Genomic DNA, 115,343 nt, shown 5'->3' on the forward strand with positions numbered 1-115,343 from the left:
GAATAATCGCGTTGAGTTCGTTTAATTGTTGAAGTCATTACACTCTCCAAAATGAGTTTGAAAAGTGTCAACGCTATTTAGGACTGGTCAGCGGTAATAAAAAAGGCCTAACAGATGTTAGGCCTTTTTTATGTTATGGTACCCGAGGCCAGACTTGAACTGGCACGCTGTTACCAGCGAGGGATTTTAAATCCCTTGTGTCTACCGATTTCACCACTCGGGCAAACTCTTTATATTAACGACGAGAATCGTGTCATTAATACCTTAATCTATGGAGGCGCGACCCGGAGTCGAACCGAGATCGACGGATTTGCAATCCGCAGCATAGCCATTCTGCCATCGCGCCATTTTTTCCAAACTCGTTAAGAGTTGGAGCGACATATCGGGTTCGAACCGATGACCTATACCTTGGCAAGGTATCGCTCTACCAACTGAGCTAATGTCGCATGATGTCACAGCTTAATGATTTATTAAGCTTAGGAGTTACGTTGCTACGCTTTCCCCTGACTGCGGATTGGCATTCTACCGATTTAACCTTCAGAGTCAATCAACAAATTTGAAATAATGCGCTTAGGGGCACTGTTTGCCCAATATTCAGCCACAGAGATAAAATGTGCTGATAGAATATACAATTTGCCAATTTTCTTGGCAAAAGTTCAGGCTACCCATCCCTTGATTGCTCTCACAATAAAATAGCTTGTCTATAGCTAAAAGTTGTCTAGTGAAATAGTGGCAATTCAAGTTTGAAAAGTATCAACGCTATTTAAAGCGAGTCACTGCTGACAAAATGCCTTGGCAGAGCGAGTAAACAGAATATTGAAGCAAGAGTTTTTAACACATATGTCCGCAGGCACGACGGATAGTGACAGAAGCGCTCGCCATCTATAATCAACGAGGGGCCATTTGGCCTTAAAATACAAAACGCCCGATGAGGTTCATCGGGCGTTTTAGGTAGAAATAAGCGTCAGCTTATTCCAGAACTAGATAAGTTCTATTTAACATTAGAACTTAACGGTTACACCACCGTAAATTGTACGACCAATAGTGTCGTAAACCTCTGGTACTGTACCACCATCACTACCGTTAGATACGGTCAATGGTTTTTCATCGGTAAAGTTCTTCACACCCAAGCTAACAGTGGTACTGTCGCTAACGTGGTAGGTACCAGAAATGTTGTGATAAATGATATCACCCACTTTGTTACCACCTTCAAGATCACGCATGTCACCGATGTAACGGTTGAAGTACATGACACTCCAATCATCTTGACCAGCACTGATGCTGAAGTTGTTACGCACGCGAGAATATGCCCCGAAGTTACCATCAATAGTGCCAGTGTAATCAACACCGTCCTGCTCGAATTGCACTAAGTAAGTTGTATCGTTGCTTACTTTCCAATCTAAGCCAATTAACTCGAAGTTATAGGCTAAGTTAAAGTCAATACCGCTTGTATCTTGAGAACCCACGTTTGTCAGCGCATTTGACAGATTGGTTAAATCGCCACCGGCTCCAATGTTGAACTTGTCACAAGCAGCGGTATCACCCGCAAAACAAGCATCTAAACCATCTTGAGTATTTGCACGAGCAATAGCATCACTCACCTTGAAACGCCAGTAGTCTAATGTCACAGACATACCGTCGATATAGCTAGGAGAATATACTAATCCAGCAGTGTAAGACTCTGACTCTTCAGGCTTCAGGTTTGGATCTGAAGTACGGTTTACTAGGATCTGTGCATCCTTAATATTACCCCATGGATCCGTTAAGTAATCGAATGAACCAGAGTTACCGCCATACAATTCTGCAACGCTTGGTGCACGGAAGCCCGTAGCAGCCACAGTACGAACCATCAGCTCATCAGTCGCAGTGTAAGTTAAACCGATTTTCCAAGTGGTTGCTTTACCGAAAGTTGAGTAATCGTCTAAACGCAGCGCAAACTCACCCGTTAATTTTTCAGTAAATGGTACGCTCACTTCTTGGAAGAAAGATACTACATTATAGTTACCTTTCGTTGGGTCTTGTTGAGCAGAAGTACTTTCACCAGCGATAACCACTTCGTCTGGCGTATAGAACCCACTTTCACGACGGTATTCTGCACCGATAGCGAAACCTACCGCACCAGCACTCAAATCGAATAACTCACCGTTTAATCCAGCAGACAGTGTTTGTTGCTCATTGCCACCTTTAGCTTCTTCAGTGTAGCTAATCGCGTCAATCATTTGCTGAGTTAATGGTGCGCCACTAAACCATGCAGCTTGATTTGCCAGCACTGAAGCTTTCATATCAGAACCGTTGATTGAGTTTTCTACTGCGGTTTTAGCTTGGTTCTTACCATAGGTGTATGTGACATCCCAGTTCATACCAGTATGTACATCTAGAGTACCTGCTAAACCACCAGATAAACGCCAAGTATCAGTATCTTGAGTGTAAATCCGAGGACCAACGTCATTTGTACGGCGACGGTAACTCACTTGACCATCTTTATTGGCAGTGATACCACCAGCGATCATTGCTTGATCCAGTGTCAAACAATCTTTTTGACCTGCAGTTTTACAAACATCTAAGAAAACTTCAGCAGGTTGGGCGGCCATTTGCTGATTAGAACGACGGTTAGTGTAGATAGCGTCAGCAGTTAATACTACATCGTTACCTAACTCTTGAGTCATGTTTGCAAATAAACTGCGACGTTCATTTGGAGTTTGATAGTAACTATCTTGTGTAAAATCATAACCATAAGTACGGTCAACCCAGTTGCCGTTTGCATCTTGAACTTTACCGCCTAAGGTGCCTGTTGGGATATAAGAACTTGCACCTGGCTCAGTCCAATCGCGGTCACCTTGGATTACACCACGACGGTCTGCATATGCTGCACCAAATGTATAGTTACCACCATCGGTGTTAAAACCATACAGTGCGCTCACATCACCATTTTCACCGTCACCTTTGTCGGTACCACTACCATTGAAGTCTAATTGGAAACCTTCAAAATCTTTTTTGGTGATGATGTTTACTACACCGGCAATCGCATCAGAACCGTATACCGCTGAAGCGCCATCTTTCAGGATTTCAACTCGAGCAATCATAGCAACTGGGATAGAGTTTAAATCCACAGAACTGTCAGCGCCCGAACCTGAGTTCACCATGCGGCGGCCGTTTAATAGTACGAGAGTACGTTGCGAGCCCATACCACGTAGGTCAACTTGAGCAACACCGTCCGCACCGTTGTTAGTGGTTGAACCAACTGCAGCACCCGCCATTGAGGTTTGAACTTGTAACATTTGGTCTACAGAGGTAAAGCCTTCGGCTTTGATTGCAGCAGCATCAATAACGGTAACAGGAGAAGCTGTTTCCATATCTTGGCGTTGAATACGTGAACCCGTGACTTCAATACGTTCAACTTTTGCGGTCTCTTCAGCTGCAAATGCGCTTGACGCAACAAAGGTGCCAGCAGCAATTGAACTAACGACAGCTAAATTAATAGCTGACGCAATTTTGGTTCTTTTGATCATGAATGAATGCTCCCTAGATCTTGCTATTATTTTTATGCTTACAGCTTGTACAACAATTTGCTGTACGACTGTTGCGCTTGATACTGAGGATTCACTTTCATTCAGTCAATCTTCATTTTTTTAACCTTGGGAACTTTTTTGTTTATTATTTTAACTCCAATTGTAAATTAATTGTTTTGCATCAACCTTGAATGCTAACCAACTCCTATTTACAGGATTAAAAACCGTATATTTCGATAATAAGCAGTGATTAAACCTGTTAAAAAAATAACATTTAACAAACATACAGCAAGCTCAAAAATGTGACATGCATCACACTTTCTCAGGGGAAAACTATCTGTCGCACAGAATAATGTATCGATTAATTATGAAGAAATATGCATATCGGTAATCATTGCAACATAAAGAACCCTGTAAATATCAGGGATTTTACTTTGCGCACCGATACAAAATGAATAAGTTGTAATTTTTATGCACTACAAGTGTGCAACAAACACAAATGCAACAATTCATCGCCAATTTAGAACAAGCATAAATATGGGGTGATTTAGGATGAGGTAAGGGCTAAAAAGGAGAAATACACAGCATCAATGGAATAAGAAAACGTTGAGCAACATCACTGTAAATGCTGTTTTATAGAAAACACAAACGCATTTTAGGCTTATTTATAATCAACATATAAATACATTTGTTTTATTGTTGTTAATTTATTAAATTAAATATTATTTACAAACAAAAATAAGATTATTATTTAGCCGAATAAACTTAAATAAAACAGTATTCCAGTGACGAACCTGCTCCACAGCCCATTTAATTAAGCCGTTATTCATTAAATAATATTCATCTAACGATATAGATGTGGATAAGCCTAGCGACAAGTCATCTGGTGACAAAAAGTAGCAATAACAAAGTCGGTAAAAACAGAAAAGCGGCCAAGGCCGCTTTTTTGGTAACAAGGTCATCCTTCTTGGATGTTACTCTGGTTTTATCATGCCGAAATGCAAATAGGCTCTGGTTGTGGCAATACGACCACGTGGAGTACGTTGGATAAAGCCTTGTTGGATAAGGAATGGCTCCAATACATCTTCGATGGTTTCACGCTCCTCACCAATAGCCGCGGCAAGGTTATCAAGCCCCACAGGGCCACCCATAAACTTATCGATAATGGCAAGCAGCAGTTTTCTGTCCATATAATCGAAACCTTCACCATCGACATCGAGCAAATCGAGTGCCTGCTCCGCAACTTTTTGCGTCACAGCGCCGTCGTGTTTCACTTCCGCATAGTCACGCACTCGGCGTAGTAAACGGTTGGCGATCCTCGGTGTTCCCCGCGAACGTTTGGCAATTTCGGTGGCTCCTTGAGCATCAATGGCCAATCCCATCACCTGTGCCGAGCGGGTCACAATGGTGCTTAAATCTTTAACATTATAAAACTCTAGCCGCAGTGGAATGCCAAAACGCGCCCTTAGCGGAGAGGTTAACGCCCCTGCCCGCGTGGTCGCACCCACTAAGGTGAACGGTGGTAGGTCCAACTTTATTGAGCGTGCAGCAGGCCCTTCACCGATCATAATATCCAGCTGATAGTCTTCCATCGCAGGATACAGAATTTCTTCGACGACAGGACTTAAGCGGTGGATTTCATCGATAAAAAGCACGTCCCCCGCCTCAAGATTGGTGAGTAGTGCCGCCAAATCCCCAGCTTTCTCAAGCACAGGCCCCGACGTCGATTTAATATTTACGCCCATTTCATTAGCCACGATCATGGCTAAGGTGGTTTTACCTAAACCCGGCGGGCCGTAGATCAACATATGATCTAAAGCCTCTTCGCGATTCTTTGCCGCTTGAATAAACACTTTTAATTGGGCACGTGTATCATCCTGCCCAGTATATTCATCGAGCAATTTAGGGCGCATGGCCCTGTCGATAACATCATCTTGACCTTGCAGCTGCGGCTGGATCAGTCTATCTGCTTCAATCATTTACCTATTCCTGTTACCGCATCGGCATACGGCACTTGCAATTTGAGCACTGTTGCAACCTAACTGGTTGCAAAAATCGCGTACCGCAATATAACACTCGCCTCAATAAAAACCATGCCATTAGAGCATCGATTTTAACGCAGCCTTAATCAAGGTCTCACTGTCCATGCCTTCTTTATAGGCGGCGGAAACGGCCTTACTCGCCTGTGGTGGTTTATAGCCGAGGGAGAGCAAGGCTGAAATCGCATCCTCTTCGGCACTGTTGACCGTCGGTGCAGGTGAGTAGTTGGATTGCAACACAAACTCACGCTCAGAGCCTACGGATGCCTCCATCAAGCTCTTCAATTTATCACGCATCTCAACCAATAAACGTTCGGCGGTCTTTTTACCGACACCGGGTAATTTCACCAACGTCACTATATCATCACGCTCAACACAACCCACAAACTCGCTGGCGGTCATGCCAGAAAGAATGGTTAACGCCAGTTTAGGACCCACGCCGTTAGCCTTGATAAGTAAACGAAACAGTGAGCGCTCTTGTTTAGTGATAAAGCCATAAAGCAGCTGGGCATCTTCACGCACCACAAAATGGGTATACACTGTGGTCGGTTGATTGACCTCGGGAAGTTCATAAAAGCTGGTGAGCGGCATCTGTAACTCGTAACCCACACCATTAACATCAATCAACACCTCTGGCGCTTGTTTTTCAATTAACACGCCACGTAAACGACCTATCATCTGTACCGTCCATATGTTCTTGTTGTCGCTCGGCCACTTAAGGCGACCAAACTTTGATTGGTGTGATAATGACATACCGCAACGCCAAGCGCATCCGCAGCGTCGGCCTGTGGCGCCGCGGGCAGCTTAAGCAATTGCTGGATCATATGTTGAACCTGTTCTTTCTTGGCTCGCCCCGTCCCCACCACCGCGTTTTTAATTTGGGTGGCACTGTATTCGGCAACAGGTAAGTTGGCCACTGTCGCAGCCACGATGGCCGCGCCTCGGGCTTGACCCAATTTCAAGGCCGAGTCGGCATTTTTGGCGAGAAACACCCGCTCAATCGCAAATTCATCGGGTTGATATTGGCGAATAATTTCACTGATCCCATCAAAGATTTGCTTGAGTCTTAATGGTAAATCCTCACCCGAGGTGCGAATACAGCCGCTGCCCAAATAAAGTTGCTGTCGCCCTTGGCATTGGATAACGCCGTAACCTGTGATCCGAGAACCTGGGTCAACCCCTAAAATAATTGCCATGCTATCCCTAATGCCTGTTCCCGACTTAAGACAACCCATTCAACGGATAACTTAAGCACTAGCAACAGTGCAAAAAATCATAAATCTCACTAAGGTGGCCTAAAGCAAAACGCAGGCGCTAAGCTCAATCGCTGTCTCAAGCTCTGGAGCTAAGTTTGTCAGCAGACTTTAGGCCACCTAACTCAGGTTAATGCTAAGACCTAACCTAAGCTTTCCATAATCTCATCGGAGATTTCGGCATTATGATACACCTCTTGCACATCATCGTGCTCTTCGAGGGTATCGATAAGACGCATAAACTTCTCCGCCGTCTCGGCATCTAACTCAGCTTTCGTTGAAGCTATCATCGCGATTTCGGCGTTATCACTGACAAATCCCGCCGCATCGAGGGCATCTTTCACCCCGTAAAACTCGGTCGGTTCGGTAAATACGTCTATTGCACCATCATCGTAGCTCACCACATCTTCGGCGCCCGCTTCCAGCGCCGCGTCCATCAGGGCGTCTTCATCTGTGCCAGGCGCATAGGACAACACCCCGCGCTTAGTGAACAAATAGGCAACCGAGCCATCAGTTCCTAAGTTACCGCCGGATTTACTAAAGGCATTACGTACGCCACTCACGGTGCGGTTACGGTTATCTGTCATGGTTTCAACCATCACAGCGGTACCGCCCGGGCCGTAACCTTCGTAAATAATGGTTTCGAGTTGTTGCCCTTCAAGTTCACCGGCGCCACGTTTGATTGCGCGCTCAATGGTGTCGCGGGTCATGTTGCCGCCAAGTGCTTTATCGATGGCGATACGCAGGCGTGGGTTTGAATCGGGATCCGAGCCACCTTCACGGGCAGAAACTGTTAACTCACGGATAAATTTAGTAAAGAGTTTACCGCGTTTGGCATCTTGCGCTGCTTTGCGGTGTTTAATGTTGGCCCACTTACTATGACCTGCCATGGGAGTTCTCCTCTACACATAGCCATTGCACATCTTATCAATAGCCTAAGGTAACCTTGACGGCGCCTCTTGTGAGGTACCTATAGCCAATGTTCCTTTACACAAAGATTGACGGCAAATTCAGTGACGTCGATAACGCAGATATTGATAAGAAATGAAATGACGGGGTAAAAATAGACCGAGGCTTGCGCCTCGGTACTCGATAATCACTAAAGATTAGTCTTCAGTCTTCGCAGCTTTCACCACGGAAATGCCTAATTCTGCTAATTGTTGTGGGTTAGCAAAACCTGGCGCATTGGTTAACGGACACGCCGCAGTGGTGGTTTTCGGGAAAGCCATCACATCACGGATTGAGCTTGCGCCCGTCATCAGCATGATAATACGGTCTAAACCAAATGCCAGACCCGCATGCGGTGGCGTACCGTAGCGCAGCGCTTCGAGTAGGAAGCCGAATTTCTCTTTCGCTTCTTCATCGGTAATGCCGAGAATACGGAATACCGCAGACTGCATCTCTTGATTGTGGATACGCACCGAACCACCACCTAATTCACAACCGTTTAATACCATATCGTAGGCATCTGACACACGGTTAGCCGGATTGGCTTCCAGCTCTTGTGGTGTCACGCCGCGTGGCGCAGTAAACGGATGGTGAACCGCATGGAAGCTGCCGTTTACCTTCTCAAACATTGGGAAGTCAACCACCCACAGTGGACGCCATTGACCTTGGAGCAGGTTAAAGTCTTCACCAGCTTTAAGACGCAGTGCGCCCATAGATTCGGCAACCACAGTTGCGTTATCAGCCCCAAACAGGATGATATCGCCCGTTTGTGCGCCAGTGCGGCTGATGATTTCGTTCACAATGCCTTCGTTTAAGAACTTCAGCACAGGTGATTGAATGCCATCTAACCCTTGAGTCAGGTCGTTTAGCTTTATCCACGCTAAACCTTTAGCACCATAGATACCGACAAACTTAGTGTAATCATCGATTTGCTTACGGGATAAGCTTGCGCCACCTGGAATACGCAGCGCCGCAACACGGCCTTCTTCATCATTAGCAGGGCCTGAGAATACCGCAAACTCCACTTCTTTGAGTAAGTCAGCCACGTCAACCAGTTCTAATGGGTTACGTAAATCTGGCTTATCTGAACCGAAACGACGCATGGCTTCGTTATAGGTCATACGTGGGAATTCGCCTAAATCGACGTTCAGCATCTCAAGGAACAGACCACGCATCATCTCTTCAGTCTTTGCCATCACTTGCTCAGACGTCATAAATGAGGTTTCAATATCGATTTGAGTAAATTCTGGCTGACGGTCAGCACGTAAGTCTTCGTCACGGAAGCATTTTACGATTTGATAGTAACGATCAAAGCCTGACATCATCAGTAACTGTTTAAACAGCTGTGGTGATTGTGGCAGCGCGAAGAATTGACCTTTGTAAGTGCGGCTTGGCACTAAATAGTCACGGGCACCTTCTGGCGTCGCCTTGGTCAGAATAGGCGTCTCGATATCTAAGAAGCCATTTGAGTCGAGGAAACGACGCACAGCACTGGTCACTTTCGCACGGAACATTAAGCGCTGCGCCATTTCTGGGCGACGTAAATCTAAATAACGGTATTTTAGACGCTGCTCTTCACTGTTGTTTTGATAGTTATCTAAGCTCAGCGGCAGCGGCTCAGAACTGTTGATAATGGTCAGTTCTTTACCTAATACTTCAATTTCGCCGGTCTTCATTTGCGCGTTAACTTGGCTATCAGGACGGGCACGAACCACGCCTTTTACCTGCACACAAAACTCGGCGCGCAGCGTACTGGCCACATTGAACACCTCAGGTAAATCTGGATCGTAAACCACTTGGACCAGACCTTCTCTGTCTCTTAAATCTAAAAAGACTACGCCACCCAAATCACGGCTACGATTAACCCAACCTACCAAGGTAACTTCTTGTCCAACGTGAGACTTATTGACGTCTCCACAATAATGACTGCGCATCTAACTCTATCCTTTATCCGGAAACCGGTGCTTTGGAAATAATCAAAACGAGATAAAAGCGGCATTATAGTCAAATAATGCCGATTACCAAAGTACTTCACTTTTAGGCGGTGAAGTATCAAACAGTTTTACGCCCTTGACTAGAGGCGAACGCACTATCTGCGTATAAGCGTTCAAAAAATCATCAAGCCACGCGGTAGCAGCGGCCACCCGCGGTTTTGGCTTGATACATCAGTTGGTCGGCTTGCTTCATTAACTCAATGGCCGTATCGCCATCGCGGGGATAAATGACCACTCCAATGCTGACTGCAACCTCTACCATCACCCCTTCTATACTGAAAGGCGATGCAAGCGAGTGCAGAATATTATCAGCAACTTGGGTCGCAGCGTCGAGATCTTGCACACGATTTAGCAGGATCACAAATTCATCGCCGCCGAATCTTGCCACTGTATCAGAATCGCGAATGGCTTTGCTCAACAATCCCGCCACTTTTAACAGCAAGGCATCCCCCACAGGATGACCATATTGATCGTTAATTTGTTTAAAGCCATCTAAATCAATAAACAACAAGGCAAAATGGCTATGATCCCGCCGATGGGCAAGTAGGGCCTGCGACAGCCTATCATCCAACAGTGCTCTATTGGGCAACTGAGTTAAGGCATCGTGACTCGCAACATGCTGCAAACGTTTTTCGGCGGCGATTCGGCGAGTGATCTCCACGTTTAAGCGACGATTGACCACTAACACAGCCACCATCACGACAGATAAGGCTAATGCGCCGCTTAATAGATAGCGGATCCATTGCAGATACTGACTGTTATCTGCATCAAGGGAAAAACTGACCCAATGGGAATAGATTTGCTGCTGGGTATGTTGATCAATTTGTGCCAACACGCGATTGATTAACGGGACTAGCTGAGCATACTGCGGATTAAGCCCAAAGTGGCTGTGCTGATCGGCTAAATCACTGAGTAGCGACATTTTCAATAATGGATATTGGCCTGTTTTTAACTCAGAGGCCAGCGTCACCACCTTATCGATAAACACATCGGCATGACCATCGTTAACTGCTGCGAGCCCCGAATGGGTGTCGGGCACTAATACCAGTTTGAGCGAGGGCTGCTGTGCCATCAGTTGTGCCACCAGATGATAGCCTTCCACCACAGCGACCCTCTGTCCCGTCAATTGCGCCAGATTAAACACCGACACCTGCTCAAGTTGCGACACCATTCCCCAGGGTGATGGCCAGTAGGGATCACTAAAGGTTAAAAATTGCTGGCGCTCGGCGGTTTGGGCTACGCTGCCAGCAAGAGCAATGTCGCCAGAACGCAATGCACCTATCAGTGATTGCCAATCATCAAAGCCAACAGGCTCAATCTTGATCCGTAATTGCTCTGCCAAAATGTGGGCAATGTCGCTGTTGATCCCCGCAAACTGACCTTGCTCATCGCTAAACTCCATCGGCGGCCACTGTTTTAAGTAACCGAGTTTAACTTCACCGAGTTGTGAGAGGTAATCTTGCTCACTGTTTGAAAGTTGAATGCCGTGTAATCCCTTCTGGTTAAAAATGCGATCCTTAGGGTTAAGCATCCATTTTTGCTCAACATCGGCAAATTCCTGCATGCTAATGCTGCGAAAACCATTGGCGATGCGCTGGGTTAATCCAGGATCATCACTGCGGGTGAGCACATAAATATCGGTGGGAAACTCAAGCTCTGGATATTGATAAAATTCGGACCAAGCCTTGTTTTGCAGTAAATAGTGGGAAGTCCATGCTCCTGCGGCAACAAAGCCTGCAATCTCACCCGATCGCGCACCTGCCACCATGCTGTCCATATTTTCGTAATAGCGCAGCGTAACATCGGGCAGCGCTCTACGCAGCGCCACTAAATAAGGCGCGGTCGGCACAACGCCGATGCGTTTGCCCTTTAGACTTTGCAAATTGGTCAGTTGCTGTTGATATAAAAACAGTCGACTCTTCACCGTATAGAGTTGCCAAGCGCGGGTTAAACCTGTTTTTAGATCGTCACTTTCAGGGTAACCAATATGCGCATCGGCTAAACCTTGGCGCACATCGTTAACACTGGCATTCATGTCGCCCGAGATAAAATCCACATTGATGCCCGTCTTGGCCGACCATAATTGCCAGAGATCCACATAAAATCCATGGGGTAAGCCATCGACGCCTAAATCGACAAAGGGCTCAACACCTAACTGCATCGCCACCACAAGCCCCGCCTTTTGCCCGTGATAGCCTAACCAACGCCGTTCAGTTTGTTGCACAAAACGAGCATCGAGTGAATCAAACCCCTTATTAATCTTCTCAATTAAAGCCTGATTACCTTTCATCACGGCGGGGACAAACTGCATAGCCTTAATTGGAATACGCGCACTGATGGGAAAACTGCTCGCAATTGCTTGGCTGGACGCGGGATCTCGCAGATAGCCATCGAGCCCGGCAAATACAACCGTCTCGCCCGCCGCAACCCCCGCCAGCAGTTTTTCACGACTTTCATAATATTTGAAGACTAAATTCGGCTCGATGCCGCGAAGCACCGCCTCATGGGACGAGCCACCGACGATCCCGATTTGGTAAGGAATAAGTTCCTTAATGGATTTTTTGCCCTGCAGGGATTTATGCAGGTAAAGGTAGGTACTCACATCAGCGATAGGCTCTGCGAAATCAAATAGCTGCTCACGCTCGGGCGTCTGCCCCATGCCAATATGCACTTGGGCTTTGCCCTGCCGTAATTGCTGCAGCGACTCATTCCAGTGCCGCGCCACAAACACTAATGGCGTATTGGTGCGCTTGCCCCATTCCTTCCAGAGATCGACTAATAAACCCGTGGCTTCGCCGTCGTTATCGACAAACTGATACGGGAAACTGTCTTCCCCCATCACCACAATAAGCGATTCAGTCTGTCCTTGACTGGCGTTTACTGCGTTACTCAACATGCTGCAACACAGGATCACGATAAGCTGGAGCACTAACTTCAACTGGGGTCCCTAGTACTTGATGTACAATGTAAATACTTTGTTATTGATGCATATTAGACAGAAATTTCGGGCAAATTACTAGCCGAGACTTGCTGCTAGTCAACCGGATTCGTTAAAATGCACAGCTGAATTTTCGAGATATTCCCAGATGAACGCTTCCCAAGATACTATCTACGCTCAAGCGAGCGAACACATTAGCGATTTCCAGTTTGATAACCGTGTCGCGGGTGTCTTCAGTGACATGATCCGCCGCTCGGTGCCTGGCTATACGCAAATTATCAATACTATTGGCGATTTTGCGGATCGTTTCGTCAAGCCTAATACCCAAGTATATGATTTAGGTTGCTCTTTAGGCGCCGCCACCTTAAGCATTCGCCGTCAAATCCAAGGCCGCGATTGCCGCATCATCGCCGTGGACAATAGCGAATCCATGGTGACCCGCTGCCAAGAAAACCTCAATGCCTATGTGAGTGATACTGAGGTTGAGCTGATATGCGGCGATATTCGCGATATTCACATCGAAAACGCCTCTTTAGTCGTGCTTAACTTTACCCTGCAATTTTTACCGCCAGAGGACAGAGAAGCGCTGATCGCAAAGATTTATCAGGGGTTAAATCCCGGCGGTCTTTTAGTGCTATCGGAAAAAATTCGCTTCGATGATGCGCCGATTCAAAGTGTGCTCGAAGAGCTGCACTTAGACTTTAAACGCGCCAATGGCTATAGCGAGCTTGAAATCAGTCAAAAGCGCAGCGCGCTTGAAAACGTGATGAAGCCCGATACCTTAACTCTCCACCAGCAACGTTTGACTCGCCAAGGGTTTAGCCACTTTAGCTTGTGGTTCCAATGTTTTAACTTCTCTTCCATGGTGGCCATCAAGTGATCAGTTTCAGCTCGTTTTACCAGCAAATTGCCGATTCCAATTTGCAGCATTGGCTCGAAACTTTGCCAGCCATTCTCGGCAAATGGCAGAGAGAACATAAGCACGGCAACTTACCCAAGTGGGAAAAAGTGCTCAATAAGCTGCACTATCCCGCCCCAGACCAAGTGGACTTTGTTAGCAGTGTAACAGTCGGCACCGGCGAGCAACTCTCACCCGGTGAAAAGGAAAAACTTGAGAACCTACTGCGCCTGTTTATGCCTTGGCGCAAAGGCCCTTTCCATATCCACGGCATTCATATCGATACCGAATGGCGCAGCGATTGGAAGTGGGACCGCGTGAGCCCACATATTTCTCCTTTGCAAAACCGCACTGTGCTCGACGTCGGCTGTGGCAGCGGCTATCACATGTGGCGTATGCTTGGCGCGGGCGCCAAACGCGTAGTGGGCATCGACCCTTCACCATTGTTTTTATGCCAATTTGAAGCGGTTAAACGCCTAAGCGGTGATAATCATCCCGTACACTTATTGCCGCTTGGCATTGAAGAGCTGCCACCGCTGGATGCATTCGATACGGTTTTCTCCATGGGCGTCTTGTATCACAGACGTTCGCCTATTGATCACTTGTTACAATTACGTGATCAGCTACGTATGGGTGGGGAATTAGTGTTAGAGACTTTGGTGATAGATGGTGATGAAAACGCCGTACTCGTCCCTCAAGATAGATATGGGAAAATGAATAATGTATGGTTTATTCCATCCGTCGCGGCCCTGATGCTCTGGCTAAAGAAGTGTGATTTCACAGACATACGTTGTGTCGACACCGATGTCACCGCATTAGCCGAACAGCGCCGAACCGATTGGATGCCGAATGAGTCACTGGTTGAATATCTTGACCCTAACGATATCACTAAGACTATCGAGGGTTACTCCGCGCCGAAACGCGCAACGATTATTGCGGTGAAAAATCAACCCAATCAAGATTTGACCTAACGAGTTAACTCCAGTGGCCTAATACGCTTATGCCTAGGTAAACCCTAGGCATAAAACCCGTTTTAACGCCAATAGGAAGTACTATGCTAAAGCAGTTGATCGCTATCGCCGTTGCCAGCAGCTTAATGGGATGCGCAGCGACAGAACCGACCGCCCACGCCCCCAAACCACTCGATACTGATACCTTTAATACCCGTCTTAATCAGCAGCAAGTCCAGCTAGTCGCTGCGATTAATCAGCAATGCCAACCGACGGATTTAACCTCGCTTACGGCCCTGAGCAGCCAAGTCGAGCAGTTAAGTCAGCAAATCAATCATTTAAATCAAGCAGCGAAAAACCTCAGCGCGCAAAAGCAAGCTGCAGTGGTGACGCCTGCGCCGAGCCAATGCCCTAAATCCGCTCTTGGGGACAAGTTTTTACTCGGTGAAATCGAAAATGTGTTTATCGATGAACTCAATGCCAGTTTTGCCACACGCATTGATACCGGCGCAGAATCTTCCTCTATCGATGCCCGCAATATCACCCTGTTTGAACGCGATGGTGCCCAATGGGTACGCTTCGATGTGTATACCCAAGGGGAAAAACAGCCTGCGACAAATTTCGAATCTAAGGTCGTGCGTTTTGTACGCATCAAGCAGGACGCCAATGAAAAGGACGATCGCCGCCCCGTGATCCACGCGCACCTTAAGATTGGCCAATATTCCGCAGAGACAGATCTTAACCTCACCGACCGTAGTCACCTCGACTATCCCTTATTGCTCGGCCGTAAATTTATCAAAGATATCGCCGTTGTCGATGTCGGCCAGCGCTATGTGCACGGTAAAGCCAAACAGCCCAAACCTAAGCAACCCGATCCTGAACAACCTAAAGCAGAGTCAGCCATCGTCTCCAGCGGCAAAAAATAACCGCTTGGTCTAAAGCCGTTCACAAGCTAAGCATAGAAGCTACTTGCGCTCATTGGTCTGTCAGCTTGTGACATCGCCGCTCAATCTGACGCAGCCAGACATAGCTAATATCCGCCACGCGACAATCTAACGCGTGACGTCGAGTTCGAACCGCCAATGCCCTGGGGTAATCCCACGCTTTTCGGCCATTGGCGCAACATGGGAAACACGTATGCATTCACGTAAACCTTTTTACATTTTGGTGGCATTACTTTTTATTGTCGGTCTAAGCGCCAGCATCTACCGCGGCGTTAAGCATCAGGTGCCTTTTCTCCCCGGTGAGCAAGTTCAAAGCTGGGCGGTAGACGCCAAAATCAGTTTCGATGGCACTGGCGATGCGGCCGAAGTGTCCTTCTCCTTACCACAGGATCCCGCCTATGAAGTCTTGGTCGAGAACGCCAGCTCCCCGGGCTTTGGGTTATCGGTGAGTGATGCTAAGGACGCGCGCCGTGCAATTTGGTCGATTCGCGAGGCCTATGGCAGCCAAGATCTCTATTATAAAGTGACCTTAGTGCCGACGGGTGTGACCCAAATCCACAGCGACGATATTCCAAGTCAACCAGAGCCTTACCTCTGGCCCGCGACCGAGAAGAGCGCCGCAGAGCAAGTGATTAGCGAAACCTGGTCGCGCAGCGCATCGAATTTGTCCTTCGCCCAGCAATTAATGAATGCGATCACAGCAACTAAGCGCAGCCAGAATATGGAGCTGTTGCTGTCGAGCCAAACCGCGACGCAAGTGTTTTTGCATATGCTGCAAACCAAGGGCATTCCGGCCCGTGAAGTCAGCGGACTTTACCTTGAAGATCAGCGCCGCCGTCAATCCCTGTCGCCCTTTGTGGAAGTGTTCCATAACGGCGAGTGGATCTTATTCGATTTGGTTAAAGGCAAGCAAGGTCGTCCAGAGAACTTACTGCTGTGGGAACGCTCGGGCCATTCAGTGCTCGATGTGATGGGTGGAGTAAACTCGCAGGTGCATTTCTCTATGTTGCAGGACACCCGCTCGGCATTGGCGACATCCATCGATATGATGATGAATAACAATGCCTTGGATTTCTCACTCTACCAATTACCGCTAGAAGAACAGAGTCTATTCAAGGGCATTTTATTGATCCCTATCGGGGTACTGATGGTGGTGTTTTTACGGGTGATCATTGGGGTCAAGACCTCGGGCACCTTTATGCCAGTCCTTATCGCCCTCGCCTTTATTCAGACCAGTTTAGTCACGGGCTTAGTTGGCTTCTTGTTAATCGTGGCCTGCGGCCTAATGATCCGCTCCTATTTATCCCAATTAAATCTGTTACTAATTTCGCGAATATCGGCGGTGATCATCGTCGTGATCGGCATTATTGGCGTCTTTACCTTGCTGTCTTATAAATTCGGTTTAAGCGAAGGACTGACAATTACCTTCTTCCCGATGATTATTTTGGCCTGGACCATCGAACGTATGTCTATCCTGTGGGAGGAAGAAGGCCCGAAAGAAGTGATAGTGCAAGGCGGTGGTAGCCTAATGGTCGCTACCCTCGCCTACTTAGCCATGAGCGCCAGTTGGGTACAACACTGGGTATTTAACTTCCTTGGGATCCACTTAGTGATCTTGGCCTTAGTGCTATTAATGGGCCAATACACAGGCTATCGCCTACTGGAACTCAAACGCTTTAAACCACTCGCGGGGGATGCCTAATGAATATTGCCTGGCCATGGGAGCTTCGCGCGCGCGGCGTGCTCAATATGAATAAGCGCAATATCGATTACATCGGTCGCTATAATCCGCGCAAATTTTATAAGCGAGTGGACGATAAGCTGCTGACGAAACAATTAGCACTGGCCAATGATATTGCCGTGCCCGATTTAATCGCCGTTGTGCGCGAGCAGCACGAAATCGTGCATATTCCCGAGCGCGTGAAAGGCCGCACAGGGTTTGTGATCAAACCCGCCAAGGGCTCTGGTGGTAAAGGCATTTTAGTGATCACCCATATCGAACAGGGCCGTTACTATAAACCCAGCGGACACGAAGTCAGCCCATCGGAATTGGATAGACACGTGTCCAATATTCTCAGCGGTTTATTCTCCCTTGGCGGCAAACCCGATGTGGCGATTGTCGAGGGATTGATTGAGTTCAATCCCGTGTTTGACGGTTACAGCCATGAAGGCGTGCCCGATATCCGCTTGATTGTCTTTAAAGGATTTCCAGTGATGGGGATGCTCAGGCTCTCCACCGCCGCCTCCGATGGCAAGGCCAATTTGCACCAGGGCGCCGTGGGTGTGGGCGTTGACATTGCCACAGGAAAAGGGTTACATGCTGTGCAATTTGATGCTCCAATTGAGTTTCATCCAGACACAGTCAAAAAGCTCACCGATATCGTCGTACCCCACTGGGACAGCTTGCTGCATACCGCATCGAGCGCCTTTGAAATGTGTGAGATGGGTTACTTAGGCACGGATATGGTGCTTGATCAGACTAAAGGCCCGCTGTTATTGGAACTCAATGCACGCCCGGGACTGGCGATCCAGATTGCAAATGGAAAAGGCATTTTGCCTAGACTTAAGCATGTCGAAGCCATGTCATCCCATTCAATGACAGTTGCAGAACGTGTAGCCTATGCAAAAATCCATTTTAACGGCTAGCCTGTTTGGCTGGTGTTTATCCACTCTCGGTGCAGCCTATGCTGCGCCAAGCCCCGTGCCGCTGCTGGTAGAGCAGTGTCTGCGCCAACCTAATATCGATTTGGCTGGCGCCTTCGCCAGTTACGCCAGTACCCACCAGCTATCTGCCTTAACACTGGCGGATAAGGCCCTAGTGTTAGAGCAGCAAACCATAGGGCTGAATAATGTCAACGACAGACTCACCTACTACCGAGGTTTGCCGCTGTCGGGGGATGAGCGCCAAGGTATACTGCAGTGTCAATTGCGTTTAGCCGACACTCTGAGCGACTTACTAAACCAAGCAGAATTTAGCCAACTGGCGTTTGAGCTGACGCAAACAGCTTCAGAAAATGATGATGCAGCAAGTCAGGAACAGGCTTTACTCGGTAAGCAATTAACAGCTTTGTTGCGCCAGCATTTATCCATTATGGATAAAGCTAAGCTGCACACGGCGCAGGCCAGCATTCGCCAAGGCTTAGGCAACCAACAATTTCAACTGGATATTCAAGCAGATAAATGCCAGCTTACAGATGAAGTAGCCGAAGTGAATACTGCCAATAACGAGGAAGAAACGGCAAATTCAGGCACTTTCTCAGGGACTATTGCCAGTTATCTGTTAAAGCAACCCGATGCCGAATGTCGACAAACCCTGTGGCAAGCCTATCAAGGTCGAGCCAGGGAACATAATCAAGTCGCTTTACACCGCATTGCCGAGCTGCGTCAACGCATTGCCAATGACGCAGGCTTTAGCGATTACGTCAGTTACAGCCTCAAGGATCAGCTACTCAATACCCCTGAGTTAGTTAAAGCGTTTCTCGACAGCCAAACCGAAACGATTCAAGTTGCCCCTTGGGATCTTGGCCGTACCTTATCGCAATTACCGAGTGCGCAAACCACCGCCATCAATACCCGTGAGCTGCTCGACAAGGCCTTAACAAGCTTAAGCGAATATGGTTTACGTTTTGAGGTGATTGGCGAGCATCTAGACTCGGCAGCTACTCAAACAACACTTTCTCAAACGGCACTAGCACAAGCACAGCAACAGATCCTCCGTGTTTACCATACGGATAGATTATTGGGAGAAGTGTATCTGGCTATCGGCGCTCAAGATAAAGAGAATAAATCTAGGGATGCCAGTCAACACACCCTCAGGCAAAATGTGATCGGACAGCAATTTGGTCAACAGGCGCTTGAGCTCCCCGCAACTCTCAATAATTTCAAAGATATCGAACGCTTTACCCAAGCCCTCGCCGATACAATGACCTCGCTGGCACGCGGCAGTCATTTTTACCTAAACAACACCTTAGGCCCGACGCTCGATACCAATCAATTACCGAGTCTTTGGCTCGCTAAGGTGTTACGCCAAGCGCTATTTCCCCAATTTGATACCCAATATATTCAACCGAGGGAAATGCTCGCAAGCGCCTATGCGACGCAGCTTAAAGTCTTTCGCGCTAAGGTGGCACTTAACTTTTACCAGTCCTTAAACCAGCAAAGCTATTCGGATTTACCTGCTGAATTTAGCAAAAGCTTTGGTGCGAACTGGGCACAAGCGATTGATTACCCATATAGTTTCAATGCTATCGCAAACGAAGGCCCACGCTATTATCAATCCCAGTGGCAAGCCAAACTCGCGACGCTTGTCCATCAATCAACCCAAGACTGCCAAGATAAACTTGGGCTTTTTAATCTCCTCGTGGTCAATGAGACCGCACTCACCTTGAGCGAGCAACTGCGTGCCATACTTGGCGACCCCGTGGATGCCGCTGCGCTTATCCAAAGGATTATCCATGTCTCAGGATCTGAAAATCACCCACACACCACAACCGAAACACAAACTCTCGCTGCCCATTGCGCTTTTTAGCGGTTTAGCCTTATTTACCGCACAGAGTGCTTTCGCCAATTCGCAAAGCACGCTCCTAAGTCACACCGGGCTTGCGAACTCACAAAACGTTCTCAAGTCAAACACCACGGATAAATCCGAATTAAGCCAAAGCGACGTTGCGCAGCTTATTCAACACAACCTTGAAACCCATCTCTATACACTCCCGCCTCGGGTGCAGGGCCATTATGGGATCCGCCTCTATCGCCTGACAGGCGATGAGCAATACGCCAACGCCGCGTTAGTCGATCTTTATGCGGTAACCGAAGCTCAAGCGTTTTATGCCTGCCAAGTGGATAACCCTGAATTTGTACGTCAAGCCTCAGAGAACGCCATCGCAGAACTGGGCAATGGTCCCAGAGCCAAGGCCCGTAAAAAAGCCCTCGCGCCCTTTCCTGAGTTTTTATTTTACTCCGATGTACTACTGCGATTCGCCAGTCGAATCGATGAGTTAGGCTTTACAGGTCCTTGCCATAGTCAAATGATCCAAGCCCTCAAAAAAGCCGACCTACGCCAAGGTTTGACCGATCCCGCGATGATTAAAGCCTGGGCAGCGCAGCTAATTAACTATGTGTATTGGGCCAAACAATTAGGTGTAGGAGATTATCGAGAGGATTATAAAACGGCATTTACTCGGGTTTACTCCGACGCGCAGGAGGCCACTCTCAGCAAAGCACAATTTCGCAATAAGCTCTACGGCCTGACGCATTTTATCTTTGCCGCGAGTGAATATTATCAACATCAGGTAGATGCCACTGAGTTTGCATGGATTTTGGATTACTTTGATGCCAACATAGAGCGGATTTTACAGGATGCGACCGACGATATTATTGCCGAAGTCGGCATTAGTTTTCTGCTAGCAGGCAAGACAGACCACCCTATCGTGGCTCAAACTCGGGCTTATATTGCCAACTCGTTTGATACCAACAGTCAAATTATCCCCTCACCCAAGGGCAATCCTGACTTAGCCCTTGGCGAACATCGCAATGTGCTTGCGATAATGTTGCTTAATTGGCCAGAAACCCTCAATCCCGGGCCTTATCTTAACGAACTTAACGCGACGAAAAAGTATTTACCTATGGGCGTGACGTCTAAGGTTATCGATTAATACATTACCCATAAAACTTACTGATAAGAGGTTGTCACGCCGCCGCATTGCGACGCGATAACCTCTTTTTCAATTAACACAATAATAGTATTGAAAAAAAGATCATAGCTCGCCACTATAAGCCTCAATCTATCGCTTTTTTAGAAACCTGTCGTTTTCGACATGAGGACAACCATGACTCGCGCGAAATCTACCCTTGAGCAATGGCGTATTTTACAGGCTGTCGTCGATTATGGCGGCTACGCGCAGGCGGCGGAAAAGCTCAATAAGAGTCAATCATCACTCAATCATGCGGTGGCAAAGTTGCAACACCAGCTTGGCATAGAGCTACTCGAAGTTCGAGGCCGCAAAGCTTACCTGACACCACAGGGCGAAGTATTATTGCGTCGTTCGCGCCATGTGACTCAAGCAGTTAATGAATTAGAGCAATTGGCCAGTAACCTCGAGCAAGGTTGGGAGCCCACACTCACCATTGCCCGCGAAATCGTCTATCCGATGGAAAGTCTAGTGTGCGCGCTAAGCGACTTTTTGCCCCACAGCCGTGGCACTCGGATCATTATGTTGGACTCAGTCATCACAGGTACTCAAGAATTAATCCTTCAAAATAAGGTCGATATTGCGATTTGCGCCGGCATTCCGCCGAAGGGCTATTTATCCGAGCCCCTGTGTGAGCAGGAGCTGCATCTGGTTTGCCACCCGAGCCACCCCTTAGCTGAAATGGGCACCTTAGACGATGACAAGCTACTGGCGCAGCACCTGCAACTGGTGATCAAAGATACTGGCGTGCAGTCAAATATCGATATTGGTTGGCTAAAGGCCGAACAGCGCTGGACGGTATCGAACTTTCATGAGGCAAAAGTCATTTTAAACCAAGGAATTGGTTTCTGTTGGATCCCATCATTCCTAATTCAAGAGGAATTAGCCGCGGGCAAACTGGTGCGTTTACATCTTCAAGGCAGCCAAAAACGGCGCATTATGCTAAGCCTTGTGATCCCAAATCGTGACCAACAGGGCCCCGCCTCTAAACTGTTAGCCTCTTATATCCTTAAACACCATGGTGTGAGTACAAGCGAGTAACCACGCTCACTTTCTTCCCGCCAGCGCAAACCAGCGACTTTGTCATAGGGAATCTTTGTGGGTTTTAATCAGTAATAGCCGCGTTCCTAACCATACAGAACAAGCTTAAATGTTTACCTTAATAGCCAAATGCTAGGTAGTTAAGATTTGCAGGCATACTGCAATATTGAGGCTAAACATTCACATCTAAGAAATGCGAACGATGCAGTGCTAAGGTTTGAGGGTTGAACAGGCCGCGTGTGTCTTGGCGGTTTAATGACTCGAGTGTTAATCCATTGGAAATAATACTCTCACCCTCATAGCTAGGCGAATGAGTGGTTAGTGCCGAATCATCTATCCGCTCGAGTGAAGCATCATCCGAATCTGATTGATTAAGTTCAGTATTTCCCTTACTCGCCAGCGTTGCCACGGCGACCGAGCCATAGAAGCGCACCGCATTACTGCCGTTTAATGTGTGACTCGATACAGCATTACTGTCACGCGACGCGAGCCGCTGCATAGCAATCTCTGGCACGTCATCCTTATTTGATACGACACCAATCGCTAAGGTCGCCGTTGGCGGCTCAATGGTCTCTGTCGTATCAACTTCAGTGGTACTTACTGCATCTGAGGTATTATTCGATGCAATCTGCGCCGCAATGGCTTGCTTAATCTTATCAATCACTTCTGTCACTGGTGCCGATGGGTCATCTTGGGGCGCAGTGATATTGCCATTAGCATCAATCTTGCCAGTGACTTGAATTTGGCGCTCCTTAAGCGGTGGTAAACCTTCAATCTGTGCCTCTGCGCCAATTAGGGTTTCCGTGGTCGGTTGGTCAACAATCTGCTGCTGACGTTCCTCAGCAAGTTTAGCCTTGGCCTCATTCATTTTCTGCAGCGCTTGCGCCGCAACACGAATATCGGCAGAAGATGGGTCAACTGGCGCCATCGCCGCCGCATAGACCTGCTTCATCTTATTGATGGTCGCCAGTGGATCGCCAGGTACAATTGACACATCGATTTGCACCTCACCATCGGTAGCATAGCGCTGACCATCGGCACCTTTTTCATACTTGAAACTAGGGCTTTGAGCATATTGACCGCCCACACTGGCGTGGGCATGCTCATGGGCTTTGACTTCTGTATCCCTCGCTTTTAATGCGTCTATTTGGGCTTTTTGCTGTTCTATCGCCTTTTCTTGAGCCTGCTTGACTTGATCCTTCGCTAAGTCTTGCTGGCGAGTTTGTTCGTCCTGTGTCTGCTGAGCTTGTTGACTGTTATCTGCTTTAGCGAAAGCTTCAGCTAACGCTTGCTGTTTTTGCTCCTGCTCTTGCACAGCTTTTTCCCTTGCTTGCTTAGCTTGCTCATCACGAATTTGTTCAGCTTGATTTTGCTGAATTTGAGAAGGTTCACCTGCTGCCGATTCAGTCCCAACTTGCTCCTTGGTCCCGGCAGGTTGGCCAAAGAGATAACTAAACTGCTCACCCAAGCTGTTTGCCTGAGGCGAGGTTGCATCATCCATGTTGGTCACCACCGAATCGTGGGTCCCCGACGAATTACCAACGACATCACCCCCTGCAAACTCAGGCGCAGAGGGGCTAATTACTGTACTACGGGCCTGTTCTTGTCCCAATGGTGCGACATTCGTTGTTATGGCATCTGAAGACGAGAAGATATTGGCGAAATCCGAATTCGACGAAGTAATACTGCCGATATCGCTTTTAGATGAGTAAGCGGTTGTGCTTGGCGCCAAAGAAACCAGAGGATTAACGGCACCATTCAAGGCTGAAAGCCCCACATCCGGAGCACTCAATACTGACACGGCTGTCTGAGAAGCGGCAATTTGCCCATCTCTCATTCCACCTATGGAACGAGGCCCTGTCAGTAAACTAAAACTTTTTTGAGTTGAAAACTGCGAAGTCGAATCTATCCGCACAGATGGGGTTGAATGTAACTGAGCAGGAACGTTTACGTCTAAATCTACGATAGCTTTCTGAATTGCACTCGCATCCACATGAGCGCTAGAAGAAAGGCTAGCATAACTCGATTTAACACTTGCCAATAACTCAGGCTGAGTTCCTGTAAAAGGCAAAGTTTGGCTGGACGCCGCACTAAGGCTGCTTAAAGACGGTTCAAGTGCCCCACTCACTTCGGATTTTGGTGCATTAAAGCTAGCCGTTGAGGCGCTAAGGTTAGCAACCGTCTGACTGTTGTCACCTTGATAAACCAGTCCACTATGAGGTCTTGCTCCTTTTAGCGGCTCAATCGGCTTATCAGCACCCAAAAACGAATTGGATGGCGCGCCAACCTGGGATGACAGCGCCATGACCGACATAATTACACCTTAATATTAATAATCGAACCTATGGTTTCAGATTCTCTCTCGAGTACCTCAGTCGACGCCTCACCTTGTCGCAATGACGCGTTAGCTGCAACTAATGCTGAGGTTTTATCAGGTTCATCTACCGCCCTAGCGGTTTCTGTAGGTGCAGCGCTTTGCGCTGGGCTAGGTTTAGCCACATCAATCGTAGCCTGTGTTAACCCTGATTGAGCCGATTGCAAGCCTTGCAGACCGGAAGCATAAGCAGATTGGATTTGCATAAAAGGATTCCCGCATCTGGTGAACACTAGGTTAATTATTGACCAAGCCAATATCAATGTACAGATTTATCCCTCCTATTTGATGGTTTTTTTGCGGATTTGTGGCTCTTTTTAACAGGCTATCCAAGCCGATTCCCAATCCTTAAAAACCGGATTAAATCCCTTGAGCCGCATCTGAGTCATGACTTGCTCAACGGTACGTTCATCGCTTATTTCGAACTGATCTAATTGGCTCTCTGGCGCCTGATAACCCCCAGGTTGCGTTGAACTCCCCGCACTCATCTGTGTTATCCCAAGTGGCAGTAAATTGTCCCGAAGCGATGGCGCCTCGCGTGTCGATAAACTGATATCAAGTTGCTGATTAAAAAGCCTGAAGGCACAGATCATTTGCACCAGTCCAAGATCGGTTAAATGCACTTTTGGTGTTATGCCACCAGTACAAGGCCTTAAACGCGGTAAAGAAATACTAAATCGAGTACGCCAATAATGCCGTTCTAAATAGTTCAGATGATGGCCCATCAGTAAAGCATCGAGCCGCCAGTCATCTAAACCCAGTAACACACCTAGGCCTATCTTATCGACACCCGCACTAGCAACGCGATCGGGCGTTGCCAGCCGATATGTAAAATCCTGTTTATTGCCTCGGGTATGATGCTTGGCATAGGTCGCCGCTTGATAGGTTTCTTGATACACCATCACAGCATCCAGTCCTAGCTCGACAAGCTGACGATAATCAATCTCCTCAAGCGGCTGAACCTCCATGGCCAAATAACTAAACTGCTGTTTTACAATGGGTAACACGCGCTTAAAGTAATCCATCCCCACTTTAGTTTCATGCTCTCCCGACACTAGCAAGATGGAGTCGAAGCCACGGGATTTGATAATCGCTATTTCGGCCGCAAGTTCCTGCTCATTGAGCACTTTGCGCTTTAATTTATTGCTCATGCTAAAGCCGCAATAGTCACACTCGTTAGCACACAGGTTCGACAGGTATAAGGGCAGATAGAGTCCGATATTAGCCCCAAAGCGTTGCCGAGTCAGTGCCGCCGAGCGTTGAGCCATCTCTTCGATATAGGGCTCTGCTGCAGGAGACAACAGGGCAAGTAAACTCTCTAGATTACCCTCGGGCTGCATCAGAGCGCGCTCAACCTCTACTGCCGTGCAGGAATATAACGCCAGCAATAACTTATCCCGTTCAATATGGGCAAATTGGTCGACAAAACTCATTGCTGCAAGAATCCCGTTAGTGGACTGGTATGTACAGCCTGAGTCTGCACTCGGCCAAGCCCCGCTTCAAAGGCGCGGCGCCCGCAATCCACCGCATCCTTAAAGCACTGCGCCATTTCAATGGGCGAAGCACTACTCGCGATGGCGGTATTAACCAGTACGGCATCGGCTCCCAGCTCCATCGCGTGGGCCGCATGGGAGGGCGCGCCAATTCCCGCATCAATCACCACGGGCACTTTTGCCTGCTCAATAATCATCTTGATAAAAGACTCAGTCACCAGCCCCTGATTCGTCCCAATTGGGCTTGCCAGTGGCATCACGGCAGCGCAGCCAACCTCTTCTAAACGGCGACACAGCACAGGATCGGCATGCACGTAGGGCATCACGATAAACCCACGTTCACAGAGGGTTTTGGCCGCGGCTAATGTTTCGACCGCATCGGGCATTAGGTATTTGGGATCGGGATGAATTTCAAGTTTAACCCATTGTGTTCCCAGCATTTCCCGCGCCAGTTCAGCGGCGAATATCGCTTCCTTAGCATTACGCGCCCCCGAGGTATTAGGCAAGAGTCGCACGCCCGCTTTCCTAAGTGGTGTAAGCAAATCATCGGCCCCTGTTTTTAAATCAATTCTTTTCATCGCAACCGTCACCAACTGCGATTTAGACGCCTTAATCGACTCAAGCATCAGCTGACTTGATCTGAACTTACCCGTGCCCGTAAATAATCGTGACTCAAATTCCACACCCGCAATCGTTAACATCTTAACCTCCGGCGACAACGGCAAATACATCTATCCTATCCTCATGGTGACAGAGGATAGATGACCATCTATGTTTGGGTACAACGGCCTCATTAAGCACTAAGGCAACCGAGTGTTGGCAAATATTTTGTGCTTCTAACAGGGCTTGTAAACTCAGCGGTTGTTGAAGTGTCTGGGGCACATTATTGAGATGAATTAAAATCATAACAAACCTCGATTAGGGACAGATTTGAATGAAACGGCTGTAGTTGATTGCATTAATGCACTCGGTTTTAATCCGCACACCTCGCAATCGGGATCACGGGTTAAGGCAGCCGAATGCCATTGAAGTGACTTGGCATTGAAACGCCAAAATCGGCCAAGTAACGATCTAGTGGAGGCTATTGGTTGACATGTCTCTTCGAAAGACTGATTAACCGTTTGTTCTGTTGCAGAGGTTGGTGGCGTGGCTAGGAGCAACAATTGCATCGCTAGCAGCGCCTGCATCGATGCCATTACGCCGACACTGGGGCCAAGTACACCTTGGCTGGTACAGTTTTGTGGCGCGCGAGTATCCGAGGGGAAAATACAGTGATAACAGCCTCCCAAAGGGAAACGCTGCTGATCTACGGCAAACAATTGGCCGTTGAAAGCGGCTATCGAGGCGCTCACCAGAGGCAAGGCATGCTCAACACTCAGCCGATTGATGCAATGGCGCGCCATAAGATTATCAGTACAATCAAGTACTAACCTAGCTTCTTTGCCATGGGCTAACAGATTCGAAAATACCGCGTTCGCAGACTCAATAGTCAGATGCTCGGCAAAGGCATCAATCTCACAACCTTGCGCCAACACGGCCAATTTCTGTTTAGCAATGTGGGTTTTGTGATGACCAATATCGTCGTCACTAAAGAGTAATTGTCGCGGTAGATTGGACAATTCCACCCTATCGCCGTCGACAAGCGTTAAGCGCCCAACACCAGCGCAGGCTAAATACTGCGCCGCCAGTTGTCCAAGGCCGCCTAGGCCTACGATAAGCACATGAGCCTGTTTCAGCTGCAACTGGCCAGCCTCGCCGACCTCAGGTAAAAATATTTGCCGCGAATAACGAATAAAGTCTTTATCGGCAAGGGATTGCGCCTGCTCTTGTGTCGTGATCATAGGCTTGACTCCCAGGCTCGCGTCAATTCGGCAAGGGCCATTACTGGGTCTATTGTCTCGGTAATCGCCCGCACCACGGCAATATTGCGCACCCCAGTCGCTTTGACTTGCGCAAGATTCGAAGGTCCTATGCCACCAATTGCGACTAAGGGATAGTGCGCCTTTAACAGCTCTACATAATGAGTGAGTTTACATAACCCCTGCGGCGCCGATGGCATTTGCTTGGTGGTCGTTGGAAAGATATGCCCGAGGGCGATGTAAGATGGCGCATGTTGATGGGCACGCAGCAACTCGAAATAACCGTGGCTCGAGATGCCAAGAGCCAATCCCGCGGCATGAATGGCGTTAAGATCCGTCACCGCTAGATCTTCTTGTCCAAGATGGACGCCAAATGCGCCATGCTTTATCGCTAACTGCCAATGATCATTGATAAAAAGCTGCGCATCATAATGCTTACCTAAGGCAATCGCGGTTTGGATTTGTGCCTCAAGTTCGTCCGACGCAAGCGCATTAGACTTTAGCGCATTAGACTTTATCCTCAGCTGTACCGTCCTCACGCCCGCCGCTAATAACTGCTCGAGTAACAGTAGGTTATCGACTACGGGATAAATCCCTAAGTCAGGATCAAGGCGCTTAAACGCGCAGCATTGCAAATCACTGGATTCACTCAAGCTATTTTGAGAATAAGCCGTGACGTGAGGAAAAGCCGTTAAGCTGTGCGGCCAAGCGGTACGCGCGAGTGGTCCAGGACCTTTGCCAATCCCCTCTGCATAAGTTAAGCCTTGATTAACATAGGCTTTTGCTACCACAACGGCATCCTGCAATACAAAGCCAAAGGCTAACACCGAGGCGATGGCCGAAGACAGAGTACAACCACTACCATGATTATGGCGCGTGTTTATCCGCGCACTGCTGAGCCAAAAACCGCCATTAGCGTCAAGCGGTGAGCAGCCAGTAACCTGATGACAAATCAACAAATCTTCCGCCAAGCGCTGATTATCTGTGGCGATACGATGACTTGTGATACCGCTTTTGTGATCGCTTAAGATATCAGTGGTGTTAATGCCAGTACTTGCCTGAGCCGCAAAATCAATATCGCCGCCCTTGGCTAATACGCTGCAAGCTAATTGCACAGAGAGCTGCATTGCCGCAGCGGCGAACGCTGCTTTTGTGTGTAATGGTGACGCTTGTATGTCTTTGGCGACAGTAAGCCTTGCCAACTCCTGCACATTCGGCGTTATCAGGCTAATCAAGCCCTTAAAGGGAGTAAAATCCAGCGGCCGACTCGCCGTGCTCTTATCCCCAAGTTCATCCCCACAGCTTGCGACCATCACAGGGTCGAGAATAACGGGGACGAGTGGAAACTGGGTTTTAAAACCAGCCAACCAATCGGCAACTAAATGCAGTTGCTGCTGATTCGCGAGCAAGCCAATCTTAATCGCCTGAGGTGGTAGATCGGCTAACAGAGTCGATAGCTGCGTGAGTAGCATTGCATCACTCACCGGCTCAACTAAATCCACCGCCACCGAACTTTGGGCTGTTAACGTGGTGATCACGCTGCATCCATGACCGCCCAAATCTTTGATGGTGGCTAAGTCGGCTTGGATCCCCGCGCCGCCACCGCTGTCGGAACCCGCAATGGTCCAGACGATAGGTTTAGGCGCCACTTGGCTAATATGTTTAGCAGGGGTCATTATCAAACCTCCGCAACCTGTACTATGGATTGGAGTTCTGTCCCGTCCTTATGCTTGGCCGATTCATTGGCAGTATTTGCATCGCCTAGCGGTAGATACAGCTTGGCGCCCGAAGCCGCAAACTCGGCCGATTTTTGCGCCATGGCCGCCGCTAATTCATCTTGGGTTTTGACTCTGATCTGCTGGATTGCTTCTGTGTTTGATTGCCCTTGTGGAACTGGGTTTATCGATGTAAAAGTTTCAGCGCTCTCAACATTTTGGCTTGACGAAGCCGCTGCTAACGTACCCGCCGCTAAGCTTGCTGCATAGTCACGTACATCTTGGGTGATCTTCATCGAGCAGAACTTAGGGCCGCACATAGAGCAAAAATGCGCAACCTTGGCCGATTCCTGTGGCAGGGATTCATCGTGATAGGCTCGGGCTGTATCAGGGTCGAGCCCCAGGTTATATTGGTCTTCCCAACGGAATTCAAAGCGCGCCTTAGATAACGCATTGTCGCGGATCTGCGCGCCTGGGTGGCCTTTAGCAATATCGGCCGCATGAGCTGCAATCTTGTAGGCAATCAGCCCTTGTTTGACGTCCTGCTTATTGGGTAAACCTAAGTGTTCTTTTGGCGTCACATAGCAGAGCATGGCGCAGCCATACCATGCGATCATCGCAGCCCCAATTCCGGAGGTGAAATGATCGTAACCCGGCGCAATATCGGTAATTTGCGGCCCTAGGGTATAAAACGGCGCCTCGGCGCAGTGGATAAGCTGCTTATCCATATTCTCTTTGATAAGTTGCATAGGGATATGTCCAGGCCCTTCGATAATGGTCTGCACATCGTATTCCCAGGCGATTTTGACCAGCTCACCTAAGGTCTCAAGCTCGGCAAACTGCGCCTCATCATTGGCATCGGCAATGGAGCCAGGACGCATACCGTCGCCTAATGACAGCGATACATCGTAGGCAACGCACAGCTCGCAAATCTCACGGAAATGGGTATAGAGGAAGTTTTCTTGATGATGGCTCAAGCACCATTTGGCCATAATCGAGCCGCCGCGGGACACAATCCCAGTCACCCGTTTGGCGGTCATGGGCACATAGCGCAATAACACGCCCGCATGGATGGTAAAGTAATCGACGCCCTGCTCCGCTTGCTCAATCAAGGTATCGCGAAACACTTCCCAGGTCAGGTGCTCAGCCACGCCGTTTACTTTTTCCAATGCTTGATAAATCGGCACTGTGCCAATCGGCACTGGCGAGTTACGGATAATCCATTCGCGGGTTTCATGGATATACCGCCCAGTGGACAAGTCCATCACAGTGTCCGCCCCCCAACGGGTTGACCAGACTAACTTTTCGACTTCCTCCTCGATGGAGGACGTAACCGCCGAGTTGCCGATATTGGCATTCACTTTCACCAAAAAATTACGGCCAATAATCATAGGCTCGGCTTCAGGGTGATTGATATTTAACGGAATAATGGCGCGCCCACGGGCAATTTCGTCGCGGACAAATTCTGGGGTAATCGATTTACCGATTACGGCGCCAAAGGATTCACCTTGGCCGCGGCGGTTTAAGATTTCATCCTGCACCTCGGCGAGCGCCATATTTTCCCGAATCGCCACATACTCCATTTCGGGGGTAATGATCCCTTGGCGGGCATAGTGTAATTGGCTCACGCGCTTACCCGGTAAGGCTCGGCGAGGACGAACAATCGCACTTGAGCCGGCCTCGAAGCGCAGATGATCGAGCCCATCATCCTTCAGGCGTTGCTGGGTGAAATCTGAGGTCGCACAATCGAGCACTTCGGTATCTTGGCGCTCGATAATCCAAGGTAATCTGAGTTTGGCTAGTCCTTGGCGCACGTTAATTTGCGCAGCCGGATCGGAATAAGGCCCTGCGCAGTCGTACACCGGAATGGGAGGATTTTTCTCAACTATGGGCGCAGTCGCAGTGCCGCCAATCCGCGTATCGGTTTGCAGAATTTGCCGCATCCCTACACGGAGATCCTCACGACTCCCCTGCAAATAGAGCTTTTGCGAATTAGGATGTTGTAATGGTTTAAGGGTATCGATAAAGGCTTGGGCCTGGGCGCGCGCCGCACGGCGGCTCGTTTGCTCTTGGGTGTTCACAGCAATCGATTCTGAGGACAATTCTAAACTGGACATAAGCAATCTCACTTTAACAAATAAAAATGGGGTTGCTTGTCTGGAGACTTGAGTGTTGAAGCTGAGCCTTGCAAACCCTAAGCGGATTAGCGGACTCAATAACGACTAAATCGATGGGTTAATACAGGGCAAAAGGTGGCCGCTGAGACGATTTAATGGATGTTATTATGCTTGTTTCCTTCGCAGGTTTTAACCTGATCAGGTTCAACGGATCCCGAATAAACGGTCTCAGCCAAGAGGCACTCCGACAAGATGGGCAAAAGTATAGGCAGAAGCGCAATGAACAAACAAGCCTAATTTTAGGATAAAAACCAAATTACCAATCAAAAATAAAGAACAAATAACCTACTGTATAAAAACAAATTTAATTTCAATAAACTTTATAATCCACAACAAGTGTCATTTTTAGTGAAAATTTATCATCACTATTTTTTAACCTTTTGGCCGCTTTACCATCATTTTATCCAGCTGCGCCTTAATGGCATCGTCAATTTCTTGATTCATTTTCTTGCCACTGCAATCGAAGGGGAAACCTAAATTCTCAGCATAGGGATTAATTTGGGTACCGACTTTAACGACTCGATAGCAGGTATCCCCTTTACGGACAATTCGATTGGGATCCAGTTCTAAATCTAAACTGGTGGGGCCGCTAAAATCGTCGGCATTGGGCACAATCAACACCTCCATCTCAGGACTCATTTCAGACAAATTCGACCGTTTGCTGTAATGATTTGCCTGCTCTAGCACTAAATCATCCAAGGCTTGCTCACGCTGACGTTCAAAATAACGCTGGGTAAATAAACCGACACTGCCAGCCGTACCGCTGCTTTGCTCGTTTGCCGCAGACTGCTCTGTACTTGCCGCTTGAGCCGAGTTTGATTGGACTTCTGCCTTTTGAGGATTAACAGCTTCTTTTGTACTCTGCTGGGTTTGGCCCTGTGTTGGAGTGTTTGAAACTGCTCTATTTGACACTTGGGCGCCGACTTCTGGAGGTTTTGCAATCTGCTCTATAGTGTTAGGCGGCGAAATGATCGGCTCACTAGAAACGGTAGGTTCTTCCACAGAGGAATCTTTAGGCGGATCCGCTGGAGCGGTTTGCGTTGGCGGCGCATAAATAAAATATGCCTTTAACGCCTTGGTTGTAGTCCGTGCGTTGGAAGATGATTCGGTAAACGACAGCCCTAAGTGTTCCGACTGGGTTCGCCATAAAAAAATTAATAACAACAGCAGTAAGCTATGACCTAGGATGACCCAAAACAATGGCTTAAGATTGAAATACTGCGACCACTCTCGCCCACTTAGATTTGAAGATGTTTGAAATGTGCTATCGATATCTTTTTGGTTAGCCTCATGCAAATTAAGGCTTATACCGCTTCCCAAAGGCTCTGCATGAGCGCTAAAAGGCTTAGGGTTCAAATCTATAGTGCCTTGGACTGTAGCGCTGAAAGACGTAACACAAAAAGGCATAACGGAAAATGCTACGGTCTCGTCGTTTGTCACGCGGCCGTACGCATCAAAACTAAGCTCATCTTCTGGGGTAATATTCGAACGAACAGGCAAAATCCATCCCTTAGTACTTAATGGACAAAGTACTTAACAAATCCATGACATCTACGGGAGATTAGAGAAAGTGCAACGCACAAAGTTCCAAGGCGTTGACATTAATCAGTCGTAAACAGTCACCATAATGTTGTACAACTAGATAAGAGCTCGCCTCAGTCTCAGTTGATGATGTTATCCTTAAAATAAATTAGCTTACACGTGTAAGCTAATTATGGCTTTCCAATTTATCAACTGATAGACTCAGTCATTATCGCCATCGAGTGGATCAACAGCATGCCAAGCCAGAGTTTGATAGAACCGCAAATGAGTCATGAAAAACCATTGAATATCAGTTGCTATAGCCTTAGTGAAGAGATAGCCAATAGCATCAGCCATGGCCTAGGGGTGATCGCGGGGGTGGTCGGCTTAGTGTTTATGATCCTCAAGGGCGCCGACCACCTCACCAGTATTCAGCTCACAGGTGTTATTATTTATGGTGCAAGCCTTATCCTGTTGTTTTTAAGTTCTACCCTGTATCACAGCGTAACGCATGTAGGCTGGAAACATAAACTTAAGATTGCCGATCATTGTGCTATCTACTGCTTAATTGCAGGCACCTATACCCCGCTGATGTTAATCAGCCTGCAAGGACAACTTTCCACCATTATCCTGACGGCGATTTGGTCCTTGGCTATTGGTGGGATTTTATTTAAGACTTTGTTTATTCATCGCTTTAAAAAAATGAGCCTAGTGCTCTATTTAGTAATGGGTTGGCTGTGTGTGACTGTGATGGGCGATTTGACGGCGGCGATGTCACCGCTAGGATTTAAGCTTCTGCTATTGGGCGGGTTGTTTTACACCTTAGGGGTGGTCTTCTATGTCGGTAAACGCATCCCATACAATCACGCGATTTGGCATTTATTTGTATTGGCAGGCGCGATGAGCCATTTCTTTTGTATTTATTTAACCGTGATCTAACGGTTAAGGCAGCCTTCACAGAAATCCTCATAAGCCATCCTCAGGATGGCTTTTTGATGGCTGCGCTTTAAACTACAGTGCAATAACCCTTCAAGCTAACTTTATCTACAGCAACTCTTCTACGATTCGTTTGAGCAGAAAGGTTTCCCTGTCGATAGATTGCCCTTTATTGGCGAACGTTCGCTGAATTTCTTCATTATGGGCAATCGCTTGGTGGATATTGATCCACTCTGGGCGCATGCCATTTTTTATCTCATGGGCTTCGAGTCTTGGCTCACCTAGGCCGCGCTCGCCAAGGCTCATATCGATTTCGCACAGGTAACAGTAAGAATCCATATGTACAACATTTGCGCCCTCACGAAACCAAGAACGATATTCCTCATAACGACCAAAGGGCGCTAACACTTTGGCGGCAATAGCGCCGGTTTCTTCCTGCAACTCTCGGATAAGTCCAACTTCGAGGCTCTCGCCCTTATCCACCCCACCGCCTGGTAAACCGTAATCCCGATATTTTTGGGTGTAGAGCAGCAAAATATCTTCCCCTGACAGCACAATGGCACGGGCGGCTTGGCGATAAAAAATCTTCGCCTGTTTAAGATTGAGATTGGCAGCTTGGGTGGACTTCAATAAACGCATAATAAAACTCAAGATTAACGGCCTAATAGCATAAATCAACTCGATGGATTTACAGAGTAAAACCGTTTCGACGCCAAGGATAAGCGCTCAATGGCTGCATGTTGACCTATAAGGTTAACAATTCAGTTGCTGCAAAATGTGCTGATAGGCCGCCACAATTTGCGACTTGTTGGGCATGCGATGCTCAGGAATACGCTGATAGTGGCCTATGGTTTGGTCAAGATACCGTTTGGCTTGGTTGGTTTTATCCGCATCTAACCCTTGCCACATGATTGAGCCCGTCGCACTTAAGGGCACTGCTTCAGTTGTTTTTGAACTGGTATTCGTTTTTGAGCAGGCATTGGCCTGAGTTAAATGTAGGATCTCGTAGAAACGTTGGTTTTCTTCGAGTAAATATTCATCTTTAAGGGATAAGCCCAACTCCGCCAACGCGCTGCGTACATGGTAATTATGATGCACGGGACACAAAATAAATTCGAGCTGGCAGGTGCTTTGACTAAGGTCATGATTGCCCAATTTATTTCCACTCTGAGCATCACGTTGAGTTTGCTGATTCGCCACAATACTGCGCACCAATTCAACCAACAACTCACCGCCCACACCCGCAATAATCACCAAGTGCTTGGCTTGTTTGCCGTATTGCGCCAGTGGCAAGGCCGCCACATCGAGGCAATGCACTTGCCATTCACTCAGTGCTAAGTCTGTATTTTCAGTTTCATGGTGTGGCGGAAAAAACCTTGCCAACTCAAGGCTGAGTTGCTGCATCAAGGGCGCGACACAATCGACAAAATGCACTTTAGGCGCGGCATTTCTTTGCAGTAACAGCATGCCGAGTAAACCATGATCGCAGCAGCAGTCCCAAATATGATCGTATCCTTGCTCTACCATCTGATTGATCTGCTGTAATCGCTGACTGATTTTCACCGCTGACGCCTCAAAAATCGCGCCCATACATGCTTGAGCGCCATAAAGCCGCGCATTCTACCCGAGTCAGCGGTTAAAACCCATCTCTTTACACTTTGCGTTCGGCCTGCCGCCTAACCGCTCACTATGGTGAATACGTATGCAAAGCATTGCGAGCAAAAAGTCATCGCCACTAGTATGCATTGACCCATATTCACTATAAAAACAAGGATCAGGGAATGTTCAGCAATCCTCTTACCCATGCACGCCACATCAACTCGCCAAAACGACATCACCGCCATTGGGCCGCCAGCCTATTTACGCCCAGCTTGCTAGCACTCAGCATTGGCAGCCTGCTCTGCAACAGTGCCACAGCGCAGACCCTCAAACTAAGCTCACCCGACAAGCAAATCGTCTTGAGTCTGAGTGATGATACGGGCCGCCCAGAATACCAAATCCATTTTCATGGCAAATCGATTATCGAACCGAGCCGCTTAGGGTTAGTCTTTGCCTCACTGGGCGAATTAGGCCAAGGTCTACGTATCAAATCGAGCCACACCGCCAGCACCGATGGCAAATGGCAGCAACCTTGGGGTGAGCAAGAGTGGATTAAGGATCAACACAATCAACTGAGCGTGGTATTAACCAACGGCAAAATCGACTTAAACCTCGAGTTTAAAGCCTTTGACGATGGCATTGGCTTTCGTTATCACTTAGCCGCCCAAAACGCCCTGCCAGCGAATACACCGCTTGCCATCACCGATGAACTCACCGAATTTAATATTGGTCAGAGTGTTAAGGCCACCGCCTGGTGGATCCCTTCTCGCGGATGGAACCGCTACGAATATCTGTATCGCACCAGCCCACTCAATCAGGTCGACCGAGCCCACACCCCTTTTACCTTTAAACTGATCGATGGCACCCATTTAAGCATTCACGAGGCAGCGTTAGTTGATTTTGCCTCGATGACCCTCGATCAACAGCGCGATGGCAAGTTCAAGGCCGATCTCACCCCTTGGTCAGATGGTACTCGTGTTAAAACCCAAGCGGGCTTTTATACCCCATGGCGCACCATTCAAATCGCCGACAAGGCCACGGGACTGCTTAATTCGCACCTTATCCTCAACTTGAACGAGCCCAATAAACTGGGAGATGTCTCTTGGGTTAAACCGGGCAAATATGTCGGTATTTGGTGGGGTATGCACCTCAATGAAAACACTTGGGGCTCGGGTCCAACACACGGCGCAACCACTAGCGAAACTGAGCGCTATATGGATTTTGCCGCCAAGTACCAATTTGATGGCGTTTTGGTCGAGGGCTGGAACCAAGGTTGGGATGGCGATTGGTTCCATAATGGCGATCAATTCAGTTTTACCAAGGCCTACGATGATTTCGATTTACCCGCCATTACCGCCTACGGCGCCAAAAAAGGCGTGCGCCTGATTGGTCACCATGAGACCGCAGGCTCAGTGACCCATTACCGTAATCAAATGGATGATGCCTTCGCCCTGTATGAAAAACATGGCGTGACCCAAGTCAAAACCGGTTACGTCGCTGACGGTGGACAAATCAAACGCATCGATGAAAACGGCATCCCCCGTCACGAATGGCACGACGGTCAGTTTATGGTGGGCGAATATCTTCACAGCGTTACCGAAGCCGCCAAGCACCATATCAGCATCAACAGCCATGAGCCGATTAAAGATACTGGGCTTCGTCGCACTTATCCTAACTGGCTCGCCCGCGAAGGTGCCCGCGGCCAAGAGTACAATGCCTGGGGCAGCCCACCAAATAGCCCAGAACACACTGCCATGTTGCCTTTTACCCGTATGCTGGCAGGCCCTATGGACTTTACCCCAGGGATTTTTGACTTAGCGCCTAAGGGCTTAGATGCCGAAAACCGTGTGCAAACCACCTTGATGAAGCAGCTCGCCCTGTATGTGGTGCTCTACAGCCCAATCCAAATGGCCGCCGACTTACCGCGCAATTATCAGAAACATTTGGATGCTTTCCAATTTATCCGTGATGTGCCAACAGACTGGTATCAAAGTATCGCACTGGCTGGCGAAGTGGGTGATTACGTGGTGTTTGCCCGCCAAGCCAAGGACCAACAGGATTGGTACTTAGGCGCGTTGACCGATGAAAATGCCCGCGAAGTCAAGGTAAAACTGGATTTCCTCGACCCAAACAAACGCTATCAAGCACAGATCTACCGTGATGGCGCAAAAGCCGACTGGAAAACCAATCCCTATGATTATGTAATTGAAACCAAAGAGGTTAGCGCCAAGGATAGCCTGACATTACAGCTAGCCAGCAGTGGCGGCACAGCGATCCGCTTTAAAGCGCTGTAAACTCAAGCGCTAAATGGACTCTAAAAGTCCCGAGCGACAGTCACTCTTGCAACAGTGACTATTGCCACAGCAATCGAAGCGAAAGTGGCCATTACAATAGTTACCAAGAAGTCCTTCTTGGTGACTATTTCTTATTATTGAGTTGCTTAGTTTTAGTTACAGCGCCTAACAACCATTGGCGGATTTCATTTGAGCAGGACCACTGCCCTCCACTACTGAGTCACACTCGACACGGATGCAAATTGTATTAAGTTAGCTTAAGCTAAACTCCCCAATGCTTAATGGTGACGACCTTGCGATACACGGCTGATGAACTCGAAATGCGCAGTTTTAAGCGTTTTGAGACCCAATTTGCCCACTTAGGCTTTAATCATTTTCAAGCCATTGCCCCACTGCGCCCTTGGGTGCAGCGCTATTTTCATTTGCGTGTCGCGGCGAATTTACTTAAGCCAATCGACCAAACCTTCTATCCCGATGGCGGCACAAGCCTGCATTTTTATTTGCCATCGCCCGGCATTAGCGACGCGCCTTCGGTGTATTTTTACTCGGGCCAGCAGCGGCATTGTCATAGCTTCACGCCGGGTACCGAGCAAATTACGGTGCGTTTTCAGCCCAGTGGCGCCTTCCATTTACTGGGGGTTGAGCTTGCCGCCATGCAGACCGATACGACAGCAAGCGTTATCGATGTGACCCAGTGGCCCATCGTTGGTTTAACAACGCTCTTATACCAACTCGTTGATACACCGCAACCTAGCGAGCGTATCGCCCTCGTGGAACACTGGCTATTGCAACGAGCGCAGCAATTAGACTTAAGCTTATCGACGCGCATGAGCCTAGTCCCCGCAACCTTGCCTCGACTCATCCACACCCAAGCCAATTTGGAGACCTTTTACGGGCAACTCCCCATGAGTCGACGCCAATTTGAACGCAAATTTAAACAGGAAACGGGTTTATCGCCCGCGCAGTTATTGCAGCTGAATCGAGTAAAAATTGCCCGCAACCTATTGAGTCAATCGCCGTCGCTTAGCCTCGCGAAGGTGGCCTTCGATTGTGGATTTTACGATCAAGCCCATCTACATCAGCACTTTTTACGGGTGATGCTGCAAACACCGGGGCAATATAAAAAACGCAAAATGTCGCAAATCTCCAATATAACGGCCGATTAATCCCTTAGATTCAAGCCTCAACTTACAGGAGGCTTTATGTCAGAACATATTCCGCGCCAACAGATTTACCAACTCCAACCTGAACTTGCCAAAGCACTCATTAGCCTAGATAAAGCGGCAAGTGACTCGGCGTTTTCGCCATTATTGGTACATTTAGTCAAACTTAGGGCATCGCAACTCAATGGCTGCGCGTTTTGTCAGCGAATGCACGCCGAAGAAGCGCGCCACGACGGAGAAAACCAGCGCCGTTTAGATTTACTGGCTGCTTGGCACGAAGTCGATGGACTCTTTGATGCACGGGAGCAAGCGGCGCTGCGCTGGACGGAAACCTTAACCCGCGTCGCCCAATCGCCAGTTCACGACAGTGAATACGCCGCGCTCGCCGAGCATTATTCAGAGAAGGAGATTGTCGATCTAACCAGCCTAATTATCGCCATTAATGGTTGGAACCGCATCGCGATCGCCTTCCATCTTCAACCGCTCTAATCGCGGTAAACATGCTTATCGCAAGCCTGTTCCTCAAAGCCAGCAAGGGCACCTACTCTGGTGCCCTCAATACCTGTACTCGCATCAGTCATGTTTTGGCGAGTATCCAATAGCTAACAGCATTGATTGGCTGACTCAGTCAGGTTGAATGGCAACTTGAGGTAGTGGTTTGAAATAATTATTTGCGATAACAGTTTGATAAAGGAAAAGTTGATAGCGACTAACGCTCACGCTAGATAAGGAATTTTTGTAGCCTAGTGGCACTGTTCAGTCTTTAACCAGAGCATGGCTTCAAATTGGGGCGATAAGGATTGTGTCGTGATAAAAAACTTCTCGATATCGACTGAGGTGATACTTTCGCAGCGCCCTCTAAAATCGGCATTCATCTGCTTGACAAAATCTGAGGCGAGAACGGCTTCCTTAAATCCCTCCCGTAGGGCCACCACCTTGGGGTTATGCATATTGCCCGCCGAAGCCAAAGCATCGGCTAACTCCTGAGGGTAATGTCGCTGCAGATAAGTGTGCAACTCGTGCTGAAGACCATCGAACTGTGCAAGGGTTGACACTTGTACCGAGCGAATCCACACCGACTTGGGAACAGCGGCTATCACGTCTTTCAAGCTATCTACACCCGTGCTTGAGGCAAAAATCACCGCGTCATGATCAGCAAAATTTGTCTGCCACTTAAGTGGCTCAGCAACTGTGACTTGTGAAAACAATGCGACTTGAGAGAACAGTGCGAATAAGACTGCCGTGAAATAACGTTTCATTCGAGATCCTTTCGATTTTTGATTACGTCCACAATCGTCAGCACGGTTTATAATTCCAGCGCTAATCTAAGCATATCCTTATGTTGTAATCCCTGTTCAAACAGAGGTTCGTCGTAATGGGTTAAGAAGTGATCTTTTATCACAGCCTCGACTCTAAACCCCAGTCGCTGATAATAAGTAAGTTGATACCCAAAGCTACCCGTACCCAATTCCACACGAACCACCGACTTTCTCGCCAATTCAGTTAAAACAAATGACAGTAACACTGAACCAATTCCCTGCCGCTGATAGTCAGGCCACGCCGCCATATTGAAGATTTCCGCAACCTTATCGCGAATTAGCTTAGCCACACACACGGCCACAATCTCATCCTTATACTTGGCGGCAAAACACCAAGCATTATCCAAATACGCTTCGATACTGGGAGTGGAAGGATCGGCCTCTAACAGCAATGCCATAGGGACTTGTTGCGCAGGCACCCATTCAAGATCCACAGGCTGCATTAAATCTTGGGTATATTCCATTATGTTTTTAGCTCGTATCCCTACCCTTTAAATCTGCTCAACTAAAGCTTCTAAACCTGCTGCGGCCCGAGTAGGTACAAACTCCACCACCTCAAATTCGGCCACCTCTTCGATATAGAAGGGGTCGAGTTTGACAATAGCTTCAAGCTCGGCGCGATTATCCGCTTTGGCAAGGATCACTCCGCCAGTGCGGGGCACCTTACGGCCAGAGGCGATAAAGGTACCCTTGGCATAATATTCATCGAGATAGGCAATATGGGCCGCCAAATGCTGTTCTACATCGGCCAGCGGTTTTTTGTAGGTTAAGGTGATAACAAACATAGGGTTCCTTAAGGGCGTAATACCAAACCAGAATGAATACTCAATTGCTCTTGCCACAAACGTCAATGGCGGCAAGTCGCTAACTGTCAGTAAAGTCTGGCGACATAGTGATGCATTATGCTTTCGCTATCAATAGCCTATAAAAATGAGTCTGTTGATTAAATTGAAAATGATCCATGTACTTCCACCAATCAGCAGATTTCAACACATTTCCCCTTATCGCAGCGCGAGTGACCCCATTCTAAGACGCTGCACTCATCCCCACCAATGTGATAACTGGATACATCTAGGGTTTAAACCCATCCACGCCTCACGTAAAATCCACACACCATTAGTTACAGAGCTGTTTCAACAGGGTTATCAAGGAATGATGAATACGTATGTAAGCGGTTGTGCGTCAATCGGCGCTGCGGCTACTATAAATTCGCTAGTTTCACCCTCTGCTTGTGGGGTTGAACAATGTGAGGTCGTTTCTGGTGGTTGCCTATGAGGATAGCTGTCAGACTTAGGTTCTTTTCTACTCATTAGCTTTTACATCAGCTTCTAGCTTAACAGTATGAAATGAATTTATTGGCGAATATGCTTCTGAGGGAGAGGTGTATTCGCCATTTTTTCAGCCTCGCAGGACGTCTGTTTCTCGACCGCAGGGAACTAGCACAATAACGCGTAAAACTGAGCAAAGGCCATTGAATAGGCCACACATTATAACGATAAATGACTCAAGGCAGCCCCGCTGCCCGCTACTGAAGGGAAGTTGCATGTCCGCGGATCAACAAACGGTTACCCCATTAGAAAGTTTCCCGCCCAAGCTGGCGCAGCGCACCGTGCATAAGGTGCAACCCGAGCTGAATTTCTGGCAAATCTTCAATATGTGCTTTGGCTTTTTGGGGATCCAATTCGGCTTTGCACTGCAAAATGCCAACGTCAGCCGCATTTTCCAAACCCTTGGCGCCTCTATCGATGATATTCCGATCCTGTGGATTGCCGCACCGTTAACGGGTCTGCTGGTTCAACCTATTATTGGTTATCTTAGCGATAACACTTGGGGGCGTTTAGGTCGCCGCCGGCCGTATTTTTTAATCGGCGCCATTTGTACGACGCTCGCGATTTTTGTGATGCCACATTCCCCTACGTTATGGATTGCCGCAGGCATGCTCTGGATTATGGATGCCTCAATCAATATCGCCATTGAACCCTTCCGTGCCTTTGTCGGGGATAATTTGCCTCCCAAGCAGCGCACTCAAGGCTATGCTATGCAAAGCTTTTTTATCGGCATCGGCGCGGTGGTGGCCTCGGCCCTGCCCTATGTTCTCAGCAACTACTTTGATGTCGCCAATACCGCGCCCGCGGGCGAAATTGCCGATTCTGTGCGTTATGCCTTCTATTTTGGTGGCGCCGTGCTGTTTCTCAGTGTGGCTTGGACAGTTGTGTCCACCAAAGAATATTCCCCAGACGAACTTGCCGCCTTCCATGGCAATGCTGACGCAGGCGCAGATGAGCAACAACATCGCACTCGTACCCATAAGAATTACCAATTTGCCGCTATCGTTTGGATGGCGGTAGGCGCACTGCTGACGCTTGCGGTGTGGGCACAGGATTTAGATAAGCAGCTGTATATTTTAACCTTAGGGATTTTTGCCTTTGGCCCATTGCAACTTTACTGCGCCCTGCGCTTAGGTAAATCAACGCCCTCACAACGTTCGCAACTGGGCATTGTCTTTAATGTGGTCGATGATTTATTCCATATGCCTAAGGCCATGCATCAATTAGCCATAGTGCAGTTTTTCTCTTGGTTCGCGCTTTTTGCGATGTGGATATACACCACCTCGGCGGTGACGTCTTACCATTTTGGCAGCAGCGATGTGTTGTCTAAAGCCTATAACGATGGCGCCGATTGGGTGGGTGTACTCTTTGCCTCCTACAATGGATTTTCGGCCATTGCGGCCCTGTTTATCCCGCTACTGGCTAAACGTATCGGCATCAAACTGACCCACACCTTTAATATGTTCTGCGGCGGTTTTGGCTTGATCAGTTTCTACTTTATCAAAGATCCCAGTCTATTATGGCTGCCGATGATTGGCGTGGGTATCGCCTGGGCTTCGATTCTCTCCGTGCCCTACGCCATGTTATCCGGTGCCTTGCCGCCGAAAAAGATGGGCGTGTACATGGGGATCTTTAACTTCTTTATTGTGATCCCACAGCTGCTCGCGGCCAGTGTTTTAGGCTTAATTCTTAATGGATTATTTGATGGTCAACCCATCTATGCCCTGATCACCGGCGGCATTCTGATGCTCTGCGCCGGGATTGCCGTGCTCTTTGTTGAGCAACCAAATACTCAGCACACTCAAGTGTAAATCCTACAACTCGGCAAACTTAGCGTTTAGGCGTTTGGGCAACTCAACGCCAAGACGCATAACTTACAAGAAGAATAAATCGCAATTAGCACCATCTATTGATTGGGGAGATTTTGAAGAATATGGAATCAACAACAGTTCGCAGCTTTTCAGACCGCCGCAACTTAAGCCGTAAGCCGATTGCGCTTGCAATCGCCGCAAGTCTTATCGGCGTTGCCAGCTTAACGGGCTGTTCACCCTCGGCCCCCAATTCAGACGCATCAACACCGACCGTCACCAAAGCCACAGACGCAAATGCACAAATAGCCCCCGGAGCCCCCGGCAAAGCGCCTACTTGGGCGTTCTCCGGCAAAACCGGGATTGGCACCGCCTATGAGCCTTATACTCAAGGGCAATATCAAGATAGTGCTCAAAATCCCATTAGCCGCGTGTGGTTCTCCGTCGCGCAGGGGATTTTAACCGAGACCATGTACGGCCTTATTCACAATGCTCAGCTCAAAGAGTTGCAATTTGTGTTCACTGGCAATGGCTTTGTCGATACCGAGAAAGACAACACCATCAGCAGCATTGAATACTTAGATACCGACGCCAATGGCCGCCCACAATCCTTGGCTTATAAGATTATCAACCGCGACGTTGAAGGTAAGTATCAGATAGAAAAACATATCTTTACCGACCCAGACCGCGATACGCTGATGATGCGCGTGACGTTTACCGCCTTTGAAGCGGGCATCACACCGCATTTATACGTTAACCCCCATATCGATAATGCGGGCGCGAATGATATTGGCAGAATCGATCATCAAGCCCTTATCGCTCGCACCGCTGACCCACACAGCAGCGTGATGACGGTTAAATCGGATATCGATTTTGCGCAGGCGACCACGGGTTTTGTCGGTGTATCCGACGGTCTGGCCGATTTAGCCGATAATGGCAAGCTCGATACCCTTTATCAGGCCACCAGCAGTGCCGAAAATCCGACTCAAGGCAACATTGCCTTTACCGCCAGTTATCCCGTACTCCAAGCGAATCAACCTCTTAATGTGAATTTGGCCATCGGTTTTGGCCATGATGAAACCAGCAGTTTAGCCAATGCCAACGCCAGCTTAACGGCGGGGTATGATGCGGTGCTGAGCCAATACAACGCCGGTTGGCACAGTTATTTACAATCGCTGCCCGCGATGCCTGCTATGGCGCAAAGCACCACAGATAATGGCAAGCTGCTGTATACCAGTGCCATGGTACTCAAGGCGCAGGAAGATAAAACCTACGCGGGCGCCCTTATCGCATCGCTTTCTAATCCTTGGGGCGATACCGTCCCTGCTGTTACACCCAGCACGGGCTACAAGGCCGTTTGGCCCCGTGACTTTTACCAGTGCGCCATGGCATTTCTCGCCATGGGTGATACCCAAACGCCTAAAGTCGCCTTTGAGTACCTTAAAAAGGTGCAAGTGAGTGATAAAACTCCAGGTTTTAGCGGCACACCCGGTTGGTTTTTACAAAAGACCCATGTGGATGGCCAAATTGAATGGGTGGGCGTACAGCTCGACCAAACGGCGATGCCGATCATGCTCGGCTGGAAACTTTGGCAAGCAGGCGTGCTGAGTCAAGCTGAACTGAGCCACTGGTATCAAGAGATGCTAAAAGCCGCGGCGGACTTTTTAGTTAGCGGCGGTGAGGTCAATCTCGACTGGAACCACACCCAAATTACACCGCCAAAAACTCAGCAAGAACGTTGGGAAGAACAAGCTGGTTATTCGCCCTCCACCACGGCCGCATTGATCGCAGGTTTAGTGGCAGCGAGTGATATTGCTAAGGCAGTAAACGATAGCGATGCCAGTCAGCGTTATTTAGCGACCGCCAAAACGCTTAATCAACAACTTGAAAAACACTTAGTGACGACCCAAGGTTTGCTTACAGATAGCCAAGGCATTAAGGCGCCTTATTATCTTCGCTTAAGCCCGAATGGTGAGCCAAACACCGCCGAGACACTCGCCGCTAATAATGGTCGTGTGGGATTAGACCAACGTCAGATCCTCGATGGCGGCTTTTTAGAACTGGTTCGCTATGGCGTACGTGGCGCAACCGATAAGCTGATTAATCAAAGTCTTGCGCTGGTGGATAACACCGAACTTGAGGACAATTTACGCCTCAAATACAGCTTTACTGCAAAAGATGGCAGTAGTGTGCCGGGCTTTAGACGTTACGGTAACGACGGCTACGGTGAAGATACCCTCACTGGCGCAAACTACGCCGAATCGGGCAGTAATAGCGACAACCAACGCGGCCGCGTCTGGCCCTTCTTCACCGGCGAGCGTGGACATTTTGAACTGGCCCTCGCCAGCGCCAAGGGAGAGCTAACGGGTGCAAACGCACAGCAAACCAAACAGCAGCTTATCAATACCTATGTGCAAGGGATGGAAACCTTCGCCAACGCGGGTCTAATGCTCCCCGAGCAAGCATGGGATGGTGTGGGCAACGCCACACGTTACCAATATCAACTCGGTCAAGGCACTAACTCCGCCACCCCGCTCGCCTGGACCCATGCTGAATATATCAAGCTGGTTCGTTCAATGAGCGACGGTCGAGTATGGGATAACTACCCTATCGTCCCAGAGGCGTTGAAATAGTTTTAATGCTGATCCCAGTGAGTAAAGCCCGCAAAACCTCAGTTTGGCGGGCTTTATGATCCAAAGCTGCATGTCATTCAGCGCCGACTTAATACCTTCAATTCGCCCCACATCATCCATTTTGCGAACTGTAAAAGCATTCTCTGTTTTTTTACGTGAATACTTGTTTTTATTGCAGTTGCTTTAATAAAAAATTGACTTACAGAAGCTGGCTTAAATGTTAACCTATTTGCGATTTTGTTAATTTATCGATAAATGGAGTTTTGATGAAACATTTAAAAACCGCAATCAAATGGATTTTGCTCACGCTATTCTTGGTGCCAGTGAGTCTTTATCTGACCCTTGTCGCCATCAACATGAAAGATAGCCCAGCTTCAGAACAGGCTAAAGTCTACCTAGACGAAATTCAAAAGAGTGATAAAGCGTTAGCCGACAACCAAGCTCAGAATGCGTATCTCTATGCACTGGGCTTTGATGTGAATAGTGGCGGCTCACCTATGGATGCCGGGATTTCTCGACTCAAAACCATACAACAGCTTGGCATTTTGGAGCGTTCCCCAACGCTAAACACAACTCCAATAGATAAACCGCAAACGCCATTCAACGAGTGCATTAACCGTGATGATTTTCTATCCAGTTGCCTCCCTGTACTGGCAGAACAAACGCCTTTTGACGAACTCCTCGCAACAAACGCCGAATTAATCGCACGATATAAAACATTAATTCAGTTAGATAGCTGGCAAGAAGGCAGCCAATTTAATGTCTTTTTGTCTTCTCCATCACTTCCACATCTGCTCACGGCACAAAAACTCTATTTCATCGATTTACTGGCTCACGCTCAAACCATGCCTGCGCAGCAGATTGCCGATGTGATTAATCAAGATATGTTGTTTTGGCAACGTGTAGCAGCCAACACCCATGTGCTGCTGATAAAAACCGTTAGTCAAAATGGCATCACAACAAATATGAAATTTGGCGAATTGGTCTTAAAGCAATTACCACACGCTCAACTCAACAGCGCTATTCCCGTTAGCTGGCAAATGCCTATTCCATCAGCTGTTATGTCGTTTGATAGCACGAAGGCGGGTGAATGGTATTACTTTACAGGCATGACCAAAGCATTACAGACAATTGATGATGAAGATATCACCACAACGGTGACGCAATGGTTACTGACCCCGTTAATGCAACATCAAGACACAGCGAATCGCTACGCGGCGATTTTAGATGGTACAACACCTCTGCAGGATTGCCCTGCTCATTTGTCTATCGCTGTCGTCGGTCAGTTTATGTATAACCCGCTAGGAAAATTTGTCCTCTGCTCTAGCATTCCACCATTAGACCGCTATCAACAAGGTTTGAATGAGCTTGAGCCACAAAGAGCCCAGCTCATCACTAGACTGCTGTAGACCTGTTACTAAGGGCTGTCGCTTGCACGCTTTTCTGGGCGTATTCCTGAGGCGTGCAACCAAATAAGACTTTAAATGCTGCGCTAAAGCTACTGACACTTAAATACCCAAGGCTATGGGCCACGCTCGTCGTGCTCTCCCCTTGGGTTAACCGCTCAAGGGAGTTGAGTAATCGATATCTTTGGCGCCATTGTCTATAGGTCTGCCCGGTTTCGGCTTTAAAGAGTCGTTCTATGGTTCGAATACTCGCCCCTGCGCTTTGGGCTAATTCGGCCAAGCTACACTCCGCCTGCGGTTTTTTGATCAACAGTTGGATCACTCGGCCAAGACGCGGATCCGAGCCCGCATTCAAGTAGGTATTCACACTGTCGAGTGCATCTAATTCGTCTATGGCACTTAAGCCCAAGCGAAAATACTTAGCAGACGCCATCAAGGTGTCTTGGCATAGTTTCAGTACCATTTCACGCATTAGCGGCGTCATGCTAACCATCACCACCTGCTTGTCTTGCTCTCTCACGCGATAACTGGGATCGATATACAAGTTGCGAAGATGGGCATGGGTTTCACAATTAATTTGATGACGACAATCACTTGGGATCCATACAGCATGGGTCGAAGGTACCACCCAAACCGCATTGTCGCTCTGTACCCGTAAAATCCCTTTTGCCGCCCAAAGTAACTGCCCCCGAGGGTGAGAATGGGGTTCGACGCCCATTTCGGCCTCGAGATTGCGCGCATTACTCAAGACGGGACGATTAGCGTCTAACGTGAACGCAAATTGGCTGGGCGCCAACATTGTCGCTTTAGAAATAATATCTGACACATCACCACCTTAAAACGCCATATCAATTGAGCTATCTTAGACCTCAACATCAATGCCCACAATATTAAGGTGATCCCCTATGGGTAAGTTAAGCATTAAAAAGTGGTTGCTCTTTAGCGCCATGCTTGTCGCAGGCTTGTTGGCCATGTTTCCACTACAGCAGCACCCTGCAGATTTTTCCTATAGCGCATCGGTCGTTCTGATTACTTTGCTATTTTGGAGCACAGGCTTTATTCCGCCCTTTATGGCGGGACTGATCTTTTTTGCCCTAGCGACCATCTTTAAACTGATCGACCCCAGTGCGTTGTTTTCGGGATTTAGTTCGGCGGCGGTGTGGTTAATTATTTCTGGCTTTGTGATTGGTAGCGCCATTTCAGAGTCGGGACTGAGTCGCCGCCTTGCCGCCCTTATCGCCCCCGCGTTAACCATAAGTTATCCGCGCTTGGTTGCGGGACTCGTCATCAGCGCGATGTTACTGGGATTTGTAATGCCATCCTCGGTTGGACGCGCGGTAGTGATGCTCCCCATCGGCATGGCTTTGGCCGAGCAGATCGGGTTTAGCCGTGGCAGTAATGGCCGGATAGGCATAGCAACCGCCCTAGCACTGGCCTGTAATATGCCAAGCTTTGCGGTGCTGCCAGCTAATATTCCCAACATGATTTTGTCCGGTGCGAGTGAAAATCTGTTTAACGTGCATTTTGGCTATGCTGAATATCTGTTTCTACACTTTCCTATTTTAGGTCTGCTCAAATCAGCCATTATAGTGGCGCTCGTGGTGTATTTGTTTCCGGCCAATATTGATAAAAGCCAGATTAAAGCAGCGACGGATATCGAAGCGTATGATGTGGCCAAGCAGGTTAAACTCAGCGTGTTACTCATCATCACCCTGCTATTTTGGGTAACAGACTCATGGCATGGGATTAATCCGGCTTGGGTAGGACTAACGACCGCCATTATCCTCTTACTACCCAAGTGGGGCATTATTGAGCCAAAACGTTTTAATCAATCGGTTGATTTCTCAACGGTTATCTTTGTTGCCGCTGCACTCGGACTAGGCACCCTAGTCAATCAATCTGGGCTAGGAAACGCACTCGGACAAATGTTCAGCCAATATTTACCCTTGTCGCAGGGCGGCTCTTTCCTCAACTTTATGTCCTTATCGCTGATATCGACCTTAACCGGACTGGTAGCAACCGTGCCTGGCGTGCCCACGGTATTAACCCCCATGGCCGCGGACTTGGCGAATGCGACAGGGTTTTCACTCCCCGCGGTACTGATGACGCAAGTGATCGGTTTTTCGACGGTAATATTTCCCTATCAGGTGGCACCACTGATTTTGGCGATGCAGCTGTCTCAGGAACCCCTCACCCATCTGTTGAAAGTCACCTTACCCTTAGCGCTGATAACTTTATTGCTGCTGATGCCGTTGGACTACCTTTGGTGGCTCTTACTGGGATGGATAAGCTAAGTTTTACAGCACAGGGAGTAACCCTAGATGATGTGGAACATCCCCTTTAGTTGCGGTGAAGAATTGCCGCAACCAAAAGCCAAGCAAAAACGAACACATGCATTAGATTGGCCGTTACCAAGGTAGTCTCAAGATTATTGCTACTGTGGCACTTTCAATGGTAGCAATATGTCTGCAACTTTTTATTTGCCGTCGAACTCAACACGCTTTCGACACGTCATCAAAATACGCTATACTGTTTTTATATACAGTATTTCAATTTTATTGTTCTTCCTATGCGTATACAAACACAGTATCCACTTTTTAGCTCCTCCGTTGCGGCGGGATTTCCTTCTCCAGCCCACGATTATGTTGAGCAATCACTCGATCTCAATGAATTATGCATTAAACATCCCACTGCGACATTTTTTGTAAAAGTACAAGGGGATTCTATGGTGGATGCGGGCATTTCCAGCGGCGACATATTAGTGGTGGATAGGTCATTGCAAGCGGCACATGGCGATATTGTGGTCGCCGCGGTTGATGGTGAATTCACCGTTAAACAATTGCAATTACGTCCGGTTGTGCAATTAATACCCCGTAATCCGGCATTTAGAGCCATTACCATCCACCATGATTCCGAACTCAACCTATTTGGTGTGGTGACTTGTGTGGTGAAAAAACTCAAATGACTGCTTCACTATTTGCCCTTGTTGATTGTAATAACTTCTACGCTTCCTGCGAACGCTTATTTCGGCCCGATCTTCAAGGTAAACCGATTGTTGTGCTCTCCAATAATGATGGTTGTGTCGTTGCGCGCTCATTGGAGGCAAAGCAATTAGGCATAAAAATGGCCGTCCCCGTGTATCAGGTGATGGACCTGATCCGCGCCCATAACATAGCGGTATTTTCGTCCAACTATGCACTTTATGCCGATATTTCAAATCGAGTAATGAGCACTCTCGAGCAAATGGTGCCAAGAGTAGAAGTCTACTCAATTGACGAGGCTTTTTTAGACCTCTCTCGACTCGATAAGTGTCAAGATATCGCGGAGTTGGCTACAGAGATCCGCCAACGGATCCAACAATGGATTGGCATCAGTGTCTGTGTCGGCATCGGCCCCAGTAAAACCTTAGCCAAGCTCGCCAATTATGCCGCTAAAAAATACCCAATGACTCAAGGCGTTGTCGATTTACGCACGACAGAACGTCAACGGCGTTTAATGGCCTTGACGCCAATTGATGAAGTGTGGGGAATTGGCCGTAAAATTGCTCAACGTTTAAAACTGATGGGGATACATACCGCCCTCCAGCTCGCCGATACTCCGCCTAAACTGATCCGAGACAGCTTTTCCGTAATAGTCGAGCGAACAGTACACGAGCTTAACGGTATTGCCTGTAATGATATTCAGCAGGTCGTCGCAACAAAACAGCAAATCGTGAGTTCGCGATCCTTTGGCGAACGCATTACCCAGTTCACCGCAATGCAACAGGCCATCAATGATTATACCTGTCGAGCCTGCGAAAAACTGCGTGCAGAGGGCCAACTTGCACGCACTCTATCCGTATTTATTCGCACCAGTTATTTCACTGAGCATCAGCCCAAATACAGTCAGGTGCTTACGGGTAACTTAGCTTATCCCAGTGACGATACCCGCGATTTCATTGCATTAGCACAGCGGCTGTTATCTAGGCTTTGGCGTGATGGTTATGCCTATGCCAAGGCTGGTGTGATGCTGGGGGACTTTTATGCGCCAGGTGTGTTTCAGCTAGGATTATTTGATGAAGTCAAACCACAACCTAAAAGTAAAGAATTGATGAAACTACTGGATAGCGTTAATCACAGCGGTAAAGCCAAGATCCAATTTGCAGGGCAAGGACTCAATGCCGATTGGTGCATGAAGCGTGGCCAACTCTCTCCTCGCTATACCACACAATGGACACACATCCCGACAGTAAAATAAGCCATAGTATGCAAACAAGCCATTTGCTTACCTGTTAAGATTTGTTAAATCTCTGAAGCCTCAACAATAATGCACTTATTTTCAACAGTTAATAAGATACTCCCAATTTACCGCTTTTATCCCAACTTGATGTAGCTCACAGAATCTAAAACTCAATCAAACTAAAGACCTAGTACAAAAATTGACATTGTAAAGATAATGTTTCGTTACATTAAGATACAACCACCCGCAAAACGCACGCCATGCTGTCATTATTTATTTCTTATCTCACTTAATTAGTTCGCCAAAGATTACAAATACAACATTTACGCATCAACAACACAACAATTAAGCTGTTGATATTAAAGTTGTTAATGATAATTTTCCGGCTATGGAGGGCAGTTGCAAATAAATATAAGCCTTGATGAAACCCTTCCTGATCGTCATGGCATTGTTAAGGGAATGAAAATATGACTACGCAAACAACCGTCGCTCGTGCGGTTCGTTTTAGTTTACTTGCTTTAGTCTCCGCCTCGGTGACACCGCAAGTATTTGCCGCCGATGAAGCGGCTGTGATCGATAATAAAGTTGAGCGTATCGAAGTAACAGGTTCACGCATTAAACGCACCGATCTTGAAAATGCCTCCCCAATCGTGGTGGTCAGCGCTGCCGACATCGAAAAAGGCGGCTTTAACTCAGTTCAAGATGTGTTAGGTAATCTGTCGCAAAACTCTGGTGGCTCAATGACCCAGCAGGAAGTCCACGGCTTTACCCCAGCGGCGTCTGCCGTCAACCTGCGTGGTGTGGGCGCTGGACGTGTGCTGACCCTGATCAACGGCAAGCGCGTACCTAAATATCCTTTTGGTGCCGGTGGTACCGATAGCTTTGTCGATACGGCAAACATTCCGTTAGGCGCGATTGAACGTATTGAGATCTTAACCACAGGCGCTTCGGCTATTTACGGCTCAGATGCGATGGGCGGTGTTATTAACATCATTTTGAAGAAAGACGTTGAACAAAGTACCTTCAAATACCGTCGCTCTGACACCTTCGATGGTGGTCTGCAAAACAACCAATTCTCTTTTATGACTGGCGTGAGCAGTGATAAAGCGAACTTGACCTTCTTCGCCGAGTATGAAGACCGTCAAGCGTTAAAAGCCTCGGATCGCCCAGAATGGGGCACAGATATTATTCCTGGTAACTACTATGCTGGTTACAGTTCCTATGGCGCTAACCTAGTAGACAGCAATGGCAAATTACTAAAAACCTTAAGTGCTGCCGACTGTGAAGCACGAGGCTATGTGATGATGGCCAATGGAAAGTGTGGGTTCGATCGCTCCGCGCAGCGCGACTTTTCGCCTGAGCAAAAGCGCTACTCAACAATGATCAACCTCACCAAAGACTTAAACGATAATCATCAGCTGTATTCGCGCCTCGATTATACCCATGCATCCACCTACACTGAGATTGAATCGGCAACAGTTGGCGAAGATTTTATGTTCAACGTGTCGGGCAATAACGTCACTATCATTGATGAGCTCAATGGGTTATCCCAAGTCTTCGATAAAACTACCGCCTTCGGCGGAGATTTCGCCGGTGCTGCCGATGGAGACTATTACTACACTCGTCGTATGTCTGAGTTAGGTCCGCGCACCTCTGATTTTGAGACGAACAATTTCTCCTTCTTATTAGGCAGCAAAGGTTACCTCACAGATACTATCGAATACGACACCTCATGGTCGATTGCACGTCAAACGGTAGACTCTACCACCGCAGGTTCGCCAACCTACCAAAGTATGTGGAACTACCTCACCGCGGGTACTAACGGTAATTCCCTACTGGATGTGATCTCCGCAGACGATGCTGCACTGCTGGACTTCCAAGGCGGTAAAAAGGGGCAATCCACCCTATCGAGCTTCAACGCAGGGATCAGTGGCGATGCCTTTGAATTACCGGCAGGAACAGTAGCTTATGCCGTGGGCGTCGAATACGGTAAAGAATGGTTCTATGACAAATCCGATACATTTACCACTAACGGCGGTGTCATGGGTAAAGGTGGTAGCAGCGCCCAAGGTGAACGTGAGCAATATGCAGGTTATGCCGAGGTTGCTGTACCGGTAATCGAAAACCTCACCGTCACACTTGCAGGCCGTTACGACTACTACGACGATTTATCCGATGTGGGTGGCCAATTTAGCCCACAGGTCGCGGTAGAGTATCGCCCGATTGATAGTTTGTTATTACGCGGTCTGTATGCGGAAACCTTCCGTGCACCGGATATGCAGCGCTTATTTGGTGAGCCTACAGCAGCTTATAGTACAGTAATTGATACCCCGACCTGTGATGCCGCGGGTGGATCTGGCCCTGCCTGTGAGAAGATTGACTCACTGCCCATCACTATCGGCGCCAATCCTGATCTTGAGGCTGAAACAGGTAAAAACTATAACCTCGGCATGGTGTGGGATTACAACGATTTCAACCTCACCTTGGACTACTGGATTGTTGAAATCGACAATCTAGTTAATAGCCCAAGCGCCCAGTATATCTTGGATCACGCTGACGCCTTCGCCGATAAGATTTTCCGTGATGCCGACGGTAAATTAACCCAGGTTAATACCCAAGCGATTAACATGTCATCCCAAGAAACCTCGGGTATCGACTTCTCTATTGGTTATCGTTATGAGCTTGCAAATTACGGTGATTTAACTGCCCGTCTCGAAGGCACCTATTTGCTTAAGTGGGAAGAGCAATTAACCCCTGATTCTGAGCCATTAGATCTGATTGACGGTGACGGCTCGGCCCCCAAAATCCGTGGTAACTTAAATATCGGTTGGAACTATGATGACTTCGCCACCAACTTGCTGTTCAAGTACACTGATAGCATGAATGGCCAGCGTAAAGAGGCATTTATTAACAATGGGTTAGCGGACAAGTATGCCGTCACTATCGACAGTCATATCGAAGTGAACTGGGCCGCCAGCTATATGTTAACCGATGCGATTAAGTTATCCGGCGGTATAAATAATATCTTCGATGCGGGTCCAGAGATTGATGAAACCCAAAACTCTTGGCCGCATTATCCACGTTCTTACTACAACGTTGTAGGGCGTGAATATTATTTAGCGGTAGAGATGAACTTCTAATCAACCTCATGTTTTAATTAGTCTTGCTTCCTAAAACACAAAGCCGAGCAGTTGCTCGGCTTTTATCTATAGGCTTCACACTCAGCTAGGCATAGGTATCAATCGATTCGCCTTGACTCGCCTCACGGGCGCGCTCCTTGGCTGACTCATTCCGCTCTTCCACCTTGGCTGGCGCAGGCTGAGCTTGTAACGCAGCGGTTAGAGATGAACGGTTGACGGCATAGCTATGCGCTAACATTGAGCTGCTTGTACTGATATTCATCGCGATCCCCTTCTCGACTTAGGCTCAATACCCAAGCTCAAAACTTAGCCTAGAAGCCAATACTTAACTAACGCTTAAGCTTTCGTCACTGTTTGCTCGGATATTTCTAGGCGCATTCTGAATAGTTACCGCCTACACAACCATATATCCCCCTTGTGGCATCCAGCGCACAATGCCACAATGCGAGCAAAATCAATGCGTGCCAACGGCGCCCCTCGATAGGAGCATCATCTTGACCCTTTTTGGTATAAAAAATTGCGATACAGTGCGTAAAGCCCGTAAATGGATTGAAACCCATCAACTTTCGGTCAACTTCCATGACTTTAGGGAAGATGGATTAGCAGAAAAGGATCTTCAGCATTGGTGTCAAATTGCCGGATGGGAAACCGTCTTTAATAAACGCAGTACCAGTTTCCGCGCCTTGAGTGATGCTGATAAAGCGGATATCGACCAAACCAAAGCCATTCAACTGATGCTCACTCACCCGACGCTGATCAAGCGCCCTGTGCTCACCGTGGGTGAACAAGTGCTGGTGGGCTTTAACGAAACTGAATATAAGAAGGTGTTTTCCCTATGACGCACGCTTCGAAAACTGGGCCGGTTACCGAACTGACTAAAGAGTTAATCGCCCGTCCCTCGGTCACACCGCTGGATGAAGGCTGCCAAACCCTGATGGCCGAACGTCTTGCCGCCATTGGCTTTAATATTGAGCCCATGGTCTTTGAAGACACCACCAATATGTGGGCGCGTCGCGGTAATGCAGGCCCCGTATTTTGTTTTGCCGGCCATACCGATGTAGTGCCCGCGGGCGATTTAAGCCGCTGGCATACCCCGCCTTTTGAACCAACCATTATTGACGGTTATCTTTATGGTCGCGGCGCCGCCGACATGAAAGGCTCGCTGGCGGCGATGATCGTTGCGACCGAACGTTTTGTGGCTAAGCACCCAAATCATCCCGGCTCGATTGCGTTTTTGATCACCAGCGATGAAGAAGGCCCCTTTATCAATGGCACCACAAGGGTTATCGACACCCTAGAAGCCCGCAATGAAAAAATCACTTGGGCGCTAGTGGGCGAACCCTCATCGACCCTAAAACTCGGTGATGTAGTCAAAAATGGTCGCCGTGGTAGTCTCACCGCCAACTTAACCGTTAAGGGCATTCAGGGCCATGTGGCCTATCCGCACCTTGCGGATAACCCAATCCACAAAGCCGCACCGTTTTTAGTTGAGTTAAGCCAAACCCATTGGGATAATGGCAACGAATTCTTCCCGCCCACCAGCATGCAAATCGCCAATATTAATGGCGGCACGGGCGCATCGAACGTGATCCCAGGCACCCTAGAGGTCATGTTTAACTTCCGTTATTCGACCGAAGTGACCGCCGAGATATTAATCGAGCGTGTGGAAGCCTTATTGACCTCCCACGAACTGGATTATGACCTCAGCTGGACCTTCAACGGCCTGCCATTTTTAACTGGCGAAGGCCCATTGTTAGACGCGACCCGCCATGCGATTCGTCAGGTCACTGGTTATGATACGGATCCGCAAACCACCGGCGGCACCTCTGACGGACGCTTTATTGCACCAACGGGCGCCAAAGTGTTGGAACTCGGCCCAGTGAACGCCACTATCCATAAAGTGAATGAATGCGTAAAGGTCGATGATCTAGAGCAGTTAGCCCTGTGCTACGAATTGATTTTGGAACAGTTACTGTGTTAAACGCGACGCCACGCTTAAGGAATACTGCCCAGCTGTATGGAATAGAGAGCGGGGTAGAAAGTGATGTAGCTAGCGGTTTAGACATGGGCTTAAACTTATCCGCTGCTGTAACACAAGAGTCAGCGCAGAGACTGCAACTGGTCGAACTACTGAGTCCCCATCACCCGAGCGAAACTCGCTTTAGGTTGGAGGCTCAAACCGCCCTTGCCTTTAAGGCGATGGCCGACAGTACCGCTAAAGATGGGATAGCTCTCGCGATTTGCTCGGCCTATCGTCCTTTTGACCGGCAACTCGCCATTTGGAACGCCAAGGCCAGCGGTAAGCGTGCAGTGCTCGATATCAACGAACAGCCCGTGGATATCAGTCCACTCAGCGATGATGAATTAGTTGATTTGATTTTACTCTGGTCGGCATTGCCCGGTGCGTCACGCCACCATTGGGGCACGGATATCGATGTATTTGATGCCAAGCAAATCGAGGTAAAATCCTTGCGTTTAGTGGAAGCCGAATACACTGACAGCGGCCCCTGCGCACGCTTGCACCAGTGGCTACTCCAGCACGCTAAAAACTTTGGGTTTTATTTTCCTTTTCAACGCGGTAAAAGCGCCGTCAGCGCTGAGCCATGGCATATCAGCTATTTCCCCGTGTCTCAAACCCTGTTACCCCAATTTGAGGTGCAGGCCTTAGCGCAGGTTATCCAGCACAGCGATATGTTGCTTAAAGAAGCGGTGCTCGCCCGCTTACCAACCTTAGTCGCGGAATATGTACATCGAATTGCAAAGCCTTAAGGTTTCGCAATTCAACAACTTGATGGCACCTTACACTCAGTTCTTGTCTTAAAAAAAGTAGGTTTTATGGATTTTTCTTTATACAGAAAACAACTCAACATCGCTGGTAGCCAACTCAGTTACCTCGATATAGGTTCAGGCCCGGCGCTATTATTTGGCCACAGTTACCTCTGGGATAGCGCCATGTGGGCGCCACAAATTGTTAGCTTAAGTCAACAGTATCGCTGCATCGTGCCCGATCTCTGGGGACACGGCCAATCGGATGCCGTCCCAGCAAGCTGCAACAGTCTGTTAGACATCAGTGAGCATATGTTAGCCCTGATGGACGCCCTTGATATCGAGCAATTTACGGTGATCGGCTTATCCGTGGGCGCGATGTGGGGCGCAGAACTCGTGCTTAGTGCGCCCGCCCGTGTCAATGCGCTGGTGATGCTAGACAGTTTTATCGGTTTTGAGCCTGAGATCACCCGCGCCAAATATTTTGGCATGTTGGATATGATCGAAGCCGCAGGCAGCATACCTGCGCCGCTTATCAGCGCCATTTCACCACTATTTTTCGCCGATAATGCCAAAGCGAATAATCCCGAATTAGTTCAGCGTTTTGAAGCCTACTTGGCAGCCCAAACGCCAGAGACTATCCCGAGCATTGTTAAGCTTGGGCGGATAATTTTTGGCCGCCGCGATACTATGGAGTTTGCCGAACAATTTACCTTACCTTGCTTAATCATGGTGGGTGTAGAAGACAAGGCGCGCAATGTTTTAGAAAGTTACTTGATGAGTGATGCCATCGATGGCAGTCAATTAGTGCACATTCCTAACGCTGGGCATATTTCCAGCCTAGAACAAGCAGAATTTGTCACTGAGCAACTATCTCTATTCCTCAGCCAAAACATCTAGTCTCATCGAGATATCGAGAGCATGGCCCCATGCTCTCACATAAAATCATTCAAATTGACTAGCGCTTGTTGACGATTTCGAATGTCGTCAAATTGTCCATCGACCACAAAAGACGAGGGATAAAACTGATAAGCCGCAAATAGCATACGGTCACAGTCAACGATAAATGTACTTGCTAGATTGTCTCTTTATGCTGGTTTTTAACACCTCAGCTTCCGAAGTTATGATGAACTAGTAATGCGAAGTTTGCCTTGCATAAACAACAAGCAACATGGCAATTAAAAAATCCAGATACCCATCCCCTTCAATGTTTTTATCATTAAATGGGATTTAACATCACATTTTGTTAAATCCATCTCAAAAATGTTAAATCAGCGTGAAAACCCCAAATATTCAACTACCTTTATAACTGTATTCCCTCAAAAAGGTTTTTTAACATGAGAAAAAGTACAGTTGCACTGGGCGTGTTAAGCGCACTCTATATTCCTTCCCTATACGCTAATGTTGAAATAAACGGCTTTGCCTCCATTGTTGCAGGTTCAAGCTTATCCGATGATAAAAGTTACTACGGTTATGATAAAGAAATCGACTTTAATAACGATTCAAAAGTAGCTCTGCAATTTGCAGCCGATTTAGGCGGTGGTTTACGGGCAACAGCACAAGTTCTCTCCCGTGGCAGTGACGATTATAGTGCGGAGTTTGAATGGGCTTATATTTCCTATGACATTAGCGATAAATTAATGCTGATGGCAGGAAGACAGCGCTTTAATCTTTACAAATATTCCGATTATATCGATGTTGGCTATGCCTATCATTGGATAACGCCACCTAGGGGAGTTTACTCATTGCCCTTTAATTCTGGAGAAGGTGTAGGTTTAGTTTATTCAGATATATGGGGTAATACCGAGGTGGGTTTAACCTACAAGTATATTACGACATCCGTATCAGACTACGCGCCTGTCGGTTCATCAACGCCCCCAGCGCCCTTTTCAGCCAAGGGCCATATCATGAACTTTAACTTTATCACTTCAGGTTTTGAGTATGGGTTAAATGTTGGAGTCGTAACGGATTTTTCATATGAATTACCCGCACTGCTTGGCTTAGGTGACGCCATATCCCAAACGGGGTTATTCGATCAGCAAGTTGTAGATGATTTACTCGCGATAGATGATAGCGCGCTACTGATTGGCGCAAACGTAAAATATGATGCTGGAAAATGGTTCGTACTGGCGGAATACACCCGAATTGACGTCGATCCAAGTAGCTTTAACATCCAAGATTCAGCGTTTGTCTCCGCGGGTATTCGTTACCATGATTTTACCTTCCATTTAACCTATGGCATTGATAAAGGCGACCCACAATATGATGCCTATGATGCTATGCTGCCAGTCTATAATGCGCTACCACCAGCCAATCAAGCTGCACTCGCGCCATTAGTGATGGGAACGAAAGCCGCATTAGAAGCACAACAAGAAGACAGCTCCTATTACATCATTGGCACCCGTTGGGATTTTCATCCCTCTGCGGCACTCAAACTCGAATATACCAATTACAGCAATGATAAGCCGTCCTCCGATGAGCAACTGTTGAGTATGGCTATTGATCTTGTTTTTTAAGGAGTGATTTATGAATTTACCTAAAACAACAAAAAAACTGCTAAAGCCAGTAGGCTTGAGTCTGCTCCTCTTGCTCAGCCCTTGGGTCCAAGCCGAAATTGCTGTAGTGGTACATCCATCCAACGCCTCAGAAATTACTGCGGCAGATATTTCAAGAATTTACTCAGGCAAGCTCAAGACCTTTGCTAATGGCGGTACGATAGTTGCGCTCGATCAGGCCGAAGGCTCGCCAGTCAGAGAAGCCTTTGTCAAACAGATCCTGAATAAGACGGAGAGTCAGCTAAAAGCGTATTGGTCAAAATTGGTATTCTCGGGTCAAGGTCAACCCCCCAAAGTGGTGGATTCAAGTGCAGAAATATTGAATCTGGTTGCAGCAAACCCCAATATGATTGGGTTTGTTGATGCCGCTGAGGTCACGCCTAATGTCAAAGTCGTGGGTAAATTTTAACTCTTGACTAACCTTCAACTATTGATGCCTTCTTTCGCTAGAAGGCATCAATATCACCATTCTGTGGAAAACCCGCCAATAGTTGTTTGCCCCTATCTTTTGCCATTGAACATGGCATCGAATAGCCATAACCAATTAATTTTATTTAATAAACAGTAACTTTTACTCGTGGTATTTTGCAGATGAGTTTTTTAACATCGCCAACAAACCTGAGTTTAAACTTAATTGGATAGACCAGAGGCCACGATTTTACTGGTATACTCAAGCGCAAAAAAGGTGCGGCTTGCATCATTTAGGGCAAAAGACATTTTAATATGTCCAATAAAACAATAGGTTAAAATGAAATTACTCAAACCCTTATTCGATAATAACCGCCGCTGGGCCGGACGCATCAGTCAAGAACACCCTGATTTTTTTGAACAACTGGCAAAACAGCAAAACCCTGAATATCTCTGGATTGGTTGTTCTGACAGTCGAGTCCCTTCTAACCAAATCATCGATTTAATGCCAGGCGAAGTCTTTGTTCACCGCAATATTGCTAACATGGTGATCCACACCGATCTTAACTGTCTATCAGTACTGCAATACGCCATCGATGTGCTTAAAGTGAAACATATTATGGTGGTGGGACACTACGGCTGCGGTGGTGTACGTGCCGCAATGGGTAATCAGCGATTGGGTTTGATTGATAACTGGCTCGGCCATCTTCGGGATGTATATCGCATTCATCATGATGAATTAATACAAATGGATGAAGCTAAACGCTTTGACCGCTTATGTGAACTCAATGTGATTGAACAGGTTTCCAACGTCACCAGCAGCACTATCGTGCAAGAAGCCTGGGCTCGCGGCCAAGAATTGGCTGTCCATGGTTGGATTTACGGTATCGACAATGGCCTATTAACGGATCTTGACGTCACGGTTGATCGCGCGCAAGTCGTATAAATGCTCATACCGCGATCGCGATAGCGGTTAACACCGAGATTGCATGACAAGGTTACAACACAAAAACCTGCCACTGTGCAGGTTTTTGGTTTTACGCCTTAAAGATAAAGACCAGCTATGCATTTACGAGGAATGGCCAAAATCTATCCCAAGGTGGCCATTTCACTTCATCGCGTTAGACAAGATTTATCATTTCATTCACCTAATCTTGCTAAGTGAGCAAAAACTAAGCTCGAAATCTCAACATGACCTTATTTTCATCAAGAAAACATCGCAAGGGATCTTTTGCCCAGTTATAATCCGCCAGTTAATTGCAGCGCGACCATGCGCCACAAATTCTAAGGAGATACCTTCCATGCCCGGTTTTGAATTATTTGGTCCAGAAGAAAAGCAAGAAGTCGCCGATGTGATGGAGCACGGCTTTACCTTCCGTTATAACTTCGACCATATGCGTAATGATCGCTGGAAGACTCGCGATATGGAGCAACTGCTCTGCGAGAAAATGAATGTTAAGCATGCGCATCTGTTATCAAGCGGTACTGCCGCGCTGCAAACGGCGATGATGGCCGCAGGCATTGGCGCTGGCGATGAAGTTATCGTGCCACCATTTACCTTTGTTGCGTCTGTAGAAGCCATCTTCATGGCGGGTGCAGTACCGATTTTTGCCGAAATCGACGAGACCCTGTGTCTATCACCTGAAGGCATTGAAGCGGTAATCACTCCACGCACAAAAGCGATTAACTTAGTGCATATGTGTGGCTCTATGGCCAAGATGGACGAAATCAAAGCCATTTGTAAAAAGCACAACCTCGTATTACTTGAAGATGCCTGCCAAGCCATTGGTGGCAGCTATAAAGGTCAAGCCCTAGGCACTATCGGTGATGTCGGTTGTTACTCTTTCGACTCTGTTAAAACCATCACCTGTGGTGAAGGCGGTGCGGTGATCACCAATAACACCGAAATTTACGATAACGCCCATCAGTTTTCCGATCATGGCCATGACCATATTGGTAAAGACCGTGGCGCCGAGTCACACCCGATTATGGGTCTGAACTTCCGTATTTCTGAAATGAATGCGGCCTTAGGTTTAGCCCAGTTACGTAAACTCGATACCATTATCGATATTCAACGTAAAAACAAAAAAGCCATTAAAGATGCTATGGCGAGTATTCCTGAAGTCAGCTTCCGCGAAATCCCCGATCCAGAGGGCGATTCCGCTGGCTTCTTAAGCTTTATGCTACCAACAGAAGTACGTACCCAAGAGATCAGCAAAAAATTGGCTGAGAATGGCGTTGACGGTTGCTTCTACTGGTACGTGAACAACTGGCATTATCTGAAAAACTGGAAACACATTCAGGAGCTTAAGGCCCCTGCTGCGTTACCAATCACATTAATCGCCGACCGACCTGACTATACTCAAATTTCTGTGCCAAAATCTGATGCCATTATGAGCCGCACCATTTCCATGCTCATTAAATTGTCTTGGACCGATGCTCAGATTGCCGAGCGTATTGAAAACATTAAGAAAGCATTTGCCCAATAATAAAAGGGAGTTTTTGCAATGAGTTTTAAAAATTTTAAAGTAGTTGAAAAGATGATCTTCGGTCGTGGCTCTTTCGCCCAGTTAGATGACGTCTTAGCTGCACAGCGTAAAGCCGACGATGACTTCGTGGTATTTTTAGTCGATGACGTTCACCAAGGCAAACCACTCGAAGCACGCATCCCTGTGAAAGCCCAAGACTTACTGATTTGGGTTAACGTAGATGATGAGCCAAGCACAGTGCAAATCGATGCCCTGACAGAACAAGTTCAAGCTTTCAATAGCAAACTGCCAGTGAGCGTCGTCGGTTTAGGTGGCGGTTCAACCATGGACGTAGCGAAAGCGGTATCGCTGATGCTGACCAACCCAGGCGGCTCTGCCATGTACCAAGGTTGGGATTTAATCAAAAACCCAGCAGTTCACCACATTGGTATTCCAACGATTTCAGGTACCGGTGCAGAAGCATCACGCACCGCAGTATTATGTGGTCCAGTGCGTAAACTGGGTTTGAACTCAGATTACACAGTGTTCGACCAAATCATCATGGACTCTGAGTTAATCGACGGCGTTGAAACGGACCAATGGTTCTACACCGGTATGGATTGCTATATCCACTGCGTTGAATCATTAGAAGGTACCTTCTTAAACGAATTCTCTAAAGCCTATGCTGAAAAAGCCATGGAGCTTTGCCGCCAAGTGTACTTAGAAGATCACCCAGAAAAAGACGACAAGCTGATGATGGCGTCATTTATGGGCGGTATGAGTATCGCTTACAGCCAAGTGGGTGCATGCCACGCGGTATCTTACGGTCTGTCTTACATCCTCGGCTACCACCATGGTATCGGTAACTGTATCGCCTTCGACGTGTTAGAAGAATTCTATCCAGAAGGTGTGGCTGAATTCCGTCTGATGATGAAGAAGCACAACATCACTCTGCCGAAGAACATCTGTAAAGATCTGCCAGATGAAACCATCGCGAAAATGGTTGCCGTGACTAAGAGCATGGGTCCATTATGGGCAAACGTGTACGGCCCAACATGGGAAGAGAAAGTCACTGACGAAATGTTGACTGCCCTGTTCCGTCGCATTTAAGCTCTCAAGCAGAGGACAAGGGCTCGTTGTGAGCCCTTTTGTCTATCTACACTGCATATCTTTGATAAATTAGGATAATTTAATGAATGTGACTCTGTTAATCCCGGCGCGTTACGGTTCAAGCCGCTTCCCGGGCAAGCCCTTAGCCCCGATTAACGGCAAGCCGATGATCCAACACGTGTACGAACGCGCGTCGTTAGCCAAAGGCCTCACCAATATTTATGTTGCAACCGATGATGAGCGTATCAAAAGTGCCGTTGAAGGCTTCGGTGGCAAAGTGGTCATGACCAGCCCTGATGCGGCATCGGGCACAGACCGTATCAATGATGCGATTAACCAATTAGGTTTGAAGGATGACGATCTGGTCATCAACCTTCAAGGTGACCAACCGCTTATCGACCCGACTTCCATCGAGCAAGTGATCAGCCTCTTCGAACGTCACCCCGGCGAGTTTGAAATGGCGACCCTCGGCTATGAAATTGTCAACAAAGCTGAACTTGACGATCCTATGCATGTGAAGATGGTCTTCGATAACGACTATTACGCGCTGTATTTCTCCCGTGCACGTATTCCCTTCGGCCGTGATACTAAAGATTATCCAGTTTACAAACACTTAGGTGTTTATGCTTACACCCGCAGATTCGTACAAGCCTTCGCCGCCCTGCCATTAGGCCGCCTTGAAGATCTGGAAAAGTTAGAACAACTGCGCGCCCTAGAACATGGCCATAAAATCAAGGTCGCTATCAGTGCCTTCGACTCAATTGAAGTTGACACACCAGAAGATATTCGTAAGTGTGAGCAGCGTTTAGCCGTTGATTAATCAGGGCGTTGCTCAATAAGGAGTTGTTATGTCGAGCTTAGAAGTGTGGATCATTATTATTTTGGTGGTCGGGGTGATTGCCAGCAATCTTGCCGCACTGAAATACAGTGCCAAATTCAAACTGCCACAGTTTGGTCAGCACGATAAAGAGAAACAACTAAAATCCGACATAACTCAACCTCCAAACGAAGCCGATGGTAACGAAACGCAAACTCCAGATAAGTCTTCGAATCAGTCCAAATAAACCAAGCTTAGCATTCATCTTGATCTCCCCTCACAAAAAGGCGCATAGGCGCCTTTTTGCATTTCTTACCATCCTATTCAATCGTAGTTCAGATTTTGTAAACTCAAGTGATTCATCCATAAACTTGCGGTTAGCACAAAGCTACAATTAACATTCGCGCATAAAAAACCAGCCGAAGCTGGTTTTTAATATCAACGAGTTAAGCAGTGTTTACGCTATGAAGATAAAGCCAAAGAACGCAATCACGGCGGCTATAAGCGCATAGGGTAACTGTGTCACCGCATGGCTTACTAGGTTACACCCCGAGCCTTGGGCTGCTAATACAGTGGAATCTGAGTAGAAGCACGCTTGGCTACCAAATGATGACGCCGATAACAGCGCACCAATCACTAATGGAATATCTGCACCAACCGATTGCGCCAGTGGCATCACAATTGGGATTGTCACCGCAAAAATACCCCAGCTCGATCCCGTGGCAAAAGCTAAGATCGCCATTGATAAAAACACAATAGCAGGCAACATTTTAGGCGTCATAAATGGGCTTAATGACTCAATCACATACTGTGGCAGCAGCAGCGCATCACATACATCTTTAAATACGAATGCAGCGATTACGGTACCTATCGCGGGCAACATGCTCTTAAAACCATCGATCATCTGATCCATCATTTCTGACAGTGGCATTAAACGCTGCACCGCATAGTAAGGCAGAGTGACGACCAGTGTAGCTAATAGTCCTTTCCACACGTCGATTTCAAAATAAACGGTAAAAGCAACCAAGAGCAGGATAGGCACCAAGAAATTGTGCAGCTTGCCCTGATTATCGGCATGCTTAAACTCTTCTTCAATCGCAGCAATCGCGTATTCGTCAGAGGTTTGTACTTGGTCTAAATCGACCTGTGCTTCTGCTGGTTCACCTTTTGCTGCGCGCAGCTCGGCTTTTTTCATCGGACCAATGACTGGCACAACACCTAATACCACCAGTAGCACCATGGCCACGGCTAACCAAGCGTAAAGCATGTAGGGAATCGCCTGCATATATACGCTAATGCCCTGACCTTCTGCCGCCACACCGTTATCGACCAGCAAGCCACCAAAGAATACTGCCCAGGTGGATAACGGCACTAATACGCACACAGGTGCTGCGGTGGAGTCAACTACATAGGCCAGCATCTCACGGGACACTTTAAACTTATCGGTCACACGTTTCATGGTTTCACCCACGGTTAACGCATTCAGATAGTCATCGATAAAAATCACAATCCCGAGAATAAAGGTCATAAACAGGGAGGATTTAGGGCCTTTGGCAAATTTCAGTGCATTGCGACCAAACGCCAGTGCACCACCAGTCCGCACTAACAGGGCAATTAACGCACCAAAACAACCACAGACTAAAATCAACCAACCGATGGTTTCATCGGCCATGACTTTTAATGAAGTACTGGCGAAATTATTTAAAACTTGCGACGGATCGAGTAACAAAAAGCCAGTTACCGCACCAATGATCAAAGAAAGGATGGGGCGGCGTAACCAAACGGCCAACACCAATACCACCAAAGGTGGAATAAGACTTAACGCTGTCGGTTCAGACATGCACTTAGGTCCTCTAAATAAGTCGCCTAAAAGGCAAAAGTTTTTAGAACAGCGCCTGAAATCACCTCGATAACGGACGCCAATATTGCTGCTTCATGATGACTAACTCCGCTGATAAAACCTGCTAAAAGCTTGTTATCTTAGGTGCCTTGCCGAAAACATCGCGCAGAAAATAAAGCGCATCGAATAGCGAGTCAACTATAAATTTATGCTAACAAAAAATAATTTTTGATACCGAAACAAGAAGTGACGCATCAATATGATTTTAAACAACTTTAAGTTAGAATAAAGAAATCTTTATTTGACCTTAAATGCTTAATAAGCATTCAGTTAATCTGCCTAAATATCAAAAAATCGCTGAATACTCGATAAAACCGCATTAACTCAGATCACCGCCAGTAAATCAGCGGTTAAGCAAAAACTGATTAACAATTTTATTAACATTTAACCTCTGAGTGGATTTTCAAGTTTCTAAAAAGTGAGCCGAAGCTTAAGCGAGCCGCTTGATAGTCGCAAAGGCTATCCCCACTGAAACGGGTAGTTCAATAGTTTTTAAAAGTTAGAGTTTTCAGCATATATGACTTGTTTTAATTTATTTAAAGCTTAGTTAAAGCATATTTAACTGGCGAGTTTGATAAAAAAAACTTGTTATTTGTGCTCAAGCCCCCTTCCTTAAGCCAGATAATTTCGTTATGGTGCACAAACTTAAGCCTAAATTAACTGCATGTTTCGAGGTGTAAATGCGCCCTATCATCAAGTCCAACAAGTTGGATACTGTTTGCTACGACATCCGCGGCCCAGTGCACAAGGAAGCCAGACGTTTAGAAGACGAGGGACACCGCATCCTCAAACTCAACATTGGTAACCCCGCCCCCTTCGGTTTTGAAGCGCCGGAAGAAATTGTGCGCGATGTGATCCTCAATCTCCCCAGCGCCCAAGGCTACTGTGAGTCAAAAGGATTATTCTCTGCCCGCAAGGCAATTGTGCAGCATTATCAAGCACAGGGCATTCATGGCGTCGATATTGAAGACATCTATATCGGTAATGGTGTGTCTGAGCTGATTATGATGGCCATGCAGGGCTTATTAAACACCGATGATGAAGTGTTGATCCCCTCACCCGATTATCCACTGTGGACCGCAGCGGCAAATTTAGCCGGCGGTAAAGCGGTACACTACCGCTGCGATGAAGACGCAGATTGGTTCCCAGATCTTGATGATATTAAGAGCAAAATTTCGTCCCGCACCCGTGGTATTGTGTTGATTAACCCAAACAACCCAACGGGCGCGGTTTACAGCAGAGAATTACTGCTGCAAGTTATCGAGCTCTGCCGCGAGCACAACCTGATTTTATTTGCTGATGAAATCTACGATAAAATTTTATATGACGAAGCCAAACATATTCCGGCCGCAAGCCTATCTGACGATATCTTAACAGTAACCTTTAATGGTCTCTCAAAAGCCTACCGCGCAGCGGGCTTTCGTGTCGGTTGGATGATGTTGTCTGGCAATCTAAAAGCAGCCAAGAGCTATATCGAAGGGTTAGAGATGCTCTCCTCGATGCGCCTATGTGCCAACGTACCGAATCAACATGCGATTCAAACCGCACTCGGCGGTTACCAAAGTATTAATGAGCTGATTTTACCTAGCGGCCGCTTAACCGTGCAGCGCGATACCTGCTATGAGTTGTTGAACCAAATTCCCGGTGTGAGTGTGAAAAAGCCTAAGGGCGCGCTGTATGCCTTCCCCAAATTGGACATGAAGAAGTTCAATCTCAGGGATGATGAACGCTTAGTACTCGATTTACTCAGGGATAAAAAAATCCTCCTCGTACATGGCAGCGCCTTTAACTGGCCTGAGCCGGATCACTTAAGAGTCGTGTTTTTACCCTATAAGGAAGACTTAACTAAAGCATTGACTGAGTTTGGTCATTTCCTCGAGAGCTACAAGCAATAGTGCTGTGGCCTTATATCCAAATCGGCTAAAACGTTAATCTCGACTAAAGCGATCCTCAGGGTCGCTTTATTTTTTAGCGAGCGCAAAAACTCTTCAATCATGCCACTCACTTATCCCCTTGCCTGTGTTAGGCTAAAGCTTAATTGCCGTACTTTTTCTCGCACATTTTTTACCGAGTTAAATCACGCGTAATCCCGCATTCATTTAAAGGAGCATTATGAGCCATTTATTTGCCCACCTCGCCCGAATGAAACTTATCCAGCGCTGGCCCTTAATGTACAACGTGCGCACCGAAAACGTTCAAGAGCATTCACTGCAAGTTGCCATGGTGGCACATGCCTTGGTGATTATCAGTAATCGGAAATTTGGTACGACACTCGATGCTCATCAGGCGACGAGTTTAGCGATTTTCCACGATGCCAGCGAAATCTTAACTGGCGATTTACCGACGCCAGTAAAGTACTTTAATAAAGAAATCGAAGCCGAGTATAAGAAGATTGAGGCCATTGCCGAGCAGCGCATGCTCGATATGGTACCCGATGAATTTAAAGAGGATTATCGCAGCTTATTTATCAGCGATTACGCCGATCCGATTTACAAAGCCATAGTCAAATCCGCCGATACCCTGTGCGCTTACCTTAAGTGTCTAGAGGAAAATCGCGCAGGCAATACTGAATTTAATACCGCGCGCAAACGCCTCGAAGCCATGTTGGCGGCTAATCCTAATCCGGCGGTGAAATATTTTATGGATTGCTTTGTGCCAAGTTTCACCTTGAATTTAGACGAAATTAACAAGATGTTGTGATGTATCACTCTCGCTAGGAATGCATATGAGCTCAAGTGTTTGGCAAGAACGCCGCCATGGCGAAGATAAACAAAGACGAAATGATCATCGAAGCCCTTTCCAAAGGGACAGGGCAAGGATCCTCCACTCCGCCGCCTTTCGCCGCCTACAGGCCAAAACCCAAGTACTTGGGGTGGGCATGAATGATTTCTATCGCACGCGCTTAACCCATTCACTCGAAGTGTCACAAATCGGCACGGGCATCGCGGCGCAGCTCAGCCGTAAGTATCCCGAGCATAAGCCTTTATTAGGCTCGATGAGTCTGCTCGAATCCCTCTGTCTTGCCCATGATATTGGTCATCCGCCCTTTGGCCACGGCGGTGAAGTCGCGCTCAACTATATGATGCGCCACCACGGCGGCTTTGAAGGCAATGGCCAGACCTTTCGCATCCTCTCGAAACTCGAACCCTATACAGAGGCCTTTGGGATGAATCTGTGCCGCCGCACTATGCTCGGCATTTTAAAATATCCCGCGCCGCAATCACTGTTGTTTGTGCCGGGATCACATCCTGAAATCACCAATCACAGACAGCTTAAACCGTCACAATGGCCGCCTGTTAAAGGCATATTCGACGATGATAACGACATTTTCGATTGGGTATTGGAACCGTTATCCGTTGCCGATAGAGCGCGCTTTACCTCTGTTCAGCCGAGCCAGCAGCCAAACTATCCGCATCTACGCACTCAGTTTAAATCCTTCGATTGCTCGATTATGGAGCTTGCAGATGACATCGCCTACGCGGTGCACGATCTTGAAGATGCCATTGTCATGGGCATAGTCACCGCCTCACAATGGCAACAGGATGTGGCGCCGACACTTAAGCACAGTGGCGATCCCTGGATCCGCCAAGAGCTTGCCGATATTGGCACTAAACTCTTCTCCCATGAACATCATCTGCGAAAGGATGCCATCGGCACCTTAGTGAATGGTTTTGTCACCGCCATTATCATCAACGACGATCCAGCCTTCCAGGAACCGTTGCTGCGGTTTAATGCCAGCCTCGAACCCGAATTTGCCCATGCGCTCAATGTGCTAAAGCAGTTAGTGTTTAAATACGTTATCCGTAAACCCGAGATCCAAATGCTGGAATACAAGGGCCAACAGATTGTAATGGGGCTCTTTGAGGCGTTTGCCTCGGATCCTGAGCGCTTATTGCCACTAAATACCCAAGAACGTTGGCGCACCAGCGAGCAGCAAGGCCAAAACAGCCACAGGGTGTTGGCGGATTATATTTCTGGCATGACGGACGAGTTTGCCGGACGACTTTACCAGCAGTTATTTAGCCCCAAAGCTGGTTCCAACGTGGAGCTCAGTAAAGAAATGTAGCGCTGTTCAGGCAGTAAAGAATCCACCTCCTGAAGAAGGTGGCTTTGTTTTAACCCCCTAAAAGGGGGCCTTTATTCAAGAGCAAGTTGACCCTGCTCTTGCCGCTCTACTTTCTCTTGATGCCTAACGTATCTACGGATTATTTCCTCGTTAATTCCAATCGAATCGACGAAGTATCCTCTCTGCCAAAAATGATTTCCCCAAAGTTTATTCTTACGTAGGTAAGGAAATTTACTGAATATTTTCAAAGCTATCTTACCTTTTAACGCCCCCATTAAATTCGATATAGATATCTTCGGAGGTACCTTCACCACTAAATGAACATGGTCAACTTGAACATTTAGCTCCATGACTATGCATCCCATTTGATGGCAATAAACCTGAATACATCGATAAACCTCTTTTCCGACATTACCTTTCAATATCCGAAAGCGGTACTTTGGTGTCCAGACTATATGATATTGACATCGCCAGAACACATGCGATGCTTGCTCGTATCTACTCATGTTATTTGCCTCTTTTGACTTCGCTAAAAATCAAAGATGCATTTAACATGGGTAGGTATACAGGCAAAGCCTCAAATGATGATAACCACCTACTGAAGTAGGTGGTTTTGGGCTAAAAACAAAAACAGGCGCAGCGCACTGTGTTGCAAGGGGTTGCACTCTTGGGCGCAGGCGCCTTGTTTATGTTGATCCCTGGCATATTTCAACTGGTCGTGGGATGGAGTTTATTGATAGGCTCGATTCTGTTCTTCAGTGGCGCAGGTATGTTATTTCCGACATTAACCTCAGCGGCGCTAGAGCCGTTCCCACGCCAAGCAGGTATTGCGGGTGCCCTACTCGGTGGCCTACAAAACTTCGGTGCGGGACTCGCTGCCTTAACTATGTCGCTCGTGCCAATGGGCGGCCAGTTAAGTATTGGTTTACTGAGCGCGCTGATGGTGCTGCTAGTGATTGTCGCCTTGCATTATGCAAGGGATCAAAACGATACCCACCACACCCTGTTGCCGCAAAATCCATAGTAGGCAGGTTGCGAGTAATGCGAGTAATAAAATAGCCCACAGATGTGGGCTATTTTATTAGTGGCGATTAGAGAATACGTCTGAGCAGGAAATCTGCCTTTAGCCTTCTAATGCGATTCATAATCTTCTTCACTGGCGCGGGATAGCTTTGTAAGGTATCTACTTGGCTGTAGTGATACAGGCGTTGCGTGTGTTCGAGGATATGGCTTTGTTCGGCCTCAAATTGCGCCTTCCAGCTACCGTTTTCATCGTGAATGAGCAACCCATTCTCTAAATCCAGCGCCCATGCTCTTGGGTTTAAGTTTGAGCCTGTGATCAAATGCTTACGGCCATCGGCACTGATCCCCTTGAGGTGATAGCTATTGATGCCATGTTTCCACAGATGAATATTAAGCTGACCATTATCGATTGCCCATTGCTGACGCTTAGCAAATTTACGCAGCGATTGCTCATAGAGATACGGCAAGGCCCCTATGGTAGAAAAATCCTGCTCGGGCGGAATGTAAAAGTCATTCGCCGTTTTATCCCCTACGACTATGTCGATTCGTTTGCCTTTACGCAGGTGCTTAGCCAAGGCTCGCACCAAAATATAGGGAGGATTAAAATAAGGCGTACAAATAAATAACCTGTCTTTTGACTCTTCCACCATGGCAACCACGGCTTTATTCAGCAGATTATGTTTGCGACCTAATCCCAGCAAAGGGGTAACACGGTTGCCAGTGCGTGTCGCGTCAAACTCATACTGCGCTTGGGATAGTCTGAGTTTAAAACTACGAACATCGGTTTTTGGGGGCAAAACTTCTTGCTGCGGGTCTTGAGTGAGCGAAGTAACCGCCGGATCGGCAATAATGTAACGCTGGATCATAGCGCGCATGCTGCGCGCTAACTCGGCCGACGCTATCACATGGTAACGGTCGAAACGGTATTTATCGTTTTGTTGTAGATAAATATTATTCAGGCTGGCACCGCTGTAAATCACGGCGTCATCGATCACAAAGCCCTTAAGGTGCAGTACGCCCATAAACTCACGGGATTTGACCGGCACACCCATAATGTCGATAGGATGCTCTGCCTCTGCCATGACCTTGCGGTACATCAAATAATTACCGCTGTCGCCCTTATGACCAATCAAGCCGCGTCGGGCACGATGGAAATCGACCAAAATCTTGACATCCAATGCAGGATTATTTGCCTTAGCCGTCATCAAGGCCTGTAAAACTTCACGCCCTGCCTCATCATCCTCAAGATAAAGCGCTGCAATATAAATGCTGTTCTTGGCATTTTCGATACGGCTAAGCAATTCTGCCTTAAACCGGCATGGAGTAAGCAACCACGTTAAAGCCTCGGGTTGAACGGCTATTCCACCAAGCTTATCTAGCAAGGCATCCTCCTTTAAACATGCTGACCACCCCGATAGGAAGCACTTGGGGTCAGTGACAAAAACATCACAGCAATTTGGGTTAATTCTGGATAGGCTTCTGTCACTGCCAGCCTGATCGTTTGTTCTACTTTAAGATGGATATCAGGGTCGACCGGAAACCAAAGCAATTCGATTTGGACAAAACGCTGATCAATTCTGCCATTACGGTAGCTGATGCTTGGGATCCAATCTAATGTAAAACTCTCTGCATTACCTTTACATATAGCCGCCAAAGACTGCAGTAATGTTTGGCTAAGCTCTGCAACAACTGCCTGTGGCAAGCCGCGCATACTAATATGAGGCATGGTTTTAGTGGTTACCTGAGATCCTAAAATCGTAAGGGGTAGAAATTACCGACTTCACAGCCACTCGGCAAGCCTTTTCGACGAAAAGAGCGCAGTAAGCAGCCTATTTTGCTGCTAATTTGACCTGGAGCGACGCATGGGGAATGCTCGGTATCAAATTGCTGCAATGAGGCTTAAACCTGTCTAATGACAATGCGTTACTGGTATAAGCAAGGCGTGTTGACCTTTGAGATTAGATTTTACTCGTTAATACCAGTTTATATCCGTAAAGCGAGGAGCCATAAGCATTGGCCGTACGCAAATAATAAATGTGTTTGCCTCTACAAATATGCGAATGAGCTTGCCTTTACCAAGCGTTTTATGGAATTTGTGCTGCGTTATCATCCCATTAAAATAACCACCCAACACAGACTTGGTACTGAGATAGCCAATAACGCCTTAAACGTCGATATCATTTAGTCGCGTAAAATGATGCGCTTAATCACAAAAAATCTGTTAGCCGAAGGGCAAGCGTGCCAAGCCTGAATGTTTTAGCGTAAACTAAAGCGCCAAATGCCGAATAACCAAACACTATGAACAAAAAAATTTTACTGACCCTTGCCCTCACCCTAGCCTTAGCTTGGGGCATTTTTCATTTTAAAGCGCAGCTAGGCTTACTGATTTTGCCGCTTTTTATCGGATTAGTGTTATTTGTCACTCTAAGACTGTATCGTTTGATGGAAAAAGACGATGGCAGTAATGACCGCTAATCATCCCTCTATATCATAAGGTAACGTGCAATACTGACATGGAAATGTTATCCCCAAACCTCATTCACTCCCGTGTAATGCCCCTAATACTGGCAGTATTAGTAACCAGTTTATCCCCTTCGAGTGTATTAGGGGCGTCCCCCACAATTAGCCAGACATTGCTTGCCAAGCAAATCGCAGATATTGCCCCGCGTCATTCGCAAGTCGCTTTGCTGGCCCGTGATTTAAGCACTAATACCCTGTTATACAGCCAGCAAGCCGATACCTTATTTATCCCCGCCAGCACACAAAAGGTACTGACCGCTGTAACTGCAATGGCCAGCCTCGGCCCTGATTTTCGTTATGTCACTGAGCTTTGGAGTGATGCGCCTATTCGCCAAGGTCATATTGCGGGCAGTGTTTATCTGCGTTTTAGCGGCGATCCAACACTGACTCAGGACGATCTTAAGGCCTTGTTTGCCCATCTACAAAAACAAGGCATAAAAAGAGTTGAGGGACATCTCTATCTAATCGGGGATAAACAAGAGCAATTACAAGCACCTGGCTGGGTGTGGGATGACCTTGGGATTTGCTTTGCCGCGCCAGTGTCGAGTTATATCATCAATCAAAACTGCGTTTACGGGCAGTTTGCCCCAAGCTCAGCCAAGCATGCTTCTGAGGTCAAATTAAGGGCATCGAGTTTTGGGGTGAAAGTGACTAGCGAAGCAATATTCTCCCCACAAGCAGGTCATGATTTTTGCCAGCTCGATTTAGTGCGCCTTGGCCAGAATCAGTATCATCTTCGGGGCTGCTATCCCGGCAGTGAAGCGATACCACTAGCGATTGCCATTAGCGATCCCGAAAAATTTGCCATGGACACCCTAACAGCGACGCTCAAGGGGGAAATGTCACTCTCAGGTAAAGTGAAGATAGGCAAGACCATCCCTTCTAAGGCAAAACTCATTGCCAGCCATAGCAGCGCGCCCTTACCTGAGCTACTCAAAACCATGCTGCTGAAGTCGGATAACCTTATCGCAGATAGCCTGTTTAAACGTGTTGGGCAAGAGTATTACAAAGCCCAAGGCAGCTTTACTAATGGTGCAGCGGCCATGCGCCATATTCTGACAGAGCTTGGGGTTGATTTAACCAACGCCAATATTGTCGATGGTTCAGGGCTTTCTCGCTATAACCTGTTGAGCGCAAAACAATTAGCCGATGTGCTGGCGCTCATTTACCAAGATGCTCGCTTTCACAGCCTCATTGACAGTTTGCCCGAAGCCGGTGTCAGCGGTACACTGCAATACCGCTTGGGATACACTAAACCGCCCTTAAAACATCTTGTGTTTGCCAAGACAGGTTCGATGCAGGGAGTCGCCAATTTAGCTGGCTTTATGCGTTTAGCGCAGCGGGATATTCTCTTTGTCGTGCTCGAGAATGGCATAAGCCCTGAGACCAAAAAGCAACGTAAGCCCGCCTTTAGCGCCGACTTTTTAACTCTGTTGCTTAACGCCATCGAAACTCAAACCCAAGCCAGCCAAACAACGGCCACCGAGCTCAACACCCTTAAGTTAAGTGATTAATATCCAATAACGTGCATAGCAATATGAAAAGTATTTAAAAGAAAAAAGCACTGAATATCAGTGCTTTTTGTTAGGCTAAATCGAATTTTAACCATCTTTTAGCTTAGGTTAGAACAGATCTGCTGGCATCGCCATAGTGCTGGCATCACCCGCCCGCACTTGCGCTAAGTGAAAGTCAGCCTTAGGTAGCAACTTATCGAAATAGAATTTGGCGAGGTAGGATTTTTGCTCGGCAAACAGTTTATCTTCAGCACTCACTGCTTTATCCAACATGGCTAACCAATAGTAACCGTAGAGGGTGTAACCGAAGGCATCTAAAAAGTCCACTGCACTGGCGTTAATAAGCGCTGGCTGAGTCAACTTTTGCTCATTGATGGATTCGGCAACATTGACTAAGGCATCCAAACGGGCACAAACGGCGGACACTTTTACCGCATCGACCTGAGTAAATTCGCGCATTTGCGCCTTTAATTCGGCTACAAACTCCTTGAGCGTTGCCAGGTTATCGCCAGTGACTTTTCGGCCTAAGAAGTCGATGGCCTGAATACCGTTAGTACCTTCGTAAATCTGGGCAATACGGGTATCACGCACTAACTGTTCAATACCAGTTTCGCGAATATAGCCATGGCCACCAAACACTTGCTGCGCCATAATAGTGGCATCTAAACCTCTGTCGGTTAAAAATGCTTTCGCCACGGGTGTTAACAAGCCCACATAACGAGCAGCCTTGGCTTTAACCTCATCCTCGGCATATTTTGCTAAATCGAGTTGTTTACCGGTAAATACCGAGAGTGCGCGCCCCGCTTCCGTCATCGCACGTATGGTCAGCAACATACGACGCACGTCGCCATGCACGATAATAGGATCGGAGTCGCTCCCCGTTGGCGAGCCGCCTGCGGCAACGCCTTGGTTGCGCTCTTTAGCATAATCGGCGGCCATTTGATAAGCGGCCTGTGCACTGCCAAGCCCTTGAATACCGATGGCTAAGCGCTCGTAGTTCATCATAGTGAACATACACACCAGACCACGATTTGGCTCACCAATCAGGTAACCTTTTGCCTCATCAAAGTTCATCACACAGGTCGCAGAGCCCTTAAGCCCCATTTTATGTTCGATAGAACCCACACTCACGCCATTCGCCTGACCTAAACTGCCATCGGCATTGACCGTAATTTTAGGCACGAGGAACAGTGAAATCCCTTTACTTTCAGGAAGCTTTGCCAGCACTAAGTGAATGACGTTCTCAGTTAAATCATGATCGCCACCCGTGATAAAGATTTTACTGCCGCTGATGGCATAACTGCCGTCATCCTGTGGGATAGCACGGGTACGGATATTACGTAGATCTGAGCCTGCCTGAGGTTCCGTCATGTCCATGGCACCTGCCCATTCACCGCTGTAGAGTTTCGGCAAATAGGTCTCTTTAATCTCTTCACTGCCGTGGGCATTAATACACAATGCAGCCCCCGCCGTGAGTGAGCCATACAGAGTGAATGCATTGCAGGCGCTATAAGCCATTTCATCGACTAACACCCCAAGCATTTTCGGCATGCCCATACCGCCGAACTCGGGTTCACCACACAGGCCCACCCAGCCGCCTTGGGAATATTGATCGTAAACGGCTTTATAATCATCGGGCGTAATTACTTGATTATCCTGATGAAGAACGCCTTGCTCATCGCCAGCACGGTTAAGCGGATGGATTAATTCAGCACTGATTTTCGCGGCTTCTTCGAGAATCGCGCCGGCCGTATCCATATCGACCATTTCAGCAATATCAGGGAGTTGTGCCCAAGTATTTGGCGCATCAAAAACCTGTTCCAATAAGAAACGCATATCCGCTAACGGAGCTTGGTAAGGATTCATGGGTAGACTCTTAAACGTAGGATTTAAACAGTTGTTTTAATTTATACCAGTTCAATACAGAAAACAATCTCATTACAAATTCACTTTGCAACTCAGAACTAGCAAAACCGTTAATGTGAAATACGGGCAATAAAAAACCCTTAAGTTGCCTTAAGGGTTTTAGTGTAGCCAGAGATAAGCGATGCGTCGTCGGCTTAGCTCACGATTAACGCATTGATTACCACATTAAATCGTCCGGGATCGCATAATCAGCATAGGGGTCATCTTCGACCTCTATCGCGTTCCCTTCATCCTGTTGCCATAGATAACCGCACCATTGAGGCACCAGTAGATTGACACGCTCGGCTAATTTATGGGGAACTAGGTAGCTCTTATCTTCGTACCGAACAATGCCCAATTGCCCTTTAAGCAACTGAGATTGAATTTTCTCATCGATATAAACGGAGTAAATTTTATTGTCGAGGGTATAGTTAAATTTAACCTCGGCATGGCTTGGGATCTTAATCGCAAATTGAGTAAACTCACTCACCAAGCCACGCACTTGCCCACGGGCCGTCGCTTCGGCAAAGCGCTGCTCGTTCAATGCCTTATCTTTTTCAGCTTGGAGTCGTTTTTGCTCGGCAATGTCATTCTTCAATGCACTCGAACCATCATCCACCCGCGCCTTTTTGTCGCGACGTTTTTGCGTCTTCACATCACGTACTTTTTGTTTACTGGCAAGGCCAGCCTTAAGCAGCTGCTCTTGTAATGCATTCGCCATGGATTTTCACCCGATTTCTCTATCAAATAAATAAGTTACAACGTTCAAATATTGCGCTATTACTGCTGAGCTTTAATCGCCAACTCGCCTAATGCCGTCATTGCAATGCTCGCACCGCCAAGTGACCAGCCACCATCGACGGGTAACACAACCCCTGTAATGTACGAGGCATACTCTGATCCTAAAAACATCGCGGCATTAGCAATATCCTGCCCGACACCATTACGTTTTAACGGTACAGACTGTGCAACTTGCTGTTGCAGCGCCGCGCTCGGTGCTAAACGGTTAAATCCTTCAGTGTCCGCGATTGGGCCTGGAATAATGGAGTTTATACGGATCCCTTCGCAGCCCCATTCTATCGCCAGTGTTCGAGTGAGCATGTCTACGCCCGCTTTGGCGGCGCACACATGGGCTTGCATTGGCATGGCTATCGATGCCTGCGGCGCCGAGATTTGAATAATATTCCCTTGGGGGCGACGCAGTAAAGGATAAGCCGTCTTCAGCACTTGAAAACTGCCCAGCAAGTCAATATCCATCACGGCCTTAAAGCCATTAGCAGAGAGTTTAGCCGCAGTCGCCGGAAAGTTACCTGCCGCACCACTTACTAACACATCGATAAAGCCAAATTCAGAGGCGATGGCTTCAAAGCCCTGCTCAACCGCAGCTAAATCTCTCACATCAAAACTCACCCCGAGGTGGAACCCATCTGGATTTGACTGTTTGAGCTGCAACACGGCGGCATCAATCTTATCTTGGCTGCGACTCGCCACCGCCACATTCGCGCCAGCCTGCGCAAAGGCGTTGGCTATAGCGAGGTTAATTCCACTCGTACCACCGACAACGACAACATTCTTACCTTGATAATTAAACATCGTAGTATTCAGCATGGGCATTCTCCATGAACGGTCAAATTAACGTGCGAACAAGTGCTTAAACCGCAATGGCTTTCATCATGCCACTCAAGCGAGAGATTGATGAATCGCCTGCAGCGCCGCCAGAGGATCGGCGGCCTTAGTAATTGGTCGACCAATCACTAAATAATCAGAACCAGCGGCAAGCGCCTCCGGTGGCGTCATCACCCGGTGTTGGTCACCCACGTCACTGCCCACAGGGCGGATCCCCGGGGTGATCAGTTTAAAATCTCGACCTAAGAGTGATTTAAGTACACTCGCCTCTTGCGCCGAACAGACTACACCATCAAGGCCTGCCTGTTTGGTGAGTTTAGCGAGACGTTGCACATGCTCAAAGGCTGGCACATCGATGCCAATGAGTTTTAAATCCTCATCACTCATCGAAGTGAGAACCGTTACTGCGATGAGCAGAGGTGCATCCTTACCATAGGGCTGCAACGCTTTTTTCGCCGCTTCCATCATGGCCAAACCACCGCTGGCATGGACGTTTGTCATCCACACGCCAAGTTCTGCCGCAGCCGCGATCGCTTTAGCGACGGTATTCGGAATATCGTGAAACTTTAAGTCGAGGAAAAGATCGAAACCACGGTCATGAATGTCTTTAACCAATTGTGGGCCAAATAGGGTAAACATTTCTTTGCCCACTTTGAGGCGGCACATGTTGGGATCGAGTTGATCTATCAGTTGTAAGGCATGGTTTTTATTATCGTAATCAAGCGCTACGAGGATAGGTTTGGTCGTCATCATCTCTCCAACTGAGTTACACTAACAAGGTATTTCTAAAGGTTATTCACCGTCTAAGCCACGGATCCGTTTAATGGTGCCCCATTTTTTACAGGAGGGGCAATGCCAATACAGGGTGTGGGATGGGAAACCGCATTCTTTACAGCGGTAACTTGGACGGAATTTAATTTGTTGTTCAACAAGTTGCTCAAGCATAGTCAAACTTTGTTTGGCTTGCCCTTCTTCTGCTTGACGCAGGTGCATCTGCATTAAGTGCTGAAATCCCTTCATGGTGGGATGGCGATACAGGGCATCTAACACCATGTTTTCAGCAGCTTTTATCTCATCGAGACTAATCATATGCTGAGCAAGCGCAACCACCACGGAGGCGCCCGCCCCTTCGGCCATCGCGCCCGCTAATAATTCTTGATAGCCCTCTTTATCTTGGGTATCACGATACACTTGCTTTGCCGTTGGTAAGGCATCGGCAAAGAGTTCTATGTCAGCCTTTTTCAGTGCCATCAGCATAGATTTACACTGGTTGTAATCCTTGGCGTCGAGGAATTTTTTAGCTAGTGTGAGTAAGGCTCGGCCGCACTTAGGATCTTGTTTTAAGGCTTGTTGTAATAACTTGATCTTGTCGGCATCGTCGCTGGTTTCATCCGCAAGCTGGCAATAAAAGTGGGCGATAATCGGTTTAAGCACCTGCTGACGCTTACGACTTAAGCGCTTGGTGATATCGATAGCCTTTTGCCATTCCTTAATAACTTGATAAATGGCAATCAGCTGCGTCTCAGACTCTTCACTATGGTCATCTTGACTCACTAAATTCAGGAAAATTTCTTCCGCGCGGTCGTAAAATCCTGCGGCAAGGTAATCTTTACCCAGTTCCATCATCGCAATATCACGCTGCTCATTGGTGAGTGTTGGGCGTGCGATTAGGTTTTGATGGATACGAATAGAGCGGTCAACTTCACCGCGTTTGCGGAATAACGACCCGAGGGAAAGATGGGTATCGATGGTTTCATCGTCCACATCGAGCATACTGATAAACAAGTCGACCGCTTTGTCTGACTCGTTCGACAACAGGAAATTCAAGCCGGTGAAATAATCACGACTTAATTGCTTACGCTGATTACTCTGGTTTTGCCTTATGCTCCGCCGCCCCATATACCAACCGTAACCGGCAGCAATAGGAAGCAACAGAAAGAGGATCTCAAGCATATTAGGCGTCTACACCTTGAGGAGTTTTAGCGGTTTGGGCCGTTAATTTCTTTCTGGTCGTCGCTAAAGCCAATTTCAGTTTAACAATATAATAACTGGCCACGAGCCAACTCAGCATAAAGCCTGCAAAGAAAACCACGGCTAATACTACGGGTAAACGGTACTCACCCTGAGCCACAAAGTAGCTGATCGTCACTACTTGTTCATTACGCGCACCAAAAATCAATGCCACAATAAATAACAGTGCCACAAGGACTGTCGCTACAAAAGATTTCACGTCGCACTCCCTTAAACGCCTTTCAATTTTCTGATTATCCAAGAAATTTACTGAGCTGACCAGCTTTGCCTTGCATTAGATATAAAAAAGCCCCCTTACGGAGGCTTTTTGTAATGCGGTCAATTATACATTAACTGCGTCAACGCGTTCGCGCAGTTCTTTGCCTGGCTTAAAGTGCGGGACGTATTTGCCTTCCAATTCAACTGATGAACCAGTCTTTGGATTACGGCCAGTACGCGGTGCACGATAATGAAGCGAGAAACTACCAAATCCACGGATTTCGATACGATCTCCGCTTTCTAATGTTGTTGCCATTTGCTCCAACATCTCTTTGATTGCGCCTTCAACCTCTTTCGCCGACAGCTGCGACTGCCTGGTGGCGAGTTTTTCGATCAGTTCGGATTTTGTCATCCTAGCTATCCCCTATTATCAAGCCAAACACAGTCACCTAATGGGGAGAAAAACTCCCCATACAACAGGCGATTATTTGCGAGCTGCTTTAAACGCTTCAGCCATTGCATTACTAATAACAGCGTCTTCTTGTTTATTCAAGGTCGCCATTACTTCTTTTTCTTCAGCTTCGTCTTTCGCTTTGATTGACAGGCTGATAGAACGGTTCTTACGGTCAACACCCATGAACTTAGCTTCGATAGCATCACCTACTGAGTAAACAGTAGATGCATCTTCGATGCGCTCACGGCTGATGTCAGCTACACGGATGTAACCTTCAACAGTGTCAGCCAGTTCAACAGTCACACCTTTAGCGTCAACTGCAGAAACAGTACCGTGTACGATAGTACCTTTCTTCTTGTCAGCTAAGTAAGCGTTGAATGGGTCGTCTTCAGTTTGCTTAACACCTAAGCTGATGCGCTCGCGTTCTGGGTCAACAGACAGAACCACTGCGTGGATTTCGTCGCCTTTCTTGTACTCAGATACTGCGTCTTCGCCAGTGCCGTTCCAAGAAATGTCAGACAGGTGAACTAAACCATCGATACCGCCGTCAAGACCGATGAAGATACCGAAGTCAGTGATTGACTTGATCTTACCAGAAACCTTGTCGCCTTTGTTGTAACGAGTTGCGAAGTCATCCCATGGGTTGGTCTTACATTGCTTCAGACCTAGAGAAATACGACGACGCTCTTCATCGATGTCCAGAACCAGAACTTCAACTTCATCACCTAAGTTAACCACTTTAGATGGGTGAATGTTCTTGTTAGTCCAATCCATTTCAGAAACGTGAACTAAACCTTCAACGCCTTCTTCGATTTCAACGAAACAGCCGTAGTCAGTCAGGTTAGTTACGCGACCAGTTAACTTAGTGTTTTCTGGGTAGCGCTTGCTGATTTCTAACCATGGATCTTCGCCAAGTTGTTTCAGACCTAAAGACACACGAGTGCGCTCACGATCGTACTTCAGAACTTTAACGTTGATTTCGTCACCAACGTTGACGATTTCAGATGGGTGCTTAACGCGTTTCCATGCCATATCAGTGATATGTAACAGACCGTCAACGCCACCTAAATCTACGAATGCACCGTAGTCAGTCAGGTTCTTAACGATACCTTTAACTGCTTGACCTTCTTGCAGGTTTTCTAACAGTGCATCACGCTCAGCGCTGCTTTCTGATTCGATAACTGCACGACGAGAAACAACTACGTTGTTACGCTTCTGGTCTAGTTTGATAACTTTGAATTCTAATTCTTTGTACTCTAAGTGAGCGGTGTCGCGAACTGGGCGCACGTCAACTAGAGAACCAGGTAAGAAGGCACGGATACCGTTTAATTCAACAGTGAAACCGCCTTTCACTTTACCATTGATGATACCGATTACAGTTTCAGCATCTTCGTAAGCTTTTTCCAGAACGATCCAAGCTTCGTGACGTTTCGCTTTTTCGCGAGACAGTTGAGTCTCACCGAAGCCGTCTTCAACAGAGTCAAGAGCTACGTCAACTTCATCACCAACAGCGATTTCTAAAACGCCTTGAGCGTTTTTGAATTGTTCAGCTGGGATTGGGCTTTCAGACTTCAGACCTGCATCAACCAGAACCATACCGTTTTCGATAGCAACTACAGTACCACGAACGATAGAGCCTGGACGGAATTCCAGAGTTTGAAGGGATTGTTCAAATAGATCAGCAAAAGATTCAGTCATGTTTAAGTTACTTTAATGTAATAAACCACAGTCAATCCTAGACGTGGAGTCAGTCAAATTATCCGTATCATCCTTAATACGAATACCTATCCAAACAATAACTTAGTTAGTGTTGGATAATTTTTGGTTGATGTAGTTGAGCGCAAGCTCAAGTACTTCATCAATACCTTTATCGCTGGTATCGATAACGAGCGCATCCTCGGCAGGGACCAAAGGGGCCACTGGACGATTCATATCGCGGTCGTCACGCTCGATAATTTCAGCTAAAAGGCGCTCGATATTAACATCGAAGCCCTTGTCCTGCAACTGATTATAGCGTCTTTGAGCCCGCTCCTCTGCAGAAGCAGTTAAATATAATTTAGCCGATGCCGTTGGGAAAACAACCGTGCCCATGTCGCGGCCATCGGCGATTAATCCGGGTGCCGTTCTAAAGGCACGTTGACGACGTAATAAGGCTTCCCGTACACGGGGAAATGCCGCCACTTTAGAGGCCGCATTTGAGCATTCTTGGGTACGTATCGCAGTAGTGACGTCTTCACCTTCTAAGATCACTTGAACTGGGTCTTTCTCATTGCCGGTTAAAAATTTCACATCAAGGTGCGCAGCAAGGAGTGTGATGGATTCTTCATTTTCCAGTTCTACATCGTGGTGAATTGCAGCTAACGCAAGCACTCGGTAAATAGCACCACTATCAAGCAGTTGCCATCCGAGATGCTTAGCCAACAATTGGCTAATTGTCCCTTTACCAGCACCACTTGGGCCGTCGATTGTGACTACAGGAGCCCGTTCAGACATACATTCCTCCGCAAAAAATAATCATCATCCGTGAGTTCTTAACTAGAGCCCCGAAAATGAGCGCCGCATTGTACAATACTATACAAATAAAATCCGTGGATTTTTTATGAAGTTTAGAAGCCGCTCAAATGCGGCTTCATCATCTTGATATGACTCAAAGTCAGTCTGTTACAGAAAGCGGTTAGGCTTTAAGACTGGCAAATTGGGCAAAATAGTCTGGGAAGGTTTTCGAGGTGCAATCGGGATCATTAATGGTTATCCCGCAATCGGCAAAGGCCATCATGGAGAAGCACATCGCCATGCGATGATCGTTATAAGTGTCAATCTCTGCGGTATTGAGCACCGCTGGCGGGGTGATTTGAATATAATCGTGCCCCTCTTCCACTAAGGCACCTACTTTACGCAGCTCGGTGGCCATCGCCGCTAATCGGTCGGTCTCTTTAATGCGCCAGTTATAGATGTTGCGTATAGTGGTCGTGCCCTTAGCAAATAAGGCCGCGGTAGCAATAGTCATCGCCGCATCGGGGATATGATTCATATCTAAATCAACCGCGGTTAACGGCGCGCCACGAGCAATAATGTAATCATCGCCCCACTCAATATCGGCGCCCATTTTTTCCAGCACATCGGCAAATTTCACATCGCCCTGAATGCTTAAACGGCCAACGCCAGTGACTTTTACTTCACCGCCTTTAATGGCTCCCGCCGCTAAAAAGTAAGATGCAGAAGAGGCATCCCCTTCCACTAACACTTTACCCGGAGATACATACTGCTGCCCGGCTGGGATTTCAAAGCGGGCATAGTCATGGTTAATCACCTGAACGCCAAACTGTGCCATCAGGGCTAGGGTAATGTCGATATAAGGCTTTGAAACCAGTTCACCTTTAACATGAATATTCACGCAGCCCTTAGCGAGGGGCGCAACCATTAACAGCGCGGTTAAGAACTGGCTGGACAGATCGCCAGCAATTTCCACATCGCCACCGTTAAGACCGGTTGCATTGATGGTTAGAGGCGGAAATCCTTCATTCTTAAGGTAAACAATATTGGCGCCCAATTGTTGCAGAGCATCGACCAAATCGCCAATGGGACGCTCTTCCATGCGCGGCTCGCCAGTTAAGGTAAATTCGCCACGACCTAAGGTGAGCGCAGCGCACAATGGACGCATTGCTGTTCCCGCATTGCCTAAAAACAGCGTTTGCGCGGTATCTGATAAAATCACGCCGCCTAAGCCAGTCAGTTCACAGACAGTATTATTTTGCGATAAGTGGTATTCGACGCCCAACTGTTTTAAAGACGCCAACATATGGCGAATATCATCCGAGTCGAGCAAATTGGTTAGCGTGGTGGAGCCTTTGGCTAAGGTCGCTAATAATAACGCGCGGTTAGAAATGCTTTTTGAGCCCGGAATGTTGATCTCACCGCGGACTTGCACAACAGGTTCAAGACGTAATTGCTTCATGAATAAATCTTCTTTCTCTTAGGGCGTAACCATCGACGGCACGCTGATTGAAAATAGGTAAATGGCAACCTCACGCTACATGGCGTCAAGTTAAGATTACAAATTAAAGGAGATTGGGGACCTTGTTGGTGCTTCGTCGTTATAAAATTACCGATAGTGACGCAGGATTCAACCGTTTTTTACTAAAAAACGGCTTTTTAAACCGGAAAATTACTCAAGTCAGTCTAAAAATAACAAAAATACAAAATATCAGCGGTTAAATTGTGATCTAAAGCGTTTTTTGGCAGGCATTTTTGCCAGATTAATTGGCCATAGTTCACAGTTTTTGCTTTAAATTTTTCATCTATCCACGCTATTCTAGGTTTCAAACGATAAATCACGCATATTCTTTGCAATTCATGTTGTCGCAATATAACCAAAAAGGTAGATGGAGCCATGTTTAACTCACTCGTCGCAATGCCTGCGGATCCTATCCTCGGCCTATTAACCCAGTACCGTGAAGACGCACATCCTCAAAAAGTCGACTTAGGTGTGGGCGTATATAAGGATCCCGCTGGAAACACTCCCATCCTTAATTGCGTGAAAAAAGCCGAAAAATTCCGTTTAGACACAGAAACCACCAAAGTGTATATCGGCCCAACCGGTTCACCTCAGTTTAATACCCTGATAACAGAATTAGCCTTTGGCAGTGATCACAGCGCGATTATCGCCAACCGCATTCGTACTGTTTCTACTCCTGGTGGTACGGGCGCCCTACGCGTTGCCGGTGATTTTATTAAGCGCTGCAATCCTAATGCGGTGCTGTGGGTGAGCGATCCCACCTGGGCGAACCACACAGGTTTGTTTGAAGCGGCGGGCATTACCGTTAAAACCTACCCTTACTATGATTACGGCACTAAATCATTAAAGTTCGATGAGATGCTCAGCGCGCTTGCTCAAGTTGGCCCGAACGATGTGGTGCTATTCCACGCCTGTTGCCATAACCCGAGCGGGATGGATTTAACGACAGAGCAATGGGATAAAGTGGTTGCCCTCACCAAGGAGCAAGGTTTTACCCCGCTTATCGACATGGCTTACCAAGGTTTTGGTGATGGTGTCGATATCGATGCCTATGGCGTGCGTAAAATGGCCGCGGCGGTCGATAATATGATCCTGTGTAGCTCTTGCTCGAAAAACTTCGGTCTGTACCGTGAGCGTATCGGTTCATGCTCTGTGGTTGCAAAGGATGCGAACACAGCAAACATCGCGCACTCTGTACTGCTTTACGTGGTTCGCTGCCTGTACTCCATGCCGCCAGCCCACGGCGCGGCAATTGTTGAAACCATTCTCGGTTCGGCAGAATTAAAGCAAGAGTGGTTAGAGGAGCTCAAAGTGATGCGCGACCGCATCAATGGTAACCGCGCGATTTTAGTGGAAAAACTCAAGGCCTATGGCGTTGAGCGTGACTTTGGCTTTATCGCTCGCCAAAAAGGTATGTTCTCTTTCCTAGGAGTTAATCCTGAGCAAGTGGCACGTTTACAGAAAGAATTCAGCATTTATATGGTGGGTTCGAGCCGTATTAGCATTGCAGGCATTAGCGAAGACAATGTGGATTACTTAGCCAAGTCGATTGCCAAAGTGCTTTAAATACAAGCGCTTTAGTATTTTTCTACACAGCATACTCTGCTGTATTCTCGATTTAGGATGCAGCAGAGTTGCTCTACCGCTTGTCAATATTACACTCGTCTATTTAGTTTGGATTAACGAATCTTCCTTTTAGTTTCTACACCCCAAAACCTCGTTAGTCACGCCATCCTCACCGTTAAGCATTTATTTTCAATCATAAAACTAATTCAAGTGATTTTGACACCACGGTCTTATCACAATTAGTCGCACGTTGTGATCTCAATCGGCGGATTTCCATTTCATCAATCGGGGCTACGGCAATTTTCACTTTTTAAAGCCAAAGCTGCTGAGTAGATTAATAGTCATTATTGAACTTGTGGGTATTCCGCCATGTTATTACAAGATAAATTAATGCAAATCGTCACCAACCCGCTGCTTTCTCCTAAACAAAAATCTAACTATCTAGCGTTGGAGGCTGAGGCAAGTTTGCCCTATCTGCCAATATCGACTGAGGTAAAAGCAGCGATGAATGGTGGCGTTATCTGCGATATGTTTGAAGGCCATACACCGTTTAAACCGCGCTATGTATTGCCAGATTATGCCCGCTATCTTGAGCAAGGCTCTGAATATTTAGAGCTTGTTCCCGCGCAGAATTTAGACGAAGCCCTCAATGCCTTAACGATTCTGTATCACCATGTGCCATCGGTGACCAATATCCCCGTGTATTTAGGTCAGTTGGACGACATTTTGATGCCTTTCGTGGAAGGGATGGACGCGGATGTCCTTTATCGTAAACTAAAGCTGTTCTGGATCATGCTCGACAGAACCCTGCCCGACGCCTTTATGCACGTCAATATTGGCCCAACAGACAATATTGTTTGCCGAACCCTACTGCGCATCGATGCCGAACTCAAACAAGTTGCCCCCAATTTGACCTTTATGTATGACCCCGCCGTCACACCGGATGAATTATTGCAAATTGCGGCAACCAATATTTGTCATTGTAGTAAACCGCATATCGCCAATTATCCACTGCATGCCAGTGCATTTGACAAGCGCGGCTTTGGTATTGTGAGTTGCTACAATGCCTTACCCTTAGCAGGCGGCGCTAATACCTTGGTTAGACTCAATCTGAAAGAAGTGGCATTGAAGGCAACGTCAATCAATGACTTTTTTGAGCGTGTCTTGCCCTATTACTGCTCACTCACCTTCGAACTTATCGAGGCGCGTTCGGCCTTTTTACATCAAGAGTCGCACTTCTTTGATAGCTTTTTAGTTAAAGAACAATTGATTGATGAATCGCGCTTTGCCCCCATGTTTGGTATTTACGGTATGGCTGAAGCGGTGAATATTCTGCAAGCTCTGATGACAAATGAGACAAACACATCATCTCAATCAAACAAACCCACAGGCTATGGTCATAGCATGGATGCAAACCAACTTGGCTACCGTATTTCTGCCGCCCTCGATAGCATAGTAAAATCCACGCCCGTCACCTATGGCTACCATGGACGAGCGCTGCTGCATTCACAGGGCGGTATCAGTCTCGATAAAGACGTGACGCCCGGCGTGCGTATTCCCTATGGCACGGAACCCAATCCCATCGCCCATATTCAAGCCCTCGCACTGCATCACCAGTATTATACGGCGGGGATCAGCGATATTTTGACCATAGATGAAACCGTCAAATCAAATCCTCAAGCTATGTTCCAGCTGTGTAAAGCGGCGCTGGAGTTAGGCTTTAGGGAATTTACCGCCAATGTGGCCTCTAACGATTTAATGCGTGTCACTGGCTATATGGTAAAACGCTCTGATATTGAAGCATTTAAACAATGCGGTTCGCGCCTTAATACCACGGGTTTAGGGGCTGAAGCAGCACAGAATACCGGCATATTACAACGCCAAGCACGCGTAATTGCCCATGAGCATTCTCCCTGTGTCGTTAACTAAACCGGCCATAAATAAGCAGGCAATAGTTAGTCAGCTATTGCCGTTTTCCTGCGTCGACGGGCCTGGCAGTAGGCTCGTATTATTCCTGCAGGGCTGCAACTATCAATGTAAAAACTGCCATAACCCACATACCATCGGATTATGCGATGGCTGTGGCGATTGCATCGCCACCTGCCCTGACAAGGCGCTGACATTGATAAAGGCTAACAATAAGCATCAAATCCATTGGGACAAAGATCGTTGTAGCCAGTGCGATACTTGTCTTGCTGTGTGTCCACAACAAGCCAATCCTAAAGTCACCCGATACACTGTTGAAGAGATCTTGGCGATTATTCACCATCAGCGTCACTTTATTAATGGCATTACGGTGAGCGGTGGTGAAGCAAGTCTACAACTGCCATTTATTATTGAATTATTTAAAGCAATTAAGGCCTCACCGCAGTTATCACAGTTAACCTGTATGCTCGATACCAATGGCAGTTTGAGCCTCACAGGCTGGCATAAACTGCTGCCGTTTTTAGACGGCGCTATGGTGGATCTTAAAGCGTGGCAAAAAGAGACCCATAGATACATTACCGGGCGAGATAACCATGCGGTGTTCAAATCGATTGAACTCTTAGCGCAGCAGCAAAAACTGTATGAAGTAAGATTGCTGCATATTCCAGGCATTACGGATTTTGAACAGGGAATAGACGCGCTATCTTGCTATTTACTGAGACTCGGTGCCAATACGCGGGTGAAATTAAACGCCTTTCACCACCATGGCGTGGTTGATGAGGCATTAACTTGGCCTAGTTGCACACAGACGGATATTGAAGCCTTAGCGTCCTCTCTTACTCAGCGAGGTTTAACAAATATCGTGTTACCGTCCATCTACCTTTAACGGCTACAAAGCAGGATCTGCTCGTACAACCAACGTAGTGCGGGATCCTTCATACTTTGTTTATGCCAAACGAGGCTATAAGCCACTTTTCCATATTCGATGGGTAACGATTTGACGGTTAAACCTTTGGCTTGGCTCGCGATAGATGCCCAGCGGCGCGAGCAGGTAAACAGCAGCTCACTGTGGTGACACATTAACGCCGCGCTGCCAAAGTCTGGCACCGAAATAGGTACCGCACGTTTTTGAGATTGCTGAGCGAGTAAAATATCAAAATAAGGTGTACTCAGATCCGTATCTGTGATGCCTATATGGCTGAAGCTGAGATAATCATCAAAGCTGATATGCGATTGTTTGGCCAAGGGATGGGATGAGTTCATTAAGCAAATCATTTCATCGCTGAACAAGGTTTCCCACACGAGATCATCTTGCGAAGGATTAGGCTGACTCAAATCATGGGGTAACAGTACAAAATCTAACGAGCCATTAATGAGTCCATCAAAACCGATATTGTCTTTGCTGTAAATATCGAGATGAATATGGGGCGCCAAACCCAAAATATGGGCGCTGAGTTTGGCGGCCAGCAGCTCAAAAGTACTTTCGCGCATTGCCAGTGTAAACCGCCCCTCATAGTTTGTTGGGGTAAACGCATCTTGACTCATGATCTGATTCATATCATTGATCATTTGTTGCACGCTTGGGCCTAATCGTTTGGCTAAAGGCGTTGCAACCAGTGAGTTACCGTTACGGTAAAACAGTTCATCATTCAAACTGTCTCGAAGCTGGCTTAAGGTTTTACTGACAGATGAAGGGCTTAAGCATAAACGTTCGGCGCTAGCGGTAACGCTCAGAGTATCGAGCATCACATGCAAAGTGATTAAGTGCTTCATACTAATGCGCGAAAGCTTGGCTAAATCCATCAGTGGTTTCCTAGTAATTTATCTTATGTAAAAATCAAAATATCAACTTTTAATCATGATAAACAATAAGATAAAACTTACCCAATAGATTGCTTAGTATATTAGTCTGTTATGCGTGCTGGCTCACAGGCTTGCTCGGTACAAGTGCCATTGCCCCAAGCTTATCTGGGTTGCATCTAATACCAATCGTATTAAATATCTGTTCATTCAGCGGGAGTTAAACGCGCTTTAGACAAGGCTAAGGCTTGAAGACATAGTGGCGCTCTGTCGAAAGCCTTAAACGCAGTATAAAGCCCGTTCAACCCCGCCCTTCGGGAGCCACACAGGCATCTCACTCCCGTGTTACATTGACTTAAAAGGGAATAACCATTTCTTCGTCAATGCGCCTTGGATTGAGATGCCTGTGAGGCTCTGAACTGATTAGATATTTAATGTGATTGGTATAACCAAATCCAGCCAACAAAAAAGCGAATGCATATGTGCATTCGCTTTTGCGTATAACAGCTTAAAACTTATGTGCCTTGGGCGAGCGCGGACTACATCTTGTGATGTTTCGCTGCAAACTCATTCATAAATGTCACCAGCGCGGCAACACCTTCCAGTGGCATTGCATTGTATAGGCTTGCACGCATACCACCGACGATTCGGTGCCCTTTTAAAGCCACTAAGCCCGCCGCTTCGGCCTCTTTTAAGAAGGCGCCATCGAGGGACTCATCCGCCAGTTGGAAAGTCACGTTCATTTGTGAGCGGTTTGCCGCGACGACACCATTTTTATAGAAAGGATTGGCGTCGATACAGGCATACAGCATTTGCGCTTTTTGCTGATTGATTTTCGCGATACTGGCTACACCACCTAAGGATTTGAGCCAAGCAAACACTTCCGCCGCTAAGTACCAAGCAAAGGTTGGAGGGGTGTTGAACATAGAGTCATGCTCTACCGCTAAACGGTAATCCATGATCGATGATTGGGTTAAACTCGGCAGTTTCAACATATCATCACGCACGATCACGATGGATAAGCCCGAAGGACCAATGTTCTTTTGTGCACCAGCATAGATTAAGCCATAACGGCTGACATCAATTTCACGCGACATAATGGTTGACGATAAATCGGCGACAATCGGCCATGGACTGTCTAACTCATCAAAAATTTCGATACCATCAACTGTCTCATTTGGGCAGTAGTGCACATAACGGTAATCAGCATCAATCTTATGCAGTTCAGGCAATACTACCGCATTGAGTCCATTATGTTTTTCAACAATGTTAAGGCTGTCAATTTGTGCGTCGCCCGCCAGCTTTTTTGCTTCGGCTAATGCTGCAGAAGACCATTGACCACTGACTAAATACAGGGCTCGGCCTTGGTTGCCTAAAAAATTATTCACAACGGCAGAGAACTGACCGCGACCACCGCCATGCATAAAAAGCACATGATAGTTTTGTGGAATGTGCATCAGCTCCCGTAAATCCGCCTCAGCTTGCTTGGTCAGCGCGATAAATTCCTTGCCTCTGTGGCTGACTTCCATCACGGAGACACCTAGCCCATTCCAATCGAGTAATTCCTGTTGTGCTTTTTTCATTACCGCTGCGGGTAACATCGCAGGACCTGCACAGAAATTATAAATCGCGCTCACTGCCACTCTCCTTATTTACAAACCATGATATTAGAATTCATAAAATAAAACGTTGCCATGAAAAAAACGAGCGTCCAATTGGACGCTCGTTTTCATACTCTCGAATTAGTCTTCGTCTTGCTCGTCGTCAAGCTCTTCATCTTCGTCTAATTCTTCTTCCAGTTCATTCTCTTCCTCTAAAGGCTCTTCTTGAACAGAGTCACCTTCAGCGACAACTGGGACGATTGGCATACCGTTTTCATCCAATTCGACTTCATCTTCGTCGCCTTGGATCTCATCGATACGTTGCAGACCAACCACTTTTTCGTCACTTGCGGTACGGATAATAGTCACACCTTGGGTGTTACGGCCGATGATAGACACACCGTTCGCAGGCGTACGGACTAAGGTACCTTTATCGCTGATCAGCATGATTTCGTCATTGCCGCCAACTTGTACCGCGCCAACCACTGCGCCGTTACGCTCGCTCACCTTGATCGATACCACACCTTTGGTCGCGCGGCTCTTCGATGGGTATTCAGACAGTTCAGTACGTTTACCGTAACCGTTTTCGGTCACGGTTAAGATAGCGCCATCGCCCTTAGGTACGATGAGAGACACCACTTTTTGACCTTCTTCAAGCTTGATACCGCGAACACCCGTCGCGCCGCGACCCATTGGACGCACGCCCTTGAAGTTGATTTGTGGGTTGCCTTCTTCGTCTAACACTGGGTTGCCGTTTTCATCGAGTACGGCCACTTCTTCGCCTTCTTTAAAGCGAACCACTTTACCTTCATTGGAGAACAACATGATCTCATCATCACCATTGGTGATATCGACACCGATCAGTTGGTCACCGTCTTTCAGGTTAACGGCAATAATGCCGTTTGCACGTGGGTTACTGTAGGCCGTTAGCGCAGTCTTCTTCACGGTACCGTTAGAGGTCGCCATAATGATGTACTTATCTTCAGCGTATTCACGCACCGGCAGAATCGCCGTAATGCGCTCACCATCGGCCAGCGGCAGCAAGTTAACAATCGGACGACCGCGCGATGTGCGGCTCGCCAGCGGTAATTGATAGACCTTGAGCCAGTACATCTTACCGAAATCTGAGAAGCACAGAATCGTATCGTGGGTGTTCGCAACCAGCAGTTTTTCAACGAAATCTTCGTCTTTCACTTTAGTTGCGGCTTTACCCTTACCACCACGGCGCTGGGCTTGGTAATCGCTCAGCGGTTGGTACTTGGCGTAACCTAAGTGTGACAGGGTCACAACCACGTCTTCTTCGTTGATTAAGTCTTCAAGACTCATATCAATTTCATTGGCGTTGATGACAGTGCGGCGAGCATCACCGTATTCAGCAAGAATTTCTTCCAGCTCTTCTTTGATGACTTCCATCAAACGCTCAGGGCTGCGCAGAATAAACAGCAGACCCGCGATGAACTCGAGCAACTCTTCGTATTCGGCGATGATCTTATCGTGCTCAAGACCGGTTAAACGGTGTAAGCGCAGCTCAAGGATTGCCTGAGCCTGTTGCTCAGTCAGGTAATATAAGCCATCACGGATACCGAATTCTGGCTCTAACCATTCAGGACGCGCCGCATCATCACCCGCTTTTTCAAGCATGCCCTGTACATGACCCAGTGCCCAGCCCTGCTCAACCAGTTTAACTTTCGCATCAGCTGGGGTTGGCGACGCTTTGATCAGCGCAATAATCGGGTCGATGTTAGCAAGCGCGACCGCTAATGCCTCAAGAATATGGGCGCGCTCGCGCGCTTTACGCAGTTCGAATACGGTACGGCGAGTCACCACTTCACGGCGGTGCAGGATAAAGCACTCGAGCATTTCTTTTAAGTTGAACAACTTAGGCTGACCATTGGTCAAGGCCACCATGTTGATACCAAAAGAACATTGCATTTGTGTCTGGGCATAGAGGTTGTTCAGGACAACTTCACCCACTTCGCCGCGTTTGATTTCAATAACGATACGCATACCGTCTTTGTCAGACTCGTCGCGCAGGCCGCTGATGCCTTCAATCTTCTTATCTTTGACTAACTCAGCGATTTTCTCGATGAGTTTAGCCTTGTTCACCTGATAAGGAATTTCGGTGACGATAATGCGTTCACGGCCGTTATCTTCGGTTTCGACTTCAGCCAGTGCGCGCATCACTGCACGGCCGCGGCCTGTCTTGTACGCATCGATAATGCCTTTACGGCCATTGATAATCGCCGCCGTTGGGAAGTCTGGACCAGGAATATGTTCCATCAACTGTTCAATAGACAGCGCAGGATCGGCGATCAGCGCTAAACAGCCTTTGACCACTTCGGTTAAGTTGTGAGGCGGAATGTTCGTCGCCATACCTACCGCAATACCCGATGAACCGTTGATTAACAGGTTAGGGACACGTGTCGGTAATACAGCGGGAATTTGTTCTGTGCCATCGTAGTTGGGCACATAGTCAACGGTTTCTTTTTCAAGATCGGCGAGGAGCTGGTGCGCTAACTTGTCCATACGGATTTCGGTATAACGCATTGCCGCTGCGGAGTCACCGTCAACCGAACCGAAGTTTCCTTGACCGTCGACTAAGGTGTAACGCAGAGAGAAAGGCTGAGCCATACGTACGATAGTATCGTAAACCGCCGAATCACCATGGGGGTGATATTTACCGATCACGTCACCGACCACACGGGCAGACTTTTTGTACGGCTTGTTCCAATCGTTCTTCAATTCACTCATGGCAAACAGCACGCGGCGATGCACAGGCTTAAGGCCATCACGCACGTCTGGTAATGCACGTCCCACGATGACGCTCATGGCGTAATCAAGGTACGAATTCTTTAGTTCGTCTTCGATATTAATTGGCGAAATAGATGATGCCAGATCAGTCATAAACTGCTCGTTCCCCTGAAAATTAGCCGACAACGTATAATCCGTATCATTGAGCGGCCCAAAAACGTGATTTGGCATTCTAACACAGTTATTTAATGTCGCCAGACCTATCCTACGTGAATTGCGAAGGATGTGGCTTAATAGATGAAAACACTGTCAATTTGCCCTTTTAAACCCGATAAAATCCGTTGTTAATGGCGAAATTGAGGCCAAGACTTGATTAATCTCTGAGCAGAAAAACCGCTCTGCTTCACAAAGTGTTTAAGAATTAATGATAATTGCTGAAATTTCACTCAACCACAAAGACTTAGGATTAGCCAATACTGTGTTTATCCCCCATTGTCGTTATAATAGCCGCACAATGACAGCCGTAATAGGTAATAGCATGCAACAGAATACCAACGTAGACCCGCAGGAAATCGCAAAGTTTGAACGTATGGCCGAAACCTGGTGGGATCTCAACGGCGAGTTTAAGCCGCTGCATCTATTAAATCCCCTGCGCCTTAACTATATCGATCAAACCGCAGGCGGGATTTTTGGTAAGAAAGTGCTCGACGTCGGCTGTGGCGGCGGCATTTTATCCGAAAGCATGGCGCGCATCGGCGCGATCGTTGACGGCCTCGATATGGGGGAAGAACCATTAGAAGTCGCGCGCTTACATGCACTGGAAACTGGCGTGAGCATCAATTATGTCAAAAACACCGCAGAGGCCCATCGGGAAGAACACCGCGAATACTACGATGTGGTGACCTGCATGGAGATGCTCGAGCATGTGCCGGATCCGCAATCGGTCATTCAAGCCTGCTGCGATATGGTTAAACCCGGCGGTTTTGTGTTTTTCTCAACCATCAACCGTAACATTAAGTCTTTCGTTGAGACCATTATCGGCGCCGAGTATCTATTAAAGATGCTGCCCATTGGCACCCATGACCATAATAAGTTCATCAAGCCATCGGAACTCATGGCCTTAGTCGATAACACCGATCTTCTCTGTAAAGATGCACTTGGGATCACCTATAACCCACTGACGGAGATCTTTAAGTACACGCCAAAGGTCGATGTTAATTATATGATTGCGACGCAAAAGGTAGATTAAGATGAGCTTAGCTGAGGTTAAAGGGGTCTTATTCGACCTTGACGGTACCCTTGCCGATACCGCGCCGGATCTGGTTCAGGCCCTTAACTTCAGTTTGTCGGATGTCGGTATCGCGGCAAAACCTCTCAAAGACATGCGTAGCGCCGCCTCCCATGGCAGCTTTGCCTTAGTCGATGCGGCGATTCCCGGTGCGGATGACGCCCTGCGCACTCAAGTACAGCAACGGCTCCTCGCCCATTATCAAAGGATCAATGGCGACCATTGCCAGTTGTTTGATGGTATCGCCCCCCTACTCGACTGGCTCGAGTTGTGCCGCGTGCCATTTGGGGTGATCACGAACAAACCCGCTCGCTTTACACGACCTCTATTACATAAGCTTAAGCTCAGCTCGCGTATGCCGGTGATGATCAGTGGCGATTCGACTCGTTACCCTAAGCCCCATACCGCACCTATGCTATTGGGCGCACAGCAATTGCAATGCCGGCCACAGCAAATTCTCTATTTAGGCGATGCAGAGCGGGATTTACTCGCGGCCCAAGCGGCGGGCATGCTCGGCGGTGTGGCGCTGTGGGGATACTTAGGTGAGGCCGATACGCCCGATGCATGGCCTGCCTATGCACAATTTAACTCGCCATCGAGTTTGCATACAGCATTAAGACAAGCATTAGCGAAATAGCGGTAACGAATTGACTCGTGCTAATTGCGTAACTGAACCGTTAACGGCGAAATTCTGCCCCATTTGTTGGTAATGCAATTTAGGCTAAGGGTCAATCCTTGCGATCGCGATCGCTGCTTATTTTAGCGATCGATCACACTGTGAAATTTGAGTGAAAAAACGCCACCAATGCCACACGCTAATCTCAATTTGAGCTTCAGGGTTAGTCATCACTAACGCTTTTCTTTATCCTCAAGATATCCACAAGATACCCCCTGAATTGAGACTTGCAAATGACGGCAAACCTCACTATCTTGTATCTCAGATTATTTAAAACACCATATCTTGTGTATAGGTAGCAATCAGACACACTAGAAGTTCCCCGTTAAATCGACTATCTCCTGCATAGTCAGCAGTATTAAGGGTTTTCAGGTTGATTGTTTTACAAGGAAACGTACGGTGATTGAGTTCACCTGAATAGATATCAGAACCAAGGCCTCTCTTCAATGAATAGCAATATGACAGTCACAAAACGCTGTGGTGCACGTGAGACAATCGATCTCGACAAAATACACCGCGTAATTACTTGGGCAGCCAAGGGATTAAACAACGTTTCTGTTTCTGAAGTTGAACTTCGCACGCATTTACAGTTTTTCGACGGGATCCCAACCGAAGCTATCCACGAAACGATCATCAAATCTGCGGCGGATTTAATTTCCCCAGAATCTCCAGATTATCAGTTTCTGGCTGCGCGCTTAGCCGTATTCCATTTACGTAAGAAGGCCTTTGGTCAGTTCGAACCGCCAAAGTTATACGACCATGTGACTAAACTGGTTGAGCTTGGCAAGTATGATATGCATATTCTGCAGGATTACACCCGCGAAGAACTCGATATCATGGACAGCTATATCGACCATTGGCGCGATATGAACTTCTCTTACGCGGCGGTAAAACAGCTCGAAGGTAAGTATCTGGTACAAAACCGTGTGACCCACGAGATCTACGAGAGCGCCCAGTTCCTCTATATTCTGGTGGCAGCCTGTTTGTTTGCCCGTTATCCAAAGGAAACGCGCCTGCAATACGTTAAAGATTTTTACGACGCGGTATCGACCTTTAAGATTTCGCTGCCCACGCCAATCATGGCGGGTGTACGTACGCCAACGCGTCAATTCAGTTCATGTGTACTGATTGAATGTGGCGACAGCTTAGATTCTATCAATGCGACCGCATCGTCTATCGTGAAATACGTGAGCCAACGTGCTGGTATTGGTATCAACGCGGGTCGTATCCGTGCACTAGGTAGCCCAATCCGTGGCGGCGAAGCATTCCACACGGGTTGCTTACCATTCTACAAGTATTTCCAAACCGCGGTGAAGTCTTGCTCGCAAGGCGGCGTGCGCGGCGGTGCAGCCACCCTTTTCTATCCTATTTGGCATTTAGAAGTTGAATCGCTGCTGGTACTGAAAAACAACCGTGGCGTTGAAGATAACCGTATCCGTCATTTAGACTACGGCGTGCAGCTCAATAAGCTGATGTATCAACGTCTGATCAAAGGCGAAAATATCAGCCTGTTCAGCCCATCGGACGTACCAGGTCTTTACGATGCCTTCTTCGAAGATCAAAACGAATTCGAACGTCTTTACCTGCAATATGAGCAAGACAGCAGTATTCGTAAGAAGTCATTGAAAGCGGTCGATCTATTCTCATTGATGATGCAAGAACGTGCTTCAACCGGCCGTATCTACATCCAAAACGTCGACCACTGTAACACCCACAGTCCGTTCGATTCGAAAGTTGCCCCGATCAGACAATCTAACCTTTGTCTTGAAATCGCGCTGCCGACCAAGCCATTGAACAACATTGACGATCCAAACGGTGAAATCGCGCTGTGTACACTGTCAGCATTAAACTTAGGTGCGATCAAAAACTTAGCCGAGCTTGAGCCATTAGCCGATTTAGCGGTACGAGCACTGGATAACCTACTGGATTACCAAGATTATCCAATCAAAGCGGCGCAGATTTCTTCAATGAATCGTCGTACTTTAGGTATTGGTGTTATCAACTTCGCTAACTACTTAGCGAAGAATGGCATGAAGTACTCCGATGGTAGCGCGAACAACCTGACTCACAAGACCTTTGAAGCGATTCAGTTTTATCTACTCAAAGCATCAATGAATCTGGCGAAGGAAAAAGGTGCGTGCCCATTATTTAATGAGACTACTTACGCCCAAGGTATTTTACCTATCGATACCTACAAACGTGACCTAGATAAGATTTGCAGCGAGCCATTGCATTTAGATTGGGAAACACTGCGCCAAGATATCAAAGAGTACGGTTTACGTAACTCGACGCTATCTGCATTAATGCCGTCTGAGACTTCATCACAGATCTCAAACGCAACCAATGGTATCGAACCACCACGCGGTTTGATCAGCGTTAAAGCAAGTAAAGATGGTCAGTTAAAGCAAGTGGTGCCTGATTTTGATGAGCTGAAATACAACTATGAGCTGTTATGGCAAATGCCAAGCAACGAAGGTTACTTACAGCTCGTGGGTATCATGCAAAAATTCGTTGACCAAGCCATTTCGGCCAACACTAACTATGATCCAGCGCGTTTTGAAGGTCGTAAAGTCCCGATGCAGACTCTGCTGAAAGACTTACTCAATGCCTATAAGTTAGGTGTAAAAACGCTGTACTACCATAACACTCGCGATGGTGCATCGGATCAACACGATGACATTACCAACATAGAGAAAGAAGATGACGGCTGTGCTGGCGGCGCCTGCAAAATCTAATCTTCAATGTTAACGGTTGCGGGATCCCAAAGGGATCCCGACTTATTGGAATACTCGTACCATGACCTACTCTACTTTTTGCCAAACACCAAACGATGCCACCCGTGAACCTATGTTCTTCGGACAATCGGTTAACGTCGCTCGTTATGACCAACAAAAATATGAAGTGTTTGAAAAACTGATTGAAAAGCAGTTGTCTTTCTTCTGGCGCCCAGAGGAAGTTGACGTGAGCCGCGATAAAATCGACTACAACTCACTGCCAGATCATGAAAAGCATATTTTTATTTCGAACCTAAAATACCAAACGCTGCTCGACTCTATCCAAGGCCGCTCACCTAACGTGGCGTTTCTGCCCTTAGTGTCGCTGCCGGAATTAGAGACCTGGATTGAGACTTGGTCATTCTCCGAGACCATCCACTCGCGCTCATACACGCACATCATTCGCAATATCGTGAACGATCCTTCGGTGATTTTTGACGATATCGTGGTGAATCAAGAGATCCTACGCCGCGCGACTGACATTGCCGAATACTACGATCACTTGATCAAGCTGACGCAAGTTTACCACCTGTTAGGCGAAGGCACCCATGTGATCGATGGTGAGCCGATTGAAGTCAACACTCGTACCCTGAAGAAAGCGTTGTACCTGTGCATGATGTCAGTGAACGCCCTCGAAGCGATCCGTTTCTATGTCAGTTTTGCCTGTTCATTCGCATTTGCAGAGCGTAAGCTCATGGAAGGTAACGCGAAAATTATTCGTCTTATCGCCCGTGATGAAGCGCTGCACTTAAACAGCACCCAGCATATCTTAACCATTATGCAGGGCGGCAAAGACGATCCTGAAATGGCCGAGATAGCCGCAGAATGCCAACAGGAAGCGTACAACCTATTCCTCAAGGCAGCCGAGCAAGAAAAGGAATGGGCGAAATACCTGTTCAAAGACGGTTCGATGATCGGTCTCAACGAGCAAATCCTCTGCCAATACGTTGAGTACATCACCAACCAACGGATGAAGTCCGTTAACCTGCCACTGCCTTATGCTGAGCAGTCTAACCCACTGCCTTGGATGAAGAACTGGTTAGAGAGTGACGCGGTACAAGTGGCGCCACAAGAAGTGGAAGTGTCATCCTATCTGGTCGGCCAAATCGATGCAGCCGTCGACAGTGATGAATTCCTCGATTTTGATCTCTAACGGGATTTGATTGCTTATGGCTAAATCGAACCTGCTGTTAAACAACCCTTTTGCGAAGGCGCCCATAGTGCGCCTGCAAGGGCAACCTGTGCTGCTGTTTACCGAGCAGCACAATTCGTTGTTGCAAGCACTCGAAGCCAAAAAAGTGACCATTTTCTCTGAGTGCCGCAGTGGTTTTTGCGGCGCTTGCAAGACCCGTATTATTAGCGGCAGCGTCAGCTATTTAACCGAGCCTTTAGCCGAGCTTAAAGCCGACGAATGCCTGCCCTGCTGCTGTATTCCTAGCGAAGATTTAGAACTCGATTTATCCCCTGAAGGTGCTGCCGTGGTGACCTATCCCCGCAGTAACACTCTCGCCCAAACCCCATCGACGCGTAAAACCGCCAATCTTAAAGCCGTGCCACAGCAAGAAGTGGTTGAAGACTAACAGAGTCGTCTGCAACAAATGGGTATTCACGACCCTCTTCCCTGTATAACGCTTACTGATAAGCGAAAGACAAATCTTTACAGCATCCCAAACGCTTTACCACTCGCCCTTGTTAGCTTGCCAAAAGATCATTATGTTATTGCTTTTGAATTACTTTTACTTTGTTTAGCTGGACCCATTTATACCAAGGAGAGCTATGGATAAGTTAATCGCAATCAGCTTGCTGCTTGTATCAATGAGTGCATTTTCGAGTGAAGATAACCTCGTTGCCGAGATGAAAGACATGGATAGCAAGGTATTTGATTCATTTAATCGTTGTGCCGATGAGCAACAACTTAAGCTGCACGAAAGTTACTTTGCCGAGAAGGTCGAGTTTTACCACGACAATGGCGGTGTGACTTGGGATCGCCAATCGATGATCAACAACACTAAAAACTATGCCTGTGGTAAATACACCCGCTCACTGGTTGAAGAAAGCTTTCAAGCCTATCCCATCAAAGACTTTGGCGCGATAACTGAGGGCATTCATAAATTTTGCAGCCAAGAAACAGGTAGTTGTGACGGCAAGGCCAAATTTTTAATGGTCTGGCAACGCACCAATGGCCAGTGGCAAGTCACGCGGGTCGTCAGTTATGGGCATTTACCCAACTAAGCAAATGACCCACTCATGCAGATAGGCTCTTATCTTCATATCAATCAACAAAAAAGCCTGAGTTAAACTCAGGCTTTTTATTGGTAAACCTCTTAACAACTACAGTCGCATGGCAAGCTCGGCGCCTTGACGAATGGCACGCTTTGCATCGAGCTCGGCGGCCACATCAACACCGCCAATCAAATGCACTGGAATACCCGTTGCTTTCATCTCATCGACTAAGATGCGGTTAGATTCTTGTCCGGCGCAGAGGATAACATTATCCACGGCCAACACTTCAGTTTGCTCTCCAACGCGGATATGCAGACCTGAGTCATCAAACTTTTCATAGTTGACGCCAGTTTTCATCTTCACATTGTGCTGTTTTAACACTAAGCGGTGGATCCAACCGGTGGTTTTACCTAAGCCTTTGCCCATCTTAGAAGTCTTACGTTGCAGCAAGTAGACTTGTCTATGATCGCTATTATCAACTTCAGGCTCGGCTAACCCACCCGCATGCTGATATTGCTTGTCAATGCCCCACTGCTTTAACCATTTTTCAGGATTGAGGGTGCTCGACTCAGATTCGCAGAGGTAATGCGCCATATCAAAGCCGATACCGCCGGCACCAATCAGGGCCACTTTGTTGCCAATCGTGGCTTGGCCCGTCAGTACCTGTTGATAATCCACCACTTTGGGGCTATCAAATCCTGGCAAGCTTAACTCACGCGGGACCACGCCCGAGGCGATAACGATTTCATCAAAGGTTTCGGTTTCCAGCACCTTAGCATCCAAACGGGTATTTAAACGCAAATCGATTTTATGCAGTTTGATTTGATTGAGGAAATAACGAATCGTCTCGTTAAACTCTTCTTTTCCTGGGATTTTACGTGCCAGATTAAACTGCCCACCCACCTCGGATTTTGCTTCAAAAAGCACCACCTCATGGCCACGCATGGCCGCATACACCGAAAATGCCATCCCTGCGGGGCCCGCGCCCATCACCGCAATACGCTTCTTATTGCTGGTGGGTAAAAAGTTAATTTCGGTCTCATAACAGGCGCGAGGGTTGACCAAGCAAGTGGCACGTTTCAGTGAGAATGTATGATCCAAACAGGCCTGATTACAGCCAATACAGGTATTGATAAGCTCTGGCGTGTTGGCCGCCGCTTTATTCACAAATTCAGGATCGGCTAGAAACGGCCGCGCCATAGACACCATATCCGCTTGACCAGAGGCAATGATTTGCTCGCCAATCTCAGGCGTATTGATACGGTTTGTGGCAATCAGAGGCACTGAAACCGACTGTTTAAGTTTTTCAGTCACCCAAGCAAAGGCGCCGCGGGGCACACTGGTCGCAATGGTTGGCACACGGGCCTCATGCCAGCCAATGCCTGTATTGATAATCGACACCCCCGCATGCTCGAGCCACTTGGCCAATTGCACGACTTCATCCCAAGTGGAGCCGTTATCGACTAAGTCGAGCATGGATAAGCGGAAGATAATAATGAAATCTTTGCCTACTTTGGCGCGAATCGCATTCACAATCTCAATCGGGAATTGCGCGCGTTTTTCAAAACTGCCGCCCCATTCATCGGTGCGCGTATTGGTGCGCGAACTGATAAATTGGTTGATCAAATAGCCCTCAGAGCCCATCACTTCAACACCATCGTACCCCGCTCTTTTCGCTAACGCTGCGGAACTGGCGTAATCCTTAATGGTGGCGCGAACTTGACGGCTCGACATGGCAGAAGGCGTAAAGGGAGTGATAGGCGACTTAATTTTACTCGGCGCCTGCGAAAAAGGATGATAACCATAGCGCCCCGCATGCAGGATTTGCATACAAATTTTACCGCCAGCCTCATGCACCGCTTGAGTCACAATGCGGTGTTTACCCACTTGCCAGAGGAAACTCAGCTGACACGCATGGGGAGTCAAGCGGCCACGTAGGTTTGGTGAGATACCGCCGGTGACAATTAAACCGACGCCCCCTAACGCGCGCTCTTTATAAAACGCTGCCAGTTTCTCAAATCCGCCCTTTTCTTCTTCTAAACCCGTGTGCATGGAGCCCATTAACACACGATTTTTGAGCTGGGTGAATCCCAGATCTAAGGGTTCTAATAAATGGGGAAACGACATTCAAACATCCTTTTTAAACAAGTGATTTAAATGAGCATACCTTGAGTCAAATGTAAGCTCAACTGTTGCTAGGGGGTTAAAAGTTAAAATCCTTTACAATTGTGTTTAGCCAGTGAGGAGATTTTCAGTTAGCATTGGCACATTCGATAAGCAAAGGAGTGGCTAATGTCCGCTAACCCATCGTTTTTCAAGAGAATATGTTTATTTATATGGAACACCCTCAACGGGATCCGTAAATTCATACTCAACCTGATTTTTTTTGGCTTCCTGGCCATCATCCTCATCACTATTGGCAGTAGTGAGGATATTCAGGTCGAAGAGAACTCAGCATTGGTGCTTAATCTGGCGGGTTCCATTGTAGATCAAAAACAGCAGGTCGACCCAATTGAAGCCGCACTAAAGCAAGGCAATAACGGCAGTAGCGATGGCGAAATCCTGCTGGCAGATATTATCTATGTGATTGATAACGCGACGCACGATAACAGGATCAGCACCATAGTCTTAGACTTAGCCGAGCTGAAACGCGCAGGGATTAGCAAATTACAATCCATTGGCGATGCCCTAAACCGTTTTAAAGAAAGCGGCAAAAAGGTGGTGGCAATTGGAAACTATTACGAGCAAAACCAATACTTTCTTGCCAGCTTTGCCGATACCATTTACCTCAATCCCCAAGGTAGTGTTTCTCTCGATGGCTTAAGTATGTATAACCAATACTTCAAGTCCGCCCTTGAGAAGCTCAAGATAAAGGCCCACATTTTTCGCGTCGGCACCTTTAAATCGGCAGTAGAACCCTACATGCGTGACGATATGTCGGATGCGGCCAGAGAGGCCAGCAGCGCCCTACTCGCCGATGTTTGGCAAAGCTACACTCAAACGGTGGCAAAAAATCGCCAAATCGATGCTAATACCTTAGTGCTCGACTCGGCAAACTACCTCGCGCAACTCGATAAGGCCGAAGGCGACTCCGCCACTATGGCCATCAATATGAAATGGGTCGATACCCTAGCGACCGATGAAGAGTTCCGTAAAGTCATGCTCGATAGCGTGGGTAAAGAGAAGTCGGGTGACAGCTTTAAACAAGTCAGCTTCTACGACTATTTAACCTTAGTGACGCCTTTGCCAAGCTTCGTTGAACAAGACAGTGTCGGCATTATCGTTGCCAGCGGCACCATTTTAAATGGCAGCCAACCCGCCGGCCAAATCGGTGGTGATAGCACCGCAGAGCTGTTACGTAAAGCGCGATTTGATAAACATATCAAAGCACTGGTGCTTAGAGTCGACAGCCCTGGCGGCAGCGCCTTTGCCTCGGAGCAAATCCGCCAAGAATTACTTGCCCTCAAAGCGGCGGGTAAACCAGTGGTGGTGAGTATGGGCAGCCTTGCGGCGTCCGGCGGCTATTGGATTTCGGCCAGTGCCGATTATATCTTCGCAACGCCAACCACGCTAACTGGCTCTATCGGGATCTTTGGGATGATCACCACCTTCGAAGATTCACTCGCTAGCTTAGGTATTCATACTGATGGTGTATCGACCTCTGAATGGGCGGGATTGTCAGTGACTCGCACCCTCTCGCCACAAATTGAATCGGTTATCCAGCGCCATATCGAGCGTGGCTACTTAGACTTTATCTCACTGGTCGCTAAGGAACGTAAAATGACCTTAGAACAAGTGGATAGCATCGCTCAAGGCCGAGTGTGGAGTGGTAAAAAAGCCCTAGAGTTAGGTTTAGTGGATGAGCTTGGGGATATCGACCAAGCCGTTGCCAAAGCCGCTAAATTGGCAGATTTAAGCCTATTCGATACCCGCGTAATTGAACAAGAGCTCACTCCTGAACAACGTTTTGTGCAGCAAATGTTTGCCTCTGTGTCAGCCTATTTACCCGCTTCACTTAGCCATTCAACACTGCTTGAGCAAATGCTGGCTCAATGGACTGGCAGCTTAAAGACCATCGCGGCCTTTAACGATCCTAACCATGTGTATGTGTATTGTGACAGCTGTGCGATAAACTAACGCAGACTCAAGATGAAGGACACAAAAGCCCGATTGCCTCGGGCTTTTTTATTGGGTTTATGCCTGCAAAATCGTATAATTAGCTCACTTGCAGCTAAGATAACGACAAGAATGACTAAACGCTCCATTTACGTCGCCTATACGGGCGGCACCATAGGTATGCAAAAAACCGCGAATGGCTTTGCACCGGTGGCAGGTTTTTTGACCCAATGCGTCCAATCCATGCCCGAGTTTTACCATGATGAAATGCCTGAGTTTGTGATCCATGAGTACTGCCCGCTCATCGACTCATCAAACATGGCACCAACCGACTGGCAAATGATCGCCGATGATATTAAGGCCAATTACGACAAGTACGATGGCTTTGTGATCCTCCACGGCACAGATACCATGGCCTATACCGCATCGGCCTTATCCTTTATGCTTCAAGGCCTGTCAAAGCCTGTTATTGTCACCGGCTCTCAAATTCCTCTGGCACAGCTGAGATCCGACGGTCAAACCAACCTACTTAACTCTTTATATATCGCCGCCAATTATCCAGTGGCTGAAGTGTGTTTATTCTTTAATAACAAACTGTTCCGTGGCAATCGCTCCACCAAAGCCCATGCCGATGGCTTCGATGCCTTTGCCTCGCCTAACTTCCCCTTACTGCTTGAAGCGGGGATTAAAATTAATCTGCGTGCAGGTAAAATTGCCACGCCAAGTGATAAGCCGTTAGAAGTGGCTAATATCAGCCCACAGCCCGTCGGTGTAGTGACTCTCTACCCTGGTATTTCGACACAAATTTTTGAGAACATTCTGCAGCAACCCGTGAAGGCACTGATTTTACTGACCTTTGGCGTGGGCAATGCACCACAGGATGCGGCATTACTCGATACCTTAAAGCAAGCGGATGAACGGGGGATTGTGTTAGTGAACCTAACTCAATGTTTCCAAGGCAAAGTGAATATGGGCGGTTACGCTACGGGCAATGCACTCGCCAAAGCGGGGGTGATCAGTGGTGCAGACATGACCATTGAAGCCGCACTGGCTAAGTTGCATTATCTGCTGTCGAAAAACCTAAAACCGAGCGAAATTAAAGCTGCCATGTTGCAAAACTTGGTTGGTGAACTTAGCCCCGATTAAATATCGAAATGTTATGCATGAAAAAGCCCACATTCGTGGGCTTTTTGTTATTTTGTGAACGAGTGTAATTAAGCAGGTAGAGACAGTGTTGTCAGGCCTAACATGGTCTGCATGACACCAACGACTTGGCAGCTGTAACCAAATTCGTTGTCATACCATACGTACAGAATGGCACGTTTACCTTCAGCGATAGTCGCTTGTGAATCAACCACACCCGCATAGCGAGAACCCACTAAATCGCTTGATACGATTTCAGTTGAGTCTGTGTAATCGATTTGGTTCTGCAATGGTGATTGCAACGCCGTGTCTTTTAAGTATTCGTTTAATTCGTCTTTGTTGGTCTCAGCATTGAGGTTCATGCTGATGATCGCCATAGATACGTTTGGTGTTGGCACGCGAATCGCGTTACCCGTCAGTTTACCTGCTAATACTGGTAGTGCCTTAGCAACGGCTTTAGCCGCACCTGTTTCAGTAATAACCATGTTTAATGGCGCACTGCGACCACGACGGTCAGCACTGTGATAGTTGTCGATTAGGTTTTGATCGTTCGTGTATGAGTGGATAGTCTCAACGTGACCATTTTCGATACCGTATTTATCGTTTACTGCCTTCAGTACTGGTGTGATGGCGTTAGTAGTACAGCTCGCCGCAGATACAATAATGTCTTCTGGCGTAATGTCGCCTTCGTTCACGCCGTAAACGATATTCTTGATGGCGCCTTTTGCTGGAGCAGTCAATAACACTTTGCTGGCACCAGGGCTCTTCAAATGTAAGCCAAGGCCAGCTTCGTCTTTCCAAATACCCGTGTTGTCTACCACTAATGCATCTGTAATACCATATTTGGTGTAATCCACTTCATCTGGCGAATTTGCGTAAATGACTTGGATATAGGTGCCGTTAGCGATAATGGCGTTGTTCTCTTCATCCACTTCAACTGAACCGTTGAATGGACCATGAACAGAGTCACGACGCAGTAAGCTAGCGCGTTTTTCTAAATCACCCTTCTTACCACCACGTAATACGATAGCGCGCAGTCTTAACTTGTTGCTGCGGCCAGTACGTTCGATCAATAAGCGCGCTAATAAGCGGCCGATACGACCAAAACCATACAACACTACATCACGCGGTGCGATATCATCAGCATGATCGATCGCCGCCGCTAATTCGCGTGCCATATAGCTTTCGATTTCGTTGGTATCGGTATGTTCAGCCCAGTATTTTACGGCAAGCTTACCAATATCCACTTTACATTGTTTAACAGCGAGTCTGCTTAAGGCTTGAACAAATGGGAAACTCTCGCGTAAACGTAATTTCTCGCCGACATGACGGCGAACTAAACGGTGCGCTTTAATAATCTCAATAGTAGAAGCATTGAGTAATGGCTTACCATAAACCACAACTTCGACGCCTTGGTTACGGTACAACTTGCCTAGCAAAGGTTGCATTGCCTCTGCCATTTCAAAACGTTCTTGCCAACTTTGTAGGTGTTTATCAGCGCTCATTTACAGATCCTTTATCTCACTTTTCAATTAAAAATATTGAAAGGTTTGAGTAACATGACGAAAAGACCAATAATCTTATGTAGGTTTTAGGGGAAACCCTCTGTTTTGGTCGGCGCCATTGTAATGAAAACTGACCCAGCTTGCCAGTAAGATATTTTCTGTAAATCTGTAATTTTATTAGAGAAAATTGCATTTTGGAGCGTATTTTGAGACAAAATCTAGTAATAATTACATCATTTTCCCTCGCAATAAGCCTTTTCGGTTGTGATAATGGCCGAAACATCGAAACGATTTGTAAAAATAATCCTGAAATTTGTGCCGATTTGCATAAGGATGGCTGGTGTTTAGCCGAGAAAACAAAGCTGATCCAAAGTCGATACGACCTAATGGACAATAAAAATCCAACAGGCAAGCAACTCTATCAACAGTTAACTTACCTCGAAGATTATAGTCGTTGTATTGAATTAGCTTCAGGCGTTCAACACATTATCCATACAAGCCGCACAGCAGATAGAGCCAGAGCCTTTCGACTAAGTACACAAAACCTCAGTCGCCTACAGGATGAAACTCGTGAGCGGCAAGACCCTTTTATGTCTTATTATCAATGGACACGCTTTGGTGACACGGATGCGTTAAACCGACTCTTGGCGCAAGAAAATGCTGGCGAAGTCACTGAGCCATTTCTTTTAGCGCAAATAGCTACCTACTACAGCAACCGTAATGCCATCAAAGCGCAACAACTTTACCTTAAAGTGTTCGCAGAGATCCAATACGCTGACTTTGACCCCAATTGGTTGCTTGGGCTTGCCTCTGCTTATCGCCAAACCCAAGCGCTTGAAAAAACTTATATGCTAACAAAAGCCAATTTACTACTTACGCAGCAGAAGTATTCTGAAGATAAAATGCTAGCCTTAATCGGTGGCAACAAAACACTGGCGACAAAACTAGATGAGTACGCCCAGAACTTGATCGATGCGTTAGAAGATGGCCTCTATTCGACTAGTCCTGTTGCGCTTTGGCTAGCGCCTCAATCCGTCGAGGCGCCCGCGACAACAACTGTCGAGCCAGAGAAGCCTAATTCGCCTTAACTGGTGTTTTGAGGAATCTCGGCAAAATGTTTGCCATCTTGTAATTTTTTATCCAAATGCCGTGCTAAAAATGGTGTTTTCGCGACCAATGTAAAAAAAACACCTAATTTGTTAACCGAATCCCGGCAAAACAGCCGAATTAACTTGACGATAGCTGTCAGTTTGGTAATTTTACTACCAGTTGAATTTTATAATCACCAGAGGGATATGAGATGACTATCCGTGTAGCAATAAATGGTTATGGCCGTATCGGTAGAAACGTATTACGCGCCCTGTACGAAAGCGAAAAAGCTTACCCAATCAAAATTGTTGCCATCAACGATTTAGGCGACGCTTCAATCAACGCTCACCTGACAAAATATGATTCTGTACATGGCCGTTTCAATGCCAAAGTTGAGCATGATGCGGAAGCAATTTATGTCAACGGCGACAAGATCCTCACCTTCCAAGAACGCGACCCAGGTAAATTACCTTGGGGCGACTTACAAGTTGACGTTGTGTTCGAATGTACTGGTATCTTCACTTCTAAAGAATCTGTACAGCCACATTTAGCGGCGGGCGCGAAGAAAGTCATTATCTCTGCACCAGGCAAAAACGTTGATGCAACAGTCGTTTATGGCGTTAACAACAATGTGTTGACCGCGGATATGACAGTTATCTCTAACGCGTCATGTACCACTAACTGTTTAGCGCCTTTCGCTAAGCCGTTAAACGATGAAATTGGTATTGAATCAGGTTTGATGACTACCATTCATGCTTACACCAACGACCAACGTTTATCTGACGTATATCACACAGATTTACGCCGTGCACGTGCTGCAGCACTGTCGATGATCCCAACTAAAACGGGCGCTGCGGCGGCAGTAGGTTTAGTGGTGCCTGAATTACAAGGTAAATTCGATGGTTTAGCGGTACGTGTACCGACTGTTAACGTGTCTTTAGTAGATTTATCTTTCATTGCTTCACGTGATACTACTGTTGAAGAAGTTAACGCCATTATCGAACGTGCAGCAGCGGTTGCACCACTGAGCGAAGTGTTAGCTGTTAACAAAGAGCCACTGGTGTCTATCGACTTTAACCACAATGCGTTTTCATCTAACTTCGATGCAACGCAAACCCGCGTTAACGGCCGTTTAGTTAAAGTCATGGCATGGTACGATAACGAATGGGGCTTCAGTAACCGTATGTTAGATAACGCGGTTGCGTTAATGAATGCTAAATAATCTCGTTTAGTGAGATAGCTTAAGCCCTGCAAATGCAGGGCTTTTTGTTATCAGTAACAAACTGTAAGTAAAACATATCCCCGCTTGGCGGGGATATTGATGTTAACACTCTATGTATAACTCAAAGCGCTTAGGCATTGCCCTTCACTTTCATATTCAGTGTCTTAGCGAAGTCGAGCATACGGGTCAGCGGAATTAACGCCTTTACTCGCAAGTCTTCATCGACAAAGATTTCATGGGTCGTTTTGTCGCTATCACTTAATGACGCTTCAATCGCTTTTAAGCCGTTCATGGCCATCCAAGGACAGTGTGCACAGCTCTTACAGGTGGCACCGTTACCACCAGTAGGCGCTTCAATCAATATTTTACCCTGCGCCGCTTGTTGCATTTTGTAGAAAATCCCGCGATCGGTCGCCACAATAAAACGCTCGTTAGCCATGGTTTGCGCAGCTTTAATCAACTGGCTGGTAGAGCCCACTGCATCGGCCATCGCCACCACACTCGCGGGTGACTCTGGGTGCACTAGAATAGCGGCATCGGGATAAACACGCTTTAAATCACGCAGCGCATTGGCCTTAAACTCATCGTGAACAATACAATCGCCCTGCCACATCAACATCTCGGCGCCCGTTTGTTTGGCAATATAACTGCCTAAATGGCGGTCTGGGCCCCAAATGATTTTTTTACCTTCGCTGTCTAAGTGCTCAACGATTTCAAGGGCAATACTCGAGGTCACCACCCAATCGGCTCGGGCTTTTACCGCCGCGGAGGTGTTGGCATAAACAACCACTGTATGATCAGGATGTGCATCGCAGAAAGCGCTGAATTTATCGATGGGGCAACCTAAGTCCAATGAGCAGGTCGCCTCCAAGGTTGGCATCAGAATGGTTTTTTCTGGGCTTAAAATTTTGGCGGTTTCACCCATAAACTTCACCCCTGCGACGATTAACGTCTTGGCGGGATGATCGCGACCAAAGCGCGCCATTTCAAGTGAGTCGGAAACGCAACCGCCGGTTTCTTCGGCCAGCGCTTGAATTTCAGGGTCGGTATAATAATGGGCAACTAATACCGCATCTTTTTCAATCAACAGCTGCTTGATACGTGCCTTGTAGTCCGCCTTTTCAGCATCGGACAGAGGAATTGGCTTAGGCGGAAACGGATAATCAATAGTTTCGATTGTTGGGGCAAATGGGCTGGGGCTCATAACAAATCCATCAGGATAACAACGTTTGCGAATTATACGTAATTGGGATCAAAAGATTAACCCATTTATGGCCTGCGAATAAAAAAGGGCACTAAATTGTGTAATGCCATCAGTTAAGCATTAAATAATCAATGGACCGTTTTTCCAGACTGCCAAAATCCAAGTGTATAATAGTATTAGGATTTTTATGTTTCTAATACCAATCGTATTAAATATCTGTTCATTCAGCGGGAGTTAAACGGGCTTTAGACAAGGCAAAGGCTTGAAGGCATAGTGGCGCTCTGTCGAAAGCCTTAAACGCAGTATAAAGCCCATTCAACCCCGCCCTTAGGAAACCTCACAGGCTTATCAGACCTACTTTGTCCAGACTTATTGAACCATGTCTGGCCGATAAGGGGCTACCATCAAAAACCGACGAATCCCGATGGAATTAATGGTCTGGAGTATCGTCAGTTAGCTTAATAGAAGTGTTACCACATAAGTGGACTTTTATGGCTACAAGCCTATCGTTACTTAACCCAAGGGCTCAGTACGGTCGGTTCTTGGCTAAATTGCAACGATGTCAAACTGTTAAGTTGTTCAGTACTCAACTTAAAGCTGCGGTTCACCTGTTGCTCATGTCCATCAAGCGTCACAGTAACTGCTTGGCCTTGAGCAAACTCAAAGTTTAATCCTGCGATTGGCTCCTTAAAGTAGCGCATAGGGAAGCCCTGCATGGCGCCGAGTAAAGCATCCATTTCGCTGGCGATTTGGGTTAGTCGCGCCTTGTCGTATGTCACTAAAGTCTGCTTGGCTCTGACTTGCATCGCAATACCACAGCCGTCAGCCTTGCCCTCAAACTCCAAATTTACTAACGCGCGTTGATCTTTAAGCGCGTCATCAAAGGGAATAAACAAACGCTGCGCCTTAGTATATGTCAGTGGCGTTGAATTTAATTCACTCGAAATAGTGCCACTTTGGATCAGGCAATTAGGCAGCATAGGCACACTAAAGGTAATTTCGACTAACTGATAATTGCCCTTATTGACTTGCTTTAATCTGTCATAAAAGCCTTTATATTCTAAGGAAATCGTTTCTGCATGCAGGTTTGTTGCACATAAACAAAGCCCCACTAACCACCATTTTTTATACATCCGCCTTCACCAAATACTTTTCATTATGACGTAACATATCGAGTAATTCGTCGATATAAGCTTCTTGCCTTTCAGAATAATTCACTAATCCATAGATCAGTTGATCGGCACTTAACTCGGCTTCCTGAGCGCGTAAATCGGCCCGTATTGAGCGAAACAGCGTGTATGCCGTATTCGAGTTCAAATTGCGCATGTAGGAAGACACTGAAGCGTCTACCGACGGAAACACTTTCACTTCATGGGTTTTGCCTGAACCACGAGAGGATGGCACTATGCCGCAGCCATTGCTAAAACACCATTCGCCGAAAAAGTTAAAGCCTTCACGGGCAAAACGCGAACTGCCCCACCCCGATTCATTGGCCGCCTGAATTAGCACCATAGATTCGGGAATGATATCGACCCGTTTAAGTAAACTGTTGAGTGATTTTGCATCCACATTACGGGCAGCATATTGATATTTATCAAATAACTGATTGAGCTGCGCTAGCTGTGTATCCGACAGAGTGTTGTCGTTCTCCACTAAGGCCAGCATCTCGGTGATAAACTCACGCTCGGTGGTAATGATGGCGTTTTGTTGTTGAATAATCGGCCTAAGAAAATCAAAAAAGGCACGCTTTTTTTCTCCCACATCACTGATGGCAGAAAAGTCAGGCACTTGCGTAACGGGTTCAACGGAGTTTTCAAGTTGGCTAACGATAGATTCAGGCTCATCGATAGTAGGAATGAGCCAGACTCTCAGCGAAAAAATCGCAAAGATAACCAG

At 47.3% G+C, this 115,343-nt stretch carries 93 protein-coding genes, 3 tRNA genes, 2 pseudogenes and 1 riboswitch (1 of these 99 running past the window's edge); of the genes and pseudogenes, 50 read left to right on the forward strand and 48 right to left on the reverse strand.

What is annotated here, in order from left to right:
- Positions 1-136: 136 nt before the first annotated feature.
- The 3 genes from SHD_RS09925 to SHD_RS09935 all read right to left on the reverse strand — a co-directional run bounded on the left by SHD_RS09925 (position 137) and on the right by SHD_RS09935 (position 446).
- Positions 137-223, reverse strand: a tRNA-Leu gene (locus tag SHD_RS09925).
- Between the two features lie 49 nt (positions 224-272).
- Positions 273-346, reverse strand: a tRNA-Cys gene (locus tag SHD_RS09930).
- 24 nt (positions 347-370) lie between these two features.
- Positions 371-446, reverse strand: a tRNA-Gly gene (locus tag SHD_RS09935).
- Between the two features lie 337 nt (positions 447-783).
- On the opposite strand from SHD_RS09935, the pseudogene SHD_RS21815 reads away from it, so the two are divergent.
- A pseudogene (locus SHD_RS21815) lies at positions 784-951 on the forward strand (integrase core domain-containing protein); the annotation flags it as partial.
- Positions 952-1,001: 50 nt separating this feature from the next.
- Here the strand turns inward: SHD_RS21815 and SHD_RS09940 are convergent.
- The 7 genes from SHD_RS09940 to SHD_RS09970 all read right to left on the reverse strand — a co-directional run bounded on the left by SHD_RS09940 (position 1,002) and on the right by SHD_RS09970 (position 12,681).
- Complete coding sequence (locus tag SHD_RS09940) at positions 1,002-3,509, reverse strand: TonB-dependent receptor plug domain-containing protein (protein WP_023266983.1); 2,508 nt, start codon at positions 3,507-3,509, stop codon at positions 1,002-1,004.
- 974 nt (positions 3,510-4,483) lie between these two features.
- A complete protein-coding gene (gene ruvB, locus SHD_RS09945) occupies positions 4,484-5,488 on the reverse strand; it encodes a Holliday junction branch migration DNA helicase RuvB (RefSeq protein ID WP_023266984.1) in 1,005 nt (334 codons plus the stop codon).
- Between the two features lie 120 nt (positions 5,489-5,608).
- Positions 5,609-6,226, reverse strand: coding sequence for a Holliday junction branch migration protein RuvA (gene ruvA, locus SHD_RS09950; protein WP_023266985.1), 618 nt, complete (start codon positions 6,224-6,226; stop codon positions 5,609-5,611).
- Positions 6,223-6,744 carry a crossover junction endodeoxyribonuclease RuvC gene (ruvC, locus tag SHD_RS09955; RefSeq protein WP_011622671.1) on the reverse strand — a complete coding sequence of 174 codons (522 nt, stop codon included), beginning with the start codon at positions 6,742-6,744 and terminating at the stop codon, positions 6,223-6,225. The genes ruvA and ruvC overlap by 4 nt, the downstream gene beginning before the upstream one ends.
- 200 nt (positions 6,745-6,944) lie before the next feature.
- The gene (locus SHD_RS09960) at positions 6,945-7,691 is read right to left on the reverse strand and encodes a YebC/PmpR family DNA-binding transcriptional regulator (protein WP_011622670.1); all 747 of its coding nucleotides are present in this window, start codon (positions 7,689-7,691) and stop codon (positions 6,945-6,947) included.
- Positions 7,692-7,907: 216 nt separating this feature from the next.
- The gene (gene aspS / locus SHD_RS09965; protein WP_023266986.1) at positions 7,908-9,683 is read right to left on the reverse strand and encodes an aspartate--tRNA ligase; all 1,776 of its coding nucleotides are present in this window, start codon (positions 9,681-9,683) and stop codon (positions 7,908-7,910) included.
- A 184-nt stretch (positions 9,684-9,867) separates the two neighbouring features.
- Positions 9,868-12,681 (reverse strand): transporter substrate-binding domain-containing protein, encoded by a 2,814-nt coding sequence (locus tag SHD_RS09970; RefSeq protein WP_039978074.1) that lies wholly within the window; start codon positions 12,679-12,681, stop codon positions 9,868-9,870.
- A gap of 148 nt (positions 12,682-12,829) precedes the next feature.
- On the opposite strand from SHD_RS09970, the gene cmoA reads away from it, so the two are divergent.
- The 8 genes from cmoA to SHD_RS10010 all read left to right on the forward strand — a co-directional run bounded on the left by cmoA (position 12,830) and on the right by SHD_RS10010 (position 22,204).
- Positions 12,830-13,561, forward strand: a complete 732-nt coding sequence (gene cmoA, locus SHD_RS09975) for a carboxy-S-adenosyl-L-methionine synthase CmoA (protein ID WP_023266988.1) — start codon at positions 12,830-12,832, stop codon at positions 13,559-13,561.
- Positions 13,558-14,550, forward strand: coding sequence for a tRNA 5-methoxyuridine(34)/uridine 5-oxyacetic acid(34) synthase CmoB (cmoB, locus tag SHD_RS09980; RefSeq protein WP_023266989.1), 993 nt, complete (start codon positions 13,558-13,560; stop codon positions 14,548-14,550). Before cmoA ends, cmoB begins: the two co-directional genes overlap by 4 nt.
- An 83-nt stretch (positions 14,551-14,633) precedes the next feature.
- The gene (locus tag SHD_RS09985) at positions 14,634-15,455 is read left to right on the forward strand and encodes an ATP-dependent zinc protease family protein (protein ID WP_023266990.1); all 822 of its coding nucleotides are present in this window, start codon (positions 14,634-14,636) and stop codon (positions 15,453-15,455) included.
- 211 nt (positions 15,456-15,666) lie between these two features.
- The gene (locus SHD_RS09990) at positions 15,667-17,175 is read left to right on the forward strand and encodes a UUP1 family membrane protein (RefSeq protein WP_023266991.1); all 1,509 of its coding nucleotides are present in this window, start codon (positions 15,667-15,669) and stop codon (positions 17,173-17,175) included.
- Positions 17,175-18,119: an alpha-L-glutamate ligase-like protein gene (locus tag SHD_RS09995; RefSeq protein ID WP_023266992.1), complete on the forward strand. Its 945-nt coding sequence runs from the start codon at positions 17,175-17,177 to the stop codon at positions 18,117-18,119. Before SHD_RS09990 ends, SHD_RS09995 begins: the two co-directional genes overlap by 1 nt.
- Positions 18,094-20,001, forward strand: coding sequence for a M3 family metallopeptidase (locus SHD_RS10000; protein WP_023266993.1), 1,908 nt, complete (start codon positions 18,094-18,096; stop codon positions 19,999-20,001). Before SHD_RS09995 ends, SHD_RS10000 begins: the two co-directional genes overlap by 26 nt.
- Positions 19,928-21,127 (forward strand): DUF3541 domain-containing protein, encoded by a 1,200-nt coding sequence (locus SHD_RS10005; protein WP_023266994.1) that lies wholly within the window; start codon positions 19,928-19,930, stop codon positions 21,125-21,127. Before SHD_RS10000 ends, SHD_RS10005 begins: the two co-directional genes overlap by 74 nt.
- Before the next feature lie 174 nt (positions 21,128-21,301).
- Positions 21,302-22,204 (forward strand): LysR family transcriptional regulator, encoded by a 903-nt coding sequence (locus tag SHD_RS10010; protein WP_023266995.1) that lies wholly within the window; start codon positions 21,302-21,304, stop codon positions 22,202-22,204.
- A gap of 172 nt (positions 22,205-22,376) precedes the next feature.
- Here the strand turns inward: SHD_RS10010 and SHD_RS10015 are convergent, their stop codons facing one another.
- The 9 genes from SHD_RS10015 to SHD_RS10055 form a co-directional block, all read right to left on the reverse strand.
- Positions 22,377-24,518, reverse strand: a complete 2,142-nt coding sequence (locus tag SHD_RS10015) for a putative metalloprotease CJM1_0395 family protein (RefSeq protein ID WP_023266996.1) — start codon at positions 24,516-24,518, stop codon at positions 22,377-22,379.
- Between the two features lie 2 nt (positions 24,519-24,520).
- Entirely contained in the window at positions 24,521-24,784 is a 264-nt protein-coding gene (locus SHD_RS10020) for a hypothetical protein (RefSeq protein ID WP_023266997.1), read from the reverse strand.
- Positions 24,785-24,895: 111 nt separating this feature from the next.
- Positions 24,896-26,011: a 2-iminoacetate synthase ThiH gene (gene thiH, locus SHD_RS10025; RefSeq protein WP_023266998.1), complete on the reverse strand. Its 1,116-nt coding sequence runs from the start codon at positions 26,009-26,011 to the stop codon at positions 24,896-24,898.
- Positions 26,008-26,772, reverse strand: a complete 765-nt coding sequence (locus SHD_RS10030) for a thiazole synthase (protein ID WP_039978077.1) — start codon at positions 26,770-26,772, stop codon at positions 26,008-26,010. The genes thiH and SHD_RS10030 overlap by 4 nt, the downstream gene beginning before the upstream one ends.
- A 1-nt stretch (position 26,773) precedes the next feature.
- The gene (gene thiS, locus SHD_RS10035; RefSeq protein ID WP_039978079.1) at positions 26,774-26,977 is read right to left on the reverse strand and encodes a sulfur carrier protein ThiS; all 204 of its coding nucleotides are present in this window, start codon (positions 26,975-26,977) and stop codon (positions 26,774-26,776) included.
- Positions 26,974-27,912 (reverse strand): HesA/MoeB/ThiF family protein, encoded by a 939-nt coding sequence (locus SHD_RS10040; protein WP_023267000.1) that lies wholly within the window; start codon positions 27,910-27,912, stop codon positions 26,974-26,976. Before SHD_RS10040 ends, thiS begins: the two co-directional genes overlap by 4 nt.
- Positions 27,909-29,606, reverse strand: a complete 1,698-nt coding sequence (thiE, locus tag SHD_RS10045; RefSeq protein ID WP_023267001.1) for a thiamine phosphate synthase — start codon at positions 29,604-29,606, stop codon at positions 27,909-27,911. Before thiE ends, SHD_RS10040 begins: the two co-directional genes overlap by 4 nt.
- Before the next feature lie 2 nt (positions 29,607-29,608).
- Complete coding sequence (gene thiC, locus SHD_RS10050) at positions 29,609-31,762, reverse strand: phosphomethylpyrimidine synthase ThiC (protein ID WP_023267002.1); 2,154 nt, start codon at positions 31,760-31,762, stop codon at positions 29,609-29,611.
- 158 nt (positions 31,763-31,920) lie between these two features.
- Positions 31,921-32,019, reverse strand: a riboswitch (TPP riboswitch).
- 175 nt (positions 32,020-32,194) lie between these two features.
- A complete protein-coding gene (locus SHD_RS10055; protein ID WP_023267003.1) occupies positions 32,195-33,322 on the reverse strand; it encodes a hypothetical protein in 1,128 nt (375 codons plus the stop codon).
- A gap of 276 nt (positions 33,323-33,598) precedes the next feature.
- Here SHD_RS10055 and trhA point away from each other — a divergent pair, with 276 nt between their 5' ends.
- Positions 33,599-34,282, forward strand: a complete 684-nt coding sequence (trhA, locus tag SHD_RS10060) for a PAQR family membrane homeostasis protein TrhA (protein ID WP_023267004.1) — start codon at positions 33,599-33,601, stop codon at positions 34,280-34,282.
- 105 nt (positions 34,283-34,387) lie between these two features.
- Here trhA and SHD_RS10065 read toward each other — a convergent pair whose 3' ends face one another.
- Both SHD_RS10065 and SHD_RS10070 read right to left on the reverse strand, forming a co-directional pair.
- Positions 34,388-34,918: an NUDIX hydrolase gene (locus SHD_RS10065; protein WP_023267005.1), complete on the reverse strand. Its 531-nt coding sequence runs from the start codon at positions 34,916-34,918 to the stop codon at positions 34,388-34,390.
- A gap of 114 nt (positions 34,919-35,032) precedes the next feature.
- Positions 35,033-35,842, reverse strand: a complete 810-nt coding sequence (locus tag SHD_RS10070; RefSeq protein ID WP_039978109.1) for a tRNA (adenine(22)-N(1))-methyltransferase — start codon at positions 35,840-35,842, stop codon at positions 35,033-35,035.
- A gap of 218 nt (positions 35,843-36,060) precedes the next feature.
- Here SHD_RS10070 and SHD_RS10075 point away from each other — a divergent pair, with 218 nt between their 5' ends.
- From SHD_RS10075 to SHD_RS10085, 3 genes are all read left to right on the forward strand, one after another.
- A complete protein-coding gene (locus tag SHD_RS10075; RefSeq protein ID WP_039978081.1) occupies positions 36,061-38,172 on the forward strand; it encodes a glycoside hydrolase family 97 protein in 2,112 nt (703 codons plus the stop codon).
- Between the two features lie 281 nt (positions 38,173-38,453).
- Positions 38,454-39,338: a helix-turn-helix domain-containing protein gene (locus SHD_RS10080; RefSeq protein ID WP_023267008.1), complete on the forward strand. Its 885-nt coding sequence runs from the start codon at positions 38,454-38,456 to the stop codon at positions 39,336-39,338.
- Positions 39,339-39,374: 36 nt separating this feature from the next.
- Positions 39,375-39,824 carry a carboxymuconolactone decarboxylase family protein gene (locus SHD_RS10085; RefSeq protein ID WP_023267009.1) on the forward strand — a complete coding sequence of 150 codons (450 nt, stop codon included), beginning with the start codon at positions 39,375-39,377 and terminating at the stop codon, positions 39,822-39,824.
- A gap of 254 nt (positions 39,825-40,078) precedes the next feature.
- Here the strand turns inward: SHD_RS10085 and SHD_RS10090 are convergent, their stop codons facing one another.
- Genes SHD_RS10090 through SHD_RS10100 form a run of 3 tightly spaced genes read right to left on the reverse strand, consistent with a single transcriptional unit; the run spans position 40,079 to position 41,439 of the window.
- The gene (locus SHD_RS10090; RefSeq protein ID WP_023267010.1) at positions 40,079-40,594 is read right to left on the reverse strand and encodes a hypothetical protein; all 516 of its coding nucleotides are present in this window, start codon (positions 40,592-40,594) and stop codon (positions 40,079-40,081) included.
- A 47-nt stretch (positions 40,595-40,641) separates the two neighbouring features.
- Complete coding sequence (locus SHD_RS10095) at positions 40,642-41,118, reverse strand: GNAT family N-acetyltransferase (protein ID WP_023267011.1); 477 nt, start codon at positions 41,116-41,118, stop codon at positions 40,642-40,644.
- A gap of 27 nt (positions 41,119-41,145) precedes the next feature.
- Positions 41,146-41,439 carry a YciI family protein gene (locus SHD_RS10100; RefSeq protein WP_023267012.1) on the reverse strand — a complete coding sequence of 98 codons (294 nt, stop codon included), beginning with the start codon at positions 41,437-41,439 and terminating at the stop codon, positions 41,146-41,148.
- A 758-nt stretch (positions 41,440-42,197) separates the two neighbouring features.
- On the opposite strand from SHD_RS10100, the gene SHD_RS10105 reads away from it, so the two are divergent.
- The 3 genes from SHD_RS10105 (at position 42,198) to SHD_RS10115 (ending at position 47,832) form a co-directional block, all read left to right on the forward strand.
- Complete coding sequence (locus SHD_RS10105) at positions 42,198-43,793, forward strand: MFS transporter (protein WP_023267013.1); 1,596 nt, start codon at positions 42,198-42,200, stop codon at positions 43,791-43,793.
- Positions 43,794-43,915: 122 nt separating this feature from the next.
- The gene (locus SHD_RS10110) at positions 43,916-46,423 is read left to right on the forward strand and encodes a glycoside hydrolase family 15 protein (RefSeq protein WP_023267014.1); all 2,508 of its coding nucleotides are present in this window, start codon (positions 43,916-43,918) and stop codon (positions 46,421-46,423) included.
- A 266-nt stretch (positions 46,424-46,689) separates the two neighbouring features.
- Positions 46,690-47,832 carry a hypothetical protein gene (locus tag SHD_RS10115; RefSeq protein ID WP_023267015.1) on the forward strand — a complete coding sequence of 381 codons (1,143 nt, stop codon included), beginning with the start codon at positions 46,690-46,692 and terminating at the stop codon, positions 47,830-47,832.
- On the opposite strand, the gene SHD_RS10120 is transcribed toward SHD_RS10115, so the two are convergent.
- Entirely contained in the window at positions 47,819-48,655 is an 837-nt protein-coding gene (locus tag SHD_RS10120) for an AraC family transcriptional regulator (RefSeq protein ID WP_023267016.1), read from the reverse strand. The two genes, SHD_RS10115 and SHD_RS10120, sit on opposite strands and share 14 nt — an antisense overlap.
- A 79-nt stretch (positions 48,656-48,734) precedes the next feature.
- On the opposite strand from SHD_RS10120, the gene SHD_RS10125 reads away from it, so the two are divergent.
- The 4 genes from SHD_RS10125 to SHD_RS10140 all read left to right on the forward strand — a co-directional run bounded on the left by SHD_RS10125 (position 48,735) and on the right by SHD_RS10140 (position 55,187).
- Positions 48,735-50,123 carry an SLC13 family permease gene (locus tag SHD_RS10125; RefSeq protein ID WP_023267017.1) on the forward strand — a complete coding sequence of 463 codons (1,389 nt, stop codon included), beginning with the start codon at positions 48,735-48,737 and terminating at the stop codon, positions 50,121-50,123.
- Positions 50,124-50,398: 275 nt separating this feature from the next.
- Positions 50,399-50,794, forward strand: coding sequence for a translesion error-prone DNA polymerase V autoproteolytic subunit (gene umuD / locus SHD_RS10130; protein ID WP_023267018.1), 396 nt, complete (start codon positions 50,399-50,401; stop codon positions 50,792-50,794).
- Positions 50,791-52,065, forward strand: coding sequence for a translesion error-prone DNA polymerase V subunit UmuC (umuC, locus tag SHD_RS10135; RefSeq protein WP_023267019.1), 1,275 nt, complete (start codon positions 50,791-50,793; stop codon positions 52,063-52,065). Before umuD ends, umuC begins: the two co-directional genes overlap by 4 nt.
- 449 nt (positions 52,066-52,514) lie before the next feature.
- A complete protein-coding gene (locus tag SHD_RS10140) occupies positions 52,515-55,187 on the forward strand; it encodes a TonB-dependent receptor plug domain-containing protein (RefSeq protein WP_023267020.1) in 2,673 nt (890 codons plus the stop codon).
- 85 nt (positions 55,188-55,272) lie between these two features.
- Here SHD_RS10140 and SHD_RS22050 read toward each other — a convergent pair whose 3' ends face one another.
- Entirely contained in the window at positions 55,273-55,449 is a 177-nt protein-coding gene (locus tag SHD_RS22050) for a hypothetical protein (protein ID WP_167330621.1), read from the reverse strand.
- Between the two features lie 172 nt (positions 55,450-55,621).
- Here SHD_RS22050 and SHD_RS10145 point away from each other — a divergent pair, with 172 nt between their 5' ends.
- From SHD_RS10145 to SHD_RS22285, 11 genes are all read left to right on the forward strand, one after another.
- Positions 55,622-56,026: an ArsC family reductase gene (locus tag SHD_RS10145; RefSeq protein WP_023267022.1), complete on the forward strand. Its 405-nt coding sequence runs from the start codon at positions 55,622-55,624 to the stop codon at positions 56,024-56,026.
- Positions 56,023-57,168: a succinyl-diaminopimelate desuccinylase gene (gene dapE / locus SHD_RS10150; RefSeq protein ID WP_023267023.1), complete on the forward strand. Its 1,146-nt coding sequence runs from the start codon at positions 56,023-56,025 to the stop codon at positions 57,166-57,168. Before SHD_RS10145 ends, dapE begins: the two co-directional genes overlap by 4 nt.
- An 83-nt stretch (positions 57,169-57,251) precedes the next feature.
- The gene (locus tag SHD_RS10155) at positions 57,252-57,956 is read left to right on the forward strand and encodes a M15 family metallopeptidase (RefSeq protein ID WP_052031010.1); all 705 of its coding nucleotides are present in this window, start codon (positions 57,252-57,254) and stop codon (positions 57,954-57,956) included.
- A 66-nt stretch (positions 57,957-58,022) separates the two neighbouring features.
- The gene (locus SHD_RS10160) at positions 58,023-58,853 is read left to right on the forward strand and encodes an alpha/beta fold hydrolase (protein WP_023267025.1); all 831 of its coding nucleotides are present in this window, start codon (positions 58,023-58,025) and stop codon (positions 58,851-58,853) included.
- A 437-nt stretch (positions 58,854-59,290) separates the two neighbouring features.
- Positions 59,291-60,469, forward strand: coding sequence for a porin (locus SHD_RS10165; RefSeq protein WP_023267026.1), 1,179 nt, complete (start codon positions 59,291-59,293; stop codon positions 60,467-60,469).
- Between the two features lie 10 nt (positions 60,470-60,479).
- Positions 60,480-60,917, forward strand: a complete 438-nt coding sequence (locus SHD_RS10170; RefSeq protein WP_023267027.1) for a substrate-binding domain-containing protein — start codon at positions 60,480-60,482, stop codon at positions 60,915-60,917.
- A gap of 339 nt (positions 60,918-61,256) precedes the next feature.
- Positions 61,257-61,862 (forward strand): carbonate dehydratase, encoded by a 606-nt coding sequence (gene can / locus SHD_RS10175; RefSeq protein WP_023267028.1) that lies wholly within the window; start codon positions 61,257-61,259, stop codon positions 61,860-61,862.
- Between the two features lie 355 nt (positions 61,863-62,217).
- Positions 62,218-63,405, forward strand: a complete 1,188-nt coding sequence (gene kdnA / locus SHD_RS10180) for an 8-amino-3,8-dideoxy-alpha-D-manno-octulosonate transaminase KdnA (protein ID WP_023267029.1) — start codon at positions 62,218-62,220, stop codon at positions 63,403-63,405.
- 18 nt (positions 63,406-63,423) lie between these two features.
- A complete protein-coding gene (gene kdnB / locus SHD_RS10185) occupies positions 63,424-64,494 on the forward strand; it encodes a 3-deoxy-alpha-D-manno-octulosonate 8-oxidase KdnB (RefSeq protein ID WP_023267030.1) in 1,071 nt (356 codons plus the stop codon).
- An 82-nt stretch (positions 64,495-64,576) separates the two neighbouring features.
- Positions 64,577-65,314 (forward strand): 8-amino-3,8-dideoxy-manno-octulosonate cytidylyltransferase KdsB, encoded by a 738-nt coding sequence (kdsB, locus tag SHD_RS10190; protein WP_011622622.1) that lies wholly within the window; start codon positions 64,577-64,579, stop codon positions 65,312-65,314.
- 28 nt (positions 65,315-65,342) lie between these two features.
- Positions 65,343-65,558: a DUF2897 family protein gene (locus tag SHD_RS22285; protein WP_023267031.1), complete on the forward strand. Its 216-nt coding sequence runs from the start codon at positions 65,343-65,345 to the stop codon at positions 65,556-65,558.
- 210 nt (positions 65,559-65,768) lie between these two features.
- On the opposite strand, the gene SHD_RS10200 is transcribed toward SHD_RS22285, so the two are convergent.
- The gene (locus SHD_RS10200; RefSeq protein WP_023267032.1) at positions 65,769-67,151 is read right to left on the reverse strand and encodes a Na+/H+ antiporter NhaC family protein; all 1,383 of its coding nucleotides are present in this window, start codon (positions 67,149-67,151) and stop codon (positions 65,769-65,771) included.
- Positions 67,152-67,891: 740 nt separating this feature from the next.
- Between SHD_RS10200 and SHD_RS10205 the strand changes: the two genes are divergently transcribed.
- From SHD_RS10205 to SHD_RS10215, 3 genes are all read left to right on the forward strand, one after another.
- Positions 67,892-69,106, forward strand: a complete 1,215-nt coding sequence (locus SHD_RS10205) for a pyridoxal phosphate-dependent aminotransferase (RefSeq protein WP_023267033.1) — start codon at positions 67,892-67,894, stop codon at positions 69,104-69,106.
- Positions 69,107-69,323: 217 nt separating this feature from the next.
- The gene (gene yfbR / locus SHD_RS10210) at positions 69,324-69,911 is read left to right on the forward strand and encodes a 5'-deoxynucleotidase (RefSeq protein WP_023267034.1); all 588 of its coding nucleotides are present in this window, start codon (positions 69,324-69,326) and stop codon (positions 69,909-69,911) included.
- A gap of 25 nt (positions 69,912-69,936) precedes the next feature.
- A complete protein-coding gene (locus SHD_RS10215; protein ID WP_039978086.1) occupies positions 69,937-71,277 on the forward strand; it encodes an anti-phage deoxyguanosine triphosphatase in 1,341 nt (446 codons plus the stop codon).
- Between the two features lie 71 nt (positions 71,278-71,348).
- Here the strand turns inward: SHD_RS10215 and tnpA are convergent, their stop codons facing one another.
- The gene (tnpA, locus tag SHD_RS10220) at positions 71,349-71,783 is read right to left on the reverse strand and encodes an IS200/IS605-like element ISShes8 family transposase (RefSeq protein WP_039978090.1); all 435 of its coding nucleotides are present in this window, start codon (positions 71,781-71,783) and stop codon (positions 71,349-71,351) included.
- A 140-nt stretch (positions 71,784-71,923) separates the two neighbouring features.
- Here tnpA and SHD_RS10225 point away from each other — a divergent pair.
- A pseudogene (locus SHD_RS10225) lies at positions 71,924-72,301 on the forward strand (multidrug efflux MFS transporter EmrD); the annotation flags it as partial.
- 67 nt (positions 72,302-72,368) lie between these two features.
- Here the strand turns inward: SHD_RS10225 and pssA are convergent.
- Together pssA and SHD_RS10235 are read right to left on the reverse strand one after the other, a co-directional pair.
- Positions 72,369-73,682: a CDP-diacylglycerol--serine O-phosphatidyltransferase gene (pssA, locus tag SHD_RS10230; protein WP_023267039.1), complete on the reverse strand. Its 1,314-nt coding sequence runs from the start codon at positions 73,680-73,682 to the stop codon at positions 72,369-72,371.
- An 11-nt stretch (positions 73,683-73,693) separates the two neighbouring features.
- The gene (locus SHD_RS10235; protein WP_011622704.1) at positions 73,694-74,026 is read right to left on the reverse strand and encodes a DUF1904 domain-containing protein; all 333 of its coding nucleotides are present in this window, start codon (positions 74,024-74,026) and stop codon (positions 73,694-73,696) included.
- A gap of 572 nt (positions 74,027-74,598) precedes the next feature.
- Between SHD_RS10235 and SHD_RS22055 the strand changes: the two genes are divergently transcribed.
- Together SHD_RS22055 and dacB are read left to right on the forward strand one after the other, a co-directional pair.
- Entirely contained in the window at positions 74,599-74,775 is a 177-nt protein-coding gene (locus SHD_RS22055) for a hypothetical protein (protein WP_011622703.1), read from the forward strand.
- 38 nt (positions 74,776-74,813) lie between these two features.
- Positions 74,814-76,334, forward strand: coding sequence for a D-alanyl-D-alanine carboxypeptidase/D-alanyl-D-alanine endopeptidase (gene dacB, locus SHD_RS10250; protein ID WP_052031007.1), 1,521 nt, complete (start codon positions 74,814-74,816; stop codon positions 76,332-76,334).
- A gap of 108 nt (positions 76,335-76,442) precedes the next feature.
- Here the strand turns inward: dacB and SHD_RS10255 are convergent, their stop codons facing one another.
- From SHD_RS10255 to aroA, 10 genes are all read right to left on the reverse strand, one after another.
- Positions 76,443-78,200, reverse strand: coding sequence for an acyl-CoA dehydrogenase family protein (locus SHD_RS10255; RefSeq protein ID WP_023267042.1), 1,758 nt, complete (start codon positions 78,198-78,200; stop codon positions 76,443-76,445).
- Positions 78,201-78,417: 217 nt separating this feature from the next.
- Entirely contained in the window at positions 78,418-78,960 is a 543-nt protein-coding gene (locus tag SHD_RS10260; RefSeq protein ID WP_023267043.1) for a DUF2058 domain-containing protein, read from the reverse strand.
- Between the two features lie 59 nt (positions 78,961-79,019).
- Entirely contained in the window at positions 79,020-79,847 is an 828-nt protein-coding gene (locus SHD_RS10265) for an SDR family oxidoreductase (RefSeq protein WP_039978096.1), read from the reverse strand.
- Between the two features lie 72 nt (positions 79,848-79,919).
- Positions 79,920-80,615 carry an orotidine-5'-phosphate decarboxylase gene (gene pyrF, locus SHD_RS10270; RefSeq protein WP_039978097.1) on the reverse strand — a complete coding sequence of 232 codons (696 nt, stop codon included), beginning with the start codon at positions 80,613-80,615 and terminating at the stop codon, positions 79,920-79,922.
- A 42-nt stretch (positions 80,616-80,657) separates the two neighbouring features.
- On the reverse strand, positions 80,658-81,818 hold the full coding sequence (gene lapB, locus SHD_RS10275; protein WP_023267046.1) for a lipopolysaccharide assembly protein LapB: 1,161 nt from the start codon (positions 81,816-81,818) through the stop codon (positions 80,658-80,660).
- A gap of 1 nt (position 81,819) precedes the next feature.
- Positions 81,820-82,095: a LapA family protein gene (locus tag SHD_RS10280; protein WP_039978099.1), complete on the reverse strand. Its 276-nt coding sequence runs from the start codon at positions 82,093-82,095 to the stop codon at positions 81,820-81,822.
- A 123-nt stretch (positions 82,096-82,218) separates the two neighbouring features.
- The gene (gene ihfB / locus SHD_RS10285) at positions 82,219-82,506 is read right to left on the reverse strand and encodes an integration host factor subunit beta (protein WP_011072380.1); all 288 of its coding nucleotides are present in this window, start codon (positions 82,504-82,506) and stop codon (positions 82,219-82,221) included.
- Positions 82,507-82,578: 72 nt separating this feature from the next.
- Positions 82,579-84,246, reverse strand: a complete 1,668-nt coding sequence (rpsA, locus tag SHD_RS10290) for a 30S ribosomal protein S1 (RefSeq protein ID WP_011072381.1) — start codon at positions 84,244-84,246, stop codon at positions 82,579-82,581.
- A gap of 102 nt (positions 84,247-84,348) precedes the next feature.
- Complete coding sequence (gene cmk, locus SHD_RS10295; RefSeq protein WP_011622694.1) at positions 84,349-85,041, reverse strand: (d)CMP kinase; 693 nt, start codon at positions 85,039-85,041, stop codon at positions 84,349-84,351.
- Positions 85,042-85,222: 181 nt separating this feature from the next.
- Positions 85,223-86,503 (reverse strand): 3-phosphoshikimate 1-carboxyvinyltransferase, encoded by a 1,281-nt coding sequence (gene aroA, locus SHD_RS10300; protein WP_023267048.1) that lies wholly within the window; start codon positions 86,501-86,503, stop codon positions 85,223-85,225.
- Between the two features lie 435 nt (positions 86,504-86,938).
- Here aroA and SHD_RS10305 point away from each other — a divergent pair, with 435 nt between their 5' ends.
- From SHD_RS10305 to SHD_RS10315, 3 genes are all read left to right on the forward strand, one after another.
- The gene (locus SHD_RS10305) at positions 86,939-88,129 is read left to right on the forward strand and encodes an amino acid aminotransferase (protein ID WP_023267050.1); all 1,191 of its coding nucleotides are present in this window, start codon (positions 86,939-86,941) and stop codon (positions 88,127-88,129) included.
- Between the two features lie 369 nt (positions 88,130-88,498).
- Positions 88,499-90,058: a YjjI family glycine radical enzyme gene (locus tag SHD_RS10310; RefSeq protein WP_023267051.1), complete on the forward strand. Its 1,560-nt coding sequence runs from the start codon at positions 88,499-88,501 to the stop codon at positions 90,056-90,058.
- Positions 90,030-90,941, forward strand: a complete 912-nt coding sequence (locus SHD_RS10315; RefSeq protein WP_023267052.1) for a YjjW family glycine radical enzyme activase — start codon at positions 90,030-90,032, stop codon at positions 90,939-90,941. The genes SHD_RS10310 and SHD_RS10315 overlap by 29 nt, the downstream gene beginning before the upstream one ends.
- On the opposite strand, the gene SHD_RS10320 is transcribed toward SHD_RS10315, so the two are convergent.
- The 3 genes from SHD_RS10320 to gyrA all read right to left on the reverse strand — a co-directional run bounded on the left by SHD_RS10320 (position 90,938) and on the right by gyrA (position 96,360).
- Positions 90,938-91,858, reverse strand: a complete 921-nt coding sequence (locus SHD_RS10320; RefSeq protein WP_023267053.1) for a LysR family transcriptional regulator — start codon at positions 91,856-91,858, stop codon at positions 90,938-90,940. The two genes, SHD_RS10315 and SHD_RS10320, sit on opposite strands and share 4 nt — an antisense overlap.
- 536 nt (positions 91,859-92,394) lie before the next feature.
- Positions 92,395-93,492 carry a 3-phosphoserine/phosphohydroxythreonine transaminase gene (gene serC, locus SHD_RS10325; protein ID WP_039978102.1) on the reverse strand — a complete coding sequence of 366 codons (1,098 nt, stop codon included), beginning with the start codon at positions 93,490-93,492 and terminating at the stop codon, positions 92,395-92,397.
- Positions 93,493-93,597: 105 nt separating this feature from the next.
- Complete coding sequence (gene gyrA, locus SHD_RS10330) at positions 93,598-96,360, reverse strand: DNA gyrase subunit A (protein WP_039978115.1); 2,763 nt, start codon at positions 96,358-96,360, stop codon at positions 93,598-93,600.
- Between the two features lie 385 nt (positions 96,361-96,745).
- Between gyrA and ubiG the strand changes: the two genes are divergently transcribed.
- From ubiG to SHD_RS10360, 6 genes are all read left to right on the forward strand, one after another.
- A complete protein-coding gene (gene ubiG, locus SHD_RS10335) occupies positions 96,746-97,456 on the forward strand; it encodes a bifunctional 2-polyprenyl-6-hydroxyphenol methylase/3-demethylubiquinol 3-O-methyltransferase UbiG (RefSeq protein WP_039978116.1) in 711 nt (236 codons plus the stop codon).
- Position 97,457: 1 nt separating this feature from the next.
- Positions 97,458-98,132 (forward strand): HAD family hydrolase, encoded by a 675-nt coding sequence (locus tag SHD_RS10340; RefSeq protein ID WP_023267057.1) that lies wholly within the window; start codon positions 97,458-97,460, stop codon positions 98,130-98,132.
- A gap of 485 nt (positions 98,133-98,617) precedes the next feature.
- Positions 98,618-100,906 (forward strand): class 1a ribonucleoside-diphosphate reductase subunit alpha, encoded by a 2,289-nt coding sequence (gene nrdA, locus SHD_RS10345; RefSeq protein WP_023267058.1) that lies wholly within the window; start codon positions 98,618-98,620, stop codon positions 100,904-100,906.
- Positions 100,907-100,967: 61 nt separating this feature from the next.
- On the forward strand, positions 100,968-102,098 hold the full coding sequence (nrdB, locus tag SHD_RS10350) for a class Ia ribonucleoside-diphosphate reductase subunit beta (RefSeq protein WP_023267059.1): 1,131 nt from the start codon (positions 100,968-100,970) through the stop codon (positions 102,096-102,098).
- Positions 102,099-102,114: 16 nt separating this feature from the next.
- Positions 102,115-102,525, forward strand: coding sequence for a class I ribonucleotide reductase maintenance protein YfaE (gene yfaE, locus SHD_RS10355; protein ID WP_023267060.1), 411 nt, complete (start codon positions 102,115-102,117; stop codon positions 102,523-102,525).
- 196 nt (positions 102,526-102,721) lie between these two features.
- Positions 102,722-103,177, forward strand: a complete 456-nt coding sequence (locus SHD_RS10360) for a nuclear transport factor 2 family protein (RefSeq protein WP_023267061.1) — start codon at positions 102,722-102,724, stop codon at positions 103,175-103,177.
- 99 nt (positions 103,178-103,276) lie between these two features.
- Here the strand turns inward: SHD_RS10360 and SHD_RS10365 are convergent, their stop codons facing one another.
- Entirely contained in the window at positions 103,277-105,295 is a 2,019-nt protein-coding gene (locus tag SHD_RS10365) for an oxidoreductase (RefSeq protein WP_023267062.1), read from the reverse strand.
- 165 nt (positions 105,296-105,460) lie between these two features.
- On the opposite strand from SHD_RS10365, the gene sppA reads away from it, so the two are divergent.
- Positions 105,461-107,305 carry a signal peptide peptidase SppA gene (gene sppA / locus SHD_RS10370; protein WP_023267063.1) on the forward strand — a complete coding sequence of 615 codons (1,845 nt, stop codon included), beginning with the start codon at positions 105,461-105,463 and terminating at the stop codon, positions 107,303-107,305.
- Positions 107,306-107,416: 111 nt separating this feature from the next.
- Positions 107,417-108,430: an asparaginase gene (ansA, locus tag SHD_RS10375; RefSeq protein WP_023267064.1), complete on the forward strand. Its 1,014-nt coding sequence runs from the start codon at positions 107,417-107,419 to the stop codon at positions 108,428-108,430.
- A 68-nt stretch (positions 108,431-108,498) separates the two neighbouring features.
- Here the strand turns inward: ansA and SHD_RS10380 are convergent, their stop codons facing one another.
- The gene (locus SHD_RS10380) at positions 108,499-109,932 is read right to left on the reverse strand and encodes a glyceraldehyde-3-phosphate dehydrogenase (protein ID WP_023267065.1); all 1,434 of its coding nucleotides are present in this window, start codon (positions 109,930-109,932) and stop codon (positions 108,499-108,501) included.
- A 206-nt stretch (positions 109,933-110,138) separates the two neighbouring features.
- Between SHD_RS10380 and SHD_RS10385 the strand changes: the two genes are divergently transcribed.
- Entirely contained in the window at positions 110,139-111,020 is an 882-nt protein-coding gene (locus SHD_RS10385; RefSeq protein ID WP_039978105.1) for a DUF2989 domain-containing protein, read from the forward strand.
- Between the two features lie 212 nt (positions 111,021-111,232).
- The gene (gene gap, locus SHD_RS10390; RefSeq protein ID WP_023267067.1) at positions 111,233-112,243 is read left to right on the forward strand and encodes a type I glyceraldehyde-3-phosphate dehydrogenase; all 1,011 of its coding nucleotides are present in this window, start codon (positions 111,233-111,235) and stop codon (positions 112,241-112,243) included.
- Positions 112,244-112,373: 130 nt separating this feature from the next.
- On the opposite strand, the gene nadA is transcribed toward gap, so the two are convergent.
- The 3 genes from nadA to SHD_RS10405 all read right to left on the reverse strand — a co-directional run.
- Entirely contained in the window at positions 112,374-113,447 is a 1,074-nt protein-coding gene (gene nadA / locus SHD_RS10395) for a quinolinate synthase NadA (RefSeq protein WP_023267068.1), read from the reverse strand.
- 509 nt (positions 113,448-113,956) lie between these two features.
- Positions 113,957-114,580: a DUF2987 domain-containing protein gene (locus tag SHD_RS10400; protein WP_023267069.1), complete on the reverse strand. Its 624-nt coding sequence runs from the start codon at positions 114,578-114,580 to the stop codon at positions 113,957-113,959.
- On the reverse strand, positions 114,573-115,343 hold the 3' portion of the coding sequence (locus tag SHD_RS10405; protein WP_023267070.1) for a glucosaminidase domain-containing protein. 42 nt of this gene lie beyond the right edge of the window; 771 of the gene's 813 nt are visible here — the last part of the coding sequence; its start codon lies off the right edge, out of view; the stop codon is at positions 114,573-114,575. Before SHD_RS10405 ends, SHD_RS10400 begins: the two co-directional genes overlap by 8 nt.

The organism is Shewanella decolorationis S12 (genome assembly GCF_000485795.1).
GTDB lineage: Bacteria > Pseudomonadota > Gammaproteobacteria > Enterobacterales > Shewanellaceae > Shewanella > Shewanella decolorationis.

Excerpts from the sequence above, each read along its gene's own strand:
- nadA (WP_023267068.1), bottom strand. The coding sequence starts at position 113,447 with ATGAGCCCCAGCCCATTTGCCCCAACAATCGAAACTATTGATTATCCG.
- umuC (WP_023267019.1), top strand. The coding sequence starts at position 50,791 with ATGACTGCTTCACTATTTGCCCTTGTTGATTGTAATAACTTCTACGCT.
- SHD_RS10260 (WP_023267043.1), bottom strand. The coding sequence starts at position 78,960 with ATGGCGAATGCATTACAAGAGCAGCTGCTTAAGGCTGGCCTTGCCAGT.
- kdnB (WP_023267030.1), top strand. The coding sequence starts at position 63,424 with ATGAGTTTTAAAAATTTTAAAGTAGTTGAAAAGATGATCTTCGGTCGT.
- SHD_RS10155 (WP_052031010.1), top strand. The coding sequence starts at position 57,252 with ATGGGCTTAAACTTATCCGCTGCTGTAACACAAGAGTCAGCGCAGAGA.
- SHD_RS09985 (WP_023266990.1), top strand. The coding sequence starts at position 14,634 with ATGCTAAAGCAGTTGATCGCTATCGCCGTTGCCAGCAGCTTAATGGGA.
- SHD_RS10365 (WP_023267062.1), bottom strand. The coding sequence starts at position 105,295 with ATGTCGTTTCCCCATTTATTAGAACCCTTAGATCTGGGATTCACCCAG.
- thiE (WP_023267001.1), bottom strand. The coding sequence starts at position 29,606 with ATGACCCCTGCTAAACATATTAGCCAAGTGGCGCCTAAACCTATCGTC.
- SHD_RS10315 (WP_023267052.1), top strand. The coding sequence starts at position 90,030 with ATGAGCATTCTCCCTGTGTCGTTAACTAAACCGGCCATAAATAAGCAG.
- SHD_RS10310 (WP_023267051.1), top strand. The coding sequence starts at position 88,499 with ATGTTATTACAAGATAAATTAATGCAAATCGTCACCAACCCGCTGCTT.
- SHD_RS10005 (WP_023266994.1), top strand. The coding sequence starts at position 19,928 with ATGTCTCAGGATCTGAAAATCACCCACACACCACAACCGAAACACAAA.
- kdnA (WP_023267029.1), top strand. The coding sequence starts at position 62,218 with ATGCCCGGTTTTGAATTATTTGGTCCAGAAGAAAAGCAAGAAGTCGCC.
- SHD_RS10200 (WP_023267032.1), bottom strand. The coding sequence starts at position 67,151 with ATGTCTGAACCGACAGCGTTAAGTCTTATTCCACCTTTGGTGGTATTG.
- SHD_RS10110 (WP_023267014.1), top strand. The coding sequence starts at position 43,916 with ATGGAATCAACAACAGTTCGCAGCTTTTCAGACCGCCGCAACTTAAGC.
- lapB (WP_023267046.1), bottom strand. The coding sequence starts at position 81,818 with ATGCTTGAGATCCTCTTTCTGTTGCTTCCTATTGCTGCCGGTTACGGT.
- SHD_RS10140 (WP_023267020.1), top strand. The coding sequence starts at position 52,515 with ATGACTACGCAAACAACCGTCGCTCGTGCGGTTCGTTTTAGTTTACTT.
- thiC (WP_023267002.1), bottom strand. The coding sequence starts at position 31,762 with ATGTCCAGTTTAGAATTGTCCTCAGAATCGATTGCTGTGAACACCCAA.
- ruvC (WP_011622671.1), bottom strand. The coding sequence starts at position 6,744 with ATGGCAATTATTTTAGGGGTTGACCCAGGTTCTCGGATCACAGGTTAC.
- SHD_RS10360 (WP_023267061.1), top strand. The coding sequence starts at position 102,722 with ATGGATAAGTTAATCGCAATCAGCTTGCTGCTTGTATCAATGAGTGCA.
- SHD_RS10205 (WP_023267033.1), top strand. The coding sequence starts at position 67,892 with ATGCGCCCTATCATCAAGTCCAACAAGTTGGATACTGTTTGCTACGAC.
- SHD_RS10065 (WP_023267005.1), bottom strand. The coding sequence starts at position 34,918 with ATGCGTTTATTGAAGTCCACCCAAGCTGCCAATCTCAATCTTAAACAG.
- SHD_RS10235 (WP_011622704.1), bottom strand. The coding sequence starts at position 74,026 with ATGCCTCATATTAGTATGCGCGGCTTGCCACAGGCAGTTGTTGCAGAG.
- SHD_RS10085 (WP_023267009.1), top strand. The coding sequence starts at position 39,375 with ATGTCAGAACATATTCCGCGCCAACAGATTTACCAACTCCAACCTGAA.
- SHD_RS10170 (WP_023267027.1), top strand. The coding sequence starts at position 60,480 with ATGAATTTACCTAAAACAACAAAAAAACTGCTAAAGCCAGTAGGCTTG.
- SHD_RS10265 (WP_039978096.1), bottom strand. The coding sequence starts at position 79,847 with ATGCTGAATACTACGATGTTTAATTATCAAGGTAAGAATGTTGTCGTT.
- gyrA (WP_039978115.1), bottom strand. The coding sequence starts at position 96,360 with ATGACTGATCTGGCATCATCTATTTCGCCAATTAATATCGAAGACGAA.
- umuD (WP_023267018.1), top strand. The coding sequence starts at position 50,399 with ATGCGTATACAAACACAGTATCCACTTTTTAGCTCCTCCGTTGCGGCG.
- ruvA (WP_023266985.1), bottom strand. The coding sequence starts at position 6,226 with ATGATAGGTCGTTTACGTGGCGTGTTAATTGAAAAACAAGCGCCAGAG.
- trhA (WP_023267004.1), top strand. The coding sequence starts at position 33,599 with ATGCCAAGCCAGAGTTTGATAGAACCGCAAATGAGTCATGAAAAACCA.
- thiS (WP_039978079.1), bottom strand. The coding sequence starts at position 26,977 with ATGATTTTAATTCATCTCAATAATGTGCCCCAGACACTTCAACAACCG.
- SHD_RS10095 (WP_023267011.1), bottom strand. The coding sequence starts at position 41,118 with ATGGAATATACCCAAGATTTAATGCAGCCTGTGGATCTTGAATGGGTG.
- SHD_RS10040 (WP_023267000.1), bottom strand. The coding sequence starts at position 27,912 with ATGATCACGACACAAGAGCAGGCGCAATCCCTTGCCGATAAAGACTTT.
- can (WP_023267028.1), top strand. The coding sequence starts at position 61,257 with ATGAAATTACTCAAACCCTTATTCGATAATAACCGCCGCTGGGCCGGA.
- tnpA (WP_039978090.1), bottom strand. The coding sequence starts at position 71,783 with ATGAGTAGATACGAGCAAGCATCGCATGTGTTCTGGCGATGTCAATAT.
- SHD_RS10320 (WP_023267053.1), bottom strand. The coding sequence starts at position 91,858 with ATGGATTTAGCCAAGCTTTCGCGCATTAGTATGAAGCACTTAATCACT.
- SHD_RS10215 (WP_039978086.1), top strand. The coding sequence starts at position 69,937 with ATGAGCTCAAGTGTTTGGCAAGAACGCCGCCATGGCGAAGATAAACAA.
- SHD_RS10340 (WP_023267057.1), top strand. The coding sequence starts at position 97,458 with ATGAGCTTAGCTGAGGTTAAAGGGGTCTTATTCGACCTTGACGGTACC.
- SHD_RS09940 (WP_023266983.1), bottom strand. The coding sequence starts at position 3,509 with ATGATCAAAAGAACCAAAATTGCGTCAGCTATTAATTTAGCTGTCGTT.
- SHD_RS10105 (WP_023267013.1), top strand. The coding sequence starts at position 42,198 with ATGTCCGCGGATCAACAAACGGTTACCCCATTAGAAAGTTTCCCGCCC.
- pyrF (WP_039978097.1), bottom strand. The coding sequence starts at position 80,615 with ATGACGACCAAACCTATCCTCGTAGCGCTTGATTACGATAATAAAAAC.
- cmk (WP_011622694.1), bottom strand. The coding sequence starts at position 85,041 with ATGTCTGAACGGGCTCCTGTAGTCACAATCGACGGCCCAAGTGGTGCT.
- SHD_RS10010 (WP_023266995.1), top strand. The coding sequence starts at position 21,302 with ATGACTCGCGCGAAATCTACCCTTGAGCAATGGCGTATTTTACAGGCT.
- ubiG (WP_039978116.1), top strand. The coding sequence starts at position 96,746 with ATGCAACAGAATACCAACGTAGACCCGCAGGAAATCGCAAAGTTTGAA.
- SHD_RS09990 (WP_023266991.1), top strand. The coding sequence starts at position 15,667 with ATGCATTCACGTAAACCTTTTTACATTTTGGTGGCATTACTTTTTATT.
- yfbR (WP_023267034.1), top strand. The coding sequence starts at position 69,324 with ATGAGCCATTTATTTGCCCACCTCGCCCGAATGAAACTTATCCAGCGC.
- ihfB (WP_011072380.1), bottom strand. The coding sequence starts at position 82,506 with ATGACAAAATCCGAACTGATCGAAAAACTCGCCACCAGGCAGTCGCAG.
- SHD_RS10020 (WP_023266997.1), bottom strand. The coding sequence starts at position 24,784 with ATGCAAATCCAATCTGCTTATGCTTCCGGTCTGCAAGGCTTGCAATCG.
- SHD_RS22285 (WP_023267031.1), top strand. The coding sequence starts at position 65,343 with ATGTCGAGCTTAGAAGTGTGGATCATTATTATTTTGGTGGTCGGGGTG.
- aroA (WP_023267048.1), bottom strand. The coding sequence starts at position 86,503 with ATGAAGCAATTACGTCTTGAACCTGTTGTGCAAGTCCGCGGTGAGATC.
- dacB (WP_052031007.1), top strand. The coding sequence starts at position 74,814 with ATGGAAATGTTATCCCCAAACCTCATTCACTCCCGTGTAATGCCCCTA.
- thiH (WP_023266998.1), bottom strand. The coding sequence starts at position 26,011 with ATGAGTTTTGTCGACCAATTTGCCCATATTGAACGGGATAAGTTATTG.
- SHD_RS10165 (WP_023267026.1), top strand. The coding sequence starts at position 59,291 with ATGAGAAAAAGTACAGTTGCACTGGGCGTGTTAAGCGCACTCTATATT.
- SHD_RS10030 (WP_039978077.1), bottom strand. The coding sequence starts at position 26,772 with ATGTTAACGATTGCGGGTGTGGAATTTGAGTCACGATTATTTACGGGC.
- yfaE (WP_023267060.1), top strand. The coding sequence starts at position 102,115 with ATGGCTAAATCGAACCTGCTGTTAAACAACCCTTTTGCGAAGGCGCCC.
- SHD_RS10015 (WP_023266996.1), bottom strand. The coding sequence starts at position 24,518 with ATGTCGGTCATGGCGCTGTCATCCCAGGTTGGCGCGCCATCCAATTCG.
- nrdB (WP_023267059.1), top strand. The coding sequence starts at position 100,968 with ATGACCTACTCTACTTTTTGCCAAACACCAAACGATGCCACCCGTGAA.
- SHD_RS10305 (WP_023267050.1), top strand. The coding sequence starts at position 86,939 with ATGTTTAACTCACTCGTCGCAATGCCTGCGGATCCTATCCTCGGCCTA.
- gap (WP_023267067.1), top strand. The coding sequence starts at position 111,233 with ATGACTATCCGTGTAGCAATAAATGGTTATGGCCGTATCGGTAGAAAC.
- SHD_RS10100 (WP_023267012.1), bottom strand. The coding sequence starts at position 41,439 with ATGTTTGTTATCACCTTAACCTACAAAAAACCGCTGGCCGATGTAGAA.
- rpsA (WP_011072381.1), bottom strand. The coding sequence starts at position 84,246 with ATGACTGAATCTTTTGCTGATCTATTTGAACAATCCCTTCAAACTCTG.
- SHD_RS10115 (WP_023267015.1), top strand. The coding sequence starts at position 46,690 with ATGAAACATTTAAAAACCGCAATCAAATGGATTTTGCTCACGCTATTC.
- SHD_RS10400 (WP_023267069.1), bottom strand. The coding sequence starts at position 114,580 with ATGTATAAAAAATGGTGGTTAGTGGGGCTTTGTTTATGTGCAACAAAC.
- SHD_RS22055 (WP_011622703.1), top strand. The coding sequence starts at position 74,599 with ATGAACAAAAAAATTTTACTGACCCTTGCCCTCACCCTAGCCTTAGCT.
- kdsB (WP_011622622.1), top strand. The coding sequence starts at position 64,577 with ATGAATGTGACTCTGTTAATCCCGGCGCGTTACGGTTCAAGCCGCTTC.
- SHD_RS10090 (WP_023267010.1), bottom strand. The coding sequence starts at position 40,594 with ATGAAACGTTATTTCACGGCAGTCTTATTCGCACTGTTCTCTCAAGTC.
- SHD_RS09995 (WP_023266992.1), top strand. The coding sequence starts at position 17,175 with ATGAATATTGCCTGGCCATGGGAGCTTCGCGCGCGCGGCGTGCTCAAT.
- SHD_RS10080 (WP_023267008.1), top strand. The coding sequence starts at position 38,454 with ATGGTGACGACCTTGCGATACACGGCTGATGAACTCGAAATGCGCAGT.
- SHD_RS10145 (WP_023267022.1), top strand. The coding sequence starts at position 55,622 with ATGCCACAATGCGAGCAAAATCAATGCGTGCCAACGGCGCCCCTCGAT.
- SHD_RS10160 (WP_023267025.1), top strand. The coding sequence starts at position 58,023 with ATGGATTTTTCTTTATACAGAAAACAACTCAACATCGCTGGTAGCCAA.
- ruvB (WP_023266984.1), bottom strand. The coding sequence starts at position 5,488 with ATGATTGAAGCAGATAGACTGATCCAGCCGCAGCTGCAAGGTCAAGAT.
- ansA (WP_023267064.1), top strand. The coding sequence starts at position 107,417 with ATGACTAAACGCTCCATTTACGTCGCCTATACGGGCGGCACCATAGGT.
- dapE (WP_023267023.1), top strand. The coding sequence starts at position 56,023 with ATGACGCACGCTTCGAAAACTGGGCCGGTTACCGAACTGACTAAAGAG.
- SHD_RS10075 (WP_039978081.1), top strand. The coding sequence starts at position 36,061 with ATGTTCAGCAATCCTCTTACCCATGCACGCCACATCAACTCGCCAAAA.
- aspS (WP_023266986.1), bottom strand. The coding sequence starts at position 9,683 with ATGCGCAGTCATTATTGTGGAGACGTCAATAAGTCTCACGTTGGACAA.
- SHD_RS10255 (WP_023267042.1), bottom strand. The coding sequence starts at position 78,200 with ATGAATCCTTACCAAGCTCCGTTAGCGGATATGCGTTTCTTATTGGAA.
- sppA (WP_023267063.1), top strand. The coding sequence starts at position 105,461 with ATGTCCGCTAACCCATCGTTTTTCAAGAGAATATGTTTATTTATATGG.
- SHD_RS09960 (WP_011622670.1), bottom strand. The coding sequence starts at position 7,691 with ATGGCAGGTCATAGTAAGTGGGCCAACATTAAACACCGCAAAGCAGCG.
- SHD_RS10380 (WP_023267065.1), bottom strand. The coding sequence starts at position 109,932 with ATGAGCGCTGATAAACACCTACAAAGTTGGCAAGAACGTTTTGAAATG.
- SHD_RS10125 (WP_023267017.1), top strand. The coding sequence starts at position 48,735 with ATGGGTAAGTTAAGCATTAAAAAGTGGTTGCTCTTTAGCGCCATGCTT.
- SHD_RS10000 (WP_023266993.1), top strand. The coding sequence starts at position 18,094 with ATGCAAAAATCCATTTTAACGGCTAGCCTGTTTGGCTGGTGTTTATCC.
- nrdA (WP_023267058.1), top strand. The coding sequence starts at position 98,618 with ATGAATAGCAATATGACAGTCACAAAACGCTGTGGTGCACGTGAGACA.
- cmoA (WP_023266988.1), top strand. The coding sequence starts at position 12,830 with ATGAACGCTTCCCAAGATACTATCTACGCTCAAGCGAGCGAACACATT.
- SHD_RS22050 (WP_167330621.1), bottom strand. The coding sequence starts at position 55,449 with ATGAATATCAGTACAAGCAGCTCAATGTTAGCGCATAGCTATGCCGTC.